General features: G+C 57.0%; 106 protein-coding genes, 1 tRNA gene and 1 riboswitch (2 of these 108 running past the window's edge). Of the genes, 40 read left to right on the forward strand and 67 right to left on the reverse strand.

What is annotated here, in order from left to right; all coding sequences use genetic code 11:
* The 3 genes from CHB83_RS00490 to CHB83_RS00500 all read left to right on the forward strand — a co-directional run.
* Nucleotides 1-944, forward strand: the 3' portion of a protein-coding gene (locus CHB83_RS00490; protein ID WP_089331310.1) for a type I restriction endonuclease. 175 nt of this gene lie to the left of the window's left edge; the window shows 944 of its 1119 coding nt (coding positions 176-1119); the start codon falls outside the window, past its left edge; it ends in the stop codon at nt 942-944.
* A 142-nt stretch (nt 945-1086) separates the two neighbouring features.
* Nucleotides 1087-1446 (forward strand): hypothetical protein, encoded by a 360-nt coding sequence (locus CHB83_RS00495; protein WP_045688119.1) that lies wholly within the window; start codon nt 1087-1089, stop codon nt 1444-1446.
* Nucleotides 1447-1523: 77 nt separating this feature from the next.
* Complete coding sequence (locus CHB83_RS00500; RefSeq protein WP_045688120.1) at nt 1524-2318, forward strand: thymidylate synthase; 795 nt, start codon at nt 1524-1526, stop codon at nt 2316-2318.
* 268 nt (nt 2319-2586) lie between these two features.
* Here the strand turns inward: CHB83_RS00500 and CHB83_RS23430 are convergent, their stop codons facing one another.
* The 4 genes from CHB83_RS23430 to CHB83_RS00515 form a co-directional block, all read right to left on the reverse strand.
* Complete coding sequence (locus CHB83_RS23430) at nt 2587-2913, reverse strand: hypothetical protein (protein ID WP_143436946.1); 327 nt, start codon at nt 2911-2913, stop codon at nt 2587-2589.
* 283 nt (nt 2914-3196) lie between these two features.
* A complete protein-coding gene (locus CHB83_RS00505) occupies nt 3197-4030 on the reverse strand; it encodes an aminotransferase class IV (protein WP_089331311.1) in 834 nt (277 codons plus the stop codon).
* 84 nt (nt 4031-4114) lie between these two features.
* Nucleotides 4115-5242, reverse strand: a complete 1128-nt coding sequence (gene dprA, locus CHB83_RS00510) for a DNA-processing protein DprA (protein WP_089331312.1) — start codon at nt 5240-5242, stop codon at nt 4115-4117.
* 334 nt (nt 5243-5576) lie between these two features.
* Entirely contained in the window at nt 5577-5936 is a 360-nt protein-coding gene (locus tag CHB83_RS00515) for a MerR family transcriptional regulator (protein WP_045688123.1), read from the reverse strand.
* Between the two features lie 304 nt (nt 5937-6240).
* On the opposite strand from CHB83_RS00515, the gene alaS reads away from it, so the two are divergent.
* From alaS to CHB83_RS00550, 7 genes are all read left to right on the forward strand, one after another.
* Complete coding sequence (gene alaS, locus CHB83_RS00520; RefSeq protein ID WP_089331730.1) at nt 6241-8925, forward strand: alanine--tRNA ligase; 2685 nt, start codon at nt 6241-6243, stop codon at nt 8923-8925.
* A gap of 56 nt (nt 8926-8981) precedes the next feature.
* On the forward strand, nt 8982-9746 hold the full coding sequence (locus CHB83_RS00525; RefSeq protein ID WP_052695139.1) for an energy transducer TonB: 765 nt from the start codon (nt 8982-8984) through the stop codon (nt 9744-9746).
* 210 nt (nt 9747-9956) lie between these two features.
* A complete protein-coding gene (locus CHB83_RS00530; protein WP_143436947.1) occupies nt 9957-10691 on the forward strand; it encodes an energy transducer TonB in 735 nt (244 codons plus the stop codon).
* Nucleotides 10692-10718: 27 nt separating this feature from the next.
* Nucleotides 10719-11687, forward strand: coding sequence for an LIC11966 family surface protein (locus CHB83_RS00535; RefSeq protein ID WP_089331313.1), 969 nt, complete (start codon nt 10719-10721; stop codon nt 11685-11687).
* A 320-nt stretch (nt 11688-12007) separates the two neighbouring features.
* Nucleotides 12008-13465, forward strand: coding sequence for an Asp-tRNA(Asn)/Glu-tRNA(Gln) amidotransferase subunit GatB (gene gatB / locus CHB83_RS00540; protein ID WP_045688125.1), 1458 nt, complete (start codon nt 12008-12010; stop codon nt 13463-13465).
* Between the two features lie 109 nt (nt 13466-13574).
* Nucleotides 13575-14162 (forward strand): TlpA family protein disulfide reductase, encoded by a 588-nt coding sequence (locus CHB83_RS00545; RefSeq protein ID WP_179225417.1) that lies wholly within the window; start codon nt 13575-13577, stop codon nt 14160-14162.
* A 181-nt stretch (nt 14163-14343) separates the two neighbouring features.
* Nucleotides 14344-15492, forward strand: coding sequence for a redoxin family protein (locus tag CHB83_RS00550; protein ID WP_045688138.1), 1149 nt, complete (start codon nt 14344-14346; stop codon nt 15490-15492).
* Between the two features lie 80 nt (nt 15493-15572).
* Here CHB83_RS00550 and CHB83_RS00555 read toward each other — a convergent pair whose 3' ends face one another.
* From CHB83_RS00555 to CHB83_RS00570, 4 genes are all read right to left on the reverse strand, one after another.
* The gene (locus tag CHB83_RS00555; RefSeq protein WP_089331315.1) at nt 15573-16436 is read right to left on the reverse strand and encodes a hypothetical protein; all 864 of its coding nucleotides are present in this window, start codon (nt 16434-16436) and stop codon (nt 15573-15575) included.
* Between the two features lie 116 nt (nt 16437-16552).
* A complete protein-coding gene (locus CHB83_RS00560) occupies nt 16553-17074 on the reverse strand; it encodes an acyl-CoA thioesterase (RefSeq protein ID WP_218823161.1) in 522 nt (173 codons plus the stop codon).
* Nucleotides 17075-17256: 182 nt separating this feature from the next.
* A complete protein-coding gene (locus tag CHB83_RS00565; protein ID WP_089331317.1) occupies nt 17257-19410 on the reverse strand; it encodes a M43 family zinc metalloprotease in 2154 nt (717 codons plus the stop codon).
* Nucleotides 19411-19678: 268 nt separating this feature from the next.
* Complete coding sequence (locus tag CHB83_RS00570; RefSeq protein ID WP_045688141.1) at nt 19679-20332, reverse strand: protein-L-isoaspartate(D-aspartate) O-methyltransferase; 654 nt, start codon at nt 20330-20332, stop codon at nt 19679-19681.
* Nucleotides 20333-20517: 185 nt separating this feature from the next.
* Between CHB83_RS00570 and CHB83_RS00575 the strand changes: the two genes are divergently transcribed.
* The 3 genes from CHB83_RS00575 (at nt 20518) to CHB83_RS00585 (ending at nt 22913) form a co-directional block, all read left to right on the forward strand.
* Nucleotides 20518-21936 (forward strand): sugar transferase, encoded by a 1419-nt coding sequence (locus CHB83_RS00575; RefSeq protein ID WP_045688129.1) that lies wholly within the window; start codon nt 20518-20520, stop codon nt 21934-21936.
* A 110-nt stretch (nt 21937-22046) separates the two neighbouring features.
* A complete protein-coding gene (locus CHB83_RS00580; RefSeq protein ID WP_089331318.1) occupies nt 22047-22637 on the forward strand; it encodes a riboflavin synthase in 591 nt (196 codons plus the stop codon).
* Nucleotides 22638-22709: 72 nt separating this feature from the next.
* On the forward strand, nt 22710-22913 hold the full coding sequence (locus CHB83_RS00585) for a hypothetical protein (RefSeq protein ID WP_089331319.1): 204 nt from the start codon (nt 22710-22712) through the stop codon (nt 22911-22913).
* 92 nt (nt 22914-23005) lie between these two features.
* Here the strand turns inward: CHB83_RS00585 and CHB83_RS00590 are convergent, their stop codons facing one another.
* From CHB83_RS00590 to CHB83_RS00625, 8 genes are all read right to left on the reverse strand, one after another.
* Nucleotides 23006-23605: a phosphatase PAP2 family protein gene (locus tag CHB83_RS00590; RefSeq protein WP_089331320.1), complete on the reverse strand. Its 600-nt coding sequence runs from the start codon at nt 23603-23605 to the stop codon at nt 23006-23008.
* Complete coding sequence (gene hemF / locus CHB83_RS00595) at nt 23602-24561, reverse strand: oxygen-dependent coproporphyrinogen oxidase (protein ID WP_089331321.1); 960 nt, start codon at nt 24559-24561, stop codon at nt 23602-23604. Before hemF ends, CHB83_RS00590 begins: the two co-directional genes overlap by 4 nt.
* Nucleotides 24562-24721: 160 nt before the next feature.
* Nucleotides 24722-25153, reverse strand: coding sequence for a response regulator (locus tag CHB83_RS00600; RefSeq protein WP_045690278.1), 432 nt, complete (start codon nt 25151-25153; stop codon nt 24722-24724).
* 29 nt (nt 25154-25182) lie between these two features.
* Entirely contained in the window at nt 25183-26901 is a 1719-nt protein-coding gene (locus CHB83_RS00605; RefSeq protein WP_089331322.1) for a PAS domain-containing sensor histidine kinase, read from the reverse strand.
* 4 nt (nt 26902-26905) lie between these two features.
* On the reverse strand, nt 26906-27223 hold the full coding sequence (locus CHB83_RS00610; RefSeq protein ID WP_045690277.1) for a circadian clock KaiB family protein: 318 nt from the start codon (nt 27221-27223) through the stop codon (nt 26906-26908).
* A 5-nt stretch (nt 27224-27228) separates the two neighbouring features.
* Nucleotides 27229-27555 (reverse strand): circadian clock KaiB family protein, encoded by a 327-nt coding sequence (locus CHB83_RS00615; protein WP_045690276.1) that lies wholly within the window; start codon nt 27553-27555, stop codon nt 27229-27231.
* Between the two features lie 9 nt (nt 27556-27564).
* Complete coding sequence (gene kaiC, locus CHB83_RS00620; RefSeq protein ID WP_089331323.1) at nt 27565-29301, reverse strand: circadian clock protein KaiC; 1737 nt, start codon at nt 29299-29301, stop codon at nt 27565-27567.
* A gap of 79 nt (nt 29302-29380) precedes the next feature.
* Complete coding sequence (locus tag CHB83_RS00625) at nt 29381-29932, reverse strand: GNAT family N-acetyltransferase (RefSeq protein ID WP_089331324.1); 552 nt, start codon at nt 29930-29932, stop codon at nt 29381-29383.
* 117 nt (nt 29933-30049) lie between these two features.
* On the opposite strand from CHB83_RS00625, the gene CHB83_RS00630 reads away from it, so the two are divergent.
* Nucleotides 30050-32152, forward strand: a complete 2103-nt coding sequence (locus CHB83_RS00630; protein WP_089331325.1) for an alpha-ketoacid dehydrogenase subunit alpha/beta — start codon at nt 30050-30052, stop codon at nt 32150-32152.
* A 109-nt stretch (nt 32153-32261) separates the two neighbouring features.
* Here the strand turns inward: CHB83_RS00630 and tamL are convergent, their stop codons facing one another.
* The gene (tamL, locus tag CHB83_RS00635) at nt 32262-34811 is read right to left on the reverse strand and encodes a translocation and assembly module lipoprotein TamL (protein ID WP_089331326.1); all 2550 of its coding nucleotides are present in this window, start codon (nt 34809-34811) and stop codon (nt 32262-32264) included.
* Between the two features lie 47 nt (nt 34812-34858).
* Between tamL and CHB83_RS00640 the strand changes: the two genes are divergently transcribed.
* A complete protein-coding gene (locus CHB83_RS00640; protein ID WP_045689698.1) occupies nt 34859-35608 on the forward strand; it encodes an RNA methyltransferase in 750 nt (249 codons plus the stop codon).
* 120 nt (nt 35609-35728) lie between these two features.
* On the opposite strand, the gene CHB83_RS00645 is transcribed toward CHB83_RS00640, so the two are convergent.
* The 7 genes from CHB83_RS00645 to CHB83_RS00675 all read right to left on the reverse strand — a co-directional run bounded on the left by CHB83_RS00645 (nt 35729) and on the right by CHB83_RS00675 (nt 41599).
* Nucleotides 35729-36871 carry an outer membrane beta-barrel protein gene (locus CHB83_RS00645; RefSeq protein ID WP_045689699.1) on the reverse strand — a complete coding sequence of 381 codons (1143 nt, stop codon included), beginning with the start codon at nt 36869-36871 and terminating at the stop codon, nt 35729-35731.
* 27 nt (nt 36872-36898) lie between these two features.
* Nucleotides 36899-37723 (reverse strand): hypothetical protein, encoded by an 825-nt coding sequence (locus CHB83_RS00650; protein WP_089331327.1) that lies wholly within the window; start codon nt 37721-37723, stop codon nt 36899-36901.
* Entirely contained in the window at nt 37704-38285 is a 582-nt protein-coding gene (locus CHB83_RS00655) for an RNA polymerase sigma factor (protein WP_045689701.1), read from the reverse strand. The genes CHB83_RS00650 and CHB83_RS00655 overlap by 20 nt, the downstream gene beginning before the upstream one ends.
* Nucleotides 38286-38577: 292 nt before the next feature.
* On the reverse strand, nt 38578-38937 hold the full coding sequence (locus CHB83_RS00660; RefSeq protein ID WP_089331328.1) for a CoA-binding protein: 360 nt from the start codon (nt 38935-38937) through the stop codon (nt 38578-38580).
* Nucleotides 38938-39045: 108 nt separating this feature from the next.
* A complete protein-coding gene (locus CHB83_RS00665) occupies nt 39046-40623 on the reverse strand; it encodes an NAD(P)/FAD-dependent oxidoreductase (RefSeq protein WP_089331329.1) in 1578 nt (525 codons plus the stop codon).
* 139 nt (nt 40624-40762) lie between these two features.
* Nucleotides 40763-41065, reverse strand: coding sequence for a hypothetical protein (locus tag CHB83_RS00670; protein WP_143436949.1), 303 nt, complete (start codon nt 41063-41065; stop codon nt 40763-40765).
* 120 nt (nt 41066-41185) lie between these two features.
* On the reverse strand, nt 41186-41599 hold the full coding sequence (locus CHB83_RS00675) for an acyl-CoA thioesterase (RefSeq protein ID WP_218823158.1): 414 nt from the start codon (nt 41597-41599) through the stop codon (nt 41186-41188).
* A gap of 187 nt (nt 41600-41786) precedes the next feature.
* Nucleotides 41787-41981, reverse strand: a riboswitch (cobalamin riboswitch).
* A 312-nt stretch (nt 41982-42293) separates the two neighbouring features.
* Here CHB83_RS00675 and CHB83_RS00680 point away from each other — a divergent pair.
* Nucleotides 42294-42833, forward strand: coding sequence for a DUF2911 domain-containing protein (locus CHB83_RS00680; RefSeq protein ID WP_245855245.1), 540 nt, complete (start codon nt 42294-42296; stop codon nt 42831-42833).
* Between the two features lie 111 nt (nt 42834-42944).
* On the opposite strand, the gene CHB83_RS00685 is transcribed toward CHB83_RS00680, so the two are convergent.
* Nucleotides 42945-44381, reverse strand: a complete 1437-nt coding sequence (locus CHB83_RS00685; RefSeq protein WP_179225418.1) for an amidohydrolase family protein — start codon at nt 44379-44381, stop codon at nt 42945-42947.
* 259 nt (nt 44382-44640) lie between these two features.
* Here CHB83_RS00685 and CHB83_RS00690 point away from each other — a divergent pair, with 259 nt between their 5' ends.
* Entirely contained in the window at nt 44641-45183 is a 543-nt protein-coding gene (locus tag CHB83_RS00690) for a 2'-5' RNA ligase family protein (protein ID WP_089331331.1), read from the forward strand.
* Nucleotides 45184-45316: 133 nt separating this feature from the next.
* On the opposite strand, the gene CHB83_RS00695 is transcribed toward CHB83_RS00690, so the two are convergent.
* The gene (locus tag CHB83_RS00695) at nt 45317-46294 is read right to left on the reverse strand and encodes a tryptophan 2,3-dioxygenase family protein (RefSeq protein ID WP_089331332.1); all 978 of its coding nucleotides are present in this window, start codon (nt 46292-46294) and stop codon (nt 45317-45319) included.
* A 257-nt stretch (nt 46295-46551) separates the two neighbouring features.
* Between CHB83_RS00695 and sdaAB the strand changes: the two genes are divergently transcribed.
* The 6 genes from sdaAB (at nt 46552) to CHB83_RS00725 (ending at nt 52802) form a co-directional block, all read left to right on the forward strand.
* A complete protein-coding gene (sdaAB, locus tag CHB83_RS00700) occupies nt 46552-47232 on the forward strand; it encodes an L-serine ammonia-lyase, iron-sulfur-dependent subunit beta (protein WP_045689708.1) in 681 nt (226 codons plus the stop codon).
* A 167-nt stretch (nt 47233-47399) separates the two neighbouring features.
* Nucleotides 47400-48908 (forward strand): TolC family protein, encoded by a 1509-nt coding sequence (locus CHB83_RS00705; protein ID WP_179225419.1) that lies wholly within the window; start codon nt 47400-47402, stop codon nt 48906-48908.
* A gap of 118 nt (nt 48909-49026) precedes the next feature.
* Entirely contained in the window at nt 49027-50436 is a 1410-nt protein-coding gene (locus CHB83_RS00710; RefSeq protein WP_089331334.1) for an efflux RND transporter periplasmic adaptor subunit, read from the forward strand.
* 213 nt (nt 50437-50649) lie between these two features.
* On the forward strand, nt 50650-51639 hold the full coding sequence (locus CHB83_RS00715) for an NAD(P)H-dependent glycerol-3-phosphate dehydrogenase (RefSeq protein ID WP_082455553.1): 990 nt from the start codon (nt 50650-50652) through the stop codon (nt 51637-51639).
* Between the two features lie 326 nt (nt 51640-51965).
* On the forward strand, nt 51966-52367 hold the full coding sequence (locus CHB83_RS00720) for a DUF4259 domain-containing protein (RefSeq protein ID WP_045690386.1): 402 nt from the start codon (nt 51966-51968) through the stop codon (nt 52365-52367).
* Between the two features lie 6 nt (nt 52368-52373).
* Nucleotides 52374-52802: an EamA family transporter gene (locus tag CHB83_RS00725; RefSeq protein ID WP_045690387.1), complete on the forward strand. Its 429-nt coding sequence runs from the start codon at nt 52374-52376 to the stop codon at nt 52800-52802.
* Nucleotides 52803-53226: 424 nt separating this feature from the next.
* On the opposite strand, the gene CHB83_RS00730 is transcribed toward CHB83_RS00725, so the two are convergent.
* The 5 genes from CHB83_RS00730 to CHB83_RS00750 form a co-directional block, all read right to left on the reverse strand.
* Nucleotides 53227-55005 (reverse strand): sensor histidine kinase, encoded by a 1779-nt coding sequence (locus CHB83_RS00730; RefSeq protein ID WP_089331335.1) that lies wholly within the window; start codon nt 55003-55005, stop codon nt 53227-53229.
* Nucleotides 55006-55107: 102 nt separating this feature from the next.
* Nucleotides 55108-56466, reverse strand: coding sequence for a sigma-54-dependent transcriptional regulator (locus CHB83_RS00735; RefSeq protein ID WP_089331336.1), 1359 nt, complete (start codon nt 56464-56466; stop codon nt 55108-55110).
* A 136-nt stretch (nt 56467-56602) separates the two neighbouring features.
* Nucleotides 56603-57355: a hypothetical protein gene (locus CHB83_RS00740; RefSeq protein ID WP_143436951.1), complete on the reverse strand. Its 753-nt coding sequence runs from the start codon at nt 57353-57355 to the stop codon at nt 56603-56605.
* A 42-nt stretch (nt 57356-57397) separates the two neighbouring features.
* Complete coding sequence (locus tag CHB83_RS00745; protein ID WP_179225420.1) at nt 57398-58228, reverse strand: ATP-binding cassette domain-containing protein; 831 nt, start codon at nt 58226-58228, stop codon at nt 57398-57400.
* A gap of 120 nt (nt 58229-58348) precedes the next feature.
* Nucleotides 58349-59125, reverse strand: coding sequence for an ABC transporter permease (locus tag CHB83_RS00750; RefSeq protein WP_143436952.1), 777 nt, complete (start codon nt 59123-59125; stop codon nt 58349-58351).
* Between the two features lie 128 nt (nt 59126-59253).
* On the opposite strand from CHB83_RS00750, the gene CHB83_RS00755 reads away from it, so the two are divergent.
* The gene (locus CHB83_RS00755) at nt 59254-59511 is read left to right on the forward strand and encodes a hypothetical protein (RefSeq protein ID WP_089331340.1); all 258 of its coding nucleotides are present in this window, start codon (nt 59254-59256) and stop codon (nt 59509-59511) included.
* A 95-nt stretch (nt 59512-59606) separates the two neighbouring features.
* Here the strand turns inward: CHB83_RS00755 and CHB83_RS00760 are convergent, their stop codons facing one another.
* The 3 genes from CHB83_RS00760 to CHB83_RS00770 all read right to left on the reverse strand — a co-directional run bounded on the left by CHB83_RS00760 (nt 59607) and on the right by CHB83_RS00770 (nt 63195).
* The gene (locus tag CHB83_RS00760; RefSeq protein WP_179225421.1) at nt 59607-61385 is read right to left on the reverse strand and encodes an OmpA family protein; all 1779 of its coding nucleotides are present in this window, start codon (nt 61383-61385) and stop codon (nt 59607-59609) included.
* 62 nt (nt 61386-61447) lie between these two features.
* The gene (locus CHB83_RS00765; RefSeq protein ID WP_089331342.1) at nt 61448-62446 is read right to left on the reverse strand and encodes a hypothetical protein; all 999 of its coding nucleotides are present in this window, start codon (nt 62444-62446) and stop codon (nt 61448-61450) included.
* A gap of 59 nt (nt 62447-62505) precedes the next feature.
* Nucleotides 62506-63195, reverse strand: coding sequence for a hypothetical protein (locus CHB83_RS00770; protein WP_089331343.1), 690 nt, complete (start codon nt 63193-63195; stop codon nt 62506-62508).
* 244 nt (nt 63196-63439) lie between these two features.
* On the opposite strand from CHB83_RS00770, the gene CHB83_RS00775 reads away from it, so the two are divergent.
* A complete protein-coding gene (locus CHB83_RS00775; protein ID WP_089331344.1) occupies nt 63440-63853 on the forward strand; it encodes a hypothetical protein in 414 nt (137 codons plus the stop codon).
* Here CHB83_RS00775 and CHB83_RS00780 read toward each other — a convergent pair.
* The 3 genes from CHB83_RS00780 to CHB83_RS00790 form a co-directional block, all read right to left on the reverse strand.
* On the reverse strand, nt 63842-65965 hold the full coding sequence (locus CHB83_RS00780) for a tetratricopeptide repeat-containing sensor histidine kinase (protein WP_089331345.1): 2124 nt from the start codon (nt 65963-65965) through the stop codon (nt 63842-63844). The two genes, CHB83_RS00775 and CHB83_RS00780, sit on opposite strands and share 12 nt — an antisense overlap.
* A gap of 190 nt (nt 65966-66155) precedes the next feature.
* Nucleotides 66156-66575, reverse strand: a complete 420-nt coding sequence (locus CHB83_RS00785; RefSeq protein WP_089331346.1) for a hypothetical protein — start codon at nt 66573-66575, stop codon at nt 66156-66158.
* Nucleotides 66576-67234: 659 nt separating this feature from the next.
* Nucleotides 67235-67423: a hypothetical protein gene (locus tag CHB83_RS00790; RefSeq protein WP_055562641.1), complete on the reverse strand. Its 189-nt coding sequence runs from the start codon at nt 67421-67423 to the stop codon at nt 67235-67237.
* Nucleotides 67424-67629: 206 nt separating this feature from the next.
* Between CHB83_RS00790 and CHB83_RS00795 the strand changes: the two genes are divergently transcribed.
* The 3 genes from CHB83_RS00795 to CHB83_RS00800 all read left to right on the forward strand — a co-directional run bounded on the left by CHB83_RS00795 (nt 67630) and on the right by CHB83_RS00800 (nt 69162).
* Entirely contained in the window at nt 67630-67965 is a 336-nt protein-coding gene (locus CHB83_RS00795) for an ASCH/PUA domain-containing protein (RefSeq protein ID WP_045689454.1), read from the forward strand.
* A gap of 189 nt (nt 67966-68154) precedes the next feature.
* Nucleotides 68155-68529 (forward strand): 4-fold beta flower protein, encoded by a 375-nt coding sequence (locus CHB83_RS23435; RefSeq protein WP_143436953.1) that lies wholly within the window; start codon nt 68155-68157, stop codon nt 68527-68529.
* Nucleotides 68530-68709: 180 nt separating this feature from the next.
* Entirely contained in the window at nt 68710-69162 is a 453-nt protein-coding gene (locus tag CHB83_RS00800; RefSeq protein WP_089331347.1) for a hypothetical protein, read from the forward strand.
* Nucleotides 69163-70210: 1048 nt separating this feature from the next.
* Here the strand turns inward: CHB83_RS00800 and CHB83_RS00805 are convergent.
* Nucleotides 70211-71272, reverse strand: a complete 1062-nt coding sequence (locus CHB83_RS00805) for an NAD(P)H-dependent flavin oxidoreductase (protein ID WP_089331348.1) — start codon at nt 71270-71272, stop codon at nt 70211-70213.
* A gap of 614 nt (nt 71273-71886) precedes the next feature.
* Here CHB83_RS00805 and CHB83_RS00810 point away from each other — a divergent pair.
* On the forward strand, nt 71887-72156 hold the full coding sequence (locus CHB83_RS00810; protein ID WP_089331349.1) for an ATP-dependent Clp protease proteolytic subunit: 270 nt from the start codon (nt 71887-71889) through the stop codon (nt 72154-72156).
* Nucleotides 72157-72661: 505 nt separating this feature from the next.
* Entirely contained in the window at nt 72662-72964 is a 303-nt protein-coding gene (locus CHB83_RS00815) for a hypothetical protein (RefSeq protein ID WP_045689437.1), read from the forward strand.
* Between the two features lie 188 nt (nt 72965-73152).
* Here CHB83_RS00815 and CHB83_RS00820 read toward each other — a convergent pair.
* From CHB83_RS00820 to CHB83_RS00830, 3 genes are all read right to left on the reverse strand, one after another.
* Nucleotides 73153-73225, reverse strand: a tRNA-Thr gene (locus tag CHB83_RS00820).
* Nucleotides 73226-73381: 156 nt separating this feature from the next.
* On the reverse strand, nt 73382-75826 hold the full coding sequence (locus CHB83_RS00825) for a DUF349 domain-containing protein (RefSeq protein ID WP_089331350.1): 2445 nt from the start codon (nt 75824-75826) through the stop codon (nt 73382-73384).
* 49 nt (nt 75827-75875) lie between these two features.
* Entirely contained in the window at nt 75876-76442 is a 567-nt protein-coding gene (locus tag CHB83_RS00830) for a YqgE/AlgH family protein (protein WP_045690469.1), read from the reverse strand.
* Between the two features lie 259 nt (nt 76443-76701).
* Here CHB83_RS00830 and pdxH point away from each other — a divergent pair, with 259 nt between their 5' ends.
* The 3 genes from pdxH (at nt 76702) to CHB83_RS00845 (ending at nt 79366) form a co-directional block, all read left to right on the forward strand.
* Complete coding sequence (gene pdxH / locus CHB83_RS00835; protein ID WP_045690470.1) at nt 76702-77352, forward strand: pyridoxamine 5'-phosphate oxidase; 651 nt, start codon at nt 76702-76704, stop codon at nt 77350-77352.
* 99 nt (nt 77353-77451) lie between these two features.
* Entirely contained in the window at nt 77452-78774 is a 1323-nt protein-coding gene (locus tag CHB83_RS00840) for a DUF1015 domain-containing protein (RefSeq protein ID WP_089331351.1), read from the forward strand.
* The gene (locus tag CHB83_RS00845; RefSeq protein WP_045690471.1) at nt 78755-79366 is read left to right on the forward strand and encodes a Maf family nucleotide pyrophosphatase; all 612 of its coding nucleotides are present in this window, start codon (nt 78755-78757) and stop codon (nt 79364-79366) included. The genes CHB83_RS00840 and CHB83_RS00845 overlap by 20 nt, the downstream gene beginning before the upstream one ends.
* Nucleotides 79367-79374: 8 nt before the next feature.
* Here CHB83_RS00845 and CHB83_RS00850 read toward each other — a convergent pair whose 3' ends face one another.
* From CHB83_RS00850 to parS, 13 genes are all read right to left on the reverse strand, one after another.
* Nucleotides 79375-79770 (reverse strand): DUF4259 domain-containing protein, encoded by a 396-nt coding sequence (locus CHB83_RS00850; protein WP_055562729.1) that lies wholly within the window; start codon nt 79768-79770, stop codon nt 79375-79377.
* A gap of 73 nt (nt 79771-79843) precedes the next feature.
* A complete protein-coding gene (locus CHB83_RS00855) occupies nt 79844-80479 on the reverse strand; it encodes a flavin reductase family protein (protein WP_045688601.1) in 636 nt (211 codons plus the stop codon).
* Between the two features lie 81 nt (nt 80480-80560).
* The gene (locus CHB83_RS00860) at nt 80561-82351 is read right to left on the reverse strand and encodes a HAMP domain-containing sensor histidine kinase (RefSeq protein WP_089331353.1); all 1791 of its coding nucleotides are present in this window, start codon (nt 82349-82351) and stop codon (nt 80561-80563) included.
* A 43-nt stretch (nt 82352-82394) separates the two neighbouring features.
* Nucleotides 82395-83561 carry a histidine kinase gene (locus tag CHB83_RS00865; RefSeq protein ID WP_089331354.1) on the reverse strand — a complete coding sequence of 389 codons (1167 nt, stop codon included), beginning with the start codon at nt 83559-83561 and terminating at the stop codon, nt 82395-82397.
* 46 nt (nt 83562-83607) lie between these two features.
* Entirely contained in the window at nt 83608-84738 is a 1131-nt protein-coding gene (locus CHB83_RS00870; protein WP_089331355.1) for a porin, read from the reverse strand.
* A 137-nt stretch (nt 84739-84875) separates the two neighbouring features.
* Complete coding sequence (kdpC, locus tag CHB83_RS00875; RefSeq protein ID WP_089331356.1) at nt 84876-85436, reverse strand: potassium-transporting ATPase subunit KdpC; 561 nt, start codon at nt 85434-85436, stop codon at nt 84876-84878.
* A 218-nt stretch (nt 85437-85654) separates the two neighbouring features.
* Entirely contained in the window at nt 85655-87700 is a 2046-nt protein-coding gene (gene kdpB / locus CHB83_RS00880) for a potassium-transporting ATPase subunit KdpB (protein ID WP_089331357.1), read from the reverse strand.
* A gap of 85 nt (nt 87701-87785) precedes the next feature.
* The gene (kdpA, locus tag CHB83_RS00885) at nt 87786-89486 is read right to left on the reverse strand and encodes a potassium-transporting ATPase subunit KdpA (RefSeq protein ID WP_089331358.1); all 1701 of its coding nucleotides are present in this window, start codon (nt 89484-89486) and stop codon (nt 87786-87788) included.
* A 12-nt stretch (nt 89487-89498) separates the two neighbouring features.
* The gene (gene kdpF, locus CHB83_RS24345) at nt 89499-89579 is read right to left on the reverse strand and encodes a K(+)-transporting ATPase subunit F (RefSeq protein ID WP_072144861.1); all 81 of its coding nucleotides are present in this window, start codon (nt 89577-89579) and stop codon (nt 89499-89501) included.
* Nucleotides 89580-89924: 345 nt separating this feature from the next.
* A complete protein-coding gene (locus CHB83_RS00895) occupies nt 89925-91055 on the reverse strand; it encodes a TlpA disulfide reductase family protein (RefSeq protein ID WP_089331359.1) in 1131 nt (376 codons plus the stop codon).
* Between the two features lie 135 nt (nt 91056-91190).
* Complete coding sequence (locus CHB83_RS00900; protein WP_089331360.1) at nt 91191-92543, reverse strand: sigma-54-dependent transcriptional regulator; 1353 nt, start codon at nt 92541-92543, stop codon at nt 91191-91193.
* A gap of 64 nt (nt 92544-92607) precedes the next feature.
* Nucleotides 92608-93063 carry an RES family NAD+ phosphorylase gene (locus CHB83_RS00905; RefSeq protein ID WP_089331361.1) on the reverse strand — a complete coding sequence of 152 codons (456 nt, stop codon included), beginning with the start codon at nt 93061-93063 and terminating at the stop codon, nt 92608-92610.
* A gap of 82 nt (nt 93064-93145) precedes the next feature.
* Nucleotides 93146-93598, reverse strand: coding sequence for a type II RES/Xre toxin-antitoxin system antitoxin (gene parS / locus CHB83_RS00910; RefSeq protein WP_045689888.1), 453 nt, complete (start codon nt 93596-93598; stop codon nt 93146-93148).
* A 110-nt stretch (nt 93599-93708) separates the two neighbouring features.
* Between parS and CHB83_RS00915 the strand changes: the two genes are divergently transcribed.
* The 6 genes from CHB83_RS00915 to CHB83_RS00940 all read left to right on the forward strand — a co-directional run bounded on the left by CHB83_RS00915 (nt 93709) and on the right by CHB83_RS00940 (nt 101157).
* On the forward strand, nt 93709-94269 hold the full coding sequence (locus CHB83_RS00915; RefSeq protein ID WP_089331362.1) for an RNA 2'-phosphotransferase: 561 nt from the start codon (nt 93709-93711) through the stop codon (nt 94267-94269).
* Between the two features lie 61 nt (nt 94270-94330).
* Nucleotides 94331-94999, forward strand: a complete 669-nt coding sequence (locus CHB83_RS00920; protein ID WP_045689893.1) for an HD domain-containing protein — start codon at nt 94331-94333, stop codon at nt 94997-94999.
* Between the two features lie 90 nt (nt 95000-95089).
* Nucleotides 95090-95332 (forward strand): hypothetical protein, encoded by a 243-nt coding sequence (locus CHB83_RS00925; RefSeq protein WP_089331363.1) that lies wholly within the window; start codon nt 95090-95092, stop codon nt 95330-95332.
* 127 nt (nt 95333-95459) lie between these two features.
* Nucleotides 95460-98039, forward strand: a complete 2580-nt coding sequence (gyrA, locus tag CHB83_RS00930) for a DNA gyrase subunit A (protein ID WP_089331364.1) — start codon at nt 95460-95462, stop codon at nt 98037-98039.
* Between the two features lie 88 nt (nt 98040-98127).
* Nucleotides 98128-99258 (forward strand): tetratricopeptide repeat protein, encoded by a 1131-nt coding sequence (locus tag CHB83_RS00935; protein ID WP_045689890.1) that lies wholly within the window; start codon nt 98128-98130, stop codon nt 99256-99258.
* Between the two features lie 861 nt (nt 99259-100119).
* Nucleotides 100120-101157: a hypothetical protein gene (locus CHB83_RS00940; protein WP_089331365.1), complete on the forward strand. Its 1038-nt coding sequence runs from the start codon at nt 100120-100122 to the stop codon at nt 101155-101157.
* 88 nt (nt 101158-101245) lie between these two features.
* Here CHB83_RS00940 and CHB83_RS00945 read toward each other — a convergent pair whose 3' ends face one another.
* Both CHB83_RS00945 and CHB83_RS00950 read right to left on the reverse strand, forming a co-directional pair.
* Nucleotides 101246-102943, reverse strand: a complete 1698-nt coding sequence (locus tag CHB83_RS00945) for an ArnT family glycosyltransferase (RefSeq protein ID WP_089331366.1) — start codon at nt 102941-102943, stop codon at nt 101246-101248.
* Between the two features lie 15 nt (nt 102944-102958).
* Nucleotides 102959-103879 carry a glycerophosphodiester phosphodiesterase gene (locus CHB83_RS00950; RefSeq protein WP_089331367.1) on the reverse strand — a complete coding sequence of 307 codons (921 nt, stop codon included), beginning with the start codon at nt 103877-103879 and terminating at the stop codon, nt 102959-102961.
* Nucleotides 103880-104020: 141 nt separating this feature from the next.
* Here CHB83_RS00950 and CHB83_RS00955 point away from each other — a divergent pair, with 141 nt between their 5' ends.
* The gene (locus tag CHB83_RS00955; protein ID WP_089331368.1) at nt 104021-105001 is read left to right on the forward strand and encodes a GDP-mannose 4,6-dehydratase; all 981 of its coding nucleotides are present in this window, start codon (nt 104021-104023) and stop codon (nt 104999-105001) included.
* A 90-nt stretch (nt 105002-105091) separates the two neighbouring features.
* On the opposite strand, the gene CHB83_RS00960 is transcribed toward CHB83_RS00955, so the two are convergent.
* The 11 genes from CHB83_RS00960 to hisG form a co-directional block, all read right to left on the reverse strand.
* On the reverse strand, nt 105092-105745 hold the full coding sequence (locus tag CHB83_RS00960; RefSeq protein WP_089331369.1) for a lipid-A-disaccharide synthase N-terminal domain-containing protein: 654 nt from the start codon (nt 105743-105745) through the stop codon (nt 105092-105094).
* A gap of 11 nt (nt 105746-105756) precedes the next feature.
* Nucleotides 105757-106533 carry a glycosyltransferase gene (locus CHB83_RS00965; RefSeq protein ID WP_045690000.1) on the reverse strand — a complete coding sequence of 259 codons (777 nt, stop codon included), beginning with the start codon at nt 106531-106533 and terminating at the stop codon, nt 105757-105759.
* A gap of 139 nt (nt 106534-106672) precedes the next feature.
* Nucleotides 106673-106924: a hypothetical protein gene (locus CHB83_RS00970; protein ID WP_045690001.1), complete on the reverse strand. Its 252-nt coding sequence runs from the start codon at nt 106922-106924 to the stop codon at nt 106673-106675.
* A gap of 405 nt (nt 106925-107329) precedes the next feature.
* The gene (gene hisIE / locus CHB83_RS00975; protein ID WP_089331370.1) at nt 107330-107977 is read right to left on the reverse strand and encodes a bifunctional phosphoribosyl-AMP cyclohydrolase/phosphoribosyl-ATP diphosphatase HisIE; all 648 of its coding nucleotides are present in this window, start codon (nt 107975-107977) and stop codon (nt 107330-107332) included.
* Nucleotides 107978-108047: 70 nt separating this feature from the next.
* Complete coding sequence (hisF, locus tag CHB83_RS00980; RefSeq protein ID WP_089331371.1) at nt 108048-108806, reverse strand: imidazole glycerol phosphate synthase subunit HisF; 759 nt, start codon at nt 108804-108806, stop codon at nt 108048-108050.
* A gap of 13 nt (nt 108807-108819) precedes the next feature.
* The gene (gene hisA, locus CHB83_RS00985; RefSeq protein ID WP_045690004.1) at nt 108820-109536 is read right to left on the reverse strand and encodes a 1-(5-phosphoribosyl)-5-[(5-phosphoribosylamino)methylideneamino]imidazole-4-carboxamide isomerase; all 717 of its coding nucleotides are present in this window, start codon (nt 109534-109536) and stop codon (nt 108820-108822) included.
* Between the two features lie 52 nt (nt 109537-109588).
* Nucleotides 109589-110179, reverse strand: coding sequence for an imidazole glycerol phosphate synthase subunit HisH (hisH, locus tag CHB83_RS00990; RefSeq protein WP_045690005.1), 591 nt, complete (start codon nt 110177-110179; stop codon nt 109589-109591).
* Between the two features lie 177 nt (nt 110180-110356).
* Nucleotides 110357-111469, reverse strand: a complete 1113-nt coding sequence (gene hisB / locus CHB83_RS00995) for a bifunctional histidinol-phosphatase/imidazoleglycerol-phosphate dehydratase HisB (RefSeq protein ID WP_089331372.1) — start codon at nt 111467-111469, stop codon at nt 110357-110359.
* A gap of 135 nt (nt 111470-111604) precedes the next feature.
* Nucleotides 111605-112654 carry a histidinol-phosphate transaminase gene (gene hisC / locus CHB83_RS01000; protein WP_089331373.1) on the reverse strand — a complete coding sequence of 350 codons (1050 nt, stop codon included), beginning with the start codon at nt 112652-112654 and terminating at the stop codon, nt 111605-111607.
* A gap of 96 nt (nt 112655-112750) precedes the next feature.
* Nucleotides 112751-114055, reverse strand: a complete 1305-nt coding sequence (hisD, locus tag CHB83_RS01005; protein ID WP_089331374.1) for a histidinol dehydrogenase — start codon at nt 114053-114055, stop codon at nt 112751-112753.
* A 134-nt stretch (nt 114056-114189) separates the two neighbouring features.
* A protein-coding gene (gene hisG, locus CHB83_RS01010) for an ATP phosphoribosyltransferase (RefSeq protein ID WP_089331375.1) crosses the window boundary here: on the reverse strand, nt 114190-114626 show its 3' portion. 415 nt of this gene lie beyond the right edge of the window; only the last 437 of its 852 coding nucleotides appear in the window; its start codon lies off the right edge, out of view; the stop codon is at nt 114190-114192.

A 114626-nucleotide genomic window follows, 5' to 3' on the forward strand; every position in this document is an offset into this window, starting at 1 on the left:
CCAAGAAGGGAGAGAAGATAGATTATGCAATTATGAGGGATGGTAAACCTATTATTCTGTTTGAGTGCAAACATGTAGGTGGGGACTTGACTATTAATAATGCTAGTCAGCTATTCCGTTACTTCCATGTGACAGAAGCCCGAATTGCTATCCTAACCAATGGCGTTTCCTACCGACTCTTTACTGATCTAGAACAGCCTAATAAAATGGACGAGCGTCCTTTTATGGAGTTCGATTTATTCAACTTCCAAGAAAATGACGTTGCAGAAATCAAAAAGCTGAGCAAGGGTTCCTTCAATATTGAAGACATGCTTTTTGCGGCTTATAACTTGAAGTACATGCGTGCCTTCAAGAAGTATTTTGACGAGCAGTTCACGCAGCCATCTGCCGATTTTATTCACTTTGTGTCGAAGCAGATTTACGATGGAGTATTGACGCCGAAGCTGAAAGAGCAGTTTAGCATCTTAGTACATCGTTCTTTTCACCAGTTTCTCAACGATAAAATTACCATGCGGCTAAGGTCAGCAATGGTTGACACGACTGGGCAGAGCTTATTAGCCGCTGAGATACCAGTAGCGCCTATTGTTGAGCCAGCTAGCACGGTTTCTACTCCAGAACCTACGGATAAAGGAATTGAAACTACTGTAGAAGAAACCGAAGGGTTTATGATTGTGCGCGCCATTCTGCGCAAAACCGTGGCCGTAAACCGAGTAGTAATGCGCGATGTACAGTCCTACTGTGGTATCCTATTAGATGATAATAATAGAAAGCCGATTTGCCGACTACATTTCAACACTAATAAAAAATACGTTACGCTGTTTGATACAGAAGGCGGTGAGCGAGTAGATATCAGTTCCCTAGATGACTTGTACGGCTTGGCTTCCCGCATCAGAGCCGCCGTCCAGCGGCATGAAGCCAAGCCGCTGGAAACTCCCGTAGCATAAGCAAGCAGTCCATCACAAACAAGCCAGGGCTCTACGCTAGTTAAAGCCCTGGCTTGTTTGTGATGGACTGACAGATGCAACTTTTCAAGCGGGACAAGTATCGATGGCTATATACTAAGGTGCTTTCTTTATCGAATTCAGTATGAAAACCAGATTCTTTGCGGGCTTGCTGCTCTTGAGCTTTACTAGCTGCCAAAAGGATACTATTCGCGACGATAATTCAGTGTGTGCCTCTACGTCTACGGTCAGAAAAGTAACCGACCTAGCGGGTATTATACAATTCAACCAAACGGAGCAGCGCTTTGCTATTTCACGCTACGTACCTGGTACTATTGATGCAGTCGATATAGGAATTGTATGTGAATTGCCGAAAAACTTGCAGCAGGAGGGAGTGCGGGTACAGTTTAGTGGTACCTACCGGGAGTACACTGGAAAGGCCAAGCCACAAATAGGAGGGCAGAAATACTACTATCTTGAACTGACAGAAGTAAAGGCAAACTAGCCGACGACGTGTGGGTAGTGACGGAGGCAAGGGTAACTTTCCGTTACTTTTGCGCTTTCATCTCGACTATTACTCCCATGCATCAGTACCACACCCTCCTGCAGCACATCCTCGACCACGGTACCCAGAAAACTGACCGTACTGGTACGGGTACGCTCTCGGTGTTCGGCTACCAGATGCGTTTCAACTTGCAGGAAGGATTTCCGCTGGTGACGACTAAGAAAGTGCACCTGCGCAGCATCATTCACGAGTTGCTCTGGTTTTTGCGCGGCGATACTAGCAACAACTCGCTGGAAGAAGTGGGCGTGACCATCTGGCGGGAGTGGGCCGACGCCCAGGGGGAGCTAGGACCCATCTACGGCAAGCAGTGGCGCAGCTGGCAGACTCCCGACGGCCAGAGCATCGACCAGATTGCCCAGATGGTTCATTTGCTGCGCACCCAGCCCGATTCGCGGCGTATGGTGGTATCAGCCTGGAACGTGGCCGACTTGCCTCTCATGCGCCTGACGCCTTGCCACGCCCTGTTCCAGTTCTACGTGGCCGACGGCCGACTTTCCTGTCAACTCTACCAGCGCTCCGCCGACGTATTTCTTGGGGTTCCTTTTAATATAGCCTCCTACGCCCTGCTCACGCTCATGATGGCCCAGGTGGTAGGCCTACAGCCCGGCGAATTCATTTGGACCGGCGGCGACACCCACCTGTATAGCAATCACCTGGAGCAAGCCCGCCTCCAACTCACGCGGGAGCCGCGGCCTTTACCCCAAATGCACTTAAATCCTGTTGTGCAGGACATCTTCAGCTTCCAGTACGAGGACTTCCGTCTGGAGAACTACGACCCTTGGCCCGTTATTAAGGCACCAGTAGCAGTGTAATTGCAGGAAGAGTGGCAGCACACGTCTTCTTATAAGCATACTTATACAGGATGCAGTGAACCCGAAACGTAGGCTAGAAGGTTCGCCGCATCCTGTGTAAGCGTGAGCGACATACGGAAGCAGCGGTAGAAGAATAAGTAGAGAAAGAAGCCAGCTACCTACTTAGGTAACTCATTCTGCATAGGACAAACTAGTGCATGGAAGACGGAGTATGGTAGTAAGCGAAGGCTAAATAGGAATTATGCTATTAATGCTGGTAGTGAGGATATTAATCTGAACAATAAGGAAAATTAATCAAAGAAAAATCCAGTGATATTGGTTTGGTCGTATGTGCTGGCATGAACATGAACTCTACGTCATCACATTCTCCCAACCCGCCTGCTGCCTCAACTTTAAGTTGTCGGCAACGAACTTGGGTTGCTTTGTATTCTTTGGAAGCCAACCAAGAGGAGCGAATAGAAATATTGTTGCAAAATGATGTTACAGAGGCAGATATAGCAGAGTACATGCCAAGCTGGCTACGCATGCGGTACCGCACCTGGACAGTAAGCGCATAGCCACGGAAAAAGAATATTTCACGGAAAAGTAAAATCAAAGGAAAAAAATCCAATTACATACTATCTTTCGTAGATGGCAGCGTCCCTTTGCCCGATGCTGACCACTTGTATGTCTGTATGTAATTCTCAACTAAGCCGGGAACACCGGACTTGGGTTGCTTTGTATGCCTTGGAAACCGGCCGTAGTAGCCGAGAAGAGGTGCTTCGGCTTAATGAAATAACCGAGGCTGATATTTACGAATTTCACGCCAGCTGGCTACGCATGCGCTGTCGGGTTCCGCCGGGCATTGCGGGTTTGGCTAGTCGCCAACGAACGTTGCTTCAGTAGTTTGGGGTAGCATGCCTGTCTGCTAGTCGAAGATGGTGCAATCCCACATGGGCGTTTGAAGAAAATAGGGTGTCTCCGAGCTGCTGCACGGGCCGCAGCCCGGCAATATTGGCCGTAAAGACAGCTTCAGCGGCTAGTAGGTCGGCGGGAAGGTAGAGGCCTTCTTGCCAGCCAAAGCCAAGAGCCAAAGCAATGGTACGGAGGTGAGCTAGACGCACCCCCGCCACGCAGCCCGTTGCTGCGGCTGGCACGTAAATTACGTGCTCGCGTAGCCACCCTACCGCCGCCGACACGGTTTCTGCCACGTACCCGGCGGGAGAAAGTAGTACCACGTCGTCTAGGTTGCGCTGGGCCCGCTCTTGAGCCGCTAGTACGTAGGTAAGGGCATTAGGTCCTTTGCAGAAGGACACCGGGGAAGGCTGCGTGCTTACTTTTTCGGCAAATGCAGCGCGCTCCACCTGGGTTTCCAGCGGCGTAAATGGCTGGCCGGTCACTAGCCATTCGCAGGCCGAGGTAGTAGGCGTGTAGAGGCCCCCGCCTTGGCGCCACAGTTGCAAGCGCAGCCGACATGGCATCTGCGCAAAGGTATCGGCTAGCGGCTGTAGGGTAGCTAGTAAGGCGTCGGCCGTGACTAGGGCCGGGGGCAAGGCGAAGTGCAGCGCCGCCGCTGCCCGGTGCAGCCGGTGCAGGTGGTGGGGCAAGTACAGAATGCTTCCATGGGCCCACACCATGGTTTCAAAGAACCCATCGTTGAAAAACAGCCCTCGGTTGGGTAAGGAAAAGGTAAAGCTCTCGCTAGAGAGGAGCTGGCCGTTGTAGAGTAGCACCGGATGCGGAGTAAAGTAAAGAGTAAGCTTGCCGCGCCACTAGTAGCCAGATGCGCTCCTTACCGCGTGCTTACGCCGGCAAAGTTACAACAAGCCAAACCGCTTGCCCGGTAGCGCCTTCACCACGCTGCGAAATTCCAGGCCCAGCAGCAGGGACGTTGCCGTATGAATGGGTAACTGGGCCTTCCACGCCAGGTTGTCGAGGTGCTCCTCCCGGTTGGGACTGGTTTGCAGCACCGCAACCAACTGAAACTCCTCCGTGGTAAAGTCGGAGGCATCGTAGGCGGTAGGAGCCTTGAACTTCCCGTTGAAGTGCAGGGCGGCATCCCAGTTAAGCAGTTCTTCCAGGTCCTGGGGCTGCGAGTAAAGTGCCGCGCGGTTTGTCTTGATAAGCTCGTGGCAGCCCTCTGACGCTGGCGAACCTAAGGGCCCAGGCACAGCTAGCACATCCCGATCGTATCCCTGGGCTAAGTCGGCGGTAATGAGGGCTCCGCCTTTCTTCGCCGCTTCTATGACCACGGTGCCATCAGCTAAGCCCGCAATAATTCGATTTCGGGCGGGAAAGTTGTACTTATCGGGTTGGGTGCCGAAGGGAAATTCTGTGAGCAGGCCGCCCTGGCTGAGCATTTTCTCGGCCGTTTTGCGGTGCGTCGGTGGGTAAAGCTTATCCAGACCAGTCGCCATCACGCCAATCGTTTCCAGGCCCTCTTGCAGAGCAGCCCGGTGAGCAGCAATATCAATGCCGTAGGCCAGGCCACTAATAATTAGGGGACGGTGGGAGGCAACCCCTTTTACTAATTTCTCTGTCTGCTCGCGACCATAGTCGGTGGCTTGGCGCGTGCCCACAATGGCCACTGTTTTAGGATGGTTTAAGTCGGCGGTACCTTGGTAGTAGAGCAGCACCGGAGCATCGGGTAGCTGCTTAAGGCGCGTAGGAAACTGCTTGCTGGTGTAAAATAGCAACTGCATGCCTTCCTGCTCAGCCTTGCGTAGGGAGCCTTCGGCTTGCTTCAGGGCGGCGGTGCGCTCAGCCCCGGTCAGGATAGCTACCGTGGCCGGACCTACCCCCGGAATCTTGCGCAACTTGCCCGGCGGCAGGTGCAGCACGTTCTTGGCCGAGCCCCCGTAGCTCATCAGTTGCCGCGTGAGTTGCGGCCCGATGTTGGGGAAAAGCGTGAGGGCGACTTCGTGGAGGAGAGTGTCGTCGAACATTAACTATATATCAAGTATATAAAATAGACTTCTAGTGCCAGCAGTGGAATAATGCCAGTTACTAGTCCTTTGAAACGATAGGGTGGGCAACGGCTCCTCAGTTTAGCGCAAACCCATAATACAATTAGAAGAAATAAGGCCAAATAAAACGTAACCCATCTGCCGTAAACAGCATCCGTTTCAACGGAATCCGGATGTTGATGAATGGCGCTCAGCAAGCTGGCTATGATGATGAGAAATGCATCTGCCGGAACAGTAAATAGAAACATGGTTAGCCCGACGCCTGGCGTATCACTAGGCGTATTCGCAGCATGAAAGCTGGTCGGAGTTCCCATTAACCTTGCGCCTTGCCAATAGCGTCCAGCTCCTTCTTCATGGTCACCATGAACTTGCGGATTTTCTCTAGGCTCTGAATCACGTCAATCTTTTCTTTCAACTGAGGACCCTTCTGCTTGAGCATGTCGCGGGCGCCGGGAATAGTATAGCCGCGCTCCTTTACCAGGTGGTAGATGGTGCGGAAAATGTCGATATCCTGGGGCGTGTAGAGGCGGTTTCCCTTCTTGCTCTTGCGGGGGCGCAGTTCCTCAAACTCCGTTTCCCAAAAGCGAATCAGCGACGGGGCCACGCTGAACTGGGCGGCTACCTCGCCAATGGTGAAGTACTGCTTCTCAATATCGCGCTCTTTGTAAGGCATAGGTCAGGAGAATTAAAAATCGTTGTCTGGCTGAGCGGAGGCGAAGCATCTCGCCCACTACGTTGAGCAAATGGTAGGGGACTTAGCCGGGAGTAAAGATGGTTTGCTAAGCTCAGCAGAACAGTCAAAAGTAGGCGGCACCTACATGGGTTTCGCTTTCCGGGTTAGTAGGCTACCTTTGCCACTGGCACAAGTAGCTTTAATTGCGAAAAATAGCCAAAATACCGGCGGCCGCCAATTTCCGGCGGCCTTGTTCACGAACCTCACGAGTCCGCACAGCCTAGCTGCGCGTTATCCCTGTTTTATGTCACTGCCCACCGCCAGTCACGTCCGCCAGCAGTTCCTGGATTTCTTTGCCTCCAAAGGTCACCACATCGTACCCTCGGCACCCATTGTGGTGAAGGACGACCCCACGCTGCTGTTCATTAACTCGGGCATGGCCCCGTTCAAGGATTACTTCCTCGGTAACAAGCCCGCCCCCTTTAAGCGCATTGCCGACACGCAGAAGTGCTTGCGCGTGTCGGGCAAGCACAACGACCTGGAAGAAGTAGGCTACGATACCTACCACCACACCATGTTCGAAATGCTCGGCAACTGGTCGTTTGGGGACTACTTCAAGAAGGACGCCATTGCCTGGGCCTGGGAGCTGCTCACCGACGTGTATAAGCTGCCCAAAGACCGGCTCTACGTGACGTACTTTGAGGGCGACCAAGGCGACGGCTTGGGCCCTGACACGGAGACCCAGGAGCTGTGGCGCCAGTACGTGGCCGAAGAACGCATCCTGCCCGGTAATAAAAAGGATAACTTCTGGGAAATGGGCGATACGGGCCCCTGTGGCCCCTGCACCGAAATTCACATCGACTTGCGCGACGAAGCTGAGCTGGCTCAGAAATCGGGTCGTGAGTTGGTAAATGCCGACCACCCCCAGGTAGTTGAAATCTGGAACAACGTGTTCATGGAGTTTGAGCGCCGTGCCGATAAGTCGCTGCTGAAGCTGCCTTCGCAGAACGTAGATACGGGCATGGGCTTTGAGCGCCTGATGATGGCCGTGTCGGGCGTGAAGTCAAACTACGACACCGACGTGTTCCAGCCCCTGATCAAGTTTATTGCGGCAGAAGCTGGTTTGCAGTATCACGGCACCGCTCCGGCTACCGTAAACGACCAGCCTGCTACGGAGAACGAGAAAACGGACATTGCCATCCGCGTAATTGCCGACCATATCCGCACCATCTCCTTCGCCGTGGCCGACGGGCAGCTACCCAGCAATGTGAAGGCTGGCTACGTGATTCGTCGTATTCTGCGCCGGGCCGTGCGCTACGCCTTCTCCTCGCTCAACCAGAAGCAGCCCTTCCTTTACAAGCTGGTGCCCGTACTGGCCGATCAGATGGCTGGCATCTTCCCCGAACTTAAGCAGCAGCAGCAGTTTGTGCAGCGCGTAATTGAAGAAGAGGAAATTGCCTTCCTGAAAACCTTGGAGAACGGCCTGCGCCGCTTGGATGCGCTGGAAGAAACGGCCAAAGCCAATGGCAGCCGCATCGACGGAAAAACGGCCTTCGAATTGTCGGATACGTTCGGTTTCCCGCTGGACCTCACCGCCCTCATTGCCCGCGAAAAAGGCCTAACGGTAGACGAGGAGGGCTTCAAGAAAGAGTTGGAAGCCCAGAAAAACCGCTCCCGCAATGCCCAGGAGGCTGAGCAGAGCGACTGGACCATTGTGACGCCATCGGAGGAGCAGCCTGCCTTCGTGGGCTACGACCAGGAGCAGGCCCCGGCCCGCATCCTGCGCTACCGCCGTACCGACCGCAAAGGCAAAACCGAGTACCAAGTGGTGCTCGACCAGACGCCGTTCTACGCCGAATCGGGCGGCCAGATTGGCGATACGGGTTACCTCGAATCGGGCTTGTCGAAAGTGCGCGTGATTGACACGAAGAAGGAAAACGACCTTATCGTGCACACCCTGCTAGATTTACCTCAAGACCTGGAGGCCGACTTTACGGCTGAGATTGACCACGCTCGCCGTGACCAGATTCGCCGTAACCACACCGCTACGCACTTGCTGCAAGCAGCTCTGCGTGAGGTAGTCGGCCCGCACGTGGCGCAGAAAGGCTCGTTGGTAAATGAGAAGCTGCTGCGCTTTGACTTCAGCCACTTCACTAAGGTAACGGACGACCAACTGCGGCAGGTAGAAACCATTGTGAACCAGCGCATCCGTCAGCAGATTCCGCTGGATGAGCGCCGCAACGTGCCCATTGATGAGGCCAAAGCGCTGGGTGCTACTGCCTTGTTTGGCGAGAAGTACGGTGAGTTTGTGCGCGTTATCACCTTCGATCGGGAGTTCTCGGTAGAGCTCTGCGGCGGCACCCACGTGCGCACCACTGGCGACATTGGCTTCTTCAAAATTACCTCGGAAAGCGCGGTAGGAGCTGGTGTGCGCCGTATTGAGGCCGTAACGGCCGAGGCGGCCGAGGCCTTCGTGAATCAGCAGTTGGATTTGCTAGTACAGGTACGCGAGGCCCTGGGTAACCCCCAGCACCTTATTCCCAGCATCGAAAAGCAAACCGAGGAAATTGCCGGCCTGCGTAAGCAGATTGACCAGTTTGCCCAGCAAAGCATCAACCAGCAGAAAGACCAGCTGGTAGGCCAGGTGAAGCCCCTAGGTGGCGTCAGCTTTCTAGCAGCCCAAGTGCAGGCTACTTCAGCCGACGGCCTCAAAACCCTGGCCTTCAACCTGCGTCAGGCAGTACCGAACTTGGTAGCGATACTAGGTGCTGAAATCGACGGGAAGCCTCAGCTGGCAGTAATGCTTGATGATGAGCTGGCCAAGGGAGGGAAGCTGAACGCTTCGACCTTGGTGCGCGAACTAGCCAAGGAAATTCAGGGCGGTGGCGGCGGTCAGCCTTTCTTCGCTACGGCCGGCGGCAAGAACGTGGCAGGTATTGGGGCGGCCATCGGCAAGGCAGAAGAGCTGATCAGCAAAGCACTAGCTTAAACTATGCGCTTGGGTTTACGTGCAAGGGTAAGCTTTTCAAGTAGCCTGTCTAACATATGAATAAGCTGTTTGCCTGGTTAAGGGGCCGAAGTGCAACGGAGAAATCCGGGGGTGCTTCGGCCCCTTTTTCTATCAATAATGCCGAGGTAAGCTACCTGGACGCTCGCAGGGCAAGCTGGCCCACCCCCGATGGGGCAGCGTATCGGGTGGAAGTGCGCCGCCCACGAGGTACGGTAGAAACGCGCACGTATCGGCTGGATGCTGGGCCGGAGTGGTTGTGGCAAGTGCAGCTTGAAGCACCAGACGCTTCGCGGGGCCAACTACAGCAAAGTCGGGTGCGCTACTGGCCTTGGGGGCAGGAACACACGCGCACAGAAATTTCCTTTTTGGCGGGCCTTCGGCTGATTGAGCACTGGGAGTATTTCGGGAACGGCGAGCTGCTTCGCCACCGCTCCTCGCAGCAGGGGCAGCCTACGCAGCGCTACGTACATACCCCGGCCGAAGTCTATACCTACACAGAGCAGATGCCCGTGTACCCCGGCGGACAGGAGCAATTGCTCAAGGATATTAGTCGGTGGACGAAGTACCCGGCCGTATCCCTGCGCAATAGACACCAAGGGAAGGTATTTGTGAAATTTGTGGTGGGCGCCGATGGCTTGGTGGACGATATTAGAATCGAGACAGGGGTGACGCCCGAACTAGATGCTGCCGCTCTTGCTGCGATACGCAGCATGCGTTCGGTGCGCTTTCGGCCAGGGTTCCAAAACTGGCGAGCTGTGTCGGTGCACTTCACAGTTCCCATAACTTTTGCTATCAATTAGAGAGTGGGTAGCTACTAGACGCCGCCGATGCGGGTATTGCTATACCGCAAGGCAATGCTCAGCGGCACTACTGTATGCTTGGATTATACATAGGTGTTAGTATTTTTGAATGTCTAGTTAGCCACTTACAACGGGCACTGTGCAGTAGTGGATGGAAGCTCCTAGTGCGCAAGGTTCGTTTCCATATAGCCTCGCCATCCGTTATTTTCTGTGAGACGCATCCTTGTTTTGGCCTTTTTCCTGGGGGGGCGGGTAGCCGCTGCTCAAAGTCTGACGGAGTTTTTCAATGCCCAGCCGGGCAACCACAGCGACGGGGGGTTTAGAGTAGCTCCTGACTTGCGCACTGATACTATCCGCACAGCAGCTGATGCCGGCACGGTAATGCGCTACTTTCCTACCGGACAATTGCAAGAACAGTTACCTTACCGCAGCTTCCGAAAGCAGGAGCTGCACGGTACCCAAACCCGCTGGTTTGCTTCGGGCCAGGTGCAGGCGCGCGAGGAGTACGTGGATAACCGCCGCCACGGTGAGTTGCTGACTTATTATCCTAGTGGCACTGTACGCCGCCGTGAACACTACCAGCATGGTCAGCGCCTCACGGGTGAGTGCTTTGCCCCCGATGGGCAGCCACTGGCTTACGTTGACTATATGCTGATGCCGGAGTATCCCGGCGGGCTGAACGCCTTGTTGCAGACGATTGGTAGCACAACTAAGTACCCCAAGCTTGCGCTAAAGCAAGAGCAGACAGGCCAAGTGCAGATTGCTTTCATCATTGACAAGAAGGGGCAAGTAAGCAATGCACATGTGCTTAGGAGTGTGGCACCGCTACTCGATGCCGAAGCCCTGCGCGTGGTGAATAGCCTGCGCGGCTGGAAACCGGGCCGCCTGGATGGAGAAGCGGTTGATGTATACTTTACCCTGCCCGTCACCTTTACCATTCAGTAATTTATTGTCTTCACCTAACCATATTCTATGCGTATTTCTACTCTTCTGCTTACTGCTGGTCTACTAGCTGGGCTAGCTACCACTACCTCGGCTCAGACCTTTACCGACCCTGGTGCCTACAACAACTTTATTGTGAGCGAGCAGCGGGCTATGCTCAAGAAAAACCTGCGCTACATCAGCAAATCGGCCCACTCCGACAACGAGAAAAAGATTGATGCCAAGCGCCAGGATCTTATTAAGCAAACCGAGTTGTCGTTGAACAAAGTGGCCAAGATGCCCGCCTTTCAGGATGACAAAGGGTTTAAGGAGCAAACCACGGAGGCACTTTATCAGCTGCTGAAAGTATACTCGGAGGACTACAAGGCCGTGGACATGCTGGCGGCCACTCGCACGGCTACCATCGAAAACATGGAGCAGTACTTCAAGCTGCAAGAAGTTGCGGAAGCCAAGCTGCAAGTAGTGAACGACTCCGTAGATGCGGCCCAGCATCGGTTTGCCCGGCGCCACAACATGACTATTTCGGAAGATCCTGAAGGCAAGCGCCTTGCGGCCTACATGCGGCAGGTATCGGAAGTAAATGCCTACCAGCACAAGGTGTATTTGGCCCAGTTCCGCATTGAAAAAGCCAACGCCCGCCTCACCGATGCGCTCAATTCTCAAAACGCCGCCGCGTTTGAGCAGGCCCGTTTGCAACTCCTGGAAGACACCAAAACGGCTGCCACCGAGCTGGCCGCTATTGTTCCTTTCCGGGGTAAGGATGCGCAGTACCGCGACGCGGCACGCAATCTGGTGAAGTTCTATGCCGGCTTTGCGGCCAACCAAGCCGCCCAAATGAAAGAGCTATTGGAGCGCAAAGACAGCTTCACCAAGGCCGATGCCGATAAATTCAACGGCTTTATTACGGTATACAATACTCAGAATCAGAAGTTGGCTACCGCCTACAACCAGGCCGGCAACAACTTCCAGGCTACCTACATTCCGGTGTTCAACGACTAAGACTGTGTACAGAAACCAGCCATACTGGCTGCTGGCAGAGGGGCCAGGAGTAGGTATGGTGAGACGCGAGGCCAATTTCGCTTCGTACAAGTCAAGTAGGTTAGGAGCGAACTGAGGCTCTACCATGGGGCGTCGGTGTCCGCTCGACAGCAGTTTCCTGCGGAAACCATACTAGAAAAGACCTTCTTTCAGCGGCGTGAGCGTGTGGTACATGACTCGCTCCGCCGAAAGAAGGTCTTTTCGTATGCGGAACATGACACCTTTTCTCGGGTAGATAGTTTTATCTTGCAGCCCCGGCGGCCTACCCGCCTACTTTTTCTATGGACGACAGCATCAAAGCAAAATACCAGCCCGTTATCGGCCTCGAAGTGCACGCCCAATTGCTCACGCGCAGCAAAATGTACTCTTCCGATGAAAACGAGTACGGTGCCCTGCCCAATAACAACCTCAGTGTCATTACTCTGGGCCATCCCGGTACGCTCCCACGCGTGAACTCCACTGCGGTGGAGTATGCCATGAAAATGGGTCTGGCCACCAACTGCCAGATTCGCCGCAATAATCTGTTTGCGCGCAAGAACTACTTCTACCCCGACCTTCCCAAGGGCTACCAAATCACTCAGGATAAAACGCCCATCTGCACCGGCGGCCACGTAGAAATCCGCTTGTCTGACGGTTCCACCAAGAAAATTGGTATCACCCGCATCCACATGGAGGAAGATGCAGGGAAGTCCATGCACTTGGCCGGAGAGGTAGAAACCCTAGTGGACCTGAACCGCGCCGGCGTGCCCCTCATTGAGATTGTGTCGGAGCCGGATATTCGTACCTCGGAGGAAGCCTACGCCTACCTGGCAGAAATCAAGAAGCTGGTGCAGTACCTGGACATTTGCGACGGCAACATGGAGGAAGGCTCTCTGCGCTGCGACGCTAACATTTCGGTGATGCTGAAAGGGGCCGATCAGTACGGCACCAAGGTAGAGGTGAAGAACATGAACTCCTTCCGGAACGTGCAGCGCGCCATCGACTATGAGATTGAGCGGCAGATTGCCATGGTGGAAGCCGGTGAAATCATCGACAGCGAAACGCGCGGCTTCGACGCCCAAAGCGGCACTACCAGCGGCCAGCGTTCCAAGGAAACGATGAACGACTACCGCTACTTCCCCGAGCCCGACCTGCCCCCGGTAGTTATTGATGATGAGTGGCTGCACCGCGTGCAAGCCGAACTGCCGGCCTTGCCTCAGCAATTGTACGCCCGCTTCACGGGTGAGCTGGGGCTCTCAGACTATGATGCTACCGTGCTGACGGCCGACAAAGACGTGGCGCTCTACTTCGACGAGCTGACGCGCCTAACCACGAACGCCAAAGCTGCCGCCAACTGGGTGACGGGCCCCGTGAAAGCCTACTTGAACGAGCGCGCCCTCACGCTAGAGCAATTCCCGCTCACGCCCCAGCACCTAGCCGACATCATCAGCCTCATTGATGCAAACAAGATCGGTCACTCGGTAGCCAGCAAGCAACTCTTCCCGTACCTGCTCGACAATCCCACGCAAACGGCCGCCGCGGCTGCCGAAGCCCAGGGCCTGTTGCAGCAGTCGGACGCTGGCGCTCTGGAAGCTCAAATTCAGCAAGTGCTCGATGCAAATCCTGCCAAGGTGGCGGAATATCGGGCTGGCAAGAAAAGCCTCACGGGTATGTTTATGGGTGAGTTGATGAAGCTCACGGGGGGCAAAGCTGACCCCAAGCTGGCCAACCAACTGCTGCGCCAGAAGCTCGACGCCTAAGCCACGGTTCCGTTGTATCTTGAAACCCACCGGTACATGCTAGTGCCGGTGGGTTTTTGTTAGGTGGTATGACTGTGGGTTGATGCCGTTGAACTGTACATGTTTGCTCTTGCTCGGCGAGTTTATCCTAATCGGGTATCAGGGACTATCGACTCCCGAGGAAGAAGTACGTGTGCCCTTCGCCAGAACCAGCAGGTCCTTGAGCCATCAAGGGGAGCCCCGCAGCCAAGCAACTGGGCCGGATGCACGCCAGGCGGGAAGCTGGCACCGTACGGCCCAGGGGCAGCCCTTCCCGTCCCTGTGCTTACCCGATACGGCGGGTGTACGCACGGATATAGCTACGCTGCGTGGTCGCTACGTTCTGGTTACCCTGTGGCAACCTGGCCGCCTTACTAATGAAGCCCAAGTGCTCAACTTCCAGAAGCTGGCGCGGCAGTTTGGCCCTCGGGGGCTGGTGCAAGTGCATATTGCCTGTGCAAGCCCGCGGCGTTTGTGGCAGCAGTCTGTGCGTGCTAGTGGCCTGCCAGGTACGCACCTGCGGGACATGGGCCGTGGTAAGCAGAAAAGGGCTACGGAGCTGGTGGATTCCCAATTACCACTCACCTTGCTGATTAGTCCGGATGGGTACGTGCTAGCGCGTAATCTGCACGGCAGAGCCCTGGGAGAGAAAATTGCGGAGTACATTCCGCTCGACTAATGACTAAAAGTGCGGGAACCGACCAGGCCACACTGGTGTACTAAGAAATGCCAACACGTATAGAATCCGGGTCAGCATTCCTGAATTACGCCTGAAATCGGCAACTTGCGGGCTCAACGCTTGTCTCTTGCCAAACGGTATACCGGCCCGCAGCCGGTCCGCACTCCGAATGACGCACAAAATGAAGAGTTTCCTAGTTATGGGTGCCCTGCTGGGTATGGTCAATGCCTGCAGCAAAAATACAACGCCTACTACCGGTACCGCTAGCACCGCTGCCGGCTACCAAATCAACGGCCAGCTGCAAAATGCTCCCGCCGGCACGAAGCTGTACCTGGCGGAGCTAGGCGACACCCAATTTGTGTCACGCGATACGGCTACGGTAAACGAAAAGGGAGAATTCACCTTCACGGGTTCCGTGCCCGAAGCCGGGCTATACCAGGTAAAGGCCAACGACCAAAACCAAGTGTTGCTAGTTCTCCAGAATGGCGCCCGCGTGCGGCTCACCGGCGACGCGCAGAAGCTCAGCGACACCTATACCGTGCAGGGCTCCCCTGACTCCGAGTATCTTCAGCGCGTGAGCCGCTCCGTGTTGCAGAGCCAGCGTGCTTCGCAAGCCGCCATGCCCCGGCTGGAGCAGCGTTATAACCAAGCAGCTCAGGCCGGCCGCTCCGATTCTATGGCTGCCATTCAGCGGCAAGCGGAAGCGCTTCAAACCCAAGGCCAAGCCGAGGTACGCCAGTTGGTGCGCCAAAATCCAGGGTCAGTGGTGTCGGCTTTCGTGGTGAGCGGGGTGCTCAACCCAGAAGAGAACTTTGGGTTGGCAGATACAGTAGCTACTCAGCTGAAGAAAACCATGCCTGACTCGCGCTATACCAAATCGTTGGTAGCGCGCTTGGAGCCCATGCGTGCCACGGCCGTAGGCTCGGTGGCCCCCGAAATCAACCTAGCCGCTCCTGATGGCAAGCCGGTGACGCTTACCAGTCTGCGTGGCAAGTATGTACTCATCGACTTTTGGGCTAGCTGGTGCGGGCCCTGCCGCCGCGAAAATCCCAACGTGGTGAAGGCCTACAATAAGTATAAGGGCAAGGGATTTGAAATTTACGGGGTTAGCTTCGACCAAGACCGGGGCAAATGGCTGAACGCTATTAAGTCCGATGGTCTTACCTGGACCCACGTCTCTGACCTGAAAGGCTGGGAAAGCGCCGCGGGCCAGAGCTACAGCATCAAATCTATTCCGGCTTCTATTCTACTAGATCCTCAAGGTCGTATCATCGGCAAAAACCTGCGCGGTGAAGCCCTGGAAGCGAAGCTCGCCTCCGTGATGAAGTAGTAGTAGTGCCATTACAGCAATAAAAAGCCCCACCGTAGTGGGGCTTTTTATTGCTGTAGCCTCTCGGTCGGCTACGTGGATTAAAGGAACATGCGCTGCATCGCCTGCCAAAGCTGCTTTTTGCGGCCGGCATCATACTCCAGCATGCTTACTTCACTAGCGCCTAGAAAGGCGGTGTCCCCAAAAAGGAGTACCGGCTCGTAGGGCTGGGTGGTGTAAACAGCCACATCCAGCAGGTTTTTGCCAAAAGCCAGAAACTGCTTTGCCGCCAGGTGCTGCCGTAGGCTACACAGCGCCACTGGATAGGTGGGGTGCTCTACATTTACCAGCACTACGTCTTCCACAATGAGGCGAATAGCCTTGAGAATATTATTAAGAAAGACGTTGCGGGGCAGCTTGCGGAAGGCATCTTCGGGCAAGCGTACCAAAATGATAAGCCCGTTTGGGTTACTGCCCAGTGTAGAGAACGGAATATGCGCTACGGGCGACTGAGTAGGCGTAGGTTGCACGCGCCCAGCGGGAGCTGCCGCCGCGGCCGGCAGCTGCGCCAGTGAGGGCGTCACCAGCTCGCGCACGGTAGCAGCGGGGGCCGCTAGTAAGGCCTGAACGGGTGGGGCTTGGGGTGCTACGGCCGGTGGCACCGGAGTACTCGTTGCTGCCAGACCCAGGTTTGCCAAGGAAGGGAGCTTGCCCGCTGGCGGAGCTGCTGCCGCTACAGGTGCCAGTGGTGGCACCGGAGCTGGCACCACAACGGGCGGAGCCGTAGCTGCTGGCTCGGGGGCCGCCACCACAGCCGAAGCAGTTATGGGGGCCGTGTTAGCCTGTTCTTCGCGCGCAACCGCCGGCACCGCCGGGCTGGCTACTTGGCTGGCATCGGGCACCAGATACAGGGAGGCTCCATTGTAAAAGTTCTGGTAGAAAGCGAGGTCAGCGGCCGAATTCATGCGTTGAGAGCAGCAAGAGTACTAAGGTTACTAGAGAGACTATGTGTTACTATTTCTACTTAAGATAAGTAAGGATAATAGATTAATGGCATGCTAGATATGATAACAACTAGTGCTTACTCTCCCAAGGCGAAGTAGGCGCGTAGTTCTGTGGCGTCCGATGGTTTCATGCGGCCGGCTAGTACTAAGCGGAGCTGCCGCCGACGCAATGCACCTTCGTAGAGGTGAACCTCTTCGGGAGTCTCTGGCATGGCGTCGGGTACGTCAATAGGGCGGCCCGATTGGTCGACGGCTACGAAAGTGAAAAAGGCCTCGTTAGACTTTATTTTGGTGCCGCTTGGAATGTCCTCCGCCCATACGTCAATGTGCACTTCCATGGAGGAGCTGAACGCCCGGGTTACTTGCGCTTCCAACGTAACTACGCTACCCAGCTTGATGCCCTCCCGGAAGGATACATTATCAACGGAGGCAGTTACTACAATGCGGTTGGAGTGCCGCTGGGCTGAAATGGCCGCAGCTACGTCCATAAGGTGCATCATGCGGCCGCCCATTAAGTTATTGAGCGTGTTTGTGTCGTTGGGGAGCACCAGCTCGGTCATGCGAACGAACGAGTCTTGTACGGGCTTTTGTTTGCGCATCATGCGGGAAAGACTTCTAAGAATTTGCTGCAAAGATAGGAGCCCGGTTTGCTACTTGGTGCCTTTGCGTGAGGGGCAAGCCGATACGGGCCAGGTCATGCTACCCAGCTTCCGCGTACTTGCCCGGCAGGAGATAGAAATCTAGCACCCCGTTGCCGCCATGAGAGGCTGCCCCACGTTACTTACTGCACCAGCAGGCGAGTTGTGTAGGTTTGATCGGCTAGCGTGAGTTGCACCACATATACCCCGTGGGCCAACTGGTTTGGCCCGTGGAGGGCTAGCGCGTGAGTACCGGCACCGTAGGTCTTGGCCGGCAGGAAGTATACCGGGCGCCCCAGCACATCTAGCAGCCGAACCTGAGCAGTAGTAGCAGCAGGCAGCGTAAACCGAATAGCAGTTTCGGCGGTGAGCGGGTTGGGGTACACGCTTATCTGACGCGTCGTGCTTTCGGCGTTACGAGTGACAGTTGCGTCCTGAATCCGCACATTGTCGAGGAAGAATGTACTGCCCCCGCCGCTAACCATTTGAAAGCGCAGTAGAAAGCGCGGACTACGCTGCGCCGCCGCTGGAAACGTTATACGTATGGATTTCCAGTCGGAAAGGGAGTCGGGAGCGTAGCCGGGAAAGAATTGGCTGCCTTGGGTATTGAGTACTGCGGCGGGGTAGCTAGCTAGTAGGGTCCAGCTCAGCCCACAAGTAATGGAATAGTAGACGTGAAGCCCGTCCGTTACGGAAGACGACCGGAGGCCGTACGCACGGTCGAACACGAGTTGGGTAGTGCCCGTGATGGGAGACAAATTGATATTTGGTGAGGTAAGCGTGCTGATGGTACCCGCTGCCAAGCTGCTGTTGCGCACCTGCACGTAAGAGGATCCTTGGCTGGCTACTGCGCCCGTTTCCCGTTCCCAGCGAGGGGCACTAGCCGATGTGGCCGACGAAGTGCGTAGCCAGTTACGTAGTGAGGGTGCCGGATATAGGTTGGGGAAGTTTACGTTCTCAAACGACTCGGCAAGCGGACCAGTCTCACCAGAGTTTGGTCCTGTCACCGACACCAAATCGGTTTGGGTGAGGGTGCCCCGACCATCGGGGGTGGTTATGGTAAGGGTAGCCGCATATACGCCCGCCGCGCGGTAAGTTACTACCGGGTTGCGTGCCGTGGAAGTAGCCGGCTCCCCACCCGGAAACGACCAGCTGTACTGTGAGGTGGCAGCGTTGAAGGTAAAATTGTACGAATAGTCCGTAAACGTTACCGCGTTGCCCTCGCATACAAGTTGGGTTGAGGGCCGGAAAGCAACTACTGGCGGGCAGGGCGCAGCAGAACCCTGCGCTGCATCATCGGTGCCAGTGGCGCGCAGGTTCGTCGCCGAAACGAGCGTGCTGCGGCAGGTAAGAAAAAGCGAGGCCCGCATAACTTCCTTCTGCCCCTGCGTAAACATGCGCGAACAGGTGGCGTAGTCCATGTAGTTCTGCACGTTGGCAAGCACCCCACAGGGTGAGAAGGCCAAGTTGCAATCTAGGTTGGAGCCGATGGTATTGGGCGTGTCTGCAATGCCATCATCAATAGAGCAATTGGAGGCCAAGCCCGGCGTATTGGAGCCGCCCCAAGTATGCCGTAACCCGAAGTAGTGGCCTACCTCATGCGTGAGCGACCGAAAGCAGAAGTTGCTACCACAAGACCGGCCAATGCTTCCAAACTGAGCGCTGCGGATCACAATGCCATCCAGCGTAGCGCTCGGGCAGGGTAGGAAAGCGTAGCCGCCCGCCCCGTTGGCCGTGGTTACTACCCATATATTAAGGTAGCGGTTAGGGTCCCACCGAATTAGGTTCTTTACGGTGTTGTCGCCCACATTGGTCAAGGTGGAGTACGTACGCGTGATACCCGTAGTGCAGGAGCCGGTGGGGTCGCGGGTAGCTAGGCGAAACCGAAAGCCTACGTTAGCATAAATAGGCTGAAAATCAGTTAGTACATCGGCCGTGTCCGGATTGGTTTTGCTGAAATCCAAGTTGAGCAGCTGGATAGCATTGGCCACTTGGGCATCAGAAATATCATCGGTGCCACCCGTGTGAATAACGTGAACCACCACGGGCACCGTCACATCGGGCTGGGCAAGCAGGCGGGCCCGGTCGGAGGCAGACAGGCTGGCTACTTGCAGCAAAAAGTTCTGGTAGTTGCGGGCTGCGCCAGGGTTGCGAGCAAATTCAGCTTGCTGCACACTATCAAAAGCACATCCGTAGCCCGAGTGATGCTCGGGATGAAGGTTGCGCTGCGCCTGTACTGGTCCTTTCACCAGCAGACCTAGCAGCAACCACAGCAGAAAGCGTAGTTTTTGGACCATAAGTACTAAGGAAGTAGTAGCAGTGGGAGATATTCGGCTCCGATAATAGGCCCTGCTAGCAGCGGTATAAGGGGCTACAGATAGTCTGCCTGCCCAAGATATATACAAAGTCCGACTGGCAGAAGCGGCCCTGCCAATGCCAAATGCAGTTTCCGAGAATATCTCGTACTACTACTAGTAGTTCGCTGCGGTAACCTAGCTTTCCTTAGAGGCTAATGGGTGTCACACTCGCTGTCGTGGGGTTGTTGGTAGTAGGAAAATACTACTGCTACTGCTGCCAACCCGCGCGCCCTAGGAGTGGCACAAAGCGGAACTCCTCAAACACTTCCCGCGAAAATTCCTCCTCACTCTCCCGTACAACGCGCATCATCCGTTGCGTTTGGGCATCACCCACTGGAATCACCAGCGCGCCGCCTATACGCAGTTGTCGCAACAGGGGGCGGGGCAGGGTAGGTGAGCCAGCAGTTACCAGAATCTTGTCGAAAGCGGCCTGATCGGGCAGACCTACTGAACCGTCGCCGCAATACAGGTGGGCAGCGCGGTTCAGCGCCGCCAAGCGCTTTCGCGTGCGCTCATACAATACCGGCTGATACTCGATGCTCCATACCTGCGACACTAGTTCGAGCAGCACGCAACACTGGTAGCCCGAGCCAGTCCCAATCTCCAACACCCGATCCTGGGGCTGCAGGCGCAGCAGTTCGGTTTGATACGCTACCGTGTAAGGCTGCGAAATGGTTTGGCCCTCGCCAATGGGAAAGGCTTTGTCCTGGTAGGCGTGGGCTTGAAAGGCAGGGTCGAAGAAGAGGTGGCGCGGAACGGTGCCGATGGCCGCCAACACCCGCTCGTCGCGGATGCCCTTGCGGCGCAGCTCTTCTACAAGGGTGCGGCGGGCGCCACGGTGGCGGTAAGTATCAGCGTGCATGGGAAAAAGCAAAAGGTGGCAGGCTTCGGCAATGGCCGCCCGCAAAATGCGGGTAATTCCTACCTTTGCCATGCTCCAAAACTAACCCGTAAGGTGCGTTGGGAGCCTGAATAAAATGCGAAACTACGGCTTCGCACCCACTTTACCCACCTGACAACTGGCCGGCGCGGTCAGTTCTTTCGCCCTTGATTCGCACCTTCCAAAAACTGAAGCTGATAGGAGCCGACTTTATAGCGGCCCTGCTGGCATGGGTTTGCTTCTTTCTGCTGCGTAAGTACCTGCTCAGCGAAATTACGGAAGGCTACCACTTCACGGAAGTGGCTTTCTTCTTTCTCTCCGGCTCGGCCTTTATGATTGCCGCATTCTGGACCGTACTCTACACCTTGATTGGCGAGTACCGCGACATTTTCCGAAAGTCGCGCCTGGCCGAAATCATTCGCCTTGGTCGCGTGTCGGTGCTTGGTGCCGTGGTCATCTTCTTTGCCTTGCTCCTCGATGACCAAGGCGTGCAGAACTACCAAGCGTACTACAAAACCATTACGGCGTACTTTCTGCTGCACTTTCTGCTCACGGCCATCCTGCGCGTGTGGGCTATTAGCAGCGTGCAAAAGCTGGTACGGGGGGGCGTCATTAGTTTCAATACCTTGTTAGTAGGTTCCAATACGCTCGCCCGCGACACCTATCAGGAACTTCTGCGCACGGGGCGCCACTTGGGCCTGAAAATAGTAGGAGTGGTTTCCGTGGGCGATACGGTGGATGAGGATTTGGCGGCTGAAGTGCCCACGCGGGGCTCCTATCATCGGTTGCCGGCCCTCATTCGGGTGCTGAAGGTGGAGCAGGTAGTAATTGCCATCGAAGCTTCCGAGCACCGGGTAGTAGAAGAAATTCTGGCCTTACTAGAAGGTACTCCGGTTCGGATCAGCATCCTGCCCGACCTCTACCAAATGCTACTAGGCTCCGTGAAGGTGAGCCACGTGTTTGGTACTCCCCTCATTGAAATCAAGCAGGACCTGCTACCCGTGTGGCAAAAGGTGCTCAAGCGTGCACTCGACGTGGGCGTTTCCATCGTGTTCTTGCTACTGGCCTGGCCCGTGTATGCCTTCACGGCCATCATGGTGAAACTCTCGTCGCCGGGGCCCGTGTTCTACTCGCAAGTGCGCATCGGACAGTTTGCCCAGCCGTTTCATATCTATAAGTTCCGTTCCATGTACGTGGATGCTGAGGCCCTGGGGCCAGCCCTTTCCTCCGACCATGACCCGCGTATTACGCCTTGGGGCCGCTTTATGCGTAAGGTTCGGCTGGACGAGCTACCCCAGTTTTGGAACGTCATCAAGGGCGATATGAGCATTGTGGGCCCGCGCCCCGAACGACAATACTTCATTGACCAGATTGTGCAGCTCGCCCCCCACTACCGTCACTTGCACCGCGTGCGGCCGGGTCTCACCAGCCTAGGGCAGGTAAAATATGGCTACGCCGAAACCGTTCCGCAGATGGTCGAGCGGCTTAAGTTCGACATCCTCTACATTGAGAACATGAGCTTGTCGATGGACTTCCGGGTAGTGCTGTACACGCTCAAAATTATCATTGAAGGCCGCGGAAAATAAATCGACTGGCCCTGTTCCTCGGTAGCACCACCACCACGAGCTACCCCAATTACACGTACTAAGCAGCCTACTTCATTAAGCTGCTTCTCGCTTTACTTTTTTTAGACATCATGTTCACTGGAATAATTGAAACCTTAGGCACCATTACGGATGTGCGCCGGGATGAAACCAATATTCACTTCACCGTAACTTCCAGCTTCGCGCCGGAGTTGAAAATTGACCAGAGTGTAGCCCACGACGGTGTTTGCCTAACCGTGGTGGCAGTAGATGGGTCGGCCAATACCCACGTTGTTACGGCCATTGATGAAACGCTGCAGAAAACCAATTTGAGCCAGTGGCAGCCTGGCCGGCAAGTAAACCTAGAGCGGTGCTTGGCCGCCAACGGCCGCTTTGATGGGCACATTGTGCAGGGCCACGTAGACTTGACCGCCACCTGTGAATCGGTGACGGACCAGCACGGCTCTTGGGTGTTTCGCTTCCGCCATGAGGTAGGCCCCGGCCGCGTAACCGTAGAAAAAGGCTCCATCTGCATAAATGGCACCAGCCTCACATGCTTTGACAGCACTGATGACGGCTTTTCCGTAGCCATCATTCCTTACACGTATGAGCACACAACCTTCCAGCACCTGCGCCCCGGCGACCGGGTAAACCTGGAGTTTGACATTGTAGGCAAGTACGTGGCCAAACTGCTAGGGCGCTAAAAATAGGGCTTTCTACAACAGGCGGTGGCCTGATTACGTACCACTTACGTAACCATCCACCTGTTTGAAGCCATGTCAAAACGCGAACTAATAGAGCCCACCGAGGGTGATAAGCGCTACGTGCGCCGCAACGAAAAAGGAGAGTTTACCAGTTCGGTTGATTTAAACCGTTCCTTGTCTGGAGATGACCGCACCAACTCGAAGGTCACGAGTAAGTCTGGGCAGGGTGATAGAGGTGACGGTCATACGGGCAAGCGCAGACCCGCCAAAAAATAGTTTATCCCTCAACACGCAGCAGGCCCCGCAGGAATATACTGCGGGGCCTGCTGCGTGTTGAGGGGTATGGATACAGCCAGTCCTTAGTGCTGCTAGGCAACGATAGGTTCCGCAATGGGAGCCGCCGTGGGCCACCACCGGGCCGATAGCCGCTGGTAGACTTTGGCGCACCCCCACGCCAGAACGCAGCCTAGCAGGGTGCCTGCCAATACATCGGAGGGAAAATGTGCGGCCAGGTACATGCGACTGTAGCTTACAATAGCCGCCCACAGAAAAAGAAACCACTTGGCTACCCGATAGCGCCGGGGCAGTACCAGCGCCACAAAAACAGCCAGGGAAAAAGCATTAGCAGCGTGCGAGGAAATAAAGCCGAACTGCCCTCCGCAGCCGTTTACTAGGTTAAGAGTAGCAGACAGGTCAGGGTCGTGACAGGGACGCAAGCGGGCAAAGTACGGCTTGAAAAACCGACTCGATATCATATCGGCCAGGGCGACACTCAAGCCGAGCAGGGGCAGCAGCAGAAAAGCGCGCCGCTGGTACAAGTAGGCGAGTACCACTAGTAGCACAAAATAGGCCGGAAACCAGACGAAGCGTTCTGAAAAGAACACCATCCACGTATCGAGGCGGGGAGTGCGGTGGGCATTAGCGGCAATGAGAAGCCACCGGTCGAGGGCTTGGAGCTGCTCTATCAAGCGGAAATGGGGTTTTCAGAGGCCCATTCCACGCCTTTGCGCAGCCACTGCTGGGTAGCGGCTTCGGGCGAGCCAGGCTCGGGTTGCAGGTTGTAGTGCCACTCGGCTTGCGGGGGCAGGCTCATAAGAACGCTCTCGGTGCGGCCCCCGGTTTCCAGCCCAAAGCGCGTGCCCCGGTCAATGGCCAGGTTGAACTCGGCGTAGCGGCCGCGGCGCACCAGTTGCCACTGCTTTTGCTCGGGGCTGAAGGGCAACTCCGCATTCTGGCGCATCAGCTCCGTGTAGGTGTTGCCGTATACCTCACCCACCGCGCGTACAAATGCAAATAGGGCCTCTGCGTCAGCCTCTTTGCCAACCACTAAACGGTCGAAGAAGATACCGCCGATGCCGCGGGTTTCCTGGCGGTGGGGCAGAAAGAAGTACTCGTCGGCCCAGGCCTTGAAGCGGGGGTAGTAGTGGGCATCGTGGCGGGCGCAGACCTGAGCAATCTGCTGGTGAAACCACCGGGCTTGCGCCACGTCCACGTAAATCGGGGTCAGGTCCAGGCCGCCGCCAAACCAGGCCTCGCCATTGCCAGCCTCGAAGTAGCGCACGTTCATGTGGGAGATAGGCACCTGCGGGCTGCGCGGGTGCTGCACCACGCTCACGCCCGTGGCAAAGTAACGCCGGTCGGGCATGAGCAGCTGCCGCGCCGCCGCCTCGCTCATCTCGCCTTCAACAGCGGAGAAGTTGACGCCGCCTTTTTCGATAATGTGCCCATTGGTTAATACGCGGCTACGGCCACCACCGCTACCGTGGTGTTGCCAGGCATCTTCCTGAAAGCGGGCTGTACCACCATCGGTGGCTTCAAGTTGTTGGCAGAGCCAGTCCTGAAACTGGCGCATCCACTGTTCCACGCTGTCTCGAAGGGTAGCGGCAGGTGGTGCAGCGGTAGGAAAAGGAGCGGAAGTTGACATAGAAAGCAGAAACAAAGTAGGCCGCGCAGGCAGCGTCACGCCCCCGTAGTTTTTCGAGCCACAAAGGTAGCGGTTTTGGGAGGAGCACCTACCTACTACCTATGCAGTTGCCGGGGCATTTCGGCCAACTACAGCCCATCGTTTGCTAAGCCCCCAGTGCCTACTCAGCTTGATGAGCTAGTTTAACCGTGGGAAAATGCTCTTTGAGCAAGCGCTGCAATTTCTCTGTTGTGAGGGGCTTGCTAAGCACGCCTGCAACATGCAGTGCCTGCACCCGCTCCATATCCTGGGGGTGCAGGGAAGTAGTCAGAATCACCACAACGGCCTTATGCTCCGAGGGCCAGAGGTACTGGTGGTAGTGATGCAGAAATTCAAACCCGTTCATCACTGGCATGTTCAAATCCAGCAGAATCAGCACGGGGCATTGCCCGGTATCATCGTGGCAATAGGCTTGTAGGTGGGTGAGGGCTTCGCGCCCATTGGCTGCTACTCCTATTGTCTCGGCTACGTCAAGGCGCTTGATAAGCAGTTGATTAAGGTAATTGGTCGTGCGGTCGTCGTCTACCAGTAGTACGTAAGGAAGTTTGGACATGAGCAGGGTAAGGAGGGGAGAGCGGAGCGCTACGACTTAAAGTAAACGCTGAACGTTGAGCCGGCTTGGAGGTTACTATGTACTTCAATCCAGCCGCCCATGTTTTCAACTATTTTTTTAATCATATAGAGCCCAATGCCGCTGCCTTCTACGTGGTCGTGAAAACGTTGGAACATGGTGAACAAGTTGCGCTGGCTGTTCTCGTCTAGGCCCAGCCCGTTGTCCTGCACGCGTAGCACCACGTGGTTCGCTTCTTGTTTGGCACTGAGCTGAATACGAACTGGGCGCTCGGGATGGCGGTACTTGATGGCGTTGCTAAGCAAGTTGTACACCACGGAACGCAGGTTCTTTTCCGACAAGGAAATGAACAGCTTGGCGGCCACCTCTATTATCACTTCTGCAGTGGTTTGTTCAATTAGCGGCGCCAAATCTAATTGCACTCCTAGCACTACGGGCAGCAACTCCACCGCCACCACGGGTTGGTCGAACTCGCGCTGAAGCTTCGACACATCGGTAAGGTGGTTGATGGTTTTCTTGAAGCGGTCCACCGAGTCCTGCATCATCTGTAAAATGGGCTGCACTTCGCCTTCCGCCTGAGTAGCCACGGGTATCTCCTGCAACAAGGCATACAGCAGCCCTTCAATGTTGCTGATGGGAGCCCGCAAGTCATGCGAAGCGGTATATACAAAGTTGTCCAGGTCGATGTTGGCGCGTTTCAGTTGCTGGTTATTCTGCTGCAACTGCAATTGGGCTTGGTCAATCCGCTCCTGGGCCAGCTTATGTTCGTGAATGTCGGTATACGTACCAATCCACTGTACTAGCTCGTGCTGCTCGTTGTACGACGGAAGTGCCCGCCCGAGCATCCAGCGGTACTCGCCGGCCAGGTTCTGAATGCGGCACTCCACCTCCCAGGGCGCATGGGTGCGCAAGCTGTCGATCCACTGGGCTTTGGCCACGGCCAAATCGGCCGGATGAATCTGTCCCCACAACTGAGTATGGGGCAGGGAAGTAAAAGGTTGCCCGGAGTAGTCAAACCAGCGGCGGTTGAGAGAGGTGGTTTCGCCTGTTGGGGTAGCTGTCCAAGCTATCTGAGGAATGCCCTCTAGCACTCTCTTGGCCTCAGCCGCCGCTCGCTCACCGGCTTGGCGGGCCGCTTCCTGCCGTTGCAATTCGGCGCGCTGCGCCGCCAAACGAGTGTTTTGCTCCGCTACATGTGCCTGAATAGCAGTAATCTCGCGCTGGGCCGACACATCCGTGACAATAACCGCTAGAGCCGAGATATTGGCGAAATCCAGTACGTTCATGGAAAGCGAGAACGGCAGCAGCATCCCCGATTGGGTGTGCAACGATACTTCGCCCTTGGCTTTGCCCCGCCAGCCCTGGTCGACCAAGGCTTGCACGTGCTGCACAAACGAGTCAGGTACCAAGCTTAGAAAGGTACTACCCATCAGGGTCGTCAGTGGCCGACTAAGAAGGGCTGCCAGGCTGGCATTGGCGTACAAAATGGTACCGTCTTGGGCCAGGAGTAAGGCTCCTTCGTTCATTTCCTCAATGAGGGTGCGGTACACCTGGTCGGCACCTTCCAACGTGAAAATGCGGGGCCCATCGGCTCCCTGCACGGCTAGCGCGTCAATGGTTCCGGTACGGATAGCTGTAATCAAGTCCTCCGCTTCCTGCAATTGCTGACGCAGCGCAGTATTCTCCAGAGCAAGTTCTTCGGCAGGGGTAAGCGGCTGACGATCAGGCATAACTTTACATATCAGTGGGCTCAGGGGATATGCCCAGCAACGTCAACACGCGTCGTCGGTCGGAGAGGTCTCCCACGAGCCACCGGGTCAGGCCCGGCCTCTTCTTAACCAGCGTGGGGGCCGCAATGATGCGTTCCTCCTTTGCTTTCTCGGGCTGCTGATAGATGTCCACAATTAGCAGTTCGTATCGCCCCTTCAAGTACTGCTCGCAAATATCCTTTAGGTTGCGGACGGCGCGGGTCGAGTTGGGGGTAGCACCCGTGATGTACAGGTGTAAAAGGTATTCAGCCCTGGGGGCTTCCTCGTGTAGCTCTGATTCCATCCGCGCTACTTGTTCTCAACGGCACGAATATCCAAGCCTACCAATACCCGTTCTTGGTTGGATAAGTCGCCGATGATTTTGCGAATCGGAGAAGGTACTTTCCGCACCAGCGTCGGAATGGCCAAAATCTGGTCGCCCTCGGCTAGCTGCGGATGCAGCAGCAAATCAATAATTTCAATTTTGTAGCGACCTTTCAAATGCGTTTCGCAGTACTTTTTCAGGTTGGCCAGGGCGGTAACTGACTTCACCGTTTGCCCGGCAACATACAGGCGTAGTTCCCAAATTTCCTCGTCGGCGGGCGACGATGCAGATGAATCCGAAGGCGTTTGCATAGGAGGGTACTACTGATTAGGAGACGGGGAAGCGGGCTGGCGGTTGCTGTAGCCTTTGGCGAGTTGCTGACGGTTGGTAGCCAGCGCCTGCTGTCGTTGTTCTTCCTCGTGGTTTACTTGGCGAAGCTCTTCTTCGACGGACTCAAATTCCGTGCGCAAGTTGGCGATGGTGGCTTCCAGTACGCGGCGTTTGCGCTCCAGTTCCCGGTCGCGGCGCTCCGCTTCTTGTTGTGAGGCAAGTAGTTGCGACTGTTCCTGTAGCTGCTGGGTGAGTCGGCTGGCACCCGTAATAATGCCGGCCGGGCCAACAATTACGTCTAGCAGCTGTACGCCATGGTCGGTAACGAGAAACTCCCGCACTTGGTTAGAGTGGGCCATTCCCCGGGCTTTTAGGATGCTTACGCCCCGGTTCCGCTCGCCAATGCCTTCCAAGTCGCGCACATGAATCCAGGTATCAACCAAAGAAGAAACGCCTTCTTCTGTCATTTCCTGGTTAGCATTGCGGCCGCTCACCAAAGCCGTGAACAAGGCTGAAATGCCCTGCACCTTCAGCAAGTCGATAAGACGGGTGAGCATGCCCCGCACTTCCGAAATGCTCCCTACCGACACCAAATTGCTGATGGGGTCAATGATTACGTTTTGGGGCTTGAACTCAGTAAGTAGTTTATGGATGGTTACTAAATGCTGTTCCAAGCCATTGAGGGTAGGGCGGGAGGCTTCAATGTGCAGAAGTCCTTGCGCTAGGAAGGGTTCTAGGTCCATCCCTACGGCCCGCATGTTGCGTATCAGCTGCTGGGGCGATTCCTCGAAGGCAAAAAACAAGCACCGCTCGCCCCGGCGGCAAGCTTCCAAAGCAAAGGCGGCCGACAGGGTGGTTTTGGCTGTGCCGGCGGTGCCCGTAATTAGGATGCTACTACCCCGGTACAGGCCCTTGCGGGTAAACATTTCATCAAGGCCTGGTACGCCCGTGGAGATAATATCATTGGATACGTCATGGGCTAATCGTAGCGACGTGACGGGTAATACCGAAATGCCATCCTCCGTGATGAGGTAGGGATACTCGTTGGTGCCGTGGGTGCTACCCCGGTATTTCACAATGCGCAGGCGCCGGGTTGTAATCTGGTTAATTACCCGGTTGTCCAGCAGAATCACGCAGTCCGATACGTATTCCTCCAGCCCTTGGCGCGTGAGGGAGCCCTCGCCGCGCTCAGCCGTAATGATGGTGGTTACGCCCTTATCCTTAAGCCAGCGGAACAGCCGCCGAATTTCAGAACGCAATACGGCTTGGTTGGTAAAGCCTGAAAACAAGGATTCAATGGTATCCAGCACCACGCGCTTAGCCCCAATTGTATCAATGGCGTAACCGAGACGAATAAAAAGGCCTTCCAAGTCGTACTCGCCCGTTTCTTCAATCTCGGAGCGGTCCACGTGCACGTGGTCGAGGCGCAGCTTTTTGTCGGCCTGTAGCTGGCGGAGGTCGAAGCCCAAGGATTGAACGTTATCGGCCAGCTCCACGGCGGTTTCCTCAAAGGCCATCAGCACGCCCGGCTCATCGTAATCTAGAATGCCGCGTACCAGAAACTCAACCGCCATTAGCGTCTTACCGCAGCCTGCACTACCACACAGCAGCGTAGGGCGTCCTTTGGGCAAGCCGCCCTCAGTAATTTCATCGAGACCATTGATGCCCGTGGGTGCTTTGGGCAGAGTAGGAAAATGGGACGCGGAAGAGGACAAATGAATAGACATAAGGAGCCAATGAGGAACGTCGGAGGGGCAAGTTAGGCAGAATAGCAGCAGAGCGAACGAAATGTTTGCTTGCGCCTGGCTAGTTAGTGGAGGAATCGGCGTGCAGATTCTCTAATTGCTTGCGCAGCAGGAGCAGCACTAGCTCCTGCCGTGGCACTCCAAAGCGGACGTCCGTGGGGAAGGCTACCGTTTCGCCAGTTTGCCGGAAGCCGTGGCGCGCATACCAGGCTAGCAACTCGTGCCGCACGGAAATGACGGACATCAGAATACTGGTGCAGCCGAGGTGGCGGGCTTGCCGTTCAGCTGCCGCCAACAGGTATTTTCCAATGCCGTGGGCCTGATGGGTAGGATCTACCGTGAGCATGCCCAGGTATAAGTCGGGATGCTGATTTTTCAGGTAGACGCTGCCGCGCAACTCCCCGTTGGCGGTGCGGGCCAGTAGAAAGGTAGCCCCAGGCCCGGCCATGAGGTCGGCCAAGTCGGCGGCATCGGTGCGGGTGCCCTCAAGTAAGTCCGCTTCAGTGGTCCAGCCTTGCCGGGACGTGTCGCCGCGGTAGGCACTATTTACCAGCGCAACCAAGGCTGGAATGTCGGTAGCAGTAGCGGGGGCAATGGATAGTGCGGGTAACATGCTGCAAAAATACAGCCTAGGCGCTGAGTACCCACCTCGGGGTAGGTAGTCCGTAAGTAAGCGGGGCTGTTGCTCTCGGTTCTAACCCGTAATTTCGCCTTCCAACCCACCCCCAGCATGTCCACCCATTCCACCTCCACCCTGGAACCCGACTTTACTACCGCTCTGCCCCGCCGCTCCTTGCTGCACCGCGCGTACCTGCTCATGCGCACGGCTGATGAGTTGGCCCGTCTGTACGAAGAAAACAAGACGGTAACAGCCAAGTATGTCCACGCGACGGCCCGTGGGCACGAGGCAATTCAGTTAGCTGCGGCCTTCCAACTGCGGCCTACTGATTGTGCCACCCCGTACTACCGCGACGACGCCATGCTGCTCGGAATGGGCCTGTCGCCCTACGAGCTTATGCTCCAGCTTCTAGCCAAGCGCGACGACCCATTTTCGGGTGGCCGCACCTATTATGGTCACCCTTCCCTGCGCCGGCCTGGCTTTCCGCTCATTCCTCACCAGAGTTCCGCCACTGGTATGCAGGCCATTCCGGCCACGGGTATGGCGCACGGCATCAAGTACTTGGAAGGGCAGGGGCTGCTAACCTCTGCCGATCAGCAGCCGGTAGTGCTGTGCTCCATTGGCGATGGGGCCATGACGGAAGGCGAAGTAGCAGAAGCCTTGCAAATGGCCGTGCTGCACCAGCTGCCCATTGTGTATGTAGTGCAAGACAACGATTGGGGCATATCAGCTACGGGCCGCGAAATGCGCGCCATGAATGCCTACGAGTTTGCGGCTGGCTTTAAAGGCCTGCACCGCTTGCAACTCGATGGGGCCGACTTTCTGGCCAGCCACTCCGGTATGGAGGAAGCCTTCGCGTACGCCCGGCGGACGCGGGGGCCGGTGCTGGTACACGCCAAATGCCCCTTACTGGGCCACCATACCAGCGGCGTCCGGCGCGAATGGTACCGCGGCGACAACCTCACTCAGCACGCCCTTAGCGACCCCCTGCCACGCTTTCATCAGCAACTACTGAGTCTGGGTTTTGCTGAAACTGAGCTAACGGCCCTGGCGGATGAAGCGCGGGCCACCGTGGCTGCCGACTACAAGCGTGCCTTAACAGCCCCGGCCCCCGATCCCGCTACCTACCTCGACCACGAGTTTGCGCCGCCAGCTGTAATTGTAGAATCGGGAGAGCGGAGCCCTGCTAATGCTGGCAAGGCGCTAATGGTTGACGCAGCCCTGCACGCCGTGGACGATATTTTGCAGGAATTCCCCGAGGCCTTGTTCTACGGGCAAGACGTAGGCGGTGAGCTGGGCGGTGTCTTCCGGGAGGCGGCGCTGCTAGCCAAAAAGTACGGCGACGCCCGCGTCTTCAATACGCCCATTCAAGAGGCCTACATAGTTGGGAGCACGGCCGGCATGAGCGCCGTGGGCGCGAAGGCAATTGTTGAAATTCAGTTTGCGGACTACATCTGGCCTAGCCTCAACCAACTGGTAGAAGAACTAAGCAAGTCCTGCTACCTCACCAATGGCAAGTTTCCGGTGCAAAGCCTGATTCGGGTGCCGATTGGGGCCTATGGCGGCGGCGGACCCTACCACTCCGGGTCCATCGAGAGCACCTTGCTCACCATTCGTGGCATTAAGGTGGTGTACCCCAGCAACGCCGCCGATATGAAAGGACTTCTGCGGGCGGCCTTCCTCGACCCCAACCCGGTAGTACTGCTGGAGCACAAAGGCCTGTATTGGAGCAAAGTGCCCGGCACCGAAGATGCTAAAACAACGGAACCTGCTGCTGGCTACGTTATTCCATTGGGCAAGGCTGCCGTAGCGCAGCAAGCTGACGCCGCCAAACTGCGGAACGGTGAAACCTGCGTAGTCATCACCTACGGAATGGGAGTGTACTGGGCCAAAACGGCTAGCCGTGAGCTACCGGGCCAAGTTGAAATCCTAGACCTGCGTACCCTTAACCCCCTCGACTATGATGCGGTAGAGGCGGCGGTGCGCCGGCACGGGAAGGTGTTGGTGCTTACTGAGGAGCCCTTGCTTAATTCCTTTGCCGAAAGCCTGGCCGGGCGTATTCAGCGTACCTGCTTCCGCCAGCTCGATGCGCCTGTGTTCACCTTGGGCGCGGCCAACCTGCCGGCCATTCCCCTCAATGTAGAGTTGGAGCGCCAGATGCTACCCAACGCTGAGAAGGTAGGAGCCATGCTGCAAGAGTTGCTGAACTACTAGCCCCTGCGGATAGGGGTGGTATAAATCACCGCCAGCACTACTCAAAAGCAACGCCCGGCTGCGCACATGCGCAGCCGGGCGTTGCTTTTGTATCTTATACCTCCTGCCCTTAGAAGGGGTAGCCAATGCCCAAGTTGAAGGCTGTTTGGTTTTCCCCAAAGCTAATGCGGCGGATAGCCCACTTATTTCCTGGTGCTGTTGGGTCGTACACCTTCGTGGCAATATCGAGGCGCAAGATGAGGAAGCTGAAATCGAGGCGTAACCCGAAACCCGAGCCCACGGCAAATTGCCGGTAGAACTTGTTGAACTTGAACTGGGCCCCAACGCGGCTTGAGTCATTTTGCAAGAGCCAGACGTTGCCAACGTCCGTAAACAAGGCTCCTTTTATAAAGCTGTAGATGGGGAAGCGATACTCCACATTGCCTTCCAGCAGCAATTCGCCCGGCTGCTCAATATCGTAGTTGCGCTCCGTTGTTTTGTTGTTGTTCTCATCAAACTTGTACTGCGTGTAGCTGCCCGTACCCAGTCGGCGGGGTTTCCAGGCCCGCACGCTGGAGCTACCACCCGCAAACAAGTACTTGTCGTAGGGCACCAGTAGCTGCTTTTTCTCACTGTTGGGGTCTATGCTACCGTCCTCGTTTCGCGTTAGAGTAGTGGTGTGGGTCAGGGAGCGGATTGCGCCCCCCGAAAGTCGGTACACGAAGTAGGTCTGAGGCGTCAGCTTATGGTAGCGACGGTAGTCTACCGTAAACTTGGCGAAGTCATAAGTTTTCAACCGGTCGTTTGGCCCCGGCCGGGTGCTAACTACCACGGGCTGCTGTTGGTAGAGTCCGCGGGTGAGGCCCCCAATTTCCGCAAACAGACGCAGGTAGCGGCCGTCGCGGGTTTCGTTGAAATCGTTAGAGTTGTAGAGGGAGGTAGCACTGAAGCTGGGTACGAACAGATTATCAAAACTGCGCAGTAAGGGCGTGTTTTGAATATTCGCTAGTTGTTGTAGCTGTTGGAAATACCCCTCGTCAATGTTCGGCGTCCTGATAATGCTCAGGTCGAAGGGCGTGAGAACGTACTGGTGGTAAACCGACCGTTGCCAAATGTAATCGTAAGTCGCTTCGATGTTAGTCCGCTGGTAGAAATCGGGGCGATTCACGAACGTGTAGCTCCCGTTGAGGCGAGTACGTGGGTTATAGCGGGCCAAAAAGCGGTTGGCGCGCCATGGCACCAGAAACTGAGGTAGTACCAGGTTTACGTTGGCGCCTAGCTGCGTAGTGAGGGTAGGGTTTGCATCTACAGCACTTCGCTGCCCTTCAAAACCTGCCCGCAACCCAAACTCCAATACCTCCGCACCGCCAAATACATTCCGGATTTTCAGCCGCACGTTGCTGAATGGGCCCACCAGGGAGGCCACATAGGTGCCACCAAATTCGGTAGTTTCCTGGTACCGCTTTGCCGGCGACGCATTCAGAGTTGCATCCAGCAGGCCCCGGGTAGAATCGGCCGGAGCATCGGCCCCCCGCACGCGCCGGTAGGTAATCGTGCTAAACCGGAACATATCCAGGTTAGCAAATTGCCGCTGGGTTAGCTGCGTGTTCTGTAAACTGTAAGGCTCTCCCGGGCGGATAGCCAGCTTACGGTCCAGCGTGCGGGTGCTAAAGCGGTGGCGGTACGCCAAGTACTTCACCGAATCGCGCTCCAGCGTGTCGCGCTGCTGTCCAAACCGCACCAGGCCCGCATCGGTAATCACGTTGAGGTTGCGGATGGTGTAGAGGCGGTGAAACTCTCCCCGACTGGGCTTGGAAATAATAGTGCGCAGGCGTACGGTACCAGGCGCAAAGCTGGTATCTGCTTCTAGGCTCACGTACTGCTCCCGGAAATCGAAGTAGCCTTGGTTTTTGAGGAGGTTCTCAATGCGGCTGCGCTCCTGCCCAATTACTTCTTCATCGTACTGGTCGCCCACCCGCAGCAAGCTCTGGGGCTGGCTGGCCAGCACGCGCCGCGCCACGGCCGAGTCCCCAATATTGTAGTCGAGCTGGGTGTAGTGGAAGGGCTGGTTTTCCACTACTTGATACACCACCGTCACCCGTTGCGAATCGGTGTGGAAAGGGCTACGGAGGGTGAAGATGCGGAAAGGCGAAAATAGGCGGGTAGGTACCGTGTCCGTAGACGAAACGGAGCTGCGGAAGTACCCTTTCGACTTCAGAAATACCGCCATCTGCTCGGTGCTGGCGCGGGTCAGGGCCGAGTCATAAATGACAGGTGCCTCGCCCAGGCGCATGATGGCGTTGCCCTTGTCGAGGGCCAACTGGTGGCGGCGCGTGTGTCGCTCGCGCCGAGAGAGTAGCTTGCCCACCTGCGCCGAGTCGGTACCAGCCGCTTTAATGAGCTGGTCGTAGTGGGTCCTATCTTCATCCAGCTTGCGCTGGATGCGCTCCGGATTGTAAAAGGAGCGACCTAGCTGGTAGATTGCTAGCTTTGGCAGCGGAAACGTGCTATTCGGCTTTTGCTGCGCCAGGGCCTGTAGGCGCTCGGCCGTTGCCGGCTTAGCACCTTCCACCTTCACGCGGCTCAGCAGGCGTTGCCCCGGTTGCAGCAGGCGCAGGGGCGAGCAGCCCACTACGCCGCCTACCAGCAGCAACAAACCACCTACGGCTGTCCGCGTCATCTTTCCCGAAAAATGCCCTTGAACGGGCTTCTTGTCACGCAACGAATATGGTTTCAAAAGCAGTAGCGAAATACGTGCACGCGCTGCACCTGAAGAAGTACCGGCTCCGGCATGGCGCCTTCCTGGTGGAAGGCGGCAAAAGCGTCCGGGAGCTGCTAAGTTCTGCACTTCTAACGGAACGGTTATTCCTCACGGCCGAATTTGCCGCAAAAATCCAGCCTGAGCTGCCATCGTCCGTACCGGTGGAGGTAGTATCGGAAGAGGAATTGACTCGCCTGGGCACACTGACCACCAACAATACGGCTTTGGCTATTGCCCGCCTGCCGGAAGAAAAAGTATTGGCCCCGGCTCCTAACCAGCTGCTCCTTGCCCTCGACCAAGTGCGTGACCCCGGCAACGTAGGCACCCTCATCCGGCTGGCCGACTGGTACGGCCTTGGGGGCGTTATTTGCTCGGATACGTGCGCCGACCCGTGGGCTCCCAAAACGGTATCGGCCACTATGGGGTCGTTTACCCGGGTACCCGTGTGGCAGCGCGAGCTACCCACTTGGCTCAGTTCGTTGCCGGCCAGCTTACCAGTGTATGGCGCCGACCTGCACGGCGACAACGTGCACCGCCTAACTCTGCAACCGACCGGCGTACTAGTGATGGGTAGCGAGTCGCACGGCTTAACGCCCGAGGTTGAAGCGTGCCTAACGCAGCGCCTGCATATTCCCGGTCGTGGTCAGGCCGAAAGCCTCAACGTGGCAGTTTCGGCGGCTATCCTGCTAGATAATTTCTACCGCAACGTCCAATAAGCAAGTGAGTGCCAGCTAGAGTAGTTACTCCGCAAGTACCTCGCTAATTGGCGTAACCTGCTTGCAAAAACAGCCCCGGCAGAAGCTGCCGGGGCTGTTTGGGATATGAACAATGGAATGCTAATTCAGCAGCGACACGCCAAAGCTGAGGGTTTGAGCCTGAGGGCCGCGGTTGTTTTTGAAGGTGTCATTAAGGTTGTATTTCACGAACAAATCGATGCCGCGCACCCCAATGGCACCTTGCAGGCCATACTGGAAGTCTTCGAGGTTGTAGCTGCCCCGGTCTTTGTCTTTGCGCGTGCGGCCGTCTTCTTCGTACTTAATTTTGGTGTGGGAGCCCAGGCGGTAGCCCACAAACCCGCCCGCCCCAATGCGGAAGGCTTCCTTACCCTTGCTGTTCTGAAAGTTCAGCATAGCTAGCAGCGGCAGATTAATGGTTGTTACGGACAGCTTACTTTTCTCTAGCTCCCGATCCGCGTCGCGTGCAATGGTAGTGCTGGTGCCGTTGTCAAAGAAGCGAAAGTTTTTGTCTAGCATGTAGTTGTTGAACGACAGCTCAGGTCCCGTGAGGAGGTGGAAAGGGGAGCGCCGGGGACCAATGCGGAAATCGTAATGCCAGTTCAAGCTCACGTAGCGTGAACCAATGGGCCGCAACTCGTATTCCTCGCCTACCTGAGCTTCCCGATTTACGAGGGTGTTTAGGCCCAGGTCCACGGAGAAGTCGTTATGCACCGAACGGTTGGCCTTCTCCTCATTCTTGGCCTTGCGCTCCGCAGCCCGTACCGAGTCCGACTTGACCGAGCTGCCAATGCGTACCGACACGTGGTCATTATTGCCGTTGGTGCTTTCGTCTACTGTCACCCCAAACACCCGGCCCAGTGTCACATCCACGTGGTCGGCTGATTTGGTGGTGCCGGCGCCTTCATTGCGCACGGTAATGCGAATCTGCTCTGGCACCTTCTTGCCAGGTTGGTCTTTGGCGGGGTAAAATTCCATCGTCACCTGGTCCGACTTGGAGTTTTTACCGGCAGCTTCTGCCTTGGTAATGTACGTGTCCAGCAGCACCATCAACGAATCGAGCTTGTAGGCGCGCAACTCGCGCAGCTGGGCTTTGTTCTTGACAAACAGTGTCATGGTAGCCTGGTTAGGCAACTTCACGATGATGGTATCATCGGTACGGAAAGTGGGCCGCGCGGAAGCGTGGGATAGGCCGGGCAGCAGGAGCCCCAGCAGCAGAGCGAGAAAGGCAGATGAGCGTTTCATGGTAGTAAAAGGGAGAGAAAGGCTACGTTACAGTTGGATTACTTTGGTAAGCGTACGATGCCCTACCCGGGCTTGCACGGTTACCATCTCCGGCAAGCCAGCCTCAGTCAGGCTCAGCTTGTCGCCGCGTACCACGTTGCGGGCCTGCTGCAGCAAAGACCCTAAGCGGGGCCGGCGGTCTTCCTGGCTAGTGGTAGCCACAGTGGCGGGGCGTACTTCCACTTCAATAGGGCCCATTGGGGGAGAAGTAGACGCGGCCGCTAGGGCTTGCACAGGTCTGATAGGAGTAGGCTCGGAGTTAGCGGCCAGGACCACTTGGGGCTCGGGCGTTGCGGTAGTTGCTGCCAGAGCGGAGCCCGATGCCTTTTCGGCCGGAGGTGAAGTAGTTTCAAAAGGTGAGGCGGGAGTAGGGTGGGCTGCCCGGGTAGGGCGGCTAGCCACGGCAAGGCGGCTGGTTTCCAAGGCTTGGTCCGGTTGTACACCCGCGGACTGGGCTGGAAAACCGTCCGTGGTGGCCACCACGGCAGCCGGCTGCGTGGCCGGGGTTTCTACTGGGCTAGATGGTGAAGTGGTGGGGAGGGTTGCCTCAGAAATAGCTTTTTTTGCTGATTTTTGGGGCGTAATAGTTGCTATAGTCCCTTGCGTAGCGAGGCCCGTGGGGGGCAGCATCACCCACCAGGCGGCACCCAGGAGCGCAAGCAGGGCCACGGCGGCGGCCGCTAGCCAAAGCACTGGGCGCCGACGGCGGGGTTGAATCTCGGCCTCAATTTCGGCCCAGACGAAGGCGGGCGGGGTGGGCGCATGGTCCGCTAGCCGCTCGCGAAACAGCTTATCAATATCTTCCGGTTGCATACAATTCTTTGGGTGAGGAGGTGGAAGGCTGGGCCTGAGCTTCGGCCACCAGGAGGCGGCGCTGGAGCATGGCCCGGGCCTTGCTGAGCTGCGATTTGCTGGTTCCTTCCGAAATACCGAGCAGCTCACCGATTTCTGGGTGGGTGTAGCCTTCCAGGGCGTACAAGTTGAACACCGTACGATAGCCCGCTGGTAGCTCTGCCAGTACGGCTAGCATATCGGCCGCGTTAAGCTGGCTTTCTGCTTCGGCCGCCGTGGCTGGCACGTCGTGCGTCATATCGTCGATGGCTAGGTGGAGGGGCTCTTTGCGGCGAAGCATGCCAAGGGCTTCATTCACTACAATGCGCCGAATCCAGCCTTCGAAAGAACCCTCGTGCCGGTACTGGTCTAAGGCCCGGAACACTTTGGTAAAGCCCATGATGAGGGCTTCTTCCGCGTCTTCGCGCCGGCGCAGGTAGCGCAGGCATACGCCCAGCATGAGCCCGGCGAACCGCTCATAGAGCAGCTTTTGGGCGCGGCTGCTGCCTTGGCGGCAGGCGGCTATGAGGTCGGCGTCAGTCACGAAAAAGAAAGTAAGGTTCGGGCTATAGAAGGACGTTTGATAGGCTAGATGGAAGGTAGATACGGACGGTTGCCTGGCAGTAAGAAAATAGGCCGACTAATTTGCTGTCTTGAGGTAAATAATTGTAAATGAGCTACTAAGTTATGTAGCACCGCGTAGTAATAGCTGAAAGGTAACGCTGCTAAGCACTGCCATTTGCACCCATGTAAAAAACCAGGGGGCAGGCAAATCGTGCACCACGACTGCCTACCCCCTGGGCTATAGTATAGTGTTTTTTGCCGAAGCTGCTGAGTTAGTACTGGCCTACGCTCAGCATAACCAGCGTGCAGGCTTCTTCCGTGCGAATGCCGCGCTCCTGAGCCAGGTGCTCCAGTTCCGGGTTTTCGGTGCCGGGGTTGAAGATGATACGTTTAGGATTGAGGTCCAGAATGTAATCGTACCAGCCCGGCTGGTTTTGTGGGCCTACGTACAGTGTTACCGTGTCAATGTCTTCTGACTGCGGCCGATCAGTATGAATAGGTAGCCCCGCTACTTGTCCTTTTCGGATACCCACGGGCACTACTTCATGGCCGTGGTTTTTGAGCTGATGAACTGCGCGGAAAGAATAGCGAGACGGGTTATCACTGGCCCCGAGAACGAGTGTTTTTTTCATGGGAAAGAGGTGTTTGACGCTCAGGCACATGCTTTAAATAACCGCTGGGAGGTAGCAGTAGGCCACATCCACGGCTGGCACCGCCAGAGCTTTTCGTTCTTATAACGATTATTTGGCCCCAATGGCTGCAAAAGCAGCCTCGGCGCACCGTTCTCCATCCATGGCCGCCGATACAATGCCTCCGGCGTAGCCTGCTCCTTCGCCGCAAGGGAAAAGCCCGCGTACCTCCGGGTGCTGCAGTGTTTCCCGGTCGCGAGGAATGCGGACGGGCGAGGACGTGCGGCTTTCTACCCCCACAATTTGGGCGGCATTAGTCGCGTAGCCCGGAATCTTCTGCCCAAAGTTGCGGAAGCCCTGACGGAGGCGCTCGGCAAGGCCCGCGCCTAGTACTTTGTCCATGGGTACCGAAACGAGCCCTGGCTGGTAGCTGGTTTCCAGTAACTCCGGCGAAATTTTAGCTTTTAGGAAGTCGCCGAGGCGCTGGGCGGGCGCCAGCTGCGTGTTGCCAGCCAACTGGCAGGCACGCTGCTCAATTTCCTGCTGAAGGCGCAGGCCAGCTAGGGCGCCATGCCGCCGCAGGTCCATGTCTTCCAGCTCAATGGCCGTAACGATGCCGGAGTTGGCAAAGCGCGAATCGCGGCGGCTGGGGCTCATACCGTTCACTACCACCTCGCCGGGGGCAGTAGCTGCTGGTACTATAAAGCCGCCTGGGCACATGCAAAACGAGAAAACCCCCCGCTGCCGGTTCTGCCACTGGGTTTGGTGCACTAGGGCGTAGGAAGCCGCCGGAAGCGGCCCTCGGTCGCGGCGGCGGTACTGGGCCTGGTCAATTAGCTCCTGTGGGTGTTCTACCCGTACGCCCAAAGCAAAGGGCTTGGCCTCAATGAGCACGCCCCGCCGGTGCAGCAGTTCATAAATGTCGCGGGCAGAGTGGCCAGTAGCTAGAATAACGGCATCGGCTTCCAGCGCTGCACCCGTAGCCGTTACCACACCGCGCAGGTGGTTATTCTCCAGAATCAGGTCATCAACCCGCGTGTCAAAGTGGACCTCGCCGCCGGCGGCCCGCACACTGTCGCGCAGGGCCTGCACCACGTAGGGTAGCTTGTTGGTGCCGATGTGGGGGTGGGCATCCACCAGAATATCGGGGGTAGCGCCGTGCTGCACCAGCAGGCGCAGAATGCGCTGCACATCGCCACGCTTGGTGGAGCGGGTGTACAGTTTGCCATCGGAGTAGGTACCCGCGCCGCCTTCACCAAAGCAGTAGTTGGAATCGGGGTTGACGAGGTGCTCCTTGTTGAGGGCGGCCAGGTCGCGGCGGCGGGTACGAACATCCTTGCCGCGCTCTAATACAATAGGTTTGATGCCCAACTCAATAGCGCGCAATGCAGCAAACAGCCCCGCCGGCCCGGCACCCACAATTAGAACGGAGCGGGTAGCCCGCTCAACGCTAGGGTACTGAAACCAAGGGCCAAATAAGTCGCGGGGTGGGGGCGTCTGATAGATGTCGGCGCGCAGGCGTACCTGGGGGGCACGGCCGCGGGCATCAATACTGCGCTTGCGCAGGTGCACAAAATCGGCTTCGCCGGGGCGCAGGCCAGCGGCGGCAAGCAGGGCGCTATAGCGCGCTAATTCATCGTAGGCTACTTCGGGCGGAAGCAGCACTTCGATTTCTTGTTTTACAGACATAAAAAACGGGTGAAAGGGAGCTAGCCTTTGAACCTAGAGGGAAAAGCAACTGCAAAACTACGAAAGCCCGGCAGCAAAAACGACTCCTCCGGCCGGGGAGGTTGCCAGCGTTGGAGGAGTCGAGCGGTAGTTGGGGCGGCTACTGGTGGTCAGCAGAAGCCGGGCCGGAGCTAGTGCCAGTGCCGTTTTTGCGGGGCCAGAACTTCTCCATAGATTGGTTGAAAGCCATCAGCACTTGAGAGCGCACCTCACCGGAAGAATGCCGCAGCAAAGTGCCCAGCAGGTTGCGGTACATTTCGGTGGTAGCTTCCAAGCCTTTGGCACTAACTAAGCCGTGATGGAGCAGGTCGCAGTTCGCCGCAACGGAGTTGGCCATAGACTCGGTTAGCTCTTCACGAGCCTGATCCGCTTCTTTAAAGGATTGTTCCAAACGGGCGTTCATTTCAGGGGTATAGGGATGCTCCATTTTTTTGCTGAGAGGAGATGTTCAGGTGCGAGAATCGCTAGTTAACAGCCAACCAGCCCCGAAAGGTTCGGCCCCCTGATAGCCTTATTGCAGAAATTACCCTACGGGCACTTCCTGGTGGCCCAGCACGGAAACCGGACGCTTCTGTTCATCAATGGCGACGAACGTGAACAGACCCGATACCGCTTTAATGCGGTCTTCGGAGTACATCTGCTCCACAAACAAATCCACCCGCACTTGCAGGCTGGTGTTGCCTACGCGAGACACGTTTCCAATTAGCTCTACCAGCGTGCCGCCCGGAATAGGATGGGTGAAGTCTACCTTGTCGGATGATACCGTCACCATTTTGAGGCGGCTGAAGCGGGTAGCTGTGATAAAGGCTACCTCGTCCATCATGTGCAGGGTAGTGCCGCCGAACAAGGTATCGTAGTGGTTGGTGGTGTTCGGGAAAACGGCTTTGAAAATGCGCGTTTCGGCGCGGGCAATTCTTTCTTCGAGCGGCAATGACATAGGAAAAAGGAAAGGAAGTGAAACAAGCACCGGGCTACTGCCCGCTTCCTGAGTGTTCCGCGCGCTGGCTTTTGCCGGGACCCACTGCCGCGCACTGCCGCCGCTCCCCAGCGCTTCCGCTCGGGCCGCCCGGCCATACTACGCCCACAGCAGCACCCAACAAGGACCTTATTTCGCGAAGGAGCCTCATCATAAAGAGCGGCAGGCAGGTCTCCTGACTTGTAACATGCTGCCCGGCCTTCTCACCCCGCAGCGGGGCAATGGCCTATCAAGGGGCAGCACTGGCAAATGGTTACTTACAGTAGCGCGTCTGTCCGGGAATTGCACCCGGTTCCCTTTTCATTCCGACCCACCATCGGAAACCTGCCGCTCGTCTGACTGGAAACAGACAAAGAACGATGGGGCAAAGGTAGCAGAACTCCTCAACCGGGCGCTAGCGAGTTCGTTTCCCTGGCATACGCTTTTCCATTACCGGCTCCTTTTGCTTGGGCCTTTTCGTAATCTTCCGGCTTCTGCCTGGAGTCAAGTCTTGCGGGCTGCCAAGCTAAGATGTACGTGGCTACTTATACTAGTGTCGTCAGGTAGGTGGCTGCGCGCAGCTTTTGCGCGAAACGGTGTCTTTCTGTTGCTCGTGAAAACATTGTTCGGGCTAAGCGCTTTTCGTTCTGTCTCACTCTCTAACCCCATCAACACTATGCGTACGCGCACTTCCCATTTCCTACTGTGGCTGTTGGCCCTCGTTTTCTTTGCTGGCAACGCCCAGGCTCAAACCAAGATGTCCGAGGATAAGTCGAAGCGCCCCAGCCCACCCGCTACCGTAACGGGTGGCACCGGCGCTACAGCCTTCACCATTGAGTATAGCCGCCCCTCGGCCAAAGGCCGCACCGTATTTGGTGGCTTGGTGCCCTACGGAAAGGTATGGCGCACGGGCGCCAACGAGGCAACCACCTTTGAGGTGAAGCAAGCTGTAAAAATCAACGGCCAAGCCTTGCCCGCTGGAAAATACGCCTTGTTCACCATTCCTACTGAGCAGGAGTGGACTATCGTCTTCAACAAAACGGCCGCGCAGTGGGGCTCGTTCAAGTACGACCAGGCTCAGGATGCCCTGCGCGTGACGGTGAAACCCACCAAAGCCAGCACCCCCGTGGAGCAGTTCACCATTACCTCTGACAAAGCGGGTACTGTGACAATGGCCTGGGAAAACGCACAGGCTAGCTTTAAGGTAACCAAGTAGCAGTAATCTTTCGTCTACTAGCTGGGCACAGTAACCGAAGCGGCCGCCGTTCTTGCTCTGGAAGCAGGAGCGGCGGCCGTTTCCGTGGAAGCCCGGTAGCTGAGTAGTTTCTTAGTTCAGACCCACCTTGCCCTGCATGGATTCAAAGAGCTTGGCCGAGTCGAAGCCCACGCCCTTTTTAAAGACGGTTTCCATGCGGCGTACCTGCTGAATGTCCTGCTCAGGGTCACCGTTGATGAGCACGACATCGGCCTGTTTGCCCACTTCAATGGTGCCTATTTCCTTCTCGCGGCCCAGGTAGGTAGCCCCGTTCAGGGTGCAGATTTTGATGGCTTGCACAGGCGTGAAACCAGCTTCTACCAGTAGCTCTATCTGGCGGCGGTTGGAGTAGCCCGCAATGGTGCGCCCGGCTCCGGTAGGGTCGGTGCCCGCCACAAGCAGGCCTCCAGCATCGTAGAACTGCTTTTCCCAGGCCATTTCCTTTTTAAACAGGCGTATGCTGGCGGAATCCTTCTGCTGATTCTGCTGCCAGGTGGCCGTTTCGCGCTCTTGCAACTGCGGAATCAGGGCCGACAGTCCTCCGCCGAGTACTACCTCCCGGCCCGTGTAGGGCTCAAATACCGGCAGGGTGGAGGTCAGCGCTACGCGCTTGCCCACAAGATAAGAAATTAAACTTTTCATCTCCGGGCTGTTCACTGGCAGTTGCAGTAGCGCCTGGCGGGCGGCGGGGTAGTCGGCCACGTCAGGCGCTTTGTTAGGCACAAAGTCGGCGCTAGCCATGAAGCCGTGCTCTAAGTTGTCGATGCCCAGGTCGGCTGCCTCCCGGTAGGTAATGGAACACAAGTGGCCCGTGACTTTCAGGTGGCGCGGGTGCGCTACCCCTACCACGGCAGCTAAGTCGGCGCGGGTGGCGTGCATATACATTTTAAAGGACGTGCAGCCTTTGTTGGCCCAGAAGGTGGCTGCTGCCGTGGCTTCCTCCGGCCCCTTAATGGTGTTGAGGGCCGGAATATCCATGCCGGGCTCTTCCATATAGGGCGCCGTCACGTCCATTTCGGGTCCGATGAGCTTGCCTTCCCCAATCAGGCGCTGGATGGCCAAGTCGGTTTGGGGCTCAATGCTGCCTGCGGTGCGGATGGTGGTGGCACCCCCAGCCAAGTAGAGCCGCGGGAAAGAATACGGCATCTGGGCAATGTTGAAGAAGCCGCCCGCGGGCATGGTATAATAGAGGTGCTCGTGCAGCATCACCAGGCCCGGAATCAGGGTTTTGCCGCTGCAGTTAATGACCCGAGCCCCAGCCGGCACCTTCACCTTTTTAGTAGGCCCTACTTGCACAATGCGGCCCTGCTGCAATATTACCGTTTGATGCGGTTGGGCAGGGCGCCCCGTGCCATCGATTACCTTGGCATCGGTGAGGGCGACCGTGGGGCTGTTGACGCTGATGTATGGCTGTACCTGGGGCGTGAACTGCTGGGCCGCCGCCGCGTGGGCACCGATCAGCCAGCAACTGGCCGCAATGAAAGCATGACGATACGTAGAGAAGGTCATAAGTAGTGAGGAGACTAGCGAAGCCGGAAGATAATGCGGTGGCCGAGAGGGCACGGTGGCACTGACCATTTTGTGCTCTGTGGTCAGCAAAGAAGTAGAAATCGTACGTAGTAAGAAGCCCTTCTCTCGTAATGCCTTTCAGTTATGTCGGTATCTGGACGTAGCCAAGCGCAACCCCAACCCGGGAGAGTGACGGTCCTGCTGTGAGGCATTCATCATTACGGCTGGACAACCACACATTCTATACGTTGATAGACCTATGCAAGCACTGTATTTGGTGGCTCTGCTACCCCCGGAGCCAGTATTCTCCGAAACCTGGGCCTTGAAACAGCAGGTGCACACGCTCACAGGTAGCCGCAATGCCATCCGGCTACCGCCGCACATCACGCTGCTACCTCCCATGCGCCACCCCGATGCCTTTGAAGAAGCATGCACCGCCACCCTAACGGATTTTGCTGCCTCGCAGGAGCCCTTTGAAGTTGGCCTACGCAATTTTGCCTGGTTTGGAAACCGCACTCTATTCGTGCATGTGAGCGAGCCACGGGCCGTGCAAGCCTTTCATGCCCGACTTACGGCGTGGTGTGCGCAGCACCTACCCGAAGTGCCCCGCGAAAACCGTCCTTTTACACCCCACCTCACCCTAGCCACCCGCGACCTACCCTCCGCGCAAGTGCCCGAACTGCGCCAGCTATTTGCCGGGCAAACGTACGCCGCTACTTTTCTCGTAAACAATTTTACCCTGTTCCGCCACAACGGCCAGCAGTGGCAGCCTCGGGCTACCTTCCGGCTTGGCGGGGCATAGTATGCCTTCGTTCCCATACTTGCCCCGCATTCTGATGAGTAGGCAGCTAGTACAAAAGCCAGGAACCTGGACTACCTTGGGCAGGTGGTCCAGATTCCTGGCTTTTGTACGTATTTAAGAGCTAAGGAGTGCCTTACGCAAATTCCTCACCCAGCACGCTTTCCACCCAGCCTTTGCCCCAGTCTTCCAGCTCTTGGGCGGTCCAGAGCTGAGGATAGAAAATGCGCCGTTGAAACTTGGGTGGTAGGTACTTGCGCCAGTTGGTGCCTCCAGTAGCCGCAATGGCATCGGGGTGGCGCTCCAAATAGCGTACCGCCGATTTGTAGTGCATCAGAGGCCAGTTTACGTTCACGTTCACGTCGAGCTGCTTTAGCTGCCGCAGCAGGCGGGGGTGCTGCTGGTCCTCGGTGGGAAGGCGCTGCACCACGGCCCACAGGTTACGGTCGAGGTACTGGCGGGCGTGTTCTACTAGGGTGCTGGTGTATTTCTCCTCGAACTGTAGCAGCGTCAGGGCTTTGGCGCCGGTGTCTTCCACAGTAGCCCCCGATTTCCAGTAGATGCAGCCCAGCAACTCGTCGTGGGCTGCGGCCTCGCCCAGCAGGCGGCGCTGCTCTTCGGGCACCAGATTGGTGAGGCTAGTGCTGGCCAGCTCAATCATGCGGTACTGCACGCTTTGAAAGCCGGAGGCTGGCATCAAACTCATCCGAAACTGCAGAAACTGCTGCTTGTCCATCCCATCCACCATCACATCGAATGAGTCGATCAGGTTCTCGAAGTAGCGGTTCACGCGGCCCACGCGCAGCACTACTTCTTGCAGGGTAGGCGCCGCTAGGTCGCCGAGCTGCTCGTACTCACAGAGGCAGAGCTTAAAGTACAGCTCCGTAATCTGGTGGTACATAATGAAGATCCGCTCGTCGGGAATCTGAGTGAGAGGGCGCTGCAAGCTCAGCAGCGTATCCAGCTGAATATAGTCCCAGTAATTGACGTAGTCGGCGTAGTACAGCCCTTCCAGGTAGGCGGCTAGGTCTTGGCCGTCGGCGGCGTACTTGGCCTGCAGGCGGCGGAGCTGCTGCCAGACGGCGGGTGAAAATTCCTCTTCGGGAGTAGTCATGGAGTAGGAGGGAGCGGGAGAGAAATGAAAAACACCTGGGTGGATGCACTTGCAAAGAACGAAAAACTGCGGATTAGGAAAGTAAGCAGGCTAGGCGGCGGGTAGTTGAAGCCCCGCCTAACGTAGAAAACAGAACCTTGCGTTGCGTAACGCCCCCGGCCTTTCTGGCCCCTCTCAAACTAGTTTAGGAAGTTGTGCCGCTAGGGTACGGGCGGGGCTTCGCTGGCATCACCTAAACTGCTACCTTTACCCCCTATATGGCGGAGAAAAGCAGCATTTTTGATATGATTGGGCCCGTAATGATTGGGCCTAGCTCCTCACACACGGCGGGGGTAGTGCGCATTGCGCAAGCGGGCATCCGAATTCTGGGCTCCCTGCCCACTCATGCCACAATTACCTTCTACAACTCCTTTGCCCGCACCTACGAGGGCCATGGCTCCGACCGCGCCATTGTGGCCGGCCTGCTAGGTATGGCTACCGACGACGTGCGCATTCGCGAAGCCTTTGACCATGCCAAGGAGGCCGGCTTGCAGTACACCTTCCAGAGCGTAGGCAATGCCTCTACCATGCACCCCAATACTATTCGCCTGCAACTGCGTGATGAGCGCTCGGGGCACATGGTGGAAGTAGTAGGACAAAGCCGGGGCGGCGGCGTTATCCGCATTGTGGAGGTGGATGGCTTCCCCGCCGACTTCTCCGCTTCCTTGCACACGCTCATCATTGATGCCGACGATGTGCCGGGTTCCATTGCCTTTATTGCCTCCGTTATTGCCCACGACGAGTGCAACATTGCCACCATGTTTGTGTCGCGCAAGGGCAAGCACGACGCGGCTCGGCAGTTTATAGAAACCGACTCGGGCCTGCGCGATATCACCCTGGAATACCTACGGCAGTTGCGGTGGGTGCACCGCGTCACGTATATTCCTACCATTGATTAAGGGTGTAACTAGCCCGGTTAGAGGCTGATTCTGCCTACTTAGTTGAATAGCATGGCACGGGAGCCGCTGCGGCTAATACCTTTGGTGGCCTTAGGCCACCGCCCGGGCTGTTGCGCTGCTCCGCTCGTGGGGTAGCATTCTGCATGAACGTAAGCCCTATATTTCATATGAAGCGTTGTTACTGGTTGATGATGGGCCTCTCGACGGGTCTGTTGGCGGCGCCTGCCGTGGCCCAAACTACACCGCCCGCCCAGCCCCCGGCTGGCTCCCTCTCCGCCGCCACCCCCGCCGGGCCGTGGTCATTGCAGCGCTCCATCGACTACGCCCTGCAAAACAACCTTACTGTGCGCCAGCAGCAGCTTACCTCGGAGTTGCAGAATGCTACGCTGCGCCAGAGCCGGGCGGCCCTCTTACCCTCGGCCAACTTATCGGGCACCCAAGCCTGGAACTACGGTACCAGCCTCGACCCTCTGACCAACGACTTTGTTAGCCAGACCATTCGCTCGAATAACTTCTCGGCCAACTCTCAGATCACGCTATTCTCGGGCTTTCAGCTCCGCAACACCGTTAAGCGCAATGCCCTCGACTCGGAGGCGAGCCTGCTGGATACAGAGAAGGCCCGCAACGACTTGTCCCTGAACGTCGCCTCGGCGTTTTTGCAACTGGTGTTGGCTGAGGAGCTCGTGCGTACCAACGAAGTTCGGGTGAACAGCACGCGCCAGCAGGTGGAGCGTACGCAAAAGCTCTTGCGGGCCGGCTCCATCCCGGAAAGTAACCTGCTCGATATTCAGGCCCAGCAGGCTTCCGACGAGCTGAACGTCATCACGGCCCAAAACCAGCGCGACTTGGCCCGCCTCTCGCTCACGCAGCTGCTCAACCTGCCGTCGCCTACGGGCTTCCAGATTGAGGTGCCGGAGCTGGCCGACCCCGATGATGAACCGTTGTTGGAAGCGGACCCCGATGGTACCTACCAAACCGCGCAAAGCCTACTACCTGAAATTAAGGCGGCAGACCTGCGCGTACGCTCCGCCCAGCACAGCCTCGATATTGCTCGCGGCGGCTACTACCCGCGTTTGGCCTTTGGAGCCGGCATTTTCACGGGTTTCTCATCGTCGCGGCTGGCGCGGGTGTTCAACGGCGACTCCACCGACGTGGTTCGGGTACCTATCTTTCAGAACCTGAGCGGCCAGGATGTGCCGTCGCCCTTCTATGCCCTGCAACCCAAGCAGGCCATTCCAGAGCTGTTGCCATCCAGGTTCTCCAACCAACTGAAGGACAACTTGGGTAAAAGCCTGCAATTCTCCCTGCAGGTACCCATCCTCAACGGCTTGCAAACGCGCACGAGCGTGCAACGGGCCCAGATTTCCATTCAGCAGCAGGAGCTGCGCGCCGAGCAGGCCCGCCTCACGGTGCGCCAGAGCATTCAGCAGGCCTATGCCGACGCTATTGCGGCCCAGCGCCGCTACTTCTCGGCCCGTCGCCAAGTGGAAGCGCTGACAACGGCCTACCGCAACGCCGAAATCCGTTTTAACAATGGGTTGCTGAACGGCACGGAGTTCAACATTGCCAAAAACAACCTCACGGCCGCCGAGTCGACGATGATTCAGGCCAAATACGAGTTTATATTCCGCCGCAAGGTGCTCGACTTTTATCAGGGCCGCCCACTTGCGCTGTAGCGTGAGGGGGCGTTAGGCAGTGTGCAGGCAGCAGAGTAAAACGTCACTACCCTTCTGAACCTCCAAGGCCGACCTCTAAGAGCCGAAAACCAAGACTCCAAGAACCTAAGAAGCAAACATGAAAAACAACCGCGGATTATACATTCTGGTAGCCGTAGTAGTGCTAGTACTGGTGGGGGTAGTTATCGGGAAGAAGCAAGGCTGGATTGGCCAGCCGGCGGGCACGGAAGTGCTGGCGGCCAAGGCTGCTCCGCATACCATCGTCAAGAAAGTTAGCGCCTCTGGGAAAGTGCAGCCCGAAACAGAGGTAAAGATTTCGCCGGACGTTTCCGGTGAAATTACTGAGCTGTACGTGCAGGAGGGCGACTCCGTAAAGAAAGGCCAACTGTTGCTGCGTATTCGTCCCGATAACTACCAGGCTGTAGTAAGCCAGCAAAGCGCAGTAGTGGGCACCCAGCAGGCCAACGTGGCTCAGACCCAGGCCCGGCTGCAACAGTTGATTGCCAACGCGCGTCAGACGGAACTCACCTACCGCCGTAATGCCTCGCTTTACAAGCAGAAGGTAATTTCCCAATCAGACTACGAGGCTAGCAAGGCCGCGTATGAAGCCTCCCAGGAGGAAATCAACTCAGCCCGGCAGAGCATTCGGGCGGCGCAAAGCAGCGTACGGAGCGCCCAAGCTGGCCTGGAAGAAGCCCGCAAAAACCTTAACAAGACCACCATTTACTCGCCCGTGAGCGGCACAGTGAGTAAGCTCAACGTGAAAAAGGGAGAGCGGGTAGTAGGTACTTCGCAAATGGCGGGCACGGAAATCATGCGAATTGCCAACCTCAACAATATGGAGGTGCTGGTGAGCGTAAACGAAAATGACATCATCAACGTCGACCTGGGCGACTCAGCCGATGTGGAAGTGGACAGCTATACCAGCCAGGATCAGAAATTCCGGGGCGTGGTTACCAGCATTGCTAACACCGCTAAAGACGCCCTCACGGCCGAGTCGGTAACAGAATTTGAAGTGAAAATTCGCTTGCTGCCGGAGTCTTACCGCCACTTGCAGCGCACTGTGCAGGGGCGCACTATTATTCCGTTTCGTCCCGGCATGACGGCCTCCGTGGATGTCATCACCGACCGCAAAGCCAACGTGCTGAGCGTGCCGCTGCTTTCCGTAGCCACCCGCTCCGATAGCACCGAGGCTGCTGACGGTAGCAACCAGCCGGGCGCTCCGGCCGTGCGCGTAGGCAGTGGAGCCGCTGGCGGCTCCACGCAACCCGCCGGCCCCAAGCCAGATATTCAGTCGGTGGTGTTCCTGATTCGGAACGGTAAGGCGCTAATGACACCCGTAAAAACAGGTATTAGTGACTTGCAGAATATCGAAATCGTGAGCGGCATTCAGGCCGGCGACGAGGTAGTGAGCGGTCCGTACCGAGCCGTAGCCAAAACGCTTAAGGATGGTGCCACTGTTGTTATCAAAGACGCCAAGTCTCTCAATAAAGCAGTGCTGAAAGAGGAAGCCGACGCCGACAACTAACCAAGGTAGGCAAAAGTGAAAGCAAGTAGTTGCTCACCTTGCCTGGAGTTGGAAAGCATGAGAATCAGGCACTCCCGTGCCAGACGAGAGGCCGCCCTTTACGGAAAGGGTCGGCCTCTCGTTTTTTTTGCCTAAACTGCCCCGGTTCGGCCAAAAAAGGGGAGTGCTGCCTTACTGGCCAGCGTCATTTTCTGTGTTATTACCTCTACCTGCTTGGAAAAAATAGCCATGCTTGGCGGCGGCTCTTGGGCCACTGCTCTCACCAAAATACTTTCTGAAAACGGCGCCCGCGTGCACTGGTGGATGCGCAGTAAGGATGACGTGCAGCACCTAGTGCGCACCCGCCACAACCCGCGCTACCTCTCGTCGGTGGCCCTGGATTTGGACCGCGTGCGTCCCACCACTGACCTGGAGGAAGCCGTGCGCGACGCCGACTGGCTGGTGCTGGCCGTGCCCGCCGCCTTTGTGCAAAGCACCCTGGAAAAGCTGGACCGCGACGAGCTAAAGAACAAGCGGGTAGTATCGGCCATCAAGGGCATGATTCCGGGAAAAAATGTGCTGGTGACAGATTACGTCGCCGAGCGGTTTCGGCTGCCGCACGCGCGCCTAGGCGTCATTGCCGGCCCCTGCCACGCGGAAGAGGTAGCCCTGGAAAAGCAGAGCTACCTTACCATCGGCTCGCCCGATTCGGAGCTAGCCGAAGACTTCTGCCGCATGCTGCGCAACCGCTACGTGAAAGCCAACCCGGCACCTGACTTGGACGGAATAGAGTACTGCGCCGTGATGAAAAATATCATTGCTCTCACCGGAGGCATTGCGCACGGCCTGGGCTACGGCGACAACTTTCAGGCGGTACTGGTAAGCAATGCCGTACAAGAGATGCGCCGCTTTGTGCACGCGCTCAACCCCCAACCCCGCGACTTATCGGCCTCCGCCTACCTCGGCGACTTGCTGGTAACGGCATATTCGCAGTTTTCCCGCAACCGCACCTTCGGCAACATGGTAGGGCGGGGCTACTCCGTAAAATCGGCGCAGATGGAAATGAACATGGTGGCCGAGGGATACTATGCCGTCAAGAGCATTTACGAGCTGAACAAGAAGCTGCAAGTGCCCATGCCCATCACCTCGGCTGCCTACCATATACTGTACGAGAAAATTTCGCCGGCCATTGAGATTGAGCTGCTCAAGGAGAAATTCCGGTAAACACGGCCGGCTCCCGCAGGCTATCTAGTTTCTTCTTCCAGCTTGATAGCAGCAACCAGCTAGCTTGTATCGGTCTACTGTTGAGCAAGTGGTTAGTGGTCGCGTGCTGATTATGAGCATGTTTCGGGAATAAGCATTGCAACCAAGGCCTTGTTGAAAAGAACACTGTGTAGGACCACGTGCCGAAACAGCTAGCCATGCAACCAGTAGCACTTATGCAGATTAAGAATACATTTATTCATTGTAGACCGCCATGCGCGTAAGAAAGGACTGCACGAGCTATGCGTGCCGATCGGAATTACGACGTACATCTAAACCTTTTGCACATGAGTACTTGGGGATATTACAATTTTGACAACGATACGGCCGCAGACTTTGCTGGTGCTTTCCGCGACAATCCTGATGAAGCCAGTCTAGCCGATGCCCTGCAACGAGCCGCCAATGGCGACCAAGATATTGATGCCACAGCGGCCAGCGAAGCACTAGCTGCCGCCGAAATTGTGGCGGCTATTCAGGGCCACCCGGCGCAAGACTTCCCCGCCGACCTGATTCTAGTGATTCGGCAGTTGAACCCTGCGGCCAGCACCGACTTGCGCAAGATGAGCCGCAAAGCGGTGAAAGCCATTGCCAAACACTCGGAGTTGCAGGAGTTGTGGGCGGGTAGCGAAGACAGCAACAACTGGCAGGAGCTGCAGAAAGACCTGGTGCATCGCCTCAAGGAAGACTAACCCAATATGCATTGGCTTTTCCTGGCCTTGCTCACGGCGCTGTGCCTAGCTAGCTATAATTTCTTTATCAAGCTGGCGGCCGAACACATTGCCCCGGCGGCTGGGGCAGTCATCTTGCAGCTAGTGGCCGCGGCACTCGGGAGTATGTGGCTGGTGTGGTTGCGCCTCAAAGGCCAGCCACTTGACCTAAGCACGAAAGGCGTGAGCTTGGCCGTGGCCGCTGGGCTCGGTGTAGGGCTTGCCGAGATTCTCACCTTCATTGTGTTCAGCCGTGGCGTGCCTTCCTCGGTTGGTACTCCCGTAATTGTGGGGGGCTCGGTGCTGCTTACAGCCTTGCTTGGGCTGGCCGTGCTACGCGAAACGCTGTCGTTGCCGCAGGCGCTTGGCTTGGTGTGCATTGTGGTAGGAATTGCCCTCCTAGCTCGGGGTCATTAGGCTATGCGGTGAGCTAACTGACGGGCCCTGCATCTACGTGCTGCTATGTGGTAATTTTCCACGCAAAAGCCGAAGGGCGTATTACACGCTTCTTCGGCTTTCGGGCTTGGTTGTGGAAAGGGGGCGGATGGCTAGTTCCCCAGGTAAAACTGGGGAGCCGTAGTGATACACAAAAGTGCGCTCCTGTAGCACCCCAACCAAGGCCGTACCAGCAGTATTTGTGACACGGGCATGGGCAGAAAAGGCTCGTGCTAGTTAGCCTTACAATACGGCTTGAACTGAAAACCAAGGCGCTAAGGGGGTAGAAATATGCCTAATTCAATGAATTTGTGACATCGCCTTATGCGTATGTCTAGGCGGCCTTGCCGTCTCATACCGCTCTCGTCTGCTTTTCACTTGGCGCTCGGCTTCGTTCTTACCGCAATTAGCTTGCGCGTGGTAGCGTAAACCGAAATTGACTGCCTTCGCCTGGCGTGCTTTCAACCCACAAACGGCCACCTTGCGCCGTGATGAACTCCCGGGAAATACTCAGCCCCAGCCCCGACCCGCCCTTGTGTCCGCTGGCGTTGGGTATTTGCGCAAAGCGCTGAAAGATTCGTTCGTGGTATTCGGCTGGGATACCGGGCCCGCAATCCTGCACGCTGATTTCCAGCTGCTCAGGGTATTGCACCGCCCGCACTGTAAGCACTGCCCCGCGGGGCGAGTAGCGGATGGCATTTGCCAGCAGATTGATTAGTACCCAGGTAGTCTTTTCTACGTCGGCGCGGGCGGTAGAGAGTCCAGCGGGCAGCTCCACCCGCAGTTGCAGTTCCTTGTCATCAAGCTGGGGCTGCACCGTATCGGTGGCGTACTCAACTACTGCGGATAGGGTAATAGGCTGCAAGTCAAGCTGAATGCCGGCCCCGGCGTCGAGGCGCGATACTGCTAGCAACTGGCCTACCATGCCCAGCAGACGCTGGGTTTCGTCGCGGATACCGTCGGCGATGCGCAGGCGCTCCTCCGGGTCGGTGCGCTCGTCCTGCAAGAGCATGAGGCTGAGGTTGATGCTGGCCAGGGGCGTTTTTAGCTCGTGTGAGACCGTAGCCAGGAAATTCGACTTTACTTCATCCAGCTTCTTGAAATCCGACACGTTGCGCAATGATAGAATGTGCCCCACAAATTCGGTGCGAGCAGTTTCGCGGTTGCGCGACACAATGTGGTTCACGGTTAGCTGGTAGTAAGCAACCTCCCCATCGGGCCGCGTAATGGTGAGCAGCACGGGTGGTAGTGTTTCCTCCGCTCGAACCGAGTGTTGGGCTAATAGAGGCTGAAACAAGTCGCGCAGTAACGACGATTCCCGACTCAGGTCCTCGGCGCGTTGGCCCACTAAGTCGGCGGCGGTGCGACCCAGCAGTTCCCGAGCTACGGGATTTGCCAGTAGTACGCACCGCTCGGGGTCGAGTAGCAACAGGCCTTCATCTAAGTGTTCAATTAGGCTTTCCAGGCGGCTGCGTTCAGTTGCCAAGGCTGCCCGCGTGACGCTCCGTTGGTCCTGCATGTAGCCGAAGGCACGGTTCAGCGCTAGGGCAACGGCGCCCACTTCATCATTTTTGGCAATAAACACAGTAGTAGTGGGGCCGGGGCTGGCCACGTCCTCCACGTCGGCGCGCAGACGACGTAATGGCCGCAGCACTATTCGGGGCAGGCGCACCACTAGGGCCAACCCCACGGCCACGCTCAGCAGCAGCAGCAGCCCCACCATGCCCCGAGCTTGGGTTGCCGTTGTAGCTGCGGCGCGGGTTTGGTGGTTAAACGTCTTGGCGTTTAGCTGCATCATCCGGTGCGTTTCAGCTTGCAATAGGTGCAGGGTAGCGAGTTGCTGGGTGTTGGGGGCCCGGTCATCCACAAGGCGCTGGTAGTCGGCCACGTGTTGGGTCAGGGTATCAACTAACTCCAGCTCACCTGCTTCGGTAATGTTGGCTGCTTCGCGCGTGAGAGCATGCCGAAGCTGCGCGAGGGGCGGGCCCAGCGTAGGTTGTTCCCGTAGCTGCTCCAGCGCCGAAAGCATCTGCTCCCCATACTCAAGGGAGCGGAAGTTGGCTTGTTGGGCGTGCTGCGCCCCAACGCTCAGCCGCTGAATAGTAAGAATTGTATATCCACCCAAGCCCAGCAACAGGGTCAGCAGCAGGGCAATGCCAAGGCGGATTTTGAGTTTAAGCGACATGAGGAATCAGTACAGCTAGGCGGATAACTGCCAACCGGAGGATTTTGCGTGTTCGAAGGATTCCGGCGACGGAAGGAGGTATGCTTCTGCCCGCCCAACCCTCTACAACCCGTACTCTTGCACTTTGCGGTAAAGGGTTGTGATGCCAATGGCGAGGCGGCGGGCGGCTTCGGTTTTGTTGCCTTGCACCTGGTAGAGCACTTGGCGGATGTGGCGAGCTTCCACGGCGCGCAGGCTTTGGTCGGCAGGGTCAGCGTCGGGGCTGAGTGGGGAAGGCAGGGCGTGGAACTCGTCGGGGAGGTAGCCAGCGGACAGGGGCTGGTCGGCAGGAGCGAGGATAGCGGCGCGTTCCAGCACGTTCTTCAGCTCGCGCACGTTGCCGGGCCACTCGTAGCGCTGCAGCAGCTCCACACATTCAGGCTCTAGACCGGGCAGGCGCTTGCGCAATTGAGCCGCGAAATGCTGTAGGAAGTACTCGGCCAGGGCGGGTACATCAGTGGCGCGCTCTTGCAGGCTGGGCACATTGATGGTGAAGACGGAAAGGCGGTAGTAGAGGTCGGGGCGGAAGTGGTGGGAGGCAGCTTCGAGCTTGAGGTTGCGGTTGGTGGCGGCCACGATGCGCAGGTTGACGCTGGTGGGCTTAGTGTCGCCGAGCTTGGTAAACTGGCGGGTTTCGAGCACGCGCAGGAACTTGGCCTGCACGTTGAGTTCGAGCTCACCGATTTCATCCAGGAACAGGGTGCCGCCGGTGGCTTCTTCCAGCAGGCCCTTCTTGTCGGCGAGGGCGCCGGTGAAGGCGCCTTTCTTGTAGCCGAAGAGTTCGGATTCGAGCAGGTCTTTGGGAAAGGCGGAGCAGTTGAGGGCCACGAAGGGCTTGTGCTGGCGGGCGCTGGCGTGGTGGATGGCCTGGGCGAAGAGTTCCTTGCCGGCGCCGGTGGGCCCTTCCAGCAGCACCGTGCTATCCGTTGGCGCTACCTGGCGGGCCAGGTCTTGGGCGCGGCGTAGGGCCGGAGCCCCGCCAATCATACTCTCGAAGCTGTAGCGCTGGCCCATGCGTCGCTCCAACTCCGCTACGCGGCGGCGCAGGCGGGCTTTTTCGGCCGCCCGCTCTACCACTACCACCAGTTGTTGCTCGAAGTCGCCCTTGGTAAGGTAGTCGAAGGCACCTTGCTTCATGGCCCGTACCCCATCAGGGATGGTGCCGAAAGCGGTAAGCAGCACGATTTCGATATCGGGTGCCTTGGCCTTAAGCCGTGGAATCAGGTCTACGCCGTGGGCATCGGGTAGCTTCACGTCCGACACCACGACCAGCACGGAATCGGCGTGTTGCTGGAGCAGCTCCAGGCCGCGGCTGGCATCGGGGGCTTGCAGCACGGCGTAGCCTTCGAGTTCCAGCACCCGCGCCAACAGCTGGCGCAGGCGGGCTTCGTCGTCAATCAGCAGAAGGGTACCGGAGGGCATGGAGGGGAAGTAGTAATGAGTAGTTAACTAGTAAGACGTAGGCCTTCGGGTGCGAAAGTATCAGCTTGCGGCGTGAATGATACCGAATGGTGATAGTGCCTCAGGAGTGAGGAGGCTGATACTGTGGGCCACTTGGTTACTTACTCGCTCTGGCGGCTGGTTTGCGCTGAGGTGCTTTGCGTTTGGGTAAATTCTCTCGGACCTCGGCCGCCGTAGCTAACTCGTCCAGGTAAGGGCGGGGCGTTGTATCCTCTTCGTATTGGGGCCGGCCGGTGCTGCTTAGCCCCGCGTATTTAAAAATCATCGTTTGGTAATGCGTCTTGCGGCCAATACGCCATTGACCGTCCATCTTGAATTCTTCCCGAAGACTGCATTCCAGCAAGGTCAGCAACTCCTTTTGCCCGTCTTCATCAACGTCGGCAAAAAATAGAGAAGCCAAATACGTTTTATCACCCATAAACGGCTCTGGCGGAAGAATTTGGACAGCGTAGGTATTGGCTTCAATCGGGTCTAATATGAATAGGTCGTTCCCGTACTCATTATCGCCACTACCAAGCACGAAGAATAGCTGTTTACCAAATGCGCTTGGCCGCCACGCATAGGCAACAAGGTCGCCGGACGCGGGGAAGGAAACGGGTAGGACACGTTTTAGAAAGGTTGTGTCGGCCTCACCAGGCTGACGATGAGCTATTCCCTGCTGAATGGTTTGAGCTTCCAGTTGCTGCGCTGTTTGGCTGAACGCTGCTGGGAGGAAGAAAGAACTCCCCGGTATTCCTAGCAGGAAAAAGGTTGCTAATAGGAGCCGGCGACACATAAAGTTTGCAATACATAAGCGGATAACAGGAAATACTAACAGCGAAGGTAAAACGAAGTCGTTCAGCTGCTCCAACTATAACAGACAAGACGCTTTCTGGGCCAGCATAACGTTCTGCTACGCACTCTGCCGAATCTCATCTTTCAAGTGCTCCACGAAGCGGTTAAACTCCGGTTCGGCTTCCACGTTTTCGTGCCAGGCCAGGCCCATTTCGGCGAGGTTGTACTGGTGCTGGGGGCTAATGGTAGCGCCGGGGAGCAACTGGCCGCTGGCGTCCCGTTCGTGGCCCAGGAGCCAGAGGCGGTCGGCTAGGGCGGTGGTGGTCTGAATGTCGTGGGAAACGATGACGACCGTGTTGAGCTCGTCCATAGTCGTGACTTCGAGGATGATTTGCTTGACCTCGTCAATCATGGCTACGTCGAGGCCGGAAAAGGGCTCGTCGAGCAGGATGAGGTGGTCGGAGCAGAGGAGCTGCTGAGCAATGGCGGCGCGCTGGCGCTGCCCGCCGGAGAGGTGGGCCGGGTATTTCTGGCGGTGAGCCGTGAGTTGAAACCGCTCCAAGTAGAAAGCAGCTTGCCGGCGGGCTTCGGCTACATCGGGATAGTTGCGGGCGGCGGCTACCAGCAGGTTGTCGTGTAAGGTGCGGTGGTTGAACAGGGGGTACTGCTGCTGCACGAAGCCCACCGCGCCCGGAGCTACTTCGTGCTGCTCCTGACCCACTAGCACCGTGCCGCTGCTCGGAGCCATTAGTCCCGCCATGATGCGGCACAGTACCGATTTGCCCATGCCCGAGCGGCCGTAGAAGCCGACCACCTGGCCCTGGCTCATGCCCGGCCGGCACACGTCCAGCACCTGGGCCGAGATGTCGCGCAGGATGGTTTCGCCCGCAAATTGCATGGACACATTGTCGAGCGTCAGCACCGGGGCTTTGTAGAAATAAGGGGTCATGGCCGTGAAATGGTAAACTAATAGGCTAAGGAGTGTGGCATTTTGGCTACTCCCGAATGTCATGCGGCTCGGGATGAGATTCGAAGATGTGTGAATACACGTGTGCCTATGTGCTTCACCCTACTGCGCCGAAGCCAACCCGGAGTAGGGAAAGAACACCCGGCGCAGGAGGCCAAAGAGGTAATCCTGGGCGGCACCGGCCGCGAGGATGACGAGTTGGATGGCGACTACCCCATCGAGGTGGAGGTAGCGGTTTTGCTTGTAAAGCAGCAGCCCAATGCCGCCTTCCGATTGATAGAGCGTTTCCACCAGGGTAATCATCGTCCAGATGATGGCGAAGTTCTGACGGACTACCTCCAGCATGTCGTCGAGCTTGCCCAGCACCACTACCTCCCAAAAGCTGCGCCACTCGCCCAGCCCCAGGGTGCGGGCATGGTCCATTTCCTGCTGGGTGGTTGTCAGGATTACGCTCGTCATGCCCGTGACGAGGTAGACGGTGGTGGCGAAAATCAGCACTGAGAGCTTCACTTCGTGGCCGGAACTCACCATTAGGGCCATAAAAAAGGTTAGGCCCGTGAGGGTGAGGTAGCGCATCTTGGAGGCCGCATAAGCCAAGGGGCGGAAGAAGGGTAGGGCCGTGAGGTAGGAAATGAGCAGGGCCAGCACCGTGGCAGTGCCCAAAGCTTGGAGGGCCGTGGTCATACTGGCCCACAGCTCCTGAACCAGCCCTTGGGTAGAGACCAGGTCAGCCAAGGCCCGCAGTACGTCGCTTAACGAAGGAAATAAGCGCAGTGGATAAAACAGCCACAGCAGCAGGAGCCCGGCCCCTTGCGCCGCGGCCATCAGCGCAAATGTGGTGCGGGGTACGCGGCCATTGAGGAGGAAGAGGGATTTCATGCGGTGAAATGGTGAGGTAGTGAGCATGTAGCATACTAAGCATGTGCCGAAGTAATCCGTGTATTTTCGGGCGTAAAACCTCCGCCCTTACTAGCCCTTATTGAAAAAACCATCTCTACTTCTCCCCTATGCAAACACTGCTTTTAGATGAATCCTCGGCGCTTGGTCTCGTCAATGTGATAGTGGGGTTCATCGTTATGTTCCTTGTGACTCTGATCACACTTGCCGTAGTATTCCTTGGGAAGTGGATGGTTAGGAGAGGTCCCGCAGCGCCTGGGTCTAATCGTAGACTCCTGCTACTGGTCCTTGCTATACTGGCTTTCATTTTCTTCATACTTAGTATGTCCACAAAGGAGATAGAGTGGGGCAGTGTTCTGGGCTTATAACCTCAGAAGTAGAAAGCAACGGCAGTACAAGGTCAGGTTAGAGCCGGTCGGCCTCGGCTTCTTCACCCTGAGAGAGGAGCCAAGGGCAGGCATGGTTAATTTCCCAGCACAATTTCCACGCGGCGGTTTTTGGCTTTCCCTTCAGGGGTGGTGTTGGGGGCTACGGGCTCAGTAGCGCCGTGGGCATACACCTGCACGCGGCCGGTAGGAAAGGCGCTGGAGCTACGCTGCTCCAACCAGTGCTCCACGGCCAGGGCACGGTCTTCGGAGAGCTGCTGGTTACGCTGCGAGTCGCCAACATTGTCGGTGTGGCCATGCACGGCTACTTTCAGGCGGCCAGCCACCACCAAGTCGTTGAAAAGCTGCTGGAGCTGGCGCTCGGCGGCGGGCGTGAAGGAACTCTGGCCGGTGTTAAACTCGATGTTCCAAGCCCGCTTGCTCACGTTCTGGCGAATTTCATCATCGGCGGCAAACTGTTGGGTTTCGGCGGGGGCCAAGGTTTTGCCGCGGTATTTGTCCTGGAGCTTTTTCAGGGGCGTGAGGTCCAGCATCTGCGTTAGAGGCACGTAGCTGGGCAGCTCGCGGGGGTAGAGGCGGCTCTGCACGTCACCAAAGGTTTTGTACACGGCAGCGTAGATATTGGTGCCGCCGTCGTTAAGGCCGAACAAAGCTAGGTTATCGGCGAAGTTGAAGGCCTTGCTACCGCCCAGTTCCACTACCTCGCCGTTGCGGTCGGCCTCACTTACGCCCTTGTAGTAGCGCAGCCAGTAGGCGCCGGGCTTGTCCTTGTCGCCGTACACCTCGGCCGAAATATCGGCGGCGCGCTCCAGGGCTTCGGGGTGGCTTTTTACCTGGTCGCCGGCTATGGCCAAGGCAGTTATCAGGCCTTCTACCTCTTTCTGGTGGGCATCATACCAGCGTTTGGTAGTCACCATGATGTTGGGCATCTGGTTACTGTAGTCCTTAGTAGACACGATGTTGACGAGGCCGCCCTTCTGGCGGGCAATGTTCACGTCGCCGGGCGTCCAGGTGGCTACGGCGTCGGCTACTACGTCTACTTGCACGCCAGTATTCTTGCCGTTTATCACTTTAGTGCGCTGCTCAGGCTTGCCGATGATGTACTTCTCGGCGGCCACCAGGAAGTCTGAGGAAGCTAGAAAATTCACGGCTTCAGGGTCATAGGTAGTTTCGTCGGGGTTGACTTTCAGGCCGTTGTCGGCGCACCATTTCAGGGCAATGTTCTGGTCGCCGTCGCGCAGGTAGCAGGCAATGGTTTTGCCCAGGGCTGCTTTTGGGTTGTCGAGCCACTCCTTGGGGCCCATCAACTTATCCTCGCCGAAGCTCTTACCCACCGAGTAAGGAATAATCTGGAGGCTGGTACCGGCTTTTTTCAGCTGCGTTTGCACCGCCGAGAAGGCGGGTAGCCCGTCGCCCATAATGCTCACCAGCAAACCGGGTGTGTCGGGGTTTTGCTGTAGGTCCAGGGCATTTTTCACCAAGTCGGCCTGCATTTTGGCTACGTCGTCCTGACGCACAATCTGCAGGTCTAGGCCGTTGGCGGCCAGCGTAGAACCCTGCGTGGTGCGGGGCCCGCCGTTAGCCAGCATGCCCGCCATCTGCGAGTTCCAGGCCATCACTTCCCACACTACGGGCGTGCCTTTTTCAGCATGCGTTCCGGACGGTAGCGGGGCCAGGGGCACAGCTACGTTGGCACGCGAGCCACCGGTTGCCGTGGGCAACTCAATAGAATTCAGCAGCACCGATTCGGTAGCTGCTTTTTTGAAGATCATTCCACTTGACACCACTTTGTTGATGCCGAAGTAGAGCAGTGCCACAAGTAGGGCGCCCAGTACAATTTTACCGCGAGTTGTCATGATATATAAAAAGCAGAGAGTTGAAAGGAGAAGAGCTAGTGAAGCACAGCAGGCTCTGAGCATTAGTCCAGCAGGCTGCGATAGGCGTCGTTGGTGGCAGTGCGGGTTTGGGCCGTGGTCACGGCAGCAGATTTCTCGTCGAGCAAAGCGTTGAACTCGCCTTTCTGGTATTTTTCGAGTAGGCGCTGGCCTTTCTCGCTCATCACCCCATTCTGGATGTCCATTTCCTTCACGAATTCCTGCGAGTAGCGCATGGCCTGCTTGATTTGGCCGAGTTGCTGGGCCATGTCCTGGGCCACGCGGTCGGTGGCGAGGTCAAAAAAGTACTTCTTGTCAGGGTCGCCGCGCAGGATGTTCATGGCGGCGCGCATGCCGCTGCTGGTACGTTTCACCAGCTCGTACTCGTCTTTCAGCAGGTTTACTTTGAACTTGCTGTTGTCGATTTGCCGCAGGGCGGCTTTTAGAATCTGACGCATCACAAGGCTCACATTCTGGGTGGTAGTGAGCATGGGTTGTAGCCGCTGGTTGTATTCCTGGAGCTGGGCCGCGCGGGAGGCGTACTGCTCGGCGGCATCCGGTTCGCACTGGCGGGTAGCGGAGTCGGCCAGTTGCAGGTATTCTCGCATCTGCAGGGTATTGGCTTCCAGCTTGCGCTTCACTAGTGCGTGGGCGCCCTCCACGTGGCCTACCTCTTCTTCCATCTTGCGGGCTTCCTGCCCGGTAGAGCGGATGTAGTCCTCCATGATGCCGATGGGGTTGGTGTTGACGAAGATGCCCGCGGCCGTGCGGAAGATGCGCTGCCCAGCGTACCACAAGCCCGCCTTGATGCGTGGGTTGGTTAGGAGCAGAAAGGCCCCGAACAGCACGCCTAGCCCAATTCCTAGCTTCACGGTGTCAAACACCATATCTACCAAGAATGGCACGATGGTACCCCAACTGTACACGCCGGCGGCGGCTAGGCCACCCAGAAATACCCAGCCGGCTACCTTTTCGGGCTGCTGCCACTTGGGCAACGTGCTTGGTAAGGCAGGTTGTAATTCGGAAGAAAATGATGTGTTCATGATGCAGCAGAAGTCAGGAGTGAGGAAAAATGTCGGTTCATAGGCACGGTGTTCCGCCGCTACTTCAGCAGAAAAGACTGGGTAGCGTGGCGGTGCGCCTGCAAGTCGGCGGCGGCAGTGGCGTGCGCCAGCTCGTAGGAAGCCAGAGCCATAGCGGCTTTGTGCTGCTGCTCCTGCAGGTGCTGGCGGGTAGTCAGGAGCTGCTGCTGCTTTTCTTCCAGCTGGCGGGTGAGTTCCATGAGGGCTACTTGCACCTCCTGTTCTTGCTGCTGCAAGCGCACAATGGGGCTGGGCGGCACATTTGGAATGCGGATTTCGCCCAGCTTCTCGCGGTGCCGTTCCAAAATCTGGTTGCGGTCCGCAGTGAGCTTCACTTCAAACTGCTCGGCCGATTGCAGCAGGGTAGCCAGGTCCAGGCTTGTCACAGCCGCGAAGGCGTTGAAGGCCGTTTGGTAGAGAATTGGACCCGACAGACCGCTGGCTTGTAGGCTCTTCACCAGTTTGGTGTAGGCCACGAAGTCCTTGCCGTCGCCAGTCAGCAGGCTCTGGATGTGGTCGAGGTGGCGCTGCTCAGGTTGAGTAGGCTGGGTAGCTGATACGGGCGGAGCTACCGTGCTAGCAAGAGTAGGCGCTAGCACCTGGCCAGGCAGTGGCCGAACAAGGGGCGCCCCTATTGACGGGCCAGTAGGCGAGGTTTCCTCAATGAAGAAATCTTTCGCCGCTTTGGTGATATGGTCGAAGAAAGGCATGTGGCAACTGGTGCTTGGTAGATGGCGGTGTATTGCCAATACCAGTGCCGCTGCGGAATCCTAGTCAATCTTATAGTTGTAAGTTGTTGATATATAAAATATTAAAAATAAAAACTGATCAACCGCACCAATAAAGCTTGGGCGCAGCCCTATCGTTTTGGTAGGGTAGGTATATCAGAATAGCAGGGCTGCGATAAGCAGAATACGCATAGTCCGTATTCGATATCTTATCTTGCAGCTGCTTATGGCACTTTCCTCTTCTCCGTACTTTTTTGAAAACCCTGCTGGTCGTATCCGCATTGACCCGGCTGGGTTCGTGCGCGCCGACTGGAATAAGGAGGGGTGGGACATTGCTAGTTTGCAGGCTCTTTTTCAGCACATGCACTTGGCCATGCAGCACACGGGTTGGGGCAAGATGCTGGTAAACCAGTCGGTGATGCGCGCGTTTTCGCCGGCGGAGCAGCAGTGGATTAGCCAAACGTGGCTGCCAAGTGCTGTGCAGCAGGCAGGCTACCGCTACGGAGCCGTAGTAGTGTCCAGCAATGTGTTTACGCGGTTGGCAACGGCCTACATCACCACTTCCGTGCAGGGCCTGCCACTGGTGTATTCTTCCTTCTCTGACGAGGGTAGCGCCGTAACTTGGCTTCTAGGTCAGTAGTGTGCTCTCCAGGCCCTTGGGAGTAGTGGCGGGTAGGGGAAGCGTAATACAGAACTCGGTGAACTCGCCCTCTCTGCTTTGCACGCTCAGCGTCCCGCCGAGCCCTTTGGTGATGACATCGTAGCTCAAGGAGAGTCCCAAGCTTGATTCTCCAACGTGGCCGCCCACCGGAAAGCGCTGAAACAAGGAGGCGCAGGCCTCTTCCGAAAGGCCCAGGCCATTGTCGCGCACCCTAATTTCCACGCCCACGGCCGTACGTTTTGTAGTTAGGGCCACTTGGGGTACGTACTCTTCGTCTGCCTCGGCGCGGCGGTGCTGCACAGCCTGGAGGGCAGCGGTAAATATGCCGACCAACGCGCGCCCCAGGTTTTGGCGTACTAGTTCTACCCGGCCCACTGCGGGGTCTAGGCTTGGTAGGAGAGCCGCGTGGAAATGCCGATGCCGGGCGCGCAGATCGTGATACGTAAAACGTAAGTACTCTTCTGCCAGGCGGTTGAGGTCCGTATTCTGGCGGCTGCCGTCGCCCTGAGAGTATTCCAGCATGCCCCGCACAATGGACTCGGCCCGCTGGGTGTGTTGTAAAATCTTCGCTTGATTTTGGCCGAGGTTGCGTAGCATCTCGTCTACCACCTCATGGTCGTAGGGGGCGAGTTGGGCTTTGGCAAGCTCTGCACGCACCTCTTCACACAACTCCATACTGACTGCGGCAATTTTGCGGGCATGGCTCACTGGCTGTTGAATCTCCCGGGCCACACCGGCCATAAGTTCGCCCAGCGAGGCCATACGCTCCCGCAGCACTAGCTGGCCCTGCGTAATTTTAAGCTCCTGTAGGGTTCGCGCGAGGCTGTCGCGCTGAGCAGTCAGCTCTGTTGCCTGGGAGGTGACTTGGTTGTTGAGCGTTCGTAGGCGAGTATTGGCGCGTTGCTGCTGCCGGTTGCTGTGTCCTAGCAGAATAGATATCAGTAGCAACACCCCAATGCCGGCTATCAAGGTAGCGGTACGCACTTGTGCCACAAACTCCTGCTGCTCATTCTCTAGCTGGCGCAAGCGTTGCTGCTCGGCAAAGCCTATGGCATCAAGCTGCTTAATACGTTGCGGGTTGTAGAGGCTGTCTTGGGCCGTGCGCAGGATGCGCAGGTACTTTAGCGTGCTATCGGGCCGTTGTTGCGCCTCGTATGCTTCGGTAAGGAGGGCACTGGTACGCACTATCCCCGCCACAAAGGGCAAGGCCTGACCCATGCGGAGCGCTTTACGGGCATAAAATATACTAGAGTCCGTCTGGTGGCTGCTTTTATACAGTTCGGCCAGGTACTGGTAGGCCCGGCTGGCGCTGCGCAAGTCGTTTTCGGGGATGGCGCGCTGATAGCTTAGCCGGTAATGAGTGGCTGCTACTTCGGGCTTTTGCAAAGAAGCTTGCAATAGGCCTATTTCCCGTAGCACATAGGGCGCGGGGTTGCCCCAGCAACTCTGGTGCACGGAACGCGAATGAATAGTGAAGTGCCAGGCACGCTGTAAAAAATACGCGGCCGAATCGAATTGTCCTAAGCCCTGGTAACTAGCTCCAATGTTAGTAAGTACGCTGATAATCTGAGAAGTATCACGTACGCCGCCTTCCTGGTAAAGCCGCTGGGCCCGGAAGTAGTAGCTTAGGGAGGGGCGGTAGTCCTCTAAGGCGTAATAGAGTAACCCGGTTTGGTTGAGCGTGCGGGCCGTGCCTTCTACGTCGTGGCTTTCCTCATTGAGGTGCAAGGCCTGCAAGTCTACCCGTAGTGCTTGGGGCAGGTTGCCCCGTTCCCCCAGCAGAATTCCAATGCGGGAAAGGCAGCGGCCTTCTCCTTTGCGGTATCCTATTTTGCGAGCGAGGCTAAGCCCCTTCCGCGCATAGTATCGAACGGAATCGAAGCGAGAGTACCGGTAGCTAGCACTGAGGTCGGCCAGCAGTAACACCCGCGTCGTATCGGAGGAGGCGCGGGCCAAGGCCTGCCGTAACTGCCGTGACTGTGGACTTTGGGCCCGTACCGGCCCATAGCACCCTAGAAACAGCCCAAATACCAACAATAGCCTACCCAACGCATGTCGAATCATGCGGAAAGTTACACAACCGTCTGACATGGAAAACGGTTGATGTCGACGCACAAGATGAATTTTACTGTTGAGCTTATCGGAGTAGTACTCCCCTTCCTCTGCTACTAACTAGGTAAAGGGGTAGGTTTATAAGTCAAATAGCTGAATTATAGGAAAATAGGTAGGTATAATTCGAAATAGATAATTAGCACTTGGCGGCTCCAGCACAACTGCCTACTTATTGGTTTTGTCTAAGCCAAGTAGTTGCTTCGGTTTCATCATTGAAAATATGATATATCAAAGCGCCTTCCCGAGCATCGTGCATGATAAGATTCATGGACAGGCGCGCAAATACGTCTTCTGGTAGCAACAAGGCAGCTACCATTTCTTGCTGGTTCGCTTGGCTTACGGCTAGCCAATGACTGCTTAGCCATTGACGTTCCTCTTCCGTGAAAGGAGCTGATGCACGATGATCAGCCAACATTTTGTACCAGTTCCGTCGGCGCAACAAACGGCCCAGATGGAGCAAAAACGATTGAAAATCAGTCGCTGCCCGTTTGCCGGCATGGTAGCGAATTACTGCGTACCCATCTGGGTGCTCAAGTAAGCGACCAATGGTATTTTCAAAATATACCAGCAAACCAGAAGAGAGGGGCATAGTGAGGAGAAGAAGCCATCAGTAGCGGAAAAGCCACAGCGGCAACAAAGCTACTGATGGCTATGACCACTACAAGCTGAACCATTAGCCAAACTACGGTATTGATTCGGCATACAAGCAGAAACAGGAGCGCCAAGCTCTGAAGGTACTTCAACTCAACCTTGCGCTTATAGTGTTAAAGCAAGCTGTAGGAGCCTTAAACCGGTATCTACTCCGCAGGTGTACTTCTACCTTGAGTCTATCCGCAAGCAAACGTGTCTGCCGACTACCTAGCTAACTAGTTGCTTGACTCACGCTGCCATACTAAGTTCTGGCTGAGCGCATGTCTCGGCCGGAATGGTTGGTAGTACTGGAGCGGGATTCGATACGAGTGGCACAGTACCAGGGGCAATAGGTACAGCAGCGCCAGTAAGTAACAACATGGCCAGCATAGCTAGCATCGGTTGCTGGGAGGGGAGGGACGCGAGGGGATTCATTACGGGGGCAGCAAATAACAAGTACGAAAGTACTGCCTGTACTACATCAGTCACAAGGAATAAGGCGGCGGTATTGTGACTAGGATAATACACATATCTGACTAGATTAACCTATGCCAAGGGCCTATTCTGCATATTAAGGGTACTTTTGGCGTGCGAGAATATTCCCTGAATGTGACATGATTATTCGTCTTGATGCTGGGGTAGATCCTTAGCCTCCTCCACGGTATTCAGTTCATCTAGCTCGGCAAGCTCATGAAAGGTAGTAGCCGGGTCGAATGGGCTGGTAAACGCCAATAAGTCTTCCAGGGTATGGTCGGGAGCAGGGGAGTTGTGCGGAGCCTGCGGATTGGGGAGGTGGTTCGTGTCCATGGTTTCTTATACGTACAAGTACAATGAAGTAGCTGTCCTTCTCTAGGAGGCATTCTAAAAGCACCTTAGCCTTCAAAAGGCGGAACACTCATGCGGAAGTAGTGGTGTATTTGCCTGTATTGCTTTAAAAAGAACACTTCCTGTTCCTGGCTTGTTAATATGGCATGATTATTACGGGCCACTACTGCTCACAGACGAACGAGACCATGAAATCGACTTCCTTTTTATATTCAACGAATACTACCGGTGCTACTCCTCACTACCACGAATTGAAGGTGTGGCCCGACTGTTTTGCTGCTCTCCAAGCAGGAGTAAAGCCATTTGACGTACGAGAAAATGACCGGGATTTTCAGGTCGGTGATGCCCTACTGCTACGGGAATACGAGCCTGAGCAAGAGCGCTACACTGGTGGTACCGTGGAACGCTGGGTTAGCTACCTTGTGCATGGCGGGGCTTTTGGCATTGAGCCGGGCTGGTGCGTACTTGGGTTAGCTGAGCATCCACCCTTACCTTCCGGCATTAGCGACACTCGTTTGTGGTAAGCGAACTTAGTGTACAAAGCAAGCCACCCAGAGCTTTCTCCAAGCCCTGAGGTGGCTTTTTAATTGGACTTCTCACCCGGCAGGCAATGAATAAATAGCAAGTGCCAGTAAAAACCTATCATCCTGCCTAAATCCAGTAGAGTGGGCTAGTGCGTTTATTGTTGTGTCAGACGTAGCGCACTGCCTTTTATGATACCTCTTTATACTACCGCTGGAGTACCCCTAGTATACGCCGATGATGATTGTCGGGCCCTGTTCAGCAGCACCGGTCAAATTGTAGCATGGTTTGAGCAAGAACTGCTATACGCACCAAATGGGCGCTACTTGGGATGGGCCGAGCACGGGTGGGTGTACGACCGAAATGGGCAGCCAGCCCTGTTTGCTGAAAATGCACAAGGTGGCCCCGCCCGTCCCAACCTTAGTTTATCGGCCGGAAATGCTACCCCCCGGACCCGTTGGGCCCAGTTACCAGTCCGCTGGCCAAAACCTCAGCCTCGGCCCGCTCGCCGCCGTAAGGTAACAAGTTGGTCGCCAGTATCAGGATTGGCTTATTTTGCGCAGTAGCAGCTGGATCAATATCCAGCATAGGTGCACTGGCAGCTCTACCTAGAGGGTAGTGCGTAGTCTTTCTACATAGCGGATAAGCAAATAAATAGGGGTGCCTGCAATCCTCCTTGCCGAGCAATATCGTAAACAAGTAGTCTGAACTGTGTACATACACTTATGCACTCCTACTTGCACCACATGGCTGACACGCATCCCAGCCAGTTTAGCAACTCCGTGTCAACTAATGCTTCCAACTTCAATTTTAAAAACACAGCAGGCGGCATCAAAACCGATACCCGCGGGTACGTACGCCTAACCTGCTACCAAAGTGACCCTCCCAGCGTGGCCCGCCGCGAACTGCTAGATCAAGTAATAGCTGCTCTCCAGCTTACGGGTTGGACGAAGGTGCTTGTTGATCAGCGCCGGCAATTGCCTTATTCTGAGCAAGACGAGGCTTGGATTTTGTTGGATTGGCTGCCACGTGCGGTAACACAATCAGGATACCGCCACGTTGCTATTCTGCCTTCCAGCAAACACTTGGTTCGGCTCCACACTTATCATTTACAAACCGAGGCTAGAGCCAGGTACCGGGTAGTGAGCCGTATTTTTGAGGAGGGAGAAGATGCCGCCAGTGCTTGGCTACTTACCTAGGACATTCCTAGAGTGATACTCTATAAGTAAGAGTCTGACTATAACGGCACAGTAGAAGGCAAAAGAACTTGTTTCTATTCAAAGTACCAGAAGTAGACAAGCCACAGTACAGATAGAATACCTATAATATACCAAATCCACTTGCCCGATTCCGGGGGCTCTGTGCCTGCTGATCTTTGCCGGCGCTTGAGAAAGGGCGTTTGCATAGTAATGGTGCATTCAGAGTCTGTATTCAGGGTATACGCACGCTAGAAAGCGACAGCCATTGTAGCATGAGCTACTGTAAATATAGGGTTGAATGCGTGCAAACTAGGCTAATACCTCAGTGTCATCGGCTGCTACCAACCAAAACGCCATAGCACTACGCTCATAGTGAGCGTAACTAAAGCTACCAGTATCCAGCCAACGGCGCTGGACGTCAAAAGGGGCGGGTGGCGTGGATTGCGAGGCATAGCTACCGGTTGAATGAGATACTAGTATAAACGAATAAATCCAATCATGTAGTTTGCGTGGAGAACAATAATTTCTAATTCTAACTTAGCCTCCCAATATAATGGTGTATTGCCTTGTTAGCACTCAGGATTTATTTACTTGTCGCTGGTAGAGGTAGATATTGTTCGGCCGCAGCCTCTATTAGTAGGCTGGCCGGTATTGAGGTACCCCGTGCTAATACTAAATCCATGCACCCTTGTTGTAATCGGGCATCTTGCGCGGGGGTTAGGCGGCGCTGAGATTCACAACGGGTAGCAAGGAGTTGTGCCAACAGTACTGCGGCGGTTGAAAGTTGCTGCTCGTGTAAGGCAGCACGAAAACAGATTTCGGTGTCACTCATGCGAAAAGAAGTATACTAGCCTCTTGCGCAACAAACATACCAGAGGCAGTAAGGAACAGCTTATGGAATAATATATAGTACCGTACAGCCATTGTACCAAGAAAACTCTCCCCGGCGGAGTACGAGTTTTATATCAGTGCGCAGGAGGATAAAGAAATGGCTGTGGTGAATAACACTAAGCATAACCGCTACTATTCATCCTTTTCAGGCGATGCGCTAGGCCGTTGCTTGCTGTAATTCTAAGGCCAGAGTGCGTACTAACTCGGCTGCTGGCAGTGCGCGTGCCCGGCTGTTGCCGGTACCTGCCCACTGCACCGCAAAGCCAGTTTCACCCGCCTGCTGAGCTGCAGTTATCAGCGCTTTGCCAGCTAGATAAGCGCGCGAATAAGCTGCTACCGGCGGGCGCCCAGGCACATCTATATCTTGCATAAAGCGGTTTACGAGTCCGCGTGCGGGCCTTCCCGAGATGACGTCCGTTAAAGACGTAGGTAGTGGAGGCTGCTGCAACAGGGCTGCCCGGTAGCTAGCAGAGGCTGCTGATTCGGGGCAGGCAACGAAGGCCGTGCCGAGTTGCCCGGCCACTGCTCCGGCGCGCAGGGCTGCCGCCAAATCGGCCCCGTCCATTATACCCCCAGCAGCAATTACTGGTAGACGACACTCTTGTACCAACTGACGCGTTAAGTCCAGCGTAGTAATCCCCGGTTCTACCGACTGGTCGAAGGTACCGCGGTGCCCGCCCGCCTCTATGCCCTGCGCAACCAGCACATCTACTCCCGCCGCTTCCGCCACGTGCGCTTCTGTGGGGGAGGTAACGCACGCCAAGAGCAAAGCACCCGTTTGCTGCAAGGCAGTAAGCTGTGTTGCTGTGGGTAGACCAAAGTGAAAGCTGATTACGCGAGGCTTCGCCTGTACTAGCACAGCCAGTAGGGCATCGTTGGTTATAAAGCTGGGGTAGATTTCCGTCAAACTCCCCGGCGCATCACTCTGTAGGGCCGCAAAGAAAGGCTGTAAGTGCGTAAGCCAGCGGGCGTCGTGTGCTGCGTCTTCTGGGGCAGGGGCATGGCAGAACAAGTTGACGTTTATCGGCTTAGTAGTGACAGCCTGCAATTCGGCTAGGTGCTGAGCCACCACTTGAGCTGAGGAAATAGCCCCGGTGGCAAAGGAACCCAGTGCGCCAGCCTCTGACACGGCTGCGGCTAGGGCCAGCGTTGACACCCCTGCCATCGGTGCTTGAATAATGGGGTGTAAAAGGCCTAGGTGTTCACAGAAAGCGTTCATCAGCGGGAAAATACAGAATGGGAATCATTACCCAATGGGCAGAGGAGGGGGCTAGTACTTATATAGGTCCGTAAGGACTACAGCCACTCTTGCTTTGTAAAGACTATATCCCATCACCAGGCAACAGGTGTAGATTGCCACTTGCTGCCAAAGCCCTAATCATTCGGAGGAATTCTTTGCTGTAATCCGAGTTAGTGAGTACCTATCCAATGGCTACCAATCAGCAGAATGGCCCGCTGCACAGTTCACATACTTCACTACGAGAAGCATGGTACCGGTCCCATGTGCTTGAGGTACGAGAGGGCGCAAGGGGATGCATTTATCTTATCACCTCACCAAAGGACGTATAACTAGTTGGTGCATCCGCGGTTCCTATTAAGGAAAAGCGCCTCCATACTGAAGGCCCTTCTCTTTTCGGGTAGTCACATAGCTTAGTAGGGCGTATCCGAGGTGCCGCATCACCATTCTAGTATGAAACGGTATACAATCATTGTAGAGTGCACGACTACGGGCTACTCCGCTTATGCCGCCGACCACAACGTCTCTACGACGGATACTACATTGGCCGAAATAAAATCTAACGCTATTGAGGCGTTTAACCTGTATTTCGTGTCATGTCCGAAGCGAAGGTTCTGATTTGCGGCCCCATTGTCGGTAACTCGGCGGAAGCTGGGGATACTTGGCCCTTTACAACGTTGGAAGATGTGCTCTCCCAGTTGGAATGGCAGAAGCCATATGACTCTGTACGGGTAACGATTAACTCTCCTGGTGGCCGTCTTGATAAAGGCTTCGGCATCTATGATAAGCTCCACAGCTTGGGGCCTGATATCACAGTTACTACCCCTGCACAGGTAGCTCAGCTACCCTGCGCGGTGCAACGCTAGTACTGCAAGAACCTGCGGGGCCAGCCGCGCACGGTGGGCGGTCGTAGCTGCGGCTGGCAATATTGCGGCATCTGTACAAGCAAGCTACAAGCCTCAGGCTCCCATCGTACAGGCTACGGATAGCGCGAACGTGCAGGTAGTCAGTACCAAGAAAGCGCTAGCCGTAGCGGGTGAAGACAACTAAATACCCATCACCAACACGGAAGAAAACTGGATGCGCCCCCTGCTGCCCTATGCCGCTGGACTGGCAGGCCTAGGGCAGCTCTATTCGCTACTGCCCTTACCTTTCGCTGGAGCTAGCTGATTGCTGTTGCGTCGTCGTAACCCTGTATGAAAGCCACAAGTGGAGACGGATCCGGTAGCTCTACGTAGCGAAATGCCCCAATCGAAGAGCGTAGTATAGTGAAAGCCAAATGTCACAAGTTCAGGTTTTTCTTCCTTGAGTTGCGCTGAGGAAGCAAATAGCTTGCTTTTATTCATCCATTTTTCTTATCTGTTACCGTCTATGAAAAAGGTACTCAAGCTTCTATCGTTTACGCTGGTCGTACTCTGTGGTGCAGCGACGACACCCGTTACAGCCAACAACACGGCACCCATTGCTTCGCAACAGGTCGACTGTTATGGTACCTATGAAGAAGGCCTTGCGGAAGGGCGAGTTATCCGCACGCAGCTTATTAACGAATATGGCGAGAATACCCCAGCATTTACCGATGCGTTAGCTATAGAGCGAGCTCGTGCCAGTGAACAGTGGCAAACGGTTAGCCGGGAATGCAGGCCCTATTGGCGTGGTATCCTGGATGGCTTATAAGCCGCTCGGATGCATTAACCCAATAGCATAATGAAGAAAGCCCCGGCCTACACCGGGGCTTTCTTCTTAGAGCAGGGGCGTATAGAGCCCGGCAGATAGTTCGAAAATAAGACCTTGGAATAATAAATGGGTGCACCACGAAAAACCCCTTGTAAATCAAGGATTTACAAGGGGTTTTACTGATCAAGAGCCTCCTGTCGGGATCGAACCAACGACCTACTGATTACAAGTCAGTTGCTCTACCAGCTGAGCTAAGGAGGCCTTTTTGATATGACAAAACTAGTAGGTGAGTGGGAGTTTGCCAACTCTTGGGCAATAAAATATTATGAAAATATGGCAACTACCTGACAATCTACCTACTAAAAAAGGGTCCTGGCGTACGCCAGGACCCTTTTTTAGTAGGTAGATTGTCAGGCACTAGCTGCGAACTGCTTTTAGCTGCTTCTTAAGGGCATCAATACGGTGTTGCGCTTCATCGATTCGGCCCTGGTATTCCTCCCGCAATTGGCTTGCGTTCTTAGAGCGGGCAAAAAACTCAAGGTTTGTTTTGAGCGTGGAGATATCATTCTCCAGTTCGTTGATTTCTCGCCGTAAGGATTGCTCCTTCTTGTAAAGCTGTTGTTGGGCATCGGGCGCTGATTTCAGCCGTTCGACTTGGAGATTGAACAACAGGTCAGTTCGCTCCGCATAGGACAAGCTGGGAACAGCATCCAAGTACTTGCCCATTAGAGCTTGAAATTTGTCCTCGGCGCGCTCATTACTCCGGGTGGTACCATCAAAAGCGCGCCATTCACTTACGTGCTGGCGGAAACCCTCAACGGTACCAGGAGTATCGGCCGAAACGGCAGCTACTATCTCCGACAGTCGGTCGAGGTACTGGTTTTGCTCCTGATTTACTTGCTGCACGTGGTGTTCACGCTGGCGAGTTTCCTCTTTTTTGCGGTCAAAGAACGAGTCGCAAGCGGTGCGGAAACGATTCCATACTTTATCCGACTGTTTTTCTGGCACCCGGCCCACCAACTTCCACTCTTTTTGCAGCCGAATGACGGTCTCGCGTGCTTCTTCCCAGTTGGTATTCTGCAAAGCTGCTTCCGCCTGCTCACACAACTCCAGCTTCCGCTTTAAGTTGGTATTCTTTTCTTCGTCGAGAGCCTTGAAAAACTGATTTTTGCGCTGAAAAAAGCCTTTGTATGCGCCCCAGAACTGCTTGTTCATCTGCTCCGCCTTGTCGCGAGGAACCAGCCCGGCAGCATCCCACTCTTCTTTCAGTTTCTGCAGCTCATCCGTCTTGGCTCGCCACTCGTTTACGCGCTCGGTTTGGAAATCACCGAAAGGCTTGAGCTGGTTTAATAGAGCTGTTTTGCGCTCCAAGTTGGCGGTTTCTTGGGTATTACGAGCCGATAAAAAGTCTTTCTTACGGTCGTGTACTTTTTCGGATGCCTGGAGGAAACGCTGCCATAAGGCCTCACGTTGTTCGTTTGGTACGGGACCTACGTGTTTCCACTCTTCGTGTAACTGGCGGAGTTCCTGCAGGGCTTTGTTGATGCTGGACTGCTGCTGCAGCGCTTCGGCTCGCGTAATCAGCGCTTCTTTAGCCTCTTGGTTCCGGCGACGGTCTAACTCCTTCATTTCGAAGAACAGACCACGGTTGTTATAAAAAATATCTAGGAGGGCGTGGTAGCTATTCCACAGTTCCTGGGCCTCTTTCTGCGGAACTGGGCCGGTAGCTTTCCAGTCGCTCTGCAAGGCTTTGATGCGTGCCGAGCTGTCTTTCGTCTCAGCCGACTCTACTAGCTGGCGCAATTGGGAAAGCAAGTATTGCTTGTGCGCCAGGTTTTTAGCCCGTTGCTCATCTTCTGCTTTGGCGTCGCGTACGCGGCTGTCACGAAATTCCTGAAATGCCTTGGTTAGCTCCTGGTGGCTAGCGGGACCCGCATAGGTGAAATCATCAGTAGCGTTGCCCGCATCTGTAAAGTGCTGGCGTGCGGTGTTCCGATCTGCCTGAATGGCCGCGTCGTATTGGCGGTAGAGGTCAAAGATTTGCTTGCGGTTTTGGCTGGCATCAGGACGACGGAGTAAGCCCAGAAGGTGGGTGCTTTGCGTGACCAAGTCCATTGAAGCAAAATCTACGGTCGGCGCATCCGGTACGTACTCTTCCTCGTCATCCGTAGCGGCCGCATCCGACGACGTGTGCAGAGAAGCCACGGTTGGAGCGGCTTCAAGGGCCGCTTCTGCTGCCTCTTTTGAAGACAACTCTACTACGGGCTTTACGTGCGGAGCTTCGGACTCCGTAGCTGCGGAAGTCTCACCAGTTAGGCTTTCAGGCTCGGGCGTGACCAGGGAAACTGAAGGCGTAGCAGGAGACCCGAACAAGGCGTCGGGCGTTGGGCTAGGAGTACTTGAGGAGGCCGCTTCCGTTGAAGCAGTGGGGTGCGTTGTGCCGTAGTGCGCCAGGGCTCGATCTTCGGCGGCCGAATGATCAGGCGTAGCAATACCAGTTGGCAGGTGCGTAGCAGACTCTGCGGCAGCACTAGCTTCTGGAGTGCCCGGGGTGGGAGTTTCTGCGGCTTCCGTAGCGGCTGCGTTTGGCTCGGCGGTGCCAGCCCCAGCGGGTTCTATGGGAGCTGGCTGGGTGCCTTGGGCTGGGCGTTCCGTGATGTCATCGGCAGCACCCGGCGCTACGGGAGCAGCGGGGGCATTGTTAGCTGGGGCCGCTGCAGATGCGGCAGGCGGAGTGACATCAGTGCCCGCTGGATCTTGCTGAGCGCGAATTTCGGCCAAGCGACGTTCCAAAATGCTCATGGGCGACTCTGAGGCATTATCAGAGTGGGAGGGGGCAGTGTTTTCGTTTTCGGGTAGCATACAGTTCAGGAGCAAGGGCCCAACCAAAGATGGGCAGTGGGTGGCGCGGCTAATTCAGACGAGGGTCTGTGGGGTAGTTGGACAGCATTCGGTAGCGGCCGCCTTTTTCGCGCAAAATTGATTGCCAAAAGGCATCATTATCCAAAGTAAATACTTTCCCGGCAGCATTGGGGTGCACTATCCAAACATTTTCCCGTACCTCTTCAGCTAGCTGGCCGGCCGTCCAGCCAGAATAGCCTACGTACAAACGTACCTCTTCGGGTGAGAGGTCACCGGTTTGTAACTCAGCGAGTAGCTGGCGGAAATCACCACCCCAAAAGACGTCCTGGCCCAGATCAACGGCGTGCTCTAGGCCGGGGCGGCGGTGCAGGTAGTGAAGCGTATCGGGCTGCACGGGCCCACCCAGCCCCAGCGGTAGGGTAGCCGGGGGGGTGGCGTCTGAGCCGGGTAGTTCCAGTACGTCGCCGAGTTGTAAGGTGGCCGGGCGATTTAGCACCAGGCCAAAGGAGCCTTCCTCCTCGGAGTGGTTGCAGAGCAGCACTACGGTGCGCTCAAAGTTGGGGTCACCCAGGAAGGGCTGTGATATCAGAAGACTACCAGAACGAAGACGTGGCATCGGAGGAAGTACATTTAGTGAGAAAGGATGGGAGAGGGTGGAGAGAACAGGGCGGGAGTGGTAATAGGTCCATCTGGGCGGGCGGGCATATCGGTGCCCGTGAAAGCAGAGAGCCTGTGGGCAGTACGTCTAGCAGGGGGGGGCGGGTTCCGCTGCCGACCGCATTATGCTACCTTGCACCCGATTTGGGTACGTTTCCCAAACTGGAACACTGCTCCGGGTGCCGGGCAGGCCTAGTTTTCCTTTTAGCTTTTTTTCTATGACAGATCAGCAACTGGCCGACCTGCGCCAGACGTACGCGCAACGCACCCTCACCGAGGCCGACGTGCACCCGGATGCTGTGCGACAGTTTCGAGCCTGGCTTGATGAGGCGCTGGCTGCGCATTTAGACGAGCCGACGGCCATGACGCTGGCTACCGTGAACGAGGCCGGTCAGCCTTCGGCCCGGGTGGTACTGCTGAAGGGCTTGCCCGACGACCAGGGCTTTCTCTTTTTCACGAACTACGATTCACGCAAGGGGCAGGAACTGGCTACTAGCCCCCTGGCGGCCATTACCTTCTTCTGGCCCGGGCTGGAGCGGCAAGTGCGCATAGAAGGCCGGGTAGAAAAAGCGGCGGAAGCCGTGTCGACGCAATATTTCCAGAGCCGCCCCCGCGGAAGTCAGATCGGTGCGTGGGCCTCGCCCCAGAGCCAGCCTATCCAGAGCCGGGAGGAGCTAGAGCAGCGCGAACAGGAAGTGGAAAGCCGCTTTGCTGGTCAAGAGCCGCTGCCCCGCCCCGAGCACTGGGGGGGCTACGTGCTGCGACCCCAGCGCGTGGAGTTTTGGCAGGGGCGCCCCTCCCGCCTGCACGACCGTATTGTGTACGAGCGCCACACCGATGGCTGGAAGCTAAGCCGCCTCGCTCCCTGATCTAACCAAGCCTGCTACGGCCCGGGCTGGCGTACGGTGCTAGCTGCCGGGAAAATTGCCTGTGCAGTTGGTCTCACTCCATCATCTCATTTTCAAAAATTGGCTGAAATTCAACCTGTCCGGGGCTGGCGCTACAACGCGGAGCTAAGTGCGCGCATCGACGACTACGTTTCGCCTCTGTTTGATGTCGTGTCAGCAAAGCAGCGGGAAGCACTCTACCGCAACCCGCTGAATAGTATTCACTTGTCGGTGCCGCGGGGCGAAGATGCGGCGGGTGAAGCCTTGCGGCGGCTCATGCAGTGGCAGGAGCAGGGCATTCTCCAACAGGATGCGTTGCCTGGCATTTACGTCTACTATCAGTATTTCCGGTTGCCCGGCAGCTCGCGCGAGTATTGCCGCAAGGGGTTTATGTGCCACATCCGGGCCTACGACTGGGCCGAGGAGGTAATACTGCGGCACGAAAATACGCTGCCGGCAGCTGTCAACGACCGGGCCGAGTTACTGAGCCGGACTCGTTTCCAGACTAGTGCCACCCATGGCCTCTACCGCGACGATGCGTTTGAGTTGGAGCGCTACCTCGACGAGGCCATGCTGGACCCGCTGTACCAAACAGAAGAGGACTACCAGGGCGCGCGCGACGTGTTGGCCGTAATTCAGGATGCCCACGTCATCCGGCGGTTTCAGCATGTGCTGGCGGCTCGCCAAATCATCTTAGCCGACGGCCACCACCGCTACGAGGGCTCGTTGGCCTACCGGCTGGCGCGGCGCCAAGCAGCGGGGGCGGCTTATACCGGCCAGGAGGCGTGGAACTACCACCTGATGTACCTGACCAATGCCGCCGCCGATGACCTTCGCATTTTGCCTACCCATCGGCTGTTGCTAGACCTGCCCGAGGGCGTAAGCCAGGCAGAACTGTTGACGCGCTTGCAGCCCTACTTTACGGTGCTGCCCCTCGATGACCCTTACGATTTGCCCGAGCGCATTGCCGGTAAGCCGTGGGCGTTTGGCTTGTATTTGGGCGACGGGCAGGCCTACAAGCTACGCCTGCGGCCCGAGGTGCACGCCCAGCTAGATTGGGATACCACGCCCGAGGTGAAGGCCCTAGATTTGACCGTGCTGCACTTTTTTGTGTTAGAGAAGGCCCTTGGCGTGGTCGGACCAGAAGCCCAGCGTCAGTGGTCAGGGGTAGCCTACGTGCGCAATTTTTCGGAGTGCCTGACTCGCGTAGATCGGGGGGAAGCCCGCGCCGCCTTTATTACCAACGAAGTAACCATGGATGAAGTGGAGCGAGTATGCCACTCGGGCGCAGTAATGCCGCCTAAGTCCACATTTTTCTACCCCAAAACCATTGGGGGCTTTCTGTTTACGAGTATTCGCGACGAAGAAACCACGTCTCCCTTTTATGCCGCTTTCCGCTCCTGATTCCCTTGCTGCGCGCCCCCGGCTGGTGCTGGCATCTAATTCTCCCCGCCGCCGCCAGCTTCTCACTGAACTAGGCCTGGCGTATGAGGTGCGCCTACGCGAGGTGGAAGAAGACTTTCCGGCCTCCCTGCACCGCCACGAGGTAGCCGAGTACCTCGCCGCCCACAAAGCCGCCGCCTACGCGCCCGACCTAGCCCCGGACGAACTGCTCATCACCGCCGATACTATTGTGTGCCTGGATGATGACGTGCTCAACAAGCCCGCTGATGCGGCCGAGGCGCGCCAGATGCTCCAGCGCCTGCAGGGCCGCGCCCACGACGTATACACGGGAGTATGCCTGTTGCACGGCGACGGCCGGCAGGTGGTCTTTTCCGACCGGACTCAGGTAGTGTTTCGAGCCCTGAGCCCGGCCGAAATAGCGTACTACGTGGAGCACTACCAGCCGCTGGATAAAGCCGGCGCCTATGGTGCCCAGGATTGGATTGGGATGGTGGCCGTCACTCGCCTAGAAGGGTCCTACTTCAACGTGATGGGGCTGCCCGTACATCGCGTGTGGGAAGAACTGGTGAAGCTAGGCGCGGTAGGCGTATAGCTCTCCTGTTAAGCAAGCCGCTCCAATAAGTTGGCTTGAGCGGCCTGCCACTGGGTAAACTCCGCGCTTTCTTCCCATAAGTCGCGCATTTCCGACTTCTGCAACACGGCCCGCGTGGCTTGCTGGGCGAGTTCTACTAATTCGTCCTCGTCGCTGACGTCCAGGTTATCGGCCCGGGGCAGCAGGTCATCGGGGAAGTCGGGCGAGGGCTGCCCGAGCCAGGCGGCTACCACCTCGGCGGCGGCCAGGGCCGCGCCGGCCGCGTCTACTTCTAGGTAGCCTTCTTCCTCCACGGCCGTCACAAGGGCTTCTAGCAGTAGTACCTCGCTGGGGTCTTCCCGAAATTCGGCTAAGAAATCGGCCGCGTCGTCGTTGTCAAAGTTATTGTAGCCCCAAGCACCCATAGTAACGGTTGGTAAGTTGTGAAAGCGCAAAGATAGGTGTCCCCGCCGGGCAGATGAGGTACTAGCCCTGGGTTTAGTCGAGGCGCTGGGGGCCCTGGCCAGCGCGGGCGTAGCCGTAGCGCACGGGAGCTTGCACAGCGTGGTAGCCATCGAGCCCTGATACGCACACCGTACCGGCGGCTACTAGGTCCAGGGAGCCGTCGGGGCGGAGAACTTCTTCGGGCAGGTAGATGTGCTCAACCCGGCCAATCAGTAGCACGGTGCCGTTGGCCTCAATGGGCATTTCCTGCAACAGCTCCAGCCCAATCTTGATGCGGCTTTCCTGCACGTACGGGGCCGAGAACCCATCTACGTATTCGGGCGTGAAGCCGCACGCGTCAAACTCCGATTCTTCCCGCGCAAAGTTGGCCGAGGTATAGTGGGCGGCGCCTTCTTGGCCGGTGGGCACGTGGTTGAAGGTGTAGCGGCCCGTCGCCCGGATGTTTTCGTAGGTGTGACGGGCCACGGTGGTGGGGCGCATAACAAAGCCCAGCAGGGCCGGGTTGGAGCCCAGGTGCAGCACCGAGCTGACAATAGCTAAGTTGGTGGCTCCATGGGCGTCGGCGGTGCCTACCAAGTTGGCCGGTTTATAGCCCGTAATAGAATTTACGAGGTTCAGGCGAAATACTTTTTCCAGTCCGGGGAGGTCGGCGGCGGGGATGTGGCGCATGCAGGCAGGGGTAAGAAGGGCAGTTGATGATTGCCACCTCCTCTACGCAGGAGCGGCGCAAAAGTCAGCCGTAGGGTTGCGTTAGGTGCTGAGGGGAAGCGAAAATGAGAAAGTGCTGCCCGTACCCAGTTCACTTTCCACCCAGAGCTGCCCACCCTGGCTTGTGATAAACTCCCGGGCAATGCTCAGACCCAGGCCCGAACCGCCTTTGTAGCCGCTTTTGTCAGGAATCTGCACAAAGCGCTGAAATATTTTCTCCTGGTACTGGGGCGCAATGCCGGGGCCGTGGTCGTGCACGCTGATCTGCACCTGGGGCGGCGCGTCCGGGGTGAGGGCGGCGCGAATATGCAGCGCGCCCTGCTCCGGAGAGTAGCGAATGCCGTTGGCCAGCAGGTTGAGTAGTACCCAGGTGGTTTTCTCCACATCGGCGCGCACTGTGGGCAGGTAGTCGGGCAGTTGCACATCCAAGGTCAGCTGCTTGGGCTGCAATTGCAGGTGAATGGTAGCGGCGGCAAACTGCACGATGTCGTGGATGCGGGTGGGCTGGAAGTTGAGCTGAATGTTGCCCGACTCCAGGCGCGACACGTCAATGAGCTCACCCACCAGTTTCAGCAGCCGCTGGTTTTCCTGCTTGATGGTAGCCAGAATTTTCTGCTGCTCCTCGTTCACAACGCCCACCTTGCCGTTTTGCAGTAGCTTCAGGCTAAAGTTGATGCTGGACAGGGGCGTTTTCAGCTCGTGCGACACGGTAGCCAGGAAGTTGGATTTGGCCTGGTCCAGCTTCTTGTATTCTGACACGTTATGCAGCGTCAGGATTGAGCCCACGAACTCCGTTTTTTCCAGGGCCTGGTTGAAGCTCACCACGTCGTTTACGGCTACGCGGTAGTACGCTTCCTCGCCGTTTTGCGCCAGCGTGAGCACCGGCGCCGCCTCGGTGGAGCGGCGGGCGGCGGGCGTGTCGAGGTGGCGCAACAGCTCCCGGAACAAGTCGTTTTCCTGGGCTACGTCGTCGGCGGAGCGATGAAGCAGCTGTTCCGCGGGGAGGGTCAGCAAGTTCAGGGCAGCCGGGTTAGCCAGAATGATCCGTCGGGTTTCATCGACCAGCAGCAGGCCCTCGTCTAGGTTATTAACCATGCTGGCCATGCGGTTGCGCTCGGTCAGGATTTGGGCCAGGGTAGAGGTGCGGTAGTCCTGCAACTGCACTAGTAGGCGGTTGAAGGCCCGCGCCACCGTGCCAAACTCGTCGTGGGTTTCTACGGGAATAGAGTTGGAGTAGTCCTGGTGGGTAGCGTTTTCGATGCTGGCCGATAGTTTGCGCAACCCGCTCACGGCAGCTTCGGGCACGCTCAGCACAAACAGCAGGCAGGTTAGGACTGCAAACGTGAGCAGGGCCAGCACGTAGCCGCTCTGCTGGGTAGCCAGACGGTTGGCGGCTTCATTTTTGCGCGTCAGGGCCTGGGTATTCACGTTCACCATGCGGTAAGTCAGCTGCCGCAACTGGCCCATGTGCGCACGCCAAATCTGCGGCGCAGTAGTGTCAGAAGCCAGATACCGCTCCGTACTAGCCAGCTCACTAAACAAGGAATCGACCACCTCCTGCTCGCCGGGCTCGGTGACGTTGCCAGCCTCGCGGGCTAGCAGCTGCTCAAACTGTTGCTTGGCTTGCGTGTCCAGCGGTGCCTCCTGCACCTGAAGCTGGTCGAGGGCCCGCAACATGTGCTGGCCCAGTTCCACGGAGTATAGGTTGTCCTGCAACACGTTGCGGGCGCTGCGGTCCAGGCGGTTAAGTGAGTACAGGGTAAACGCGCTGACGCCCAGCAGCAGGAGCAGCATGGTCAGGAACGCCAGCGTGATTTTAGTTTTAAGGTTCATGAGCGAAGGAGGGGTAGGAAGCCAGCGGCACCGGAGGGCAGCATTAGTAGGTCACCAGGAAAAGGTCCAGGTCGGTATCGGTGCGGGCTACCGCCCGGATCAGGGCGGCCGTGGTGCTCGGCCGGGATAGGCGCTGCCACCAGTCTTTCTCCCGCGTGACGCCGCAAATAAGCAGGGTAGCGCGTTTTTCCTGGGCCACGCGCAGTATCTCCGTCACCACCTCGTCCGACTTTATCCGCAGAATCTGGCCGCCCAGCTCGGTCACCAATTGCAAGTTGCGCAGCAGGTGTCGTTGGGTAGCCAGCCCGACGCGGTCGGCCGATTCGCGGGCGGTTTGCACGTACAGCACGTACCAAGTGGTAGTGCCCAAGCGGTCGGCGAGGCGGGACGTTTTGCGAATGATTTCGCGGGCTGCCGGAGCATTGGAGTTAATGCAGGCCAGTAAACGGTCGTGGTTGCGGCGCGTGGCGGGCACGGCGGCCACGCCCGCATCAATCTGCCGACTAAGCTGGCCGGCTACTTCCCGCAACGCCAGCTCGCGCAGTTGTAGCAAATTTTCGGGCTGAAAGAAGTTGCGTAGGGCTGTGGGTACCTTCTGCGGGTCGTAGATTTTGCCTTCCTCCAGCCGCGCCCGCAGCTCGGGCACGGTCAGGTCCACGTTCACTACCTCATCGGCCAGTTTGAGGAGCTGGTCGGGCACCCGCTCGGTCACGTCTTGGCCCGTGATGCGCAGCACTTGATCGTGCAGGCTTTCCAGGTGCTGAACATTAACGGCGGTGATGACGGAAATGCCCGCTCGCACTAGCTGTTCCACATCCTGCCAGCGCTTTTCGTTGCCGGCTCCCGGCACATTCGTATGGGCTAGTTCGTCTACCACCACCACCGAGGGGCGCCGCTGTAAAATGGCTGGCACGTCCATTTCTTCCAGCATTCGCCCCTTATAAAAAATACGTTTGCGCTTTACTAAAGGTAGGTTTCTAAGTTGTGCTACCGTGCCAGCGCGGCCGTGGGTTTCCACGTAGCCGAGCACGGCGTCTACCCCGTGCTGGCGCAGCTCCTGGGCCTCCTGCAGCATGCGGTAGGTTTTTCCTACCCCCGCGGCCAGCCCAATGTACACCTTCAGCCGACCGCGCCGCGGCTCCTGTACCAGCCGCAAGAACCGCTCCGCCGATTGGTCGCGCAGCTGGGAGTCATCGTTGGAAGGCGTCATAGGGGGTAGGCGTTGCGGGGGGGTGTTTCTTGCCGCTACTTTCTTCCTAAAAAGAAAGGGCAATGCTGCTGGTCAGGTTGCCGTAAGAGTTGGTAGGTTGGCCGTTGCGGTCGGTGAGGAAATCCTGGCCGGAGTGGAACACGCGGCCTTCGACCCGAAAGGCCACGTTGCTTGTCGGTAGGTAGTCCAGGTTGAGGGAAGCGGCTTTCACTTGAAAGTCGGCATCGGTAGCGACGGGCGAAATCGAGGAAATGATGACGCCGTGGTCGGCATGGTAGTACTCCGCGCGGGCTGTGGCCGACCATTTCTCGGCCAGCTTATAGCGTACGAAGGCGGCGCCGGTGTGCCAGGTATCGGCCTTACTGCCGCGGGCGGCCTGCTCCTGCTTGCCCACGTCGAATACGCCGGCCACGCTCAGGCGCTCAGTGGCGGCGTAGCTCACGTAGAAATCGTGGAAGTAGCGGCGGCGTTTTGCTAGGTCCTGAGGCTGCTCGTTGCCGTAGAACGTGCTGCTGTTGATGAGGAGCTTCTCGGTGGGCTTCCACTGAAGTTGAGTTCCCACGGCCTTCTTCTGGTTGTTTTCCCGAATGTTCTGCCAGCCGTTGAGCACCAGGGCCGTGAGCGTCAGCTTGGGGTCAACCTCGTAGGTGAACCGGGCCCCGGCCTCGTAGTAGGGCGAGTTTTCGGCCATCAGGGAGCGGGTCAGGGTCCAGTTGTCCTTACTAATGGCCGACTCAAAGCCGATGTGCGAACCAAAAACACCCACGTCCAGCCATGCCTTCTGGAAAGGCCGGAAGCCGGCATAGGCTTCGTAGAGATGCTTAAGTACCTGGTCTTCGGCGGCGTAGTTGGCCGATACATAGGTGCCGGCGTGCAGGCCTAATGCTCCGCGCACCTGCCCGTTGTCGTAGCGTAAGCCCAGGACGGCATTGTTCACCGTAAACTCGTTCTGGCGGTCGTGGGAGTACAGAAAGCTTGGCCGGTCGTTGGTGGCGGCGTGCTTGATGTCGTAACCATAGTAGCCGTCCACAAAGCCATAGGGGGTAAGCGGGTTGGCAGCAGGCGTGGCCGGAGCCTCGGCGGGCGTTACTACCGTATCGGCCGCCACAGGCCGGGTTTGAGCCACCGCAGTGGAAGCAGCGAGTAAGCCGAGGGCAAGCAGAGAAATAGATTTCATGGGGAGAGGAGCGCCGCAAAGCGGTAAGGTGGCTCAGAAATGGGTAAAGAAAGGCATTATGATGGGAAGCCGAAGCCTCCCAGGAGGTCATCACTAGGCTGCTAAACAGCGGCGTAAACTGTGGTAAAACCGGTCGATTAGTGGCCGCTTCGTTCATCAAGGGCCACGTTCAGGCGCAGCACGTTTACTCGATCAGGTCCCAGAAGGCTATGTTGGGTATGCTGGGCTACCAGGGCCTGCACTCTGGCGGCGTCGAGTTGGCGGGCGCGGGCCACGCGGGCTACCTGCACGGCGGCGCCCGCAGGCGAGAGGTGTGGGTCGAGGCCGGAGCCCGAGGCAGTAAGTAGCTCGGCGGGCACCTGGGCTTTGCTTACGCCGGGGTTCTGGAGCAGAAACGTATCGAGGCAGGCTTGCACCGTGGCTTGGTACTCGGGGTTGCTGGGACCTTTGTTGGAGCCCGCCGAGCCGGCCGAGTTGTAATCTACCGCCGAGGGGCGCGACCAGAAGTACTCCGGCCGGGTGAATTTTTGGCCCACATTATCATAGCCCACCACGCGGCCCCGGTGACTGATGGTTTCGCCCTGGCCGCTATTTGGGGCCAACTGCGCGCCGGCCCATACCAGCGCTGGGTAAATCAGGCAGCACACTACTAGGAGCACTAGGGTTAAGCGGAAAGCGGGAAGCAGGTGTTGTTTCATGGAAGTAGAAGCTAGAAAGCTCAGACTAGAGTTAGTACTAGTTCCCCTCCTCAGATGAGGAGGGGCTAGGGGTGGTTGATTACTCGCTGAACGATTCGGAGTTGGGTCGTTCATGTAAACAACATCAGCACGCGGGGCAACCACCCCAGCGTCGGCTGCGCCGCCGCGTCCCCTCACCGCTTGATGCGCGGAATCATCTGAGGAGGGGAGTTTCGTTCTTACAAAAACAGTCCTACCAGCAAATCAATGGCTTTGATGCCGATGAAGGGGACGATAATGCCACCCAGGCCATACACCAGCAGGTTGCGGCGCAACAGGGCCGAGGCACCGATGGGCTTGTAGGCTACCCCGCGCAATGCCAGCGGCACCAGCAGCGGAATGATAATGGCATTGAAAATGACCGCCGAAAGAATGGCCGACTGCGGCGACTTCAGGCCCATGATGTTTAGCGCACCCAGGCTCGGAATGGCCACCATGAACAGGGCTGGCACGATGGCAAAGTACTTGGCTACGTCGTTGGCGATGCTGAACGTGGTGAGCGTGCCGCGGGTCATAAGCAGCTGCTTCCCAATTTCCACTACCTCAATGAGCTTGGTGGGGTCGTTGTCGAGGTCCACCATGTTGCCGGCTTCCTTGGCGGCCTGGGTGCCCGAGTTCATGGCTACTCCCACGTCGGCCTGGGCCAGGGCGGGCGCATCATTGGTGCCGTCGCCCATCATGGCTACTAGCTTGCCTTCCTGCTGCTCGCGCCGTATGTAGGTCATCTTGTCCTCGGGCTTAGCCTCGGCAATGAAGTCATCGACGCCTGCTTTTTCGGCAATGAAGCGGGCCGTAAGCGGGTTGTCGCCGGTGACCATCACCGTTTTGATGCCCATTTTGCGCAGGCGCTCAAACCGCTCCTGAATGCCGGGCTTGATGATATCCTGCAGCTCTACCACGCCCAGCACCCGGTCGTTTTCACTGACTACCAGCGGGGTGCCGCCGTTGCTGGCAATGGCCTCCACGCGCTGAGTGGTTTCCTGGGGGAAGGGCTGGTTGGCCTTGTTGGCTAGCTGGCGGATGGCATCGGAAGCGCCCTTGCGGATGCGGGTGCCGCCGGCTAGCGTAACGCCGGAGCTGCGGGTTTCGGCCGTAAACTTAATCAGCTCGGCGCCTTGTAGGCGGACTTGCAACTGATCGGGGTTTACGTGCTTTTCGCGGGCCAGCTCCACGATGCTCTTGCCCTCGGGGGTTTCGTCGGTGAGGGAGGACAGGGTAGCAAATTCAATGAACTGTTGCTCGTCGACCCCCGGTGCGGGCCAGAAGTAGGTGGCTTTGCGGTTGCCGATGGTGATTGTGCCGGTTTTGTCTAGGAGTAGCACATCAATGTCGCCGGCGGTTTCCACGGCTTTGCCGCTTTTGGTGATGACGTTGGCGCGCAGGGCGCGGTCCATGCCCGCAATGCCAATGGCCGAGAGCAGCCCGCCGATGGTGGTCGGAATCAGACACACGAACAGGGCAATAAAGGAAGCAATGGCAATGGGCGTGTTGGCGTAGGCCGCGAAGGGCTGCAAGGTCACGCACACAATGATGAACACCAGCGTAAAGCCCGCCAGCAGAATGGTAAGAGCAATTTCGTTGGGCGTTTTCTGCCGCGAAGCGCCTTCCACCAAGGCAATCATCTTATCCAGAAACGACTCGCCGGGGGCCGTGGTTACCACCACCTTAATGCGGTCCGACAGCACTTTGGTACCGCCCGTAACCGACGACTTGTCCCCGCCAGCTTCCCGAATTACCGGGGCCGATTCGCCCGTAATAGCCGACTCATCGATGGTAGCCAAGCCCTCGATAATTTCCCCATCGGTGGGAATGATTTCACCGGCCTCCACCAGAAATACCTGGCCTTTCTGAAGCTGAGAAGAAGACACCGAGGAGATGTTGCCTTTTTCGTCGATGACACGAGCTGGGGTTTCCTCGCGGGTTTTGCGCAGGCTTTCGGCCTGGGCCTTGCCGCGGGCCTCAGCAATGGCCTCGGCAAAGTTGGCGAACAGCAAGGTCAGAAACAGGACCACAAACACGGTGAAGTTGTAGGGAAAGGAGCCCTGGGCCGCATCGGGCTTGACGAGTAGCCCCAGCGTCACGAGCAGCATCACCACCGTCCCAATTTCCACGGTGAACATCACCGGGTTGCGGAACATCACGCGCGGGTCGAGCTTGACGAAGGCCTGTTTGATAGCCTCCTGCACCAGCGCGGGTTGAAACAAAGATTGTTCTTTCGAAGACATGAGAGTGTAAAACTCAGAGGGTAGAACCTAGAGCTGAGAGAGGGTGCGTTAGAGCTAAGCCCTAGTCTCTCAACTCCCAAGCATGCTAATACAAGGAGAAGTGCTCGGCTAGGGGGCCCAGGGCCAGGGCGGGGAAGAAGGCCAGGGCGGCAATGATGACGATGACGGCCATAACCATCACGCCGAAGGTGGCCGTGTCGGCGGGCAGAGTGCCAGCGCTTTCGGGTACGTACTTCTTGCGGGCCAGCAGGCCGGCAATAGCCACCGGACCGATGATGGGCAGGAAGCGGGACAACAGCAGCACTACCCCCGTGCTGATGTTCCACCAGGGCGTGTTGTCGCCGAGGCCCTCGAAGCCGGAACCGTTGTTGGCCGAGGCGGAGGTAAACTCATACAGCATCTCGGAGAAACCGTGGTAGCCGGGGTTGGCCAGCCAGCCAGCGTACTCCTGGGGGTTGCTGGCGTAGAGGTGGGCCGTGAGGGCCGTGCCCGCCAGAATCAGCAGCGGGTGCAGCAGCGTCACGAGGATGGCAATTTTCATCTCGCGGGCCTCAATCTTCTTGCCCAGTAGCTCGGGCGTGCGGCCTACCATCAGGCCGGCAATAAACACGGCAATGATAAGGTAGGCGAAGAAGTTGAGTAGCCCTACCCCGCAGCCCCCGTAAAAGGCGTTGGTCATCATGCCCAGCATCTGCGTCAGTCCGGAAAGCGGCATGAACGAGTCGTGCATGGAGTTCACCGAGCCACAGCTGATCACCGTGTTGGTAATGCTCCAGTAGGCCGAAGCGGCCGCGCCAAACCGCATTTCCTTGCCTTCCAGCGCCCCCAGCTCCTGGTTCACGCCCAGGTGGCTGATAGCAGGGTTGCCCTGCAGCTCATAGTACACCGTAGGGGCCAGCAGCACCACGAAGCCCACCGTCATGACTCCAAAAATCATCAGGGCCAGCTTGCGGCGATTCAGGTAGAAGCCCAGGGCAAATACCATGGCCATGGGAATGATAACCAGGGCGATGTTCTCGACGGCGTTGGTGAGGTAGTTGGGGTTTTCGAGGGGGTGAGCCGAGTTGGCTCCGTAGAAACCGCCCCCGTTGGTACCCAGCTCTTTAATAGCCACCATAGCCGCCACCGGCCCGCGCGACACGGCCACGGAATCGCCCTGTAAGGTCACTAGCTCCTGCTTGCCTTGCAAGGTCATGGGGGTGCCGTTGAAGGCCAGCAGCAAGGCTACCAGCAGGGAGCCGGGCAGCAGCAGGCGCGTGAGGCTCTTCAGGAAGTAGTTGTAAAAGTTGCCCAGCTTGTCGGTGGCGCGGGTTTGCAGGGCGTTGAATACCACCACCGCCGCCGCAATGCCGGTAGCGGCACTCACAAATTGCAGGAAGGTAATCACCACAAGCTGGGAGAGGTAGCTCAGGCCCGACTCGCCAGAGTAGTGCTGCAGGTTGCAGTTTACCAGAAAGGAAATGGCCGTGTTAAACGCCAGGTCCGGCGACATGCTGGGGTTTTGGTCGGGATTGAGGGGTAGGCTGCCTTGAGTAGAGAGAACCAGCATAGCCAGCAGAAACCACACGAGGTTGATGGTAAGCAAGGCCACCAGGTGCTGCTGCCAGCTCATTTCGCGGCGGGCATCAATGCCGGAGAGGCGGAAAATGCCGTTTTCTACGGGCTGCAGGAAATCCAGCAGGTTCTTCTCGCCCTTAAACACCCGGGCCAGGTAGTGGCCCAGCGGCAGGGCCAGCACCAGCGTCAGGAAATAAATGGCGCTGATGCCGAGTAGTTCGTTGATCATGACAAAAGGAGACTAGAATCGTTCGGGGCGCAGCAGCACGTAGCAGAGGTAGCCGAACGTGGCGAGGGACAGGAAAAATAGGGCGACCATCATGGCAGGAGACAGCGTTAGATGTGGTCAAAGAAGTCGACCGACTTGTAGAAGAGCCCGAACCCGGCGAGGCCCGCGGCGGTGAGAACTAGAATCAGGAAAGCAGGAGGCATAAGCGTTGGAATTGACGTGTGTTGTCCCTCATTGCCAATCCGAGCCCAAGCCGCTTTGTGTAGCATGCTGCTTGCTGTAGTCTTCTCGTAGTCAGTTAAATAATTTTTGCGGCGGCCTTTTACTGCTTGGCCTAGTAGCAAAAAACCGGGTCATTCTGACCCGGTGCGGCGGTCAGAATAACCCGGTATATGATCTTCAGCAACGCAGGAATGGTATCCGGCGCCAGTTATCGGCCTACTTGATGTATTTGGCCAGGGTAGCTTCCAGTTCGTTGCCTTTAAGGTTCGCGGCCACAATTTTGCCCGTGGGGTCAATCAGGTAGTTCTGCGGAATACCGCTCACGTAGTAGCTGCGTGCGGCCGCGTTTTCGAAGCCCTTCAGGTCCGATACCTGGGTCCAGGGTAGTTTGTCGTCTTGGATGGCTTGGACCCACTTGGCGCGGTCTTTCTCGCTGTCTAGCGACACACCTACTACCTCGAAGTTGTGGCCCTTGTACCGGCTATAGGCCTTGACAACGGTCGGATTTTCCTCGCGGCAGGGACCGCACCAAGAGGCCCAGAAGTCAACCAGCACGTACTTGCCGCGGTAGTCGTGCAACGATACCGTTTTGCCCTCGGGAGTTTGCTGGGAGAAATCCGGGGCCTGGGCCCCAATGGCCACGGCTTTCAGGCCGCGTACCAGCTCCCCGTATGTTCGGCCTTGGGGGCTGTTTTTAAGCGTAGGGCTCAAGGCCTCGTACAGCGGACCCACCACGGTATACTGCGGCAGGTCTCGCATTTGCATATCTAGTAGTGCATGCAGGCTAACCCAAGAGGTAGGGTTGGCTTTGATAAAGGCATAATTGGCGGTGACATATTGCGTGGTCAACCCATCAAATTGACGTTTTACTTGCTCGTTGAAAGCCGGGTCCTGCCGCTGCTGTACCGTCGCTTTCTGCACGTCGGCCCCAAGGGCCTGAATGTGGGCAAGAATTGGCTTTGTCGACTCATTCAGCCGCGCATAATCCGTGTTGACAGGGCCGCCTTTTATGGTAGCGTGGGCCAGTGAGTCGGGGCTGACAATTGATAGTGTGCCGGGCTCCAAAAATAGGTGGGCACGGTCTTTCATGGGATCAGATAAGCTCCCTAGACGACCCTTGGGCCGGAATATCAGGTCCGCCATGATAGGCGCGACGGTGGTCCCCTTCAGTTCAAACGTGCCATTTTTCAGCGTGGCCGAATCGGCTACTGCATTGTCCCGCAGCAGGTACACCTTGGCCGGGGCGTCGTGCTTGCCTAGGGTGCCTTTGACGGTAAAGTGCGTTGTTGTTTGGGCGTTGGCTAGCCACGGTGTTATTAACAGGAAGCCAAGTAGGTGCTTGTGCATAGATAAGGGGCTAGTAGATATATTTCTCGGGCTTCCGTTTCCAGAAGCCGGCTTACGCAAGTAACAGATAATATCGTCTCTTTCAGCCGATAGTGCCCACTACACAAGAAAGTCCCTACTAGCACTCTTCCTCGCCTATAAGCCGTACTCTTGAATCTTGCGGTATAGAGTTTTGGTACCGATACCAAGCTGGCGGGCCGCTTCCATCTTGTTGCCGCCGGTTTCGTGGAGCACCTGCCGGATCTGTTGTTTCTCTAGCGTGCGGAGGCTGCGGTCAGAAGCTGCATCGGTGGCCGGGGTAGCGGATAAATAGTGAAACTCCGCGGGTAGGTCATCCACAGTCAGTAGGTCGCTATCAGCCAGGATAGCGGCGCGCTCCAACACGTTCTTCAGCTCGCGCACGTTGCCCCGCCAGTCGTAGCGTTGGAGCTGGTGCAGTGCTTCCGGCTCCAGCCCGCGCAGGCGCTTGCGCAGGCGGGCCGCAAAGTACTGCAAGAAGTAGTCGGCCAGCGGAGCAATGTCTTCGCGCCGTTCATTGAGGCCCGGTACCAGCACCGTAAACACGGAAAGGCGGTAGTAGAGGTCGGGGCGGAAGTGGTGGGAGGCGGCTTCGAGCTTGAGGTTGCGGTTGGTGGCGGCCACGATGCGCAGGTTGACGCTGGTGGGCTTAGTGTCGCCGAGCTTGGTAAACTGGCGGGTTTCGAGCACGCGCAGGAACTTGGCCTGCACGTTGAGTTCGAGCTCGCCGATTTCATCCAGGAACAGGGTGCCGCCGGTGGCTTCTTCCAGCAGGCCCTTCTTGTCGGCGAGGGCGCCGGTGAAGGCGCCTTTCTTGTAGCCGAAGAGTTCGGATTCGAGCAGGTCTTTGGGAAAGGCGGAGCAGTTGAGGGCCACGAAGGGCTTGTGCTGGCGGGCGCTGGCGTGGTGGATGGCCTGGGCGAAGAGTTCCTTGCCGGCGCCGGTGGGCCCTTCCAGCAGCACCGTGCTATCCGTTGGCGCTACTCGCTGAGCAAGCTTCTTGGCTTGGGCTAGCGCCGCTGAGTGCCCAATCATGCTCTCGAAGCTGTACTGGGCTCCAATCTTTTTTTCCAGGTCCGCTACCCGCTGTTGCAGGCGGGCCTTTTCGGCGGCGCGCTCCACCACTACCAGCAGCTGGTCATCGGAGTCGCCCTTGGTGAGGTAATCAAAGGCGCCGTCTTTCATGGCCCGTACCCCATCAGGGATGGTGCCGTAGGCCGTCATCAGAATGACTTCGGCCAGGGGGGCAGCTTGTTTGTAGCGGGGAAGCAGGTCGAGGCCGTACCCATCGGGTAGCTTCACATCCGAGAGCAGCACCAGGACCTCCGCGGCGTGCTGACGCAGTAGTTCCAGGCCGCGGCTGGCATCGGGGGCTTGCAGCACGGCGTAGCCTTCGAGTTCTAGCACCCGCGCTAGTAGTTGCCGGAGGCTGGTTTCGTCATCAATAAGGAGGAGGGTTCCGGAAGGCATGGCGCAGCAGGGGAGTAGGAGCCGCAAAAGTCGCGGTTTTTCGCTGGCGTAGGGCGTGGGCCGGCTAGCTGGCTTTCAGCCGCGCGTCAAAGGGGTGGGGTTCAAGGCTTACCGTGCGCAACTGCTGATGATCGGGGTGGAGTGGGTTGAGCAGGTAGTTCCACTCGTTGGGGGCGTGGGCCGAGGGTACGCGCAATATCCAGAACTTGGCTTCATCAAGCCAGGCCCGGGCAATGGTTGCCAGTTCCGAAGGGTAGGGAATTTGCTGCCAGTTAGCGGGCAGGTCGGAGGCTAGAACCTGCTGGAAGGGAGTCGTGTCGGGTACTTCTAGGGTGAGGGCGAAGTAGTTGCGTGGCAGCGTGGGCGAGTTGGCCAGCACCTCCAGCTTGGCTAGGGATAAATGCTCGGCAGTATACAGAATCTGGGTGCCCACTTTGTGCCAGCGTCCACCGTAGTACAGGCCACCTTGCCCGGAAGTATCAGAAATGTAGGGTGCCTTGCCCAAACGGTACAGCAGCATACCAGCAGATAGGGAAAAAGAGGGCACAACGGCCCGGGCCCCGAAGTCCCCCCTGGCCTGTGCGCCCTGGCTTTCGTGCGTATTATGAGAAGTGGCCGTACTGAATGCGACCCAGTACGTCGTGCACTTGGTCGCGGCCAATGACGGAGTGGAGCAAGTGTTTGGGCTTTTGTCCACCCAAGGCCGGGATGGGCGAATTAAGCCAGAAGTGCAAATCCTCCTCGTCCTCGAACACTTCCATTCCTTTGGCTAACACGGCCGACAATTGAATTGCCTTTTCGCCCTCGTCGAGGGTGAGGGGGCGCTTGGTTTGCTCGCGCCGGGCCAAGGTGCTTTCCGACACGCCCAGTACTGCGCTCATTTCCTTGTTGGAAAAGCCAAGGTGGCGCTGTAGTACCCGCACCGATTGCACCGAAATCCCCTTAATGGCCACGGCCAGCAAGTCTAATTCATTGCTGACCATCTGGGGAATTACCGCTGAACCACCCATGAGGGCTACCATACTGGCAACGGAAGTTTTGCGAACGACTGTCATTTGCGTATTTTTAAACCGTCATTTGACGGCAATATACGCACGAACGGAAAATTCATTCCAAAAGATTCCTTTCTGCCTTCTTGCGGGGGGAACTTTCCTTGCCTTTACCCATGGCCTACCTCGATCAAACACGCCTTAGTAAGTTTCTAAGCTTGCACTTGCGGCACAACCCCAGCGGGCTAGGCCTGACGCTGGAAGAAGGGGGCTGGGTAGGAGTGGAGGCCCTGCTGGCCGGGTGCGCCACCCGCGGGGTGCATCTCACACGTGCCGAGTTGGAGCAACTGGTAGCGGCAGATGCCAAGCAACGCTACGCCTTTGATCCTACCGGAACTCGCATTCGGGCCCAGCAGGGGCATAGTGTGCCGGTAGCGTTGGGGCTGGCGCCCCTGGTGCCACCCGCCCTGCTATACCATGGTACCGTTGCCGCGGCGCTACCCGCTATTCAGCGCGAGGGCTTGCAAAAAATGCAGCGGCACCATGTGCATCTTTCATCTGATGCCGAAACCGCCCGCCGCGTGGGAAGTCGCCGGGGCAAGCCTGTTCTACTAACCATTGACGCCGCCCGGCTGCACGCGGCAGGGGGCATCTTTTATCAGTCGGGCAACGGGGTGTGGCTGACCGACCACGTGCCCTCAGCATACGTGGTCCTGCAACGTGAGGCCCCAGAGTAGGCGTGCGGGTACGGGGGAGCTGTTACCTTTGCCAGTTCACCCATTTTCCGTGTTGCTACCTATGCCTGACGCTCAACTCCTGATTGACCATACGGTCGAATTTGTTCGCGCAAAGTTTCTCCACGAAGGTTCCGGCCACGACTGGGAGCACATTCGGCGGGTGTGGCAGGTAGCGCGCGCCCTAGCCCAGCAAACGCCCCAGGCTGATCCGCTGGTAACGGAACTGGGCGCCTTACTACACGACGTGGCCGACTGGAAGTTTCATGGGGGAGACGAAGAAGCCGGCCCCCGGGCCGCCCGCCAGTGGCTGCAGGCGCAGCACGCCCCGGAGGCCGTCATTCAGCGGGTTGAAGCCATCATCCGCGAAATTAGCTTTAAGGGACTGGGAGTGGCCACGCCCATGAGCACCGTCGAAGGAGAACTGGTGCAGGATGCCGACCGTCTTGATGCTATTGGGGCCATTGGGGTGGCCCGCGCCTTTGCCTACGGCGGCCACAAGGGACGCCCCCTGCACGATCCTAACGTAGCGCCCATTGAGCACGCTTCTTTTGAAAGCTACAAGCAGAACACGGCTCCTACCATCAACCACTTCTACGAGAAGCTGCTGCACCTGCGGGAGCGGCTGAACACGCCCGCTGCCCGCCGGGTGGCCGAGGAGCGCCACCATTTTATGGAACGCTTCCTGGCCCAGTTCCTGCGCGAGTGGGACAGCCAGGATGTATCAGCGTAATTGGGTCACCTCGTACTAAGCAGCCAGGGGCGGGGTGACCCAACGAGCCGACCCCGTACCCCCTCATTCCCCCTCTATCTTTCTACTTGCATGAAAAGTTATTACCCGTTTTTGCGGTTGCTCACCCCGTTGGTTGTGCTGTTGCTCGTGGCCTCCTGCCGTTCCTGTCCCATGGAATCTTGCCACACCCGGAAGGTGCATTTTCACAACGGCACCAAGTACCGCGGCCAGCCTTTATTCAAGAAGCAAAACCCGGCCATCGGCGAAAAAATCAAGGTGCATAAGCAGGGCTCCGGCAAGCACAAAAACGACCGAAAGAAGACGCTGAAATAGGTCCCAAAGATGGCGCTAGATTAGGTAAAACGGCCTTTTTTGCCTATCTTGCAGTCTTAACGAAGTTCACTCTCACGGGCCCTTATGCCCCCGTTTTTTAGGGGGCCACGGCCACTTAGTTCTCCCTATGGCGGAAGGCGAAAAGATCATTCCGATAAACATTGAAGATGAGATGCGTGGGGCTTACATCGACTACTCGATGTCGGTCATCATCTCCCGCGCTCTACCCGATGTGCGCGACGGCCTCAAGCCCGTGCACCGGCGCGTGCTCTATGGCATGAGCGAGCTGGGCGTTTCCTACAACAAATCCTACAAGAAGAGCGCCCGTATTGTGGGGGAGGTGCTCGGTAAATACCACCCCCACGGCGACTCTTCCGTGTACGACACGATGGTGCGCATGGCCCAGGACTGGAGCCTGCGCTACCCCCTCGTAGATGGGCAGGGTAACTTCGGTAGCATCGACGGCGACTCGCCGGCGGCGATGCGTTACACGGAGGCTAGGTTGAAGCGGCTGGCCGACGAGATGCTCGGCGACCTGGACAAGGATACGGTAGACTTTCAGCCCAACTTCGATGACTCCCTGGAGGAGCCGTCGGTCATGCCGGCTAAGTTTCCCAACCTGCTGGTGAACGGTACCACGGGTATTGCCGTGGGTATGGCCACTAACATGGCGCCTCACAACCTGACGGAGGTAGTCAACGGCATTATTGCCTACCTGGCCAACCCTGATATCACCGTAGCGGAGCTGATGGAGCACGTAACCGCTCCTGACTTTCCGACTGGGGGCATCATCTACGGGTACGACGGCGTACGCCAGGCTTTCGAAACGGGCCGTGGCCGCGTGGTTATGCGTGCCAAAGCTCACTTCGAAACCACGGCAACAGGTAAGGAGCAGATTGTGGTGACCGAGATTCCCTATATGGTGAATAAGGCTTCCATGATTGAAAAGACGGCGGCGCTCATCAACGAGAAAAAGATTGAGGGCATTGCGGACCTGCGCGACGAGTCGGACCGGGATGGTATGCGCGTGGTATATGATCTGAAGCGGGATGCCATGCCAACGGTCGTGCTGAACAACCTGTTTAAGTACACCCAGCTGCAATCCTCATTTGGCGTCAACAACGTGGCCCTGGTGAAAGGACGCCCGATGACCCTCAACCTCAAGGACCTGATCCACCATTTCGTGGACCACCGGGCCGATGTGGTGGTGCGTCGCACGCGCTACGAACTGGCCGAGGCGCAGAAGCGGGCCCACATCCTGGAGGGCTTGCTTATTGCCCTGGACCACCTTGATGAGGTAATTGCCCTGATTCGGAGTTCGCGCGACGGGGAAGTAGCTCGTCAGCAGCTTATCGAGCGGTTCTCCCTGAGCGAGGTGCAGGCCCGCGCCATCTTGGACATGCGTCTGCAGCGCCTCACGGGCTTAGAGCGCGATAAGATTGTACAGGAGTACGATGAGCTGATGAAGCTAGTGGACTACCTCAAGTCCGTATTAGCCTCCGACGACTTACAGCGCAAGATCATTGGCGACGAACTCGTAGAAATTCGGGAGCGGTACGGTGATGCTCGTCGGACGACCATTGAGTACGCCGGTGGCGACTTCTCCATGGAAGACATGATTGCCGACGAGAGCATGGTTATTACCATCTCCCGCGAAGGCTACATCAAGCGCACAGCCCTAGATGAATACCGCTCGCAAGGTCGCGGCGGGGTAGGTGCCCGCGGGGCGGCTTCCAAGCAAGACGACTTCACCGAGCACCTGTTTGTAGCTACCACCCACGAATACCTGCTGTTCTTCACCGAAGCAGGGCGCGTATTCTGGCTGAAAGTGTACGAAGTGCCAGAAGGAGGGAAGGCTACCAAGGGCCGTCCAATCCAGAACCTCATTGAGATTCCACGGGAGGATAACGTGCGGTCCGTGCTCAACGTGCGCGGCCTGCGTGACCCCGACTACCTGGAGAATACCTACCTGATGTTCTGCACGGAGCAAGGTACGGTGAAGAAGACTCCTCTCGAAGCCTACTCCCGTCCGCGTGCCGCTGGTATCAACGCCATCACCATCAACGAAGGCGACCGGCTGTTGGACGTGCAGTTGACGACGGGTACTTCCGAGGTGGTAGTAGCGTTGCGTTCCGGTCGGGCCGTACGCTTCTCCGAGGAGAAGGTACGTTCCATGGGCCGTACGGCGGCGGGGGTGCGTGGCATCACGCTGGCCGAAGACGCTGCCGACGACCGGGTAGTAGGGATGGTCTGCATCGATAAGGACAGCCAGGACGAACTGCTCGTGGTGTCGGAGAACGGCTACGGCAAGCGCAGCCCCTTGGAAGAATACCGCATCACCAACCGCGGTGGTAAAGGGGTGCGGGCCATGAAGCTCACCGATAAAACGGGCCTGTTGGTAACCATCAAAGCGGTAAATGACACCGATGACCTGATGATTATCAACAAGTCGGGTATCACCATCCGTCTGCGGATGGCCGAGCTGCGCAGTATCGGCCGGGCAACCCAGGGCGTGCGGCTCCTAAAAATCAGCCAGGGCGACGAAATATCGTCGGTGGCGAAGGTGGCAGCGGAAGAAGATAAGGACCTGGATGCAGAAAATGGCTTGCTGCCGGATACCGCTTCGGGCAGCAGCAATGACGATATTCCCACCCCGGATACTGATCTGACTTCGCTGACTGACCCCGATTTGCTCAGCGCTAATTAACTTGCGACGGCAGAACTCCTCTTCGAGTTCTGCCGTTTGCTTTACAATTCCTTTCACTCAACCTGCATAATTCTTCAGCAAACCTCCCATGAAGAAGACCTTATTGACGCTCGTGGCTGCGGCCGCCCTACACACCGCTTCGGCCCAGAACTCAGCGGTAACCAACGCTGTTCTCTTTCAGCGCCAGGGTACGCTAGACAAAGCCCGTACGGAAATTGACAAGGCCATTACGAACGAGAAAACCTCGGGTAAGGCAAAAACTTGGTACACGCGCGGCGAAATCTATGACGCCATGGTATCAAGCCCCATCTATAGCAAAGGCCTGACCGCCGGCGAGGGCACTACTACGGCCTTCCAATCTTACCAGAAAGCCATTGAGCTCGACGGTAAGGACGGCGAATTTGGCAAGCAAGCCGTGCAGAAGCTCGATGGCCTGTATGGGTTGGCTCTGAACGCCGGCGTTGAAAGCTACAACGGCAAGAATTACGACGAAGCAATTAAGTCGTATAAAATGGCGCAGCAGATCCGCCCGCAGGATACGACTGCCTTGTTGTACGCAGCGTATGCTGCTGAAGCCAAGCAGGACTTTTCAACGGCCAAGGAAATGTATGGCAAGCTGCAGACCAACAACTATAAGTCGCCGCAGATGTACACGCGACTGTTGCAAATGGCTCGGCAGGACAAGAATGATGCGGAGGCTATGAAAGTGTTGCAGCAGGCTCTGCAGGCGTACCCAACTAACAAAGGGTTTATGCTGGAGGAACTGAACATGTACATCAGCGCCGGCCGGGGCAAAGAAGCACTCGACAAGATTGACCGTGCAATTGCAGCAGATCCTACGAACTCCAACCTGTACGCAGTTAAGGGCTCTATCTTGGATCAGGACAAGCAGCCTGCCAAGGCGTTGGAAGCCTACAAGAAGGCGGTTGAAGTAGATCCGAACAACTTCGACGCGAACTTCAACTTAGGTGTATACAACTACAACAAGGCGGCTGACCTATATACCAAAGCGAGCAAGATGAGCTTGGCCGAATACAACAAGTCGGGCAAGAAGTATGAGGCTGATGGCAAGAAGTTCTTCCAGGAGTCGATTCCGTACTTCGAGAAGGCGCTACAGGCCCAGCCAGATGACCGTGCTACCATTGCTTCCCTGCAGAAGGCTTACCTGCGGGTTGGTCGTGCTGCGGATTCAGAGCGGATGTCAGCCAAGATGAAGTAAGCAGTTGCGAGCCTGCCACAAGGTAGGGGAGCTATAAAAAAGCAGCCCGGAAGATCTTATTGTTCTTTCGGGCTGCTTTTTAAAAACGCTACTTAACATAATATAAATTATAAGACAAAAGGGCATCTGCTAGTGCAGGCACTTTGCCAGTGATATCTTAGGCTCGCTCACTACTTAAAGGATATCAACTATTCAACTATTGCTAGTTCGCGCATGTAGTTAATCTCCTATCAAAACTGGGACCTTATAACTTGGACTCCATATCGGTTTGTTGACAACACCTTAGCTGATCTATACAAGTGGCCCATGCAATAAGTCGTGTGGCGGATTTTAGAGCAAGTACTTAATCGGGTAGAAAAATGAGACTAGTAAAGAGACGTAACTCTAACGCCATCGTACCTAACGTCACCATACATCCGGATACAATGATAAAACCAAGAGTTGGTTACGTGACTGATTGTTGAGCCACTCCACTCCTCTTCAATTTAAAAGAACTGAGACGCCCCTTAAAAAGCTTTTACAGTCCTTCTGAGCATAGCGCTTTGATTCGAAGCAATGAGATGTAGAAAATATTCCTAAGCTACTAGAGCGTAAAATTCGGTGGATGTATATGCCTGCTAACATACCCTACCGGGCAAGCCCAGACGATGAAGGGTAAATAGTATATGGATAGGCAGTATAAAGGATAAATACAGGGTTAACACACATGAACATATTAAAAGTAATAAAAAGCACAAAAAAGTTAGAGAAAGTAATACTTATTTATACTTTATACTACTTTTTATTACTTTAATAGTTGAATTTATTACATCTTTGTTTTTGTACCCACGTGTCACTTTATAATAACAAGCTCTTACCCTCATGCCTAAAACCATAGACTACCCACGTACTAGTTACACAAGTGCTTGGGAAGTAGCAGAAGTAGTAGATGATACAGGTGGCAAATGCGCCATCGAGACGGCAGCTCGTAAACTAAGCCGAAAAGTCAGTGGCTCTTTCAAAGCCATTATTGGTTCTGCGGTGAAGTTTGGCTTACTAACTAGCAAGCGCGAGTTTCTGACTACAACCAATTTGTTTCGGCGTATCAAACATGCGTACGACAAGCAAGAAGAGAAAATATATCACCGGGAGGCTTTCCTTCATCCCCCGCTGTTCACGCAGATCTGTCGGAAATTCCGCAATAGAGAGCTTCCCGTGCATATGCTGGATGTGATGCTAATCCGGGAATTTGCCGTTGAAGAGATCAACGCACAGAGCGTAGCCAAAGCATTTGTTGACGGGGCCCGCATGGTTGATATTCTGGACGAGCGGAATGTCATAGCAGACATCGACCAATTAGCAGCCCAGCAGACTCCTAGAAGAGACTTGGCAAGCTCTGAGATGCCACTTAACCTCTTTAAAGGAGGTGTTGCTACTCCTGGGCCATCTGCTCCCCCAGAAACAGTACGTGCCGGTGGTATAACACTCCCACAGGATATTGTACCAACAGGACGGCAACAAGACGCTGTATCAAGTTTATTTGGCCTTGATACAGATGACTTAGAGGCAGACAATGATGATACCTCTGAGGATGGTATATCCTCTTCCGACACCTTGTACTCTACGCCGCCAGCGCCAGCAGGACCAGATGCGGTATTTACGCCGCCTTCAGCAGCCACCCCTATAGTAGAGCCTCGTATAACTGCTTCGCCACCGGTACTGCCGCTAAATCCCCCCGTAGCGGCAAACACCGCTCGTCCTATGGGGAATACTGCGGCTAACCACCACACAGGCGAGCGAGTCTATACTATTCAGATCAGCGGCCCAGGAGTTGATACACAACTATCGGTACAGGACGTGGATGATTTAGCCATTGTCGGCGCGTTACTAGAAAAAATTCGCCGGCAGCTTACGCGATAAAAAAAAGAGGGGGGACTAGCGTCCCCCCTCTTTTTTGCTATGAACAAGGCTGTTTTTCTTACTATTTATTTATTATGTTAATAACAAACTACTTCATCCGTTGACTTAGCGTCGCAACGTACCAGTATCCGTTTTCTGGCTTTCCACCCAAATAGAAGCTATCAAGCTGACTAAGTTGAATCCTCTGCCGCCAGGCGCGGGGAATACGAGCGGCTATTGGCGAAGCAGAAAATACCACAACAGGTAATTGTGGTGGGGCTACGGCAGTTGCGCTAGTATCGGGAAGGTGCCAAATAGGAACGGCGCGCCCAGCTGACCACACTTGTTTTACATGGAGGGTATCGAGACTACGCCAGGTCAGACCCCGCAAATTGGGGCGAGTCCGAATGTCGGTAATGTGGGGCAACCCAACCGTATCCTTACGACGCTCCCAGAGCGGGTAAATCGGCATAAGTAGGGTAAGTACCCCTCCTACTACTAGCAGCGAGGCCGTGGTGAGTACTACTGGATTGGCAGCCGGCAGTCCCCGCCGCAGAATCCACCACCCCACCCCGGCAAATACCACTACGGCCACTACGAATCGGACAGAGCCAACCCCAAAACCAGGAAACCCCACTACCCCCATTGCCACCGGTAAGGCCACACACACGAGTAGCAGCAAGCTACCCCACCCCCGAATAAGCCATTGATCAGCTCGGCTGCGCTGAACAGTACGCTCCTCCCAATAACGAAGCAAGCCTGCGACCAGCAGAGCTAAGGGCGGCATTAACGGCAACATGTACCGCTCTTTCTTCTCCGGCACTAAGCTCAGCAGCACTACTCCTCCCAGCACCCACCCCAGAGCCAGCAGATACGGCATATACCGCTGAATACGGGGGCGGGCGTAGGGCCACACCAACGAAGCAATGGCGACCAATGCCCACACGCCCGTGAAGGCCGCAAAAGGCCAGTAAAACCAGGCCGGCTGGACGTGCCGCTCCCCCCAGGAATTGATTTCAGTGCGGGCGACTGCCCGCGCCGTGGGCGCAACGTGCTGCCATATATACAGTGGCCAACTCAGCCCCACGCCCAGCATCAGCCCGGCGGCAAGCACAGTACCACGCCAGCGGGCGCGGGCCTGTTGCCGGTGCACAGGTGAGTATACCAGGTAGGAAACGACAAAAGGCACAAGCATAGCAAATAAGGCCACCGGCCCTTTGCTCAGGATGGATAAGCCACCCAACACGCCCGCCGCCGCTAGCCAGCCAGTACCATTCTCGGCCCGGTGCCACCCACGCACAAGCAGCCACAGCCCCCCCAGCATTAGGCTATTGGCGAAGATATCCCACTGCCCTTCGCGCCCGGTGGTAATCACCAGTAAGCTACTGGCCGCTACAAGTGCGCCCACCCACGCCGTGCGCCCCGGCTGGTGTTCCTCCCCGGGTAAGCCGCGGGTAAGTTCCCGGGCAAGCCCCCATAGGAAGAGCACCAGCAAGGTAGCGGCCAGAGCGGCCGGCAACCGCAGTAGCCCCAAGTTATCGGTCGGGCCGGTGAGGGCCTGCACTCCGGCTACGGCCCAGGTGGGTAAGGGCGGTTTGGCCAGGCGCAGTTCGCCGTTCATGGTCGGAATCAGCCAAGAGCCTCCCGCAACCATTTCCCGCGCGGCCACAAAGTTGCGCGACTCCATTAAGCTAACGCCGGGGGCGCCGCCGTGCAGAAAAAAACTCACTCCACACATGCCGAGCACGGCCGCCAAGCGCCGCCACCGGCGGGTTGATCCCGCCGGCTGTACGTGTTGTTCTCTCATTCGAATAAGGTCAAACTAATTAGCAGACTGCTGCCGCCGCAAGGTAGCGCGGAGTTGGCGCACGTTATCGACTTCGTAAGCATCGGGGCGGCAGGCTACGACGCGCGCCACGGCCCGGGCCGAGCGTCCCCCAAACACCACTACCTGCTGCCCATTGGCGTGCACCTCGGCCACTCGGGCGGGCGATACGTCGCTTTTACGCAGTACCACGGCCTGTACCGGCGCCAGTCGGGCCTGGGGGTATTCGGCGTCGAATCCGCCCGTAAGTTCCAGCCCGCGGGGTAATGCCGGGCGTAGGGCCTGTACATACCGCAGGGTAGCCGCTCGGTTGGTGATAACGAGAACACGCGCGGCCGGCACCTGGTAGCGCTCCAGCACCTGCACCAGCCCACGAATGAGAGCATGACTACGGACCACATTGTTCGTAGCGGCCGCATCATCTTCGTGCAAATCTAGGTGCAGATACGGCATCTCCCCTCGTTTGGCCAACACGGCTAGCAATGTTTCAAACGTAATTAGGTGCTCATGTTGAAACCAGTCGTAGGGCCACCCACCCCGGTAGCGCAGTTGCTGCAGCACCGCCGCCGGCGTTTGACTGACGTAGCCGGTACCCGTACTCATGGACTCCAGCGTTTCATTGTGGTAAAGCACCACAACACTGTCTTGACTTAGGCGCAGATCAACCTCTACGCCTTCCGCCCCGCGGTCTAAGGCCCGGGTAAGGGACCGTAGACTGCTAGGCGGCAATGGGTTGAAAGGACGAAGTAGGGTAAAAAAGCCCGACCCAGCATGGCCAATCAGTACGGGCCGGCCCAATGCGGGTGCCGTACCCGACACGGAGGCCTTCTGGGGAGCGGCAGCCGGGGGTGCCTGCCCCGAAGCGGTTACCACTGCGGCAAGGACCCCTGGTAGCCAACGAGGTAAAAATGAAAACATAGAAGCAAGGCCACGCCCGCCTGTTCGGGGTTCGGCAGGGCAACTATACGCGAAAAACCGCCGGGTGGTCAATTCCGTTACCTTTGCGCCCCCGGCTCAACAAAGAAGCCTTTAATTTCCCTTTCTCCCTGCACCTCACGCATGGCATCCATACTGGTTACCGGCTGCGCGGGCTTCATTGGCTCGCACCTGGCCGAGCGGCTGCTCCACGACGGACACCGCGTAGTAGGCCTCGATAATTTCGACCCCTTTTACGACCGGGCCCACAAGCTCGCCAACGTGGCCGCCTGCCTGGCCCACCCCCGCTTCAGCTTTCATGAAGCCGACCTGCGCCACGGGCTGGATGCTTTAGTGGATGCCCTGCCCGCCGACCCCATTGACGTCGTAGTGCACCTGGCCGCCAAGGCGGGCGTGGGTCCATCAGTGCGCGAGCCCATAGCGTATCTGGAGAATAACGTTATCGGTACTACCCACTTGCTGGAATGGATGCGGCAGCGCCAGATTGGTAAGCTCTTCTTTGCCTCCTCCTCTTCGGTATACGGCAACACCAAGGAGCAGCCGTTCCGAGAGGAGATGAACCTCGTGGCGGCCTGCATCTCCCCCTACGCCGCCTCTAAGCTCGCCGGAGAGCAACTCACCTACACCTACCACCACCTCTACGGGTTGGATGTGCTGAATGCCCGGTTTTTTACCGTGTACGGCCCCCGCCAGCGCCCCGACCTCGCCATTCATAAGTTTGTGCGCCTGATGCGGGCTGGCGAAGCCATTCCCGTATTCGGCGACGGCACCACCGCCCGCGACTACACGTTCGTGCTCGATACCGTTGACGGCATTGCGCGAGGCGTCGACTACTTGCTTACCCACACGGGGGTATACGATACCCTGAACCTGGGCAACAACCGCCCCGTGGCACTGCTAGAATTGATTCACGCTATTGGTGAAGCCGTGGAGCAAGAACCCCGCCTGGCGTTCCAGCCCATGCAGGCCGGCGACGTAGACGTCACCTACGCCGATATTCAGAAGGCACAACAGCTACTAGGCTACGCCCCCCAAACAACCCTGGCCGAAGGCTTACGCCAGTTTGTACAGTGGCTGGACCAGGACTTAATGCGCCATAGCTAGGCAGTTTGGTGTGCCGGGAAAGGCGAAGGGGCGCGGGGCAGTAAGTGCCCCGCGCCCCTTCGCCTTTCCTGGTGTATGCTGGTGCGCCTGCTACGCGGCCGCGCGGGTTTGCCCTTGGCGGCGCTGCTCCCGCCGCAGGAGCACTATGTTGCGGGCATATACCACCGTCCCAAACATGTTGCCAATAAGTAGGACTGCATCACGCCGCAGGGCGGCATACACAAGAATCAGCACGGACCCTACGAAACTAATCACCCAGAAGCTCAGGGGCAGCGACGACTCCCCTTTGCGCTCCGAGTAAATCCACTGGTACACGAATCGAAGCAAAAAGATAGCCTGCCCGACGGCACCCAAGAGTAGCACCCCCTGCGGAATCTGATTGTCGAGCATGCTACGCAGGCTGAAGTGCTGGTTGCCGTTCACAAACCAGCCGAGCATGGCTACGGGAAACACGTAGGCTGCAGCCCGCGACCAGGGGTTGAGCTTACGCCACTCGCCCAGCAACTGCAGGTTGCGAATGTAGATGGCGTAGCTGATGAGTTGGGCCGCCAGAATTACCGGGTCGTGGCGCAGGATGCCGTACACAATCATCAGAAATGACGAGACGAGGCTAATCTGCCAGAACAAAGTGGGCACCAGCACGCGCTTGGCCCGCTCGCTCTGAATCCACTGCAAGACAATGCGACTCGAAAATAAAAGCTGCGACACCAGTCCGATGCCCAGCGCAATAGTTTGGGTGCTCATGCTGCGCGCCCTTACTTACCGGTCGCCGAGGCTACCCCACGTTCCTCCCCGCGGTGCAGCTCACCGATTTCGTAGTTTTTCCAGCGCGAGCGTATCCAGCGGAAGCCGAAGGTATCTACCAGGGGCTTCCAGGCCCGGTTCCATAGGTTGTACTTGGCCGTACCGGCAAAGCGGGGAAAGTGCTGCACCGGCATTTGGTGCACCTTGCCACCCTGCAGCTGCACCAGTGCCCCCAGGAAGCGGTGCATCCCATGAAACAGCGGAAGGCGGCGGGCATAGTCGATTTTCATGATCTTCAGCGGGCAGCCTGTATCCTGAATTCCATCGTTGATAAGGGTGCGCCGCACGCCATTGGCAATCTTGGAAGAAAGCTTCTTTACTACCGTATCCTGGCGCTTGGCCCGGATACCGTTCACCATATCATACTGGGGGAAGAATTCGAAGAACTTAAGGAAGTCCAGCGGGGAGGTTTGAATATCGGAGTCAATGTAGCCCAGCAAGGTAGTCCGGCAATGGTCAATCCCTGCTTTGATGGCCGTGCTCAGGCCCCGGTTCTGGCTGAGGCTAATAAACTCGTAGTGGGCGTCCTGGCGGCAGATGTCGCGCAAAATAGCCAAGGAGCCATCGGTCGAGCCATCGTTGACGAAGAGCACCGTCGTCGCAACCGGGGTTACGGCTAAAAATTTATTCATCTCCACCACAAACTGCCGCAGGCTTTCTTCTTCGTTGTAGACGGGTACCAGCACGGTGAGACTTTGCTGGGCAAGGTAGGAGGCGTTATCGGGCATAAGGGGAGTAAGGATGGAAATGGGATGCAAGGTACGCAGGATTCGGCGTGTGCCCTCCCCTACGTAAAAGCGCCCAGTCGGGGTAGACTAGGCGCTATCTATTCGCTACCTCACGTAGCCATCCATTCGGCCCACAGGCTCAGTTCATTCCCATCTGTTGCAGGGGCACAGCATGCCACTTCGTGAAGGCCTGCCACTGCCGACGCCAGTAGGTGTAGTCGCCCAACACGCAAATAACTTTGTCGCCCTTGAAATAGATACGGGTCTTGATTTGCTGGTTTTTCCAGGCAATGGGCCCCGCCTCATCCGGCTCCATATCCTCCACATTTTGCCAGAGAAAAGAGCGGGGAGTTTCGTGTTCTTGGCCTAGCATGTCTTGCCAAAGCCGCATAGCGTGTGCAACGGGAGAAGGGAACATAAAGACTGGTAATTACCCAACAAACGAAAAAAGCCAACCATCTGCTTACGGAGCAGTTAGGCTAATATAGTTATAAATAGAATGCACAACTACTTACCTCTACTTAATTGAGCAAACAATTACTTTAAAGCCAATACAGGCCGTAGCAAGGCATAGAACCCGTAGGAAACAGGACAGCAAGGATGCCACGGAACCAATAGCGGTGTTTTGCAATCAGCACCTCAGCTTCGTATTATTATATATTTAACAAGTACTACTTCGAACAAAAACGGCTACCCTTACAATTGCTGGCCTGGGCAGGAGGTAGCTTAAAAACGAAAAAGCGCTCCGCTGCCGTACTTAGGGCAGCGGAGCGCTTTTTCGTTTTTAAGCTGCTATTTATTCTTCCCGGCGCACGCCCTGGGAAATCGTGCTGTGACGTTGGCGGAGTACGTCTACCACGTCTTCCAGGCCTAAGCCCGCGGCGGTCAGTAGCACCAGCAAATGGTAAAGCAAGTCGGCCGCCTCCCCTTTCAGCCCGTCAATGTTGCCGCCTACGGCATCAATAACCGTTTCTACGGCCTCCTCACCCACTTTCTGCGCTATTTTGGGCATGCCCTTGCGAAACAACGAAGCCGTGTACGATTTGGCATCTTCCTCCGGAAACTGATGCCGACGCTGCACTAGGCGCTCCAGCTCGGCAATAAAGCTTACCGCCGGGGCGGGGTAGGCAGTTTGCCCCACCTGCTCGAAGCAGCTAGTAGTGCCCCGGTGGCAGGTTGACCCGTCGGGAATGGCCCGGATCAGCAGCGCATCCTGGTCGCAGTCTTCGTGCAGGCTCACCACGGTCAGGAAGTGGCCGCTGGTTTCGCCCTTGGTCCAGAGGCGCTGCTTAGAACGGGAAAAGAAGGTTACGCGTCCCTCCTGCTCCGTTTTAGTTAGCGCTTCCTGGTTCATGTACCCCAGCATGAGCACCTGCCCCGTGTGAGCGTCCTGCACAATTACCGGCACGAGGCCATCGGGCATTTTCTGAAAATCGAGTTGCATAAACGAAACGGCACAACGCCGAGAAAATAGAAACCGGGCTCATGCCCGGTTTCGCAGGAAATGAAAGTCGTTAGAGGCGTACGGGAATGCCATCGGCCCGCAGGTGTTCTTTCAGCTCCCGGATGCCGATTTCACCAAAGTGGAAGATACTAGCGGCCAGACCTGCATCGGCGTGGGCCTGCTGAAATACGCGGGTGAAATCCTGCATGGAGCCCGCCCCCCCAGAAGCTACCACCGGCACCGACACGGCCCGGCTTACGGCCCCCGTAATATCAAGCGCGAAGCCATCCTTAGTACCATCGTTGCTCATAGACGTGAGCAGGATTTCACCCGCGCCCCGGTCGGCGGCCTCGCGGCACCACTGCACGGCATCAAACCCGGTATTGTGGGTGCCGGCGCGGGTGTAAATCTGCCACCCTTCGGGCTCGTGGTAGCGCGCATCGGCGGCCACTACAATACACTGGGACCCGAAGCGCGCCGCCAGCTCGTCAATCAGTTCCGGGCGGGCCAAGGCGGCGGAGTTGATACTGACCTTGTCGGCGCCATTCAGCAACAGTGCTTCCACATCGGCCACCGTGCCAATGCCGCCGCCCACGGTGAAGGGAATATCCAGTTCCCGGGCCACATCGCGCACCAGCGCTACCAGCGTTGCGCGCTTCTGGTTGGTGGCCGTAATGTCAAGAAATACTAGCTCGTCGGCGCCCTCACGGGCGTAGCGGGAAGCCAACGCCACGGGGTCGCCCGCGTCGCGCAGGCCCTCAAAGCGCACGCCCTTCACGGTGCGGCCGTCCTTCACGTCGAGGCAGGGAATAATACGTTTCGTTAGCATAGGGCGATGGTGCTTACAGCCAGGGTTGCAGTTGAGCCAAGGTAATGGTGCCTTCGTAGATGGCCTTGCCAATGATGGCCCCGTGCATGCCACTAGCTGCCAGGGCTTCTACATCGGCAATGGTGGTAACTCCGCCGCTGGCTACCAGCCGCGCGGCCGGGGCCTGCTGCCGCAGATGCTGATACGTGTCCAGGGCGGGGCCTTGCAGCTTGCCATCCTTACTCACATCGGTGCATATAAAAGTAGTGGCGCCAGCCTCCAGGTAGTCCATAAGAAACTCCTGCAGGGTCCGCTCACTCTGCTCGGCCCAGGCGTTGATGGCAATGCGGTTGTCGCGGAAGTCGGCCCCCACAATAACGCGGTCAGCCCCGAAGGTCTGAAGCCAGCCGCGTACGGTTTCGGGCTCCCGTACGGCAATGCTACCGGCCGTGATTTGGTGGGCGCCCGCGTCGAACGCCTGGCGCAGGGCTTGCTCACTTTGCAGCCCGCCGCCGAAGTCAATGGTGAGACGGGTATGGCGCGCAATACGCTCCAGCACCGGCAAATTAACGGGCTGCTTGGCCCGGGCTCCATCCAGGTCTACCAAATGCAGGCGCCGCACCCCGTGCTGCTCAAAGCGCTGGGCCACGGCCAGCGGATCGTTGTCGTAGGTAGTTTGCTGGGCGAAGTCGCCCTCGGTAAGGCGCACGCACTGGCCGTTGATGAGGTCAATGGCGGGAATGATTTCCATGGGTTAGGAACACGACCCACGAACCGGTACTAAAAGCAGCCGGGTCGTAGCATTAAAGTTTCAGAAAGTTTTCCAGGATGCGCGTGCCCACCGGGCCGCTCTTCTCAGTGTGAAATTGCACGGCCGCAAAGTTACGATGCTGCACGGCGGCACTGAACGGGGCGGGGTACGTAGCCTGGGCAATGGTATACTCTCCCACCGGCGCATAGTAGCTGTGCACAAAATACACGTAGTCTTCCTCGCGCAGGCCTTCGAACAGCGGTGACCGAAGTTCTTGCAGCGTATTCCATCCCATGTGGGGTACTTTGTACTCCGCGGCGGCTGAAAAACGTACCACATCAAACGGCAGGATGCCGAGCATCTGGGTTCCGCCACCCTCCTCGCTGTGACGGCCCAGTAGTTGCATGCCCAAGCAAATTCCGAGGAAGGGTTGCGTCAGGGTGGGCAGCAACTCGTGAAGGCCTTGGGCCCGCAACTCCCGCATAGCTGAGGCGGCTTCTCCTTCCCCCGGAAAGAGAATCTTGTCGGCGCTTCGGATGAGCTCATGGTCGGCCGTAAGGGTGGCCCGGACTCCCAAGCGCTCCAAGGCAAAAAGCACCGACTGCACATTGCCACCTTTGTAGTTAATGACTGCTATTTCCATTTGAGAATACCTAGGTCAGATTGGTGTTTATTCATTTGTTTTACCATTTGTATAAACGCTGACTTGGATTTGTTAGATCGAACATTCCCTCTTACTGGCTAGAGCGCCCTGCTGCTGGCCGTAGTCGCAACTCCTTGGCTACTACCCTTTACTCATTTGTATATACAAATGAGTAAACTATAAAATCCCCTTGGTGCTCGGTATTTCCATCTTCCCTGCATCACGTACCAGCGCCATCTTAATGGCTTTGGCTACGGCTTTAAAGATGGCTTCTATCTTGTGATGCTCGTTCTGCCCCTCCGCCTTAATATTGAGGTTGCAACGGGCGGCATCGGAAAAGCTTTTAAAGAAATGGTAAAACATTTCAGTGGGCATATCGCCTACTTTTTCCCGCTTGAATTCAGCATCCCACACAATCCAAGGACGCCCGGAGAAGTCGATAGCCGCCTGGGCTAGTACGTCGTCCATGGGAAGGAGGAATCCATAGCGCGCCAGTCCGCGCTTGTCACCGAGGGCGTGTGTGAAGGCTTCGCCCAAAGCAATAGCCGTGTCCTCAATGGTGTGATGCTCGTCGATGTGGAGGTCACCTTGCACCGTAATTTTCAGGTCTACCCCCGAGTGCTTGCTGAGCTGATCCAGCATATGGTCAAAGAAGCCCAGGCCAGTATGCATCTGCGGACGGCCATTGCCGTCGAGGTTTAATTCGATGCTGATTTTGGTTTCGTTGGTGTCGCGTTGTACTACGGCAGTACGAGCGGGCAGCCGCAAAAACTGGTATATTTTTTCCCAGCTCATCGTAGTAAGTGCGGCACGCTCGTCCTCCTCCCCTGCCGGTTTTAATAAAATAGACTGGCAGCCTATATTTTGGGCTAGCTCCACATCCGTAAGTCGGTCGCCAATGACAAAGGAGTTCGGCAGGTCATACCCATGAGTTTGGTCAAAGTAGCGGGCCAGCATACCGATCCCAGGTTTACGGGTCGGCAGGTTTTCGTGGGGAAAGCTCCGGTCGATATGCTCCCGCACAAACTCGACTCCTTCTGAACGAAGAATGTCAAGCATCATCGTATGAGCCGGCCAGAACGTCTCCTCGGGGAAGCTGTCGGTGCCCAGACCATCTTGGTTGCTCACCAGCACCAGTTCGTAATCCAGCTCGCGGGCAATACGTGCCAACCCGCTGATGGCCCCCGGCACAAACTGAAATTTCTCTCGGGTCAACGAGTCAACCTGAAAATCCGTCGACGGCTCAATAAGGATGGTGCCGTCGCGGTCAATGAAGAGTACCTTTTTCATAAAGCGTGCGCGGAGCTATTAGTCCGCGAATCGTTGAGCGTAAAATACCACGTGCTTGCGGGAATAGGCAAACACGGCTCGGCGGCAGCGGGGGCCAGCTTCCGAGGAAGGCCCCACTGCCGCTGAAGCGTTCTATTACTTGTATTCCTGCAGGGCCACTAACAGCTGTTCGTTTTCCTGGGGCGTACCGACGGTCAGTCGCAGGGTGCCGGCGCAGCCCGGCTGCGTAGTGCGGTTGCGGACAATGATGCCCCGCGCCACAAGGTAGTCATAGACAGCAGTAGCGTCAGGGCGGAAGCGGGCGAGCAGGAAGTTGGCATCGGAGGGAAAAACGTGCTCCACAATTTCCAGCTTTGGCAACGCAGCCGCTAGCTCATCGCGGCCGCGCAGCAGCGCCTCACGCATCTGTTCAAAATGCGGAGCGTCGCGCAGAGCCGCCAGGGCGTGCTGCTGCGTCGCCTCCGACACGTTGTAAGGCGGCTTGATTTTGTTGAGGTAGCCAATTACATCCGGCGAGGCAAAGGCCATGCCTAGGCGCAGCCCCGCCAAACCCCACGCCTTGGAAAAGGTTTGCAGCACCACCAGATTCGGAAACTCCGCCAGACGCGTGGTCCAACTCGGCGCCGCGGCAAAATCCGCATAGGCTTCGTCTACAACTACTAGGCCGCGGAAGCCGCGCAAAATTTCCTCGATAGCGGCGGCATGGAGCAGGTTGCCCGTGGGATTGTTGGGCGAGCAGAGAAAAACAATTTTAGCATCCGAAGCCACTACCTGCTGCACCGTTTCGGGGGACAGCTGGAAGTCGGCAGTCAGCGGCAAGCGCTCCAGGGCCACGTCGTTTAGGTTGGCGGCTACCTCGTACATGCCGTAAGTAGGCGGCAAAATTAGAATCTTGTCTTGCCCGGGCACGCACACCAAGCGCACTAGCAGGTCAATGGCCTCGTCGGAACCGTTGCCCAGAAAAATCTGATTTTCGGCTACCTTCTTTACCTGAGCCAATTCTGCCTTCACGGCGCGCTGCAGCGGATCGGGGTAGCGGTTGAACAGCTCGGGACCGGCGCTACCCAGGCTGTTCTCGTTGGCATCGAGCATGACATGGGCCTCGCCCTGAAATTCATCGCGGGCAGAAGAATACGGTTTCATTGCCCGGATGTTGGGGCGAACGAGGCTAGTTAAATCAAACATGGAAACACTAGAGTTACTGATGGCGCGCACGTGGCGCGGGTCCGATTTTTCGTTTGGCCGACCTGAGGCGGGCCGCCGCTGGTTTACACCAACGTGTCACTTGTTCTGCTCCGGGGCCGCTAATGACTCCAGCCGTAGCGTGACGGCGCGGGCGTGGGCACGTAAGCCTTCGGCTTCGGCCATTGTTTCCACTACCGGCCCCACCTGCAGTAGCCCTTCGGCGGTGATGCGCTGGAAAGTTATCTTCTTAAAGAAAGAATCGAGCGACACGCCGCTGTAGTTGCGGGCATAGCCATTGGTAGGCAGCGTATGGTTTGTACCCGAGGCATAGTCGCCAGCCGCTTCCGGGGTCAGATGCCCCAGGAATACGGACCCCGCGCTGGTCACTCCTTCGGCAAGTTGCTCGGGGTTCCGCACGGCCAGAATCAGGTGCTCAGGGGCGTACTGGTTGGAGAAGTACAGCATTTCTTCCGGCGTACGCAGCAAAATGGACCGGCTTTCCGTCAGGGCTTGCGTGGCCACAGCGGCCCGGGGCAGCTCGGCCAGTTGGCGCGCTACTTCGGCCTGAGTAGCTTCCAAAATCGGCATTGAGTCGGACAGCAGAATTACCTGGGAGTCGGGACCATGCTCGGCCTGGCTCAGCAAGTCGGCCGCCACGAAAGCCGGGTTGGCCGACGCATCAGCAATGACAAGAACTTCCGACGGACCCGCGGGCATGTCGATGGCTACCCCATAGCGGGACGCTAGCTGCTTGGCCGCCGTCACGTAGCGGTTGCCGGGACCAAAAATTTTGTCCACGGCCGGCACCGAGTCGGTGCCGCCAGTGAGGGCCGCCACGGCCTGGGCTCCGCCTGCCTTGATAATGGTAGTGATACCCAGCAAGTGAGCCGTAAACAAGATAACGGCGTTTACGGAGCCGTCTTGCTGAGGTGGCGTGGTCAGCACTATCTCGGGGCAGCCCGCCAAACGGGCCGGCACGCCCAGCATCAGCAGGGTACTAAACAACGGCGCCGTGCCGCCGGGGATATATAGGCCTACCCGCTGCACGGGCACCGAGCGGCGCCAGCACGACACGCCGGGCATGGTTTCTACCCGCTTTTCCTCTTCGCGCTGGGTTGCGTGAAACTTCCAGATGTTGGCGTGCGCCTGACGGATGGCCGTCTGGAGTTCGGCGGGTACCTGGACTACGGCCGCGGCCAGCTCCTCGGGGCTCACGCGCAGGTCGTGCAGCTCCGCCCGATCAAACTGACGGGCGTAGTCGCGCAGGGCTACATCGCCCCGCTGGCGCACATCCTCGAAGATTTGCTGCACACGTTGTTCCACATCGTGGGCCTGCTGGGCAGCAGCGCGTTGCTGCAGGGCAGCCCAATCGGCTTGTGGGGGATATTGAATGAGTTGCATGCTGTCGAAACGAGAGGCAAGAAGTGAGATTCTGCACACCTTATATATAAGGAGTACGGGTAGCATGGTGGAAGCTCGCGGCGGCAGGGCCAAACTCGTCCCGTATCACGCCTGCTTTCCTAATCCTGCTTCGGTTAGCTAATCATCTTCTCAATGGGTAGCACCAGAATGCCTTCGGCGCCGACGGCTTTGAGTTGGCCGGTGATGTGCCAAAAGTCGTCCTCATTTATAACCGACTGCACCGACACCCAGCCCTCTTCCGCCAGCGGAGTTACCGTGGGCGACTTGATACCGGGCAACAGGGCCTTCACCGCGTCAAGCGCCGCGGTGGGTGCATTGAGCAGAATGTATTTGTTGCGGCGGGCGCGGCGCACGGCCTGCATCCGGAACTGTAGCTGTTCCAGAATCTCTTTTTTCTCGGCGCTCATCTTCTGGTGGGCGATGAGAACGGCTTCCGAGCGAAACACGGTTTCTACTTCCCGCAGGCCATTACCGAGCAAGGTAGAGCCGCTGCTCACGATGTCGCAAATGGCCTCGGCCAACCCAATGCTGGGGGCAATTTCTACCGACC

This window comes from Hymenobacter mucosus, assembly GCF_900188255.1.
GTDB lineage: Bacteria > Bacteroidota > Bacteroidia > Cytophagales > Hymenobacteraceae > Hymenobacter > Hymenobacter mucosus.

Coding starts and splice junctions, on each gene's coding strand:
- hisA (WP_045690004.1), bottom strand. CDS start 109,536: ATGGAAATCATTCCCGCCATTGACCTCATCAACGGCCAGTGCGTGCGC.
- CHB83_RS00680 (WP_245855245.1), top strand. CDS start 42,294: ATGCGTACGCGCACTTCCCATTTCCTACTGTGGCTGTTGGCCCTCGTT.
- CHB83_RS00525 (WP_052695139.1), top strand. CDS start 8,982: ATGAATAAGCTGTTTGCCTGGTTAAGGGGCCGAAGTGCAACGGAGAAA.
- CHB83_RS00925 (WP_089331363.1), top strand. CDS start 95,090: ATGAAAAGTTATTACCCGTTTTTGCGGTTGCTCACCCCGTTGGTTGTG.
- CHB83_RS00580 (WP_089331318.1), top strand. CDS start 22,047: ATGTTCACTGGAATAATTGAAACCTTAGGCACCATTACGGATGTGCGC.
- CHB83_RS00495 (WP_045688119.1), top strand. CDS start 1,087: ATGAAAACCAGATTCTTTGCGGGCTTGCTGCTCTTGAGCTTTACTAGC.
- dprA (WP_089331312.1), bottom strand. CDS start 5,242: ATGTTCGACGACACTCTCCTCCACGAAGTCGCCCTCACGCTTTTCCCC.
- CHB83_RS00665 (WP_089331329.1), bottom strand. CDS start 40,623: ATGTCTGTAAAACAAGAAATCGAAGTGCTGCTTCCGCCCGAAGTAGCC.
- CHB83_RS00535 (WP_089331313.1), top strand. CDS start 10,719: ATGCGTATTTCTACTCTTCTGCTTACTGCTGGTCTACTAGCTGGGCTA.
- CHB83_RS00855 (WP_045688601.1), bottom strand. CDS start 80,479: ATGCGCCACATCCCCGCCGCCGACCTCCCCGGACTGGAAAAAGTATTT.
- CHB83_RS00825 (WP_089331350.1), bottom strand. CDS start 75,826: ATGCTACCCGAAAACGAAAACACTGCCCCCTCCCACTCTGATAATGCC.
- CHB83_RS00690 (WP_089331331.1), top strand. CDS start 44,641: ATGCAAGCACTGTATTTGGTGGCTCTGCTACCCCCGGAGCCAGTATTC.
- CHB83_RS00900 (WP_089331360.1), bottom strand. CDS start 92,543: ATGCCTTCCGGAACCCTCCTCCTTATTGATGACGAAACCAGCCTCCGG.
- hisC (WP_089331373.1), bottom strand. CDS start 112,654: ATGTTTGATTTAACTAGCCTCGTTCGCCCCAACATCCGGGCAATGAAA.
- CHB83_RS00940 (WP_089331365.1), top strand. CDS start 100,120: ATGCCTAAAACCATAGACTACCCACGTACTAGTTACACAAGTGCTTGG.
- gatB (WP_045688125.1), top strand. CDS start 12,008: ATGGACGACAGCATCAAAGCAAAATACCAGCCCGTTATCGGCCTCGAA.
- CHB83_RS00695 (WP_089331332.1), bottom strand. CDS start 46,294: ATGACTACTCCCGAAGAGGAATTTTCACCCGCCGTCTGGCAGCAGCTC.
- CHB83_RS00500 (WP_045688120.1), top strand. CDS start 1,524: ATGCATCAGTACCACACCCTCCTGCAGCACATCCTCGACCACGGTACC.
- CHB83_RS00565 (WP_089331317.1), bottom strand. CDS start 19,410: ATGGTCCAAAAACTACGCTTTCTGCTGTGGTTGCTGCTAGGTCTGCTG.
- CHB83_RS00730 (WP_089331335.1), bottom strand. CDS start 55,005: ATGTCGCTTAAACTCAAAATCCGCCTTGGCATTGCCCTGCTGCTGACC.
- CHB83_RS00860 (WP_089331353.1), bottom strand. CDS start 82,351: ATGAACCTTAAAACTAAAATCACGCTGGCGTTCCTGACCATGCTGCTC.
- CHB83_RS00720 (WP_045690386.1), top strand. CDS start 51,966: ATGAGTACTTGGGGATATTACAATTTTGACAACGATACGGCCGCAGAC.
- CHB83_RS00615 (WP_045690276.1), bottom strand. CDS start 27,555: ATGCAAACGCCTTCGGATTCATCTGCATCGTCGCCCGCCGACGAGGAA.
- CHB83_RS00770 (WP_089331343.1), bottom strand. CDS start 63,195: ATGCCTTTCTTCGACCATATCACCAAAGCGGCGAAAGATTTCTTCATT.
- CHB83_RS00935 (WP_045689890.1), top strand. CDS start 98,128: ATGAAGAAGACCTTATTGACGCTCGTGGCTGCGGCCGCCCTACACACC.
- CHB83_RS00570 (WP_045688141.1), bottom strand. CDS start 20,332: ATGCACGCTGATACTTACCGCCACCGTGGCGCCCGCCGCACCCTTGTA.
- CHB83_RS00790 (WP_055562641.1), bottom strand. CDS start 67,423: ATGGACACGAACCACCTCCCCAATCCGCAGGCTCCGCACAACTCCCCT.
- CHB83_RS00805 (WP_089331348.1), bottom strand. CDS start 71,272: ATGAACGCTTTCTGTGAACACCTAGGCCTTTTACACCCCATTATTCAA.
- CHB83_RS00650 (WP_089331327.1), bottom strand. CDS start 37,723: ATGCAACCGGAAGATATTGATAAGCTGTTTCGCGAGCGGCTAGCGGAC.
- CHB83_RS00675 (WP_218823158.1), bottom strand. CDS start 41,599: ATGTCATTGCCGCTCGAAGAAAGAATTGCCCGCGCCGAAACGCGCATT.
- CHB83_RS00845 (WP_045690471.1), top strand. CDS start 78,755: ATGCCGCTTTCCGCTCCTGATTCCCTTGCTGCGCGCCCCCGGCTGGTG.
- CHB83_RS00785 (WP_089331346.1), bottom strand. CDS start 66,575: ATGCCCCTCTCTTCTGGTTTGCTGGTATATTTTGAAAATACCATTGGT.
- CHB83_RS00625 (WP_089331324.1), bottom strand. CDS start 29,932: ATGTTACCCGCACTATCCATTGCCCCCGCTACTGCTACCGACATTCCA.
- CHB83_RS00920 (WP_045689893.1), top strand. CDS start 94,331: ATGCCTGACGCTCAACTCCTGATTGACCATACGGTCGAATTTGTTCGC.
- hemF (WP_089331321.1), bottom strand. CDS start 24,561: ATGTCAACTTCCGCTCCTTTTCCTACCGCTGCACCACCTGCCGCTACC.
- CHB83_RS00960 (WP_089331369.1), bottom strand. CDS start 105,745: ATGAGCACCCAAACTATTGCGCTGGGCATCGGACTGGTGTCGCAGCTT.
- parS (WP_045689888.1), bottom strand. CDS start 93,598: ATGACAGTCGTTCGCAAAACTTCCGTTGCCAGTATGGTAGCCCTCATG.
- CHB83_RS00800 (WP_089331347.1), top strand. CDS start 68,710: ATGGCTGACACGCATCCCAGCCAGTTTAGCAACTCCGTGTCAACTAAT.
- CHB83_RS00810 (WP_089331349.1), top strand. CDS start 71,887: ATGTCCGAAGCGAAGGTTCTGATTTGCGGCCCCATTGTCGGTAACTCG.
- CHB83_RS00660 (WP_089331328.1), bottom strand. CDS start 38,937: ATGAAAAAAACACTCGTTCTCGGGGCCAGTGATAACCCGTCTCGCTAT.
- kdpA (WP_089331358.1), bottom strand. CDS start 89,486: ATGATCAACGAACTACTCGGCATCAGCGCCATTTATTTCCTGACGCTG.
- CHB83_RS00600 (WP_045690278.1), bottom strand. CDS start 25,153: ATGTCCAAACTTCCTTACGTACTACTGGTAGACGACGACCGCACGACC.
- hisF (WP_089331371.1), bottom strand. CDS start 108,806: ATGCTAACGAAACGTATTATTCCCTGCCTCGACGTGAAGGACGGCCGC.
- sdaAB (WP_045689708.1), top strand. CDS start 46,552: ATGGCGGAGAAAAGCAGCATTTTTGATATGATTGGGCCCGTAATGATT.
- CHB83_RS00610 (WP_045690277.1), bottom strand. CDS start 27,223: ATGGAATCAGAGCTACACGAGGAAGCCCCCAGGGCTGAATACCTTTTA.
- CHB83_RS00780 (WP_089331345.1), bottom strand. CDS start 65,965: ATGTCAGACGGTTGTGTAACTTTCCGCATGATTCGACATGCGTTGGGT.
- kaiC (WP_089331323.1), bottom strand. CDS start 29,301: ATGTCTATTCATTTGTCCTCTTCCGCGTCCCATTTTCCTACTCTGCCC.
- CHB83_RS00955 (WP_089331368.1), top strand. CDS start 104,021: ATGGCATCCATACTGGTTACCGGCTGCGCGGGCTTCATTGGCTCGCAC.
- CHB83_RS00555 (WP_089331315.1), bottom strand. CDS start 16,436: ATGAATTCGGCCGCTGACCTCGCTTTCTACCAGAACTTTTACAATGGA.
- CHB83_RS00915 (WP_089331362.1), top strand. CDS start 93,709: ATGGCCTACCTCGATCAAACACGCCTTAGTAAGTTTCTAAGCTTGCAC.
- CHB83_RS00830 (WP_045690469.1), bottom strand. CDS start 76,442: ATGCCACGTCTTCGTTCTGGTAGTCTTCTGATATCACAGCCCTTCCTG.
- alaS (WP_089331730.1), top strand. CDS start 6,241: ATGTCACTGCCCACCGCCAGTCACGTCCGCCAGCAGTTCCTGGATTTC.
- CHB83_RS00550 (WP_045688138.1), top strand. CDS start 14,344: ATGAAGAGTTTCCTAGTTATGGGTGCCCTGCTGGGTATGGTCAATGCC.
- CHB83_RS00755 (WP_089331340.1), top strand. CDS start 59,254: ATGCAAACACTGCTTTTAGATGAATCCTCGGCGCTTGGTCTCGTCAAT.
- CHB83_RS00750 (WP_143436952.1), bottom strand. CDS start 59,125: ATGAAATCCCTCTTCCTCCTCAATGGCCGCGTACCCCGCACCACATTT.
- kdpB (WP_089331357.1), bottom strand. CDS start 87,700: ATGTCTTCGAAAGAACAATCTTTGTTTCAACCCGCGCTGGTGCAGGAG.
- CHB83_RS00795 (WP_045689454.1), top strand. CDS start 67,630: ATGAAATCGACTTCCTTTTTATATTCAACGAATACTACCGGTGCTACT.
- CHB83_RS00605 (WP_089331322.1), bottom strand. CDS start 26,901: ATGCCTGATCGTCAGCCGCTTACCCCTGCCGAAGAACTTGCTCTGGAG.
- tamL (WP_089331326.1), bottom strand. CDS start 34,811: ATGACGCGGACAGCCGTAGGTGGTTTGTTGCTGCTGGTAGGCGGCGTA.
- CHB83_RS00905 (WP_089331361.1), bottom strand. CDS start 93,063: ATGCTGCTGTACCGTTTGGGCAAGGCACCCTACATTTCTGATACTTCC.
- CHB83_RS00735 (WP_089331336.1), bottom strand. CDS start 56,466: ATGCCCTCCGGTACCCTTCTGCTGATTGACGACGAAGCCCGCCTGCGC.
- CHB83_RS00815 (WP_045689437.1), top strand. CDS start 72,662: ATGAAAAAGGTACTCAAGCTTCTATCGTTTACGCTGGTCGTACTCTGT.
- CHB83_RS00775 (WP_089331344.1), top strand. CDS start 63,440: ATGGCACTTTCCTCTTCTCCGTACTTTTTTGAAAACCCTGCTGGTCGT.
- kdpF (WP_072144861.1), bottom strand. CDS start 89,579: ATGATGGTCGCCCTATTTTTCCTGTCCCTCGCCACGTTCGGCTACCTC.
- CHB83_RS00560 (WP_218823161.1), bottom strand. CDS start 17,074: ATGCGCAAACAAAAGCCCGTACAAGACTCGTTCGTTCGCATGACCGAG.
- CHB83_RS00685 (WP_179225418.1), bottom strand. CDS start 44,381: ATGACCTTCTCTACGTATCGTCATGCTTTCATTGCGGCCAGTTGCTGG.
- hisH (WP_045690005.1), bottom strand. CDS start 110,179: ATGGAAATAGCAGTCATTAACTACAAAGGTGGCAATGTGCAGTCGGTG.
- kdpC (WP_089331356.1), bottom strand. CDS start 85,436: ATGAAACAACACCTGCTTCCCGCTTTCCGCTTAACCCTAGTGCTCCTA.
- CHB83_RS00865 (WP_089331354.1), bottom strand. CDS start 83,561: ATGACGCCTTCCAACGATGACTCCCAGCTGCGCGACCAATCGGCGGAG.
- CHB83_RS00970 (WP_045690001.1), bottom strand. CDS start 106,924: ATGCGGCTTTGGCAAGACATGCTAGGCCAAGAACACGAAACTCCCCGC.
- CHB83_RS00945 (WP_089331366.1), bottom strand. CDS start 102,943: ATGAGAGAACAACACGTACAGCCGGCGGGATCAACCCGCCGGTGGCGG.
- hisIE (WP_089331370.1), bottom strand. CDS start 107,977: ATGCAACTCGATTTTCAGAAAATGCCCGATGGCCTCGTGCCGGTAATT.
- CHB83_RS00705 (WP_179225419.1), top strand. CDS start 47,400: ATGAAGCGTTGTTACTGGTTGATGATGGGCCTCTCGACGGGTCTGTTG.
- CHB83_RS00725 (WP_045690387.1), top strand. CDS start 52,374: ATGCATTGGCTTTTCCTGGCCTTGCTCACGGCGCTGTGCCTAGCTAGC.
- CHB83_RS00760 (WP_179225421.1), bottom strand. CDS start 61,385: ATGACAACTCGCGGTAAAATTGTACTGGGCGCCCTACTTGTGGCACTG.
- CHB83_RS00585 (WP_089331319.1), top strand. CDS start 22,710: ATGTCAAAACGCGAACTAATAGAGCCCACCGAGGGTGATAAGCGCTAC.
- CHB83_RS00640 (WP_045689698.1), top strand. CDS start 34,859: ATGGTTTCAAAAGCAGTAGCGAAATACGTGCACGCGCTGCACCTGAAG.
- gyrA (WP_089331364.1), top strand. CDS start 95,460: ATGGCGGAAGGCGAAAAGATCATTCCGATAAACATTGAAGATGAGATG.
- CHB83_RS00765 (WP_089331342.1), bottom strand. CDS start 62,446: ATGAACACATCATTTTCTTCCGAATTACAACCTGCCTTACCAAGCACG.
- CHB83_RS00670 (WP_143436949.1), bottom strand. CDS start 41,065: ATGAACGCCCGTTTGGAACAATCCTTTAAAGAAGCGGATCAGGCTCGT.
- hisD (WP_089331374.1), bottom strand. CDS start 114,055: ATGCAACTCATTCAATATCCCCCACAAGCCGATTGGGCTGCCCTGCAG.
- CHB83_RS23435 (WP_143436953.1), top strand. CDS start 68,155: ATGATACCTCTTTATACTACCGCTGGAGTACCCCTAGTATACGCCGAT.
- CHB83_RS00870 (WP_089331355.1), bottom strand. CDS start 84,738: ATGAAATCTATTTCTCTGCTTGCCCTCGGCTTACTCGCTGCTTCCACT.
- CHB83_RS00630 (WP_089331325.1), top strand. CDS start 30,050: ATGTCCACCCATTCCACCTCCACCCTGGAACCCGACTTTACTACCGCT.
- hisB (WP_089331372.1), bottom strand. CDS start 111,469: ATGAAAAAGGTACTCTTCATTGACCGCGACGGCACCATCCTTATTGAG.
- CHB83_RS00515 (WP_045688123.1), bottom strand. CDS start 5,936: ATGCCTTACAAAGAGCGCGATATTGAGAAGCAGTACTTCACCATTGGC.
- CHB83_RS00710 (WP_089331334.1), top strand. CDS start 49,027: ATGAAAAACAACCGCGGATTATACATTCTGGTAGCCGTAGTAGTGCTA.
- CHB83_RS00850 (WP_055562729.1), bottom strand. CDS start 79,770: ATGGGTGCTTGGGGCTACAATAACTTTGACAACGACGACGCGGCCGAT.
- CHB83_RS00950 (WP_089331367.1), bottom strand. CDS start 103,879: ATGTTTTCATTTTTACCTCGTTGGCTACCAGGGGTCCTTGCCGCAGTG.
- CHB83_RS00745 (WP_179225420.1), bottom strand. CDS start 58,228: ATGACCCCTTATTTCTACAAAGCCCCGGTGCTGACGCTCGACAATGTG.
- pdxH (WP_045690470.1), top strand. CDS start 76,702: ATGACAGATCAGCAACTGGCCGACCTGCGCCAGACGTACGCGCAACGC.
- CHB83_RS00895 (WP_089331359.1), bottom strand. CDS start 91,055: ATGCACAAGCACCTACTTGGCTTCCTGTTAATAACACCGTGGCTAGCC.
- CHB83_RS00645 (WP_045689699.1), bottom strand. CDS start 36,871: ATGAAACGCTCATCTGCCTTTCTCGCTCTGCTGCTGGGGCTCCTGCTG.
- CHB83_RS00965 (WP_045690000.1), bottom strand. CDS start 106,533: ATGCCCGATAACGCCTCCTACCTTGCCCAGCAAAGTCTCACCGTGCTG.